Annotated in this window: 98 protein-coding genes, 2 pseudogenes and 1 riboswitch (2 of these 101 only partly in view); of the genes and pseudogenes, 85 read left to right on the top strand and 15 right to left on the bottom strand. The window is 36.2% G+C overall.

Translation table 11 applies throughout. The annotated features are described in order from the left end of the window. The 11 genes from AB1I62_RS10940 to sufB all read left to right on the top strand — a co-directional run. Positions 1-187 carry the final stretch of an RNA methyltransferase gene (locus AB1I62_RS10940; protein WP_002356757.1) on the top strand. Its footprint begins 590 nt before the window's first position, so 187 of the gene's 777 nt are visible here — the last part of the coding sequence; its start codon lies beyond the left edge, outside the window; the stop codon is at positions 185-187. Between the two features lie 19 nt (positions 188-206). Then, entirely contained in the window at positions 207-644 is a 438-nt protein-coding gene (locus AB1I62_RS10935) for a GNAT family N-acetyltransferase (protein WP_002367049.1), read from the top strand. Positions 645-827: 183 nt separating this feature from the next. Further along, complete coding sequence (gene rpsB / locus AB1I62_RS10930) at positions 828-1613, top strand: 30S ribosomal protein S2 (protein ID WP_002356759.1); 786 nt, start codon at positions 828-830, stop codon at positions 1611-1613. Between the two features lie 105 nt (positions 1614-1718). After that, positions 1719-2600, top strand: coding sequence for a translation elongation factor Ts (tsf, locus tag AB1I62_RS10925; RefSeq protein WP_367019290.1), 882 nt, complete (start codon positions 1719-1721; stop codon positions 2598-2600). 260 nt (positions 2601-2860) lie between these two features. Beyond that, positions 2861-3583, top strand: a complete 723-nt coding sequence (gene pyrH / locus AB1I62_RS10920) for a UMP kinase (RefSeq protein ID WP_002356761.1) — start codon at positions 2861-2863, stop codon at positions 3581-3583. A gap of 3 nt (positions 3584-3586) precedes the next feature. Next, complete coding sequence (gene frr, locus AB1I62_RS10915; RefSeq protein ID WP_002356762.1) at positions 3587-4144, top strand: ribosome recycling factor; 558 nt, start codon at positions 3587-3589, stop codon at positions 4142-4144. Positions 4145-4513: 369 nt separating this feature from the next. Then, positions 4514-5284, top strand: coding sequence for a Fe-S cluster assembly ATPase SufC (gene sufC / locus AB1I62_RS10910; protein WP_002356763.1), 771 nt, complete (start codon positions 4514-4516; stop codon positions 5282-5284). A 14-nt stretch (positions 5285-5298) separates the two neighbouring features. Next, positions 5299-6585: a Fe-S cluster assembly protein SufD gene (gene sufD / locus AB1I62_RS10905; RefSeq protein WP_202250962.1), complete on the top strand. Its 1287-nt coding sequence runs from the start codon at positions 5299-5301 to the stop codon at positions 6583-6585. Next, positions 6582-7817: a cysteine desulfurase gene (locus AB1I62_RS10900; RefSeq protein ID WP_131639074.1), complete on the top strand. Its 1236-nt coding sequence runs from the start codon at positions 6582-6584 to the stop codon at positions 7815-7817. Before sufD ends, AB1I62_RS10900 begins: the two co-directional genes overlap by 4 nt. Further along, the gene (sufU, locus tag AB1I62_RS10895; RefSeq protein WP_002400834.1) at positions 7804-8271 is read left to right on the top strand and encodes a Fe-S cluster assembly sulfur transfer protein SufU; all 468 of its coding nucleotides are present in this window, start codon (positions 7804-7806) and stop codon (positions 8269-8271) included. Before AB1I62_RS10900 ends, sufU begins: the two co-directional genes overlap by 14 nt. An 18-nt stretch (positions 8272-8289) precedes the next feature. Further along, positions 8290-9684, top strand: coding sequence for a Fe-S cluster assembly protein SufB (gene sufB, locus AB1I62_RS10890; RefSeq protein WP_002356769.1), 1395 nt, complete (start codon positions 8290-8292; stop codon positions 9682-9684). Between the two features lie 179 nt (positions 9685-9863). On the opposite strand, the gene AB1I62_RS10885 is transcribed toward sufB, so the two are convergent. Next, the gene (locus AB1I62_RS10885) at positions 9864-10118 is read right to left on the bottom strand and encodes a tyrosine-type recombinase/integrase (RefSeq protein ID WP_002379663.1); all 255 of its coding nucleotides are present in this window, start codon (positions 10116-10118) and stop codon (positions 9864-9866) included. Positions 10119-10256: 138 nt separating this feature from the next. On the opposite strand from AB1I62_RS10885, the pseudogene AB1I62_RS10880 reads away from it, so the two are divergent. From AB1I62_RS10880 to AB1I62_RS10860, 5 genes and pseudogenes are all read left to right on the top strand, one after another. Then, positions 10257-10562: pseudogene (locus AB1I62_RS10880) on the top strand (recombinase family protein); the annotation flags it as partial. A 124-nt stretch (positions 10563-10686) separates the two neighbouring features. Next, complete coding sequence (locus AB1I62_RS10875; protein WP_002379661.1) at positions 10687-11793, top strand: AAA family ATPase; 1107 nt, start codon at positions 10687-10689, stop codon at positions 11791-11793. Beyond that, positions 11786-14125: a S8 family peptidase gene (locus AB1I62_RS10870; RefSeq protein WP_367019289.1), complete on the top strand. Its 2340-nt coding sequence runs from the start codon at positions 11786-11788 to the stop codon at positions 14123-14125. The genes AB1I62_RS10875 and AB1I62_RS10870 overlap by 8 nt, the downstream gene beginning before the upstream one ends. 197 nt (positions 14126-14322) lie before the next feature. Next, a complete protein-coding gene (locus AB1I62_RS10865; protein ID WP_002379659.1) occupies positions 14323-15597 on the top strand; it encodes a hypothetical protein in 1275 nt (424 codons plus the stop codon). Positions 15598-15603: 6 nt separating this feature from the next. Beyond that, positions 15604-16713, top strand: a complete 1110-nt coding sequence (locus tag AB1I62_RS10860) for a hypothetical protein (RefSeq protein ID WP_002379658.1) — start codon at positions 15604-15606, stop codon at positions 16711-16713. Positions 16714-17084: 371 nt separating this feature from the next. Here AB1I62_RS10860 and AB1I62_RS10855 read toward each other — a convergent pair whose 3' ends face one another. Then, positions 17085-17687 carry a YitT family protein gene (locus AB1I62_RS10855; RefSeq protein ID WP_002384244.1) on the bottom strand — a complete coding sequence of 201 codons (603 nt, stop codon included), beginning with the start codon at positions 17685-17687 and terminating at the stop codon, positions 17085-17087. Positions 17688-17772: 85 nt separating this feature from the next. Further along, a complete protein-coding gene (locus tag AB1I62_RS10850) occupies positions 17773-18552 on the bottom strand; it encodes a glucose 1-dehydrogenase (protein WP_202250959.1) in 780 nt (259 codons plus the stop codon). A gap of 416 nt (positions 18553-18968) precedes the next feature. On the opposite strand from AB1I62_RS10850, the gene rseP reads away from it, so the two are divergent. The 15 genes from rseP (at position 18969) to asnS (ending at position 40017) form a co-directional block, all read left to right on the top strand. Beyond that, on the top strand, positions 18969-20237 hold the full coding sequence (rseP, locus tag AB1I62_RS10845; RefSeq protein WP_002408800.1) for an RIP metalloprotease RseP: 1269 nt from the start codon (positions 18969-18971) through the stop codon (positions 20235-20237). A 71-nt stretch (positions 20238-20308) separates the two neighbouring features. Then, positions 20309-22027 carry a proline--tRNA ligase gene (locus AB1I62_RS10840; protein WP_002359769.1) on the top strand — a complete coding sequence of 573 codons (1719 nt, stop codon included), beginning with the start codon at positions 20309-20311 and terminating at the stop codon, positions 22025-22027. A 515-nt stretch (positions 22028-22542) separates the two neighbouring features. Next, a complete protein-coding gene (locus AB1I62_RS10835) occupies positions 22543-23079 on the top strand; it encodes a hypothetical protein (protein ID WP_033594493.1) in 537 nt (178 codons plus the stop codon). Positions 23080-23092: 13 nt separating this feature from the next. Next, positions 23093-23428: a hypothetical protein gene (locus tag AB1I62_RS10830; protein WP_033594494.1), complete on the top strand. Its 336-nt coding sequence runs from the start codon at positions 23093-23095 to the stop codon at positions 23426-23428. Positions 23429-23478: 50 nt separating this feature from the next. Beyond that, positions 23479-24015, top strand: a complete 537-nt coding sequence (locus AB1I62_RS10825) for a hypothetical protein (protein WP_033594495.1) — start codon at positions 23479-23481, stop codon at positions 24013-24015. A gap of 13 nt (positions 24016-24028) precedes the next feature. Next, positions 24029-25342 (top strand): hypothetical protein, encoded by a 1314-nt coding sequence (locus AB1I62_RS10820; protein ID WP_033594496.1) that lies wholly within the window; start codon positions 24029-24031, stop codon positions 25340-25342. A 13-nt stretch (positions 25343-25355) separates the two neighbouring features. Next, positions 25356-25646, top strand: coding sequence for a hypothetical protein (locus AB1I62_RS10815; protein ID WP_033594497.1), 291 nt, complete (start codon positions 25356-25358; stop codon positions 25644-25646). Between the two features lie 3 nt (positions 25647-25649). Next, on the top strand, positions 25650-25985 hold the full coding sequence (locus AB1I62_RS10810; protein ID WP_033594498.1) for a hypothetical protein: 336 nt from the start codon (positions 25650-25652) through the stop codon (positions 25983-25985). Between the two features lie 240 nt (positions 25986-26225). Continuing rightward, entirely contained in the window at positions 26226-30581 is a 4356-nt protein-coding gene (locus tag AB1I62_RS10805; RefSeq protein ID WP_002389967.1) for a PolC-type DNA polymerase III, read from the top strand. 211 nt (positions 30582-30792) lie between these two features. Continuing rightward, the gene (locus tag AB1I62_RS10800; protein WP_002356790.1) at positions 30793-32250 is read left to right on the top strand and encodes an amino acid permease; all 1458 of its coding nucleotides are present in this window, start codon (positions 30793-30795) and stop codon (positions 32248-32250) included. Positions 32251-32469: 219 nt separating this feature from the next. Continuing rightward, positions 32470-33846, top strand: a complete 1377-nt coding sequence (locus AB1I62_RS10795) for a hypothetical protein (protein WP_002398038.1) — start codon at positions 32470-32472, stop codon at positions 33844-33846. Between the two features lie 180 nt (positions 33847-34026). Next, positions 34027-36816 (top strand): ATP-dependent DNA helicase DinG, encoded by a 2790-nt coding sequence (locus AB1I62_RS10790; RefSeq protein WP_002362165.1) that lies wholly within the window; start codon positions 34027-34029, stop codon positions 36814-36816. A 75-nt stretch (positions 36817-36891) separates the two neighbouring features. Continuing rightward, complete coding sequence (locus tag AB1I62_RS10785) at positions 36892-37410, top strand: DUF5590 domain-containing protein (protein WP_002382785.1); 519 nt, start codon at positions 36892-36894, stop codon at positions 37408-37410. A 38-nt stretch (positions 37411-37448) separates the two neighbouring features. Continuing rightward, a complete protein-coding gene (locus tag AB1I62_RS10780; protein ID WP_002359774.1) occupies positions 37449-38648 on the top strand; it encodes a pyridoxal phosphate-dependent aminotransferase in 1200 nt (399 codons plus the stop codon). 16 nt (positions 38649-38664) lie between these two features. Beyond that, a complete protein-coding gene (gene asnS, locus AB1I62_RS10775; protein ID WP_048738003.1) occupies positions 38665-40017 on the top strand; it encodes an asparagine--tRNA ligase in 1353 nt (450 codons plus the stop codon). Between the two features lie 46 nt (positions 40018-40063). Here the strand turns inward: asnS and AB1I62_RS10770 are convergent, their stop codons facing one another. Further along, entirely contained in the window at positions 40064-41023 is a 960-nt protein-coding gene (locus tag AB1I62_RS10770; RefSeq protein ID WP_002382786.1) for a Gfo/Idh/MocA family oxidoreductase, read from the bottom strand. A gap of 172 nt (positions 41024-41195) precedes the next feature. On the opposite strand from AB1I62_RS10770, the gene AB1I62_RS10765 reads away from it, so the two are divergent. From AB1I62_RS10765 to clpB, 10 genes are all read left to right on the top strand, one after another. Continuing rightward, on the top strand, positions 41196-41714 hold the full coding sequence (locus AB1I62_RS10765; protein ID WP_002356797.1) for a hypothetical protein: 519 nt from the start codon (positions 41196-41198) through the stop codon (positions 41712-41714). Between the two features lie 59 nt (positions 41715-41773). Further along, complete coding sequence (locus AB1I62_RS10760) at positions 41774-41953, top strand: hypothetical protein (RefSeq protein ID WP_002384259.1); 180 nt, start codon at positions 41774-41776, stop codon at positions 41951-41953. Positions 41954-42052: 99 nt separating this feature from the next. Further along, positions 42053-42694 (top strand): glycoside hydrolase family 73 protein, encoded by a 642-nt coding sequence (locus AB1I62_RS10755; RefSeq protein WP_002366997.1) that lies wholly within the window; start codon positions 42053-42055, stop codon positions 42692-42694. Between the two features lie 19 nt (positions 42695-42713). Further along, the gene (locus AB1I62_RS10750; RefSeq protein WP_002356802.1) at positions 42714-43400 is read left to right on the top strand and encodes a hydrolase; all 687 of its coding nucleotides are present in this window, start codon (positions 42714-42716) and stop codon (positions 43398-43400) included. A gap of 146 nt (positions 43401-43546) precedes the next feature. Continuing rightward, a riboswitch (purine riboswitch) is annotated at positions 43547-43644 on the top strand. Positions 43645-43798: 154 nt separating this feature from the next. After that, positions 43799-44380, top strand: a complete 582-nt coding sequence (locus AB1I62_RS10745) for a xanthine phosphoribosyltransferase (protein ID WP_002356804.1) — start codon at positions 43799-43801, stop codon at positions 44378-44380. Between the two features lie 2 nt (positions 44381-44382). Beyond that, on the top strand, positions 44383-45702 hold the full coding sequence (locus tag AB1I62_RS10740; RefSeq protein ID WP_002382793.1) for a nucleobase:cation symporter-2 family protein: 1320 nt from the start codon (positions 44383-44385) through the stop codon (positions 45700-45702). A gap of 327 nt (positions 45703-46029) precedes the next feature. Continuing rightward, complete coding sequence (gene purK / locus AB1I62_RS10735; protein ID WP_002382795.1) at positions 46030-47145, top strand: 5-(carboxyamino)imidazole ribonucleotide synthase; 1116 nt, start codon at positions 46030-46032, stop codon at positions 47143-47145. Positions 47146-47187: 42 nt separating this feature from the next. Continuing rightward, positions 47188-48483 carry an adenylosuccinate lyase gene (purB, locus tag AB1I62_RS10730; RefSeq protein ID WP_002356808.1) on the top strand — a complete coding sequence of 432 codons (1296 nt, stop codon included), beginning with the start codon at positions 47188-47190 and terminating at the stop codon, positions 48481-48483. 183 nt (positions 48484-48666) lie between these two features. Further along, entirely contained in the window at positions 48667-49038 is a 372-nt protein-coding gene (locus AB1I62_RS10725) for a DoxX family protein (protein WP_002372129.1), read from the top strand. 270 nt (positions 49039-49308) lie between these two features. Further along, on the top strand, positions 49309-51915 hold the full coding sequence (gene clpB / locus AB1I62_RS10720; protein WP_002362158.1) for an ATP-dependent chaperone ClpB: 2607 nt from the start codon (positions 49309-49311) through the stop codon (positions 51913-51915). Positions 51916-51953: 38 nt separating this feature from the next. Here the strand turns inward: clpB and AB1I62_RS10715 are convergent, their stop codons facing one another. Beyond that, a complete protein-coding gene (locus AB1I62_RS10715; protein ID WP_002362157.1) occupies positions 51954-52433 on the bottom strand; it encodes a nucleoside 2-deoxyribosyltransferase in 480 nt (159 codons plus the stop codon). A 23-nt stretch (positions 52434-52456) separates the two neighbouring features. Beyond that, the gene (locus AB1I62_RS10710) at positions 52457-53677 is read right to left on the bottom strand and encodes a GNAT family N-acetyltransferase (protein ID WP_002356813.1); all 1221 of its coding nucleotides are present in this window, start codon (positions 53675-53677) and stop codon (positions 52457-52459) included. Between the two features lie 246 nt (positions 53678-53923). On the opposite strand from AB1I62_RS10710, the gene lepA reads away from it, so the two are divergent. From lepA to AB1I62_RS10600, 22 genes and pseudogenes are all read left to right on the top strand, one after another. Further along, positions 53924-55759 (top strand): translation elongation factor 4, encoded by a 1836-nt coding sequence (lepA, locus tag AB1I62_RS10705; protein ID WP_010709699.1) that lies wholly within the window; start codon positions 53924-53926, stop codon positions 55757-55759. Between the two features lie 185 nt (positions 55760-55944). After that, on the top strand, positions 55945-56547 hold the full coding sequence (locus tag AB1I62_RS10700) for a helix-turn-helix transcriptional regulator (RefSeq protein ID WP_025189112.1): 603 nt from the start codon (positions 55945-55947) through the stop codon (positions 56545-56547). 371 nt (positions 56548-56918) lie between these two features. Then, positions 56919-57698, top strand: coding sequence for a hypothetical protein (locus AB1I62_RS10695; RefSeq protein ID WP_010709697.1), 780 nt, complete (start codon positions 56919-56921; stop codon positions 57696-57698). A gap of 36 nt (positions 57699-57734) precedes the next feature. After that, entirely contained in the window at positions 57735-58679 is a 945-nt protein-coding gene (locus tag AB1I62_RS10690; protein ID WP_048736983.1) for an LCP family protein, read from the top strand. A 15-nt stretch (positions 58680-58694) separates the two neighbouring features. Continuing rightward, positions 58695-59474 (top strand): Wzz/FepE/Etk N-terminal domain-containing protein, encoded by a 780-nt coding sequence (locus AB1I62_RS10685; RefSeq protein ID WP_010709695.1) that lies wholly within the window; start codon positions 58695-58697, stop codon positions 59472-59474. A gap of 11 nt (positions 59475-59485) precedes the next feature. Next, positions 59486-60178, top strand: a complete 693-nt coding sequence (locus AB1I62_RS10680) for a CpsD/CapB family tyrosine-protein kinase (RefSeq protein WP_010709694.1) — start codon at positions 59486-59488, stop codon at positions 60176-60178. 19 nt (positions 60179-60197) lie between these two features. After that, a complete protein-coding gene (locus tag AB1I62_RS10675) occupies positions 60198-60959 on the top strand; it encodes a CpsB/CapC family capsule biosynthesis tyrosine phosphatase (RefSeq protein ID WP_010709693.1) in 762 nt (253 codons plus the stop codon). Between the two features lie 12 nt (positions 60960-60971). Further along, positions 60972-62785 (top strand): annotated as a pseudogene (locus AB1I62_RS10670) (nucleoside-diphosphate sugar epimerase/dehydratase). A 10-nt stretch (positions 62786-62795) separates the two neighbouring features. Continuing rightward, complete coding sequence (locus AB1I62_RS10665; RefSeq protein WP_010709691.1) at positions 62796-63428, top strand: acetyltransferase; 633 nt, start codon at positions 62796-62798, stop codon at positions 63426-63428. A gap of 1 nt (position 63429) precedes the next feature. Beyond that, positions 63430-64548 carry a DegT/DnrJ/EryC1/StrS family aminotransferase gene (locus tag AB1I62_RS10660; protein ID WP_010709690.1) on the top strand — a complete coding sequence of 373 codons (1119 nt, stop codon included), beginning with the start codon at positions 63430-63432 and terminating at the stop codon, positions 64546-64548. After that, on the top strand, positions 64541-65158 hold the full coding sequence (locus AB1I62_RS10655; RefSeq protein ID WP_010709689.1) for a sugar transferase: 618 nt from the start codon (positions 64541-64543) through the stop codon (positions 65156-65158). Before AB1I62_RS10660 ends, AB1I62_RS10655 begins: the two co-directional genes overlap by 8 nt. Continuing rightward, positions 65115-66380: a glycosyltransferase family 4 protein gene (locus tag AB1I62_RS10650; protein WP_225596067.1), complete on the top strand. Its 1266-nt coding sequence runs from the start codon at positions 65115-65117 to the stop codon at positions 66378-66380. The genes AB1I62_RS10655 and AB1I62_RS10650 overlap by 44 nt, the downstream gene beginning before the upstream one ends. A 19-nt stretch (positions 66381-66399) precedes the next feature. Further along, positions 66400-67422, top strand: a complete 1023-nt coding sequence (locus tag AB1I62_RS10645) for a polysaccharide biosynthesis protein (protein ID WP_010709687.1) — start codon at positions 66400-66402, stop codon at positions 67420-67422. Continuing rightward, the gene (locus AB1I62_RS10640) at positions 67419-68528 is read left to right on the top strand and encodes a capsular polysaccharide biosynthesis protein CapF (protein WP_010709686.1); all 1110 of its coding nucleotides are present in this window, start codon (positions 67419-67421) and stop codon (positions 68526-68528) included. The genes AB1I62_RS10645 and AB1I62_RS10640 overlap by 4 nt, the downstream gene beginning before the upstream one ends. Before the next feature lie 3 nt (positions 68529-68531). Continuing rightward, positions 68532-69656: a non-hydrolyzing UDP-N-acetylglucosamine 2-epimerase gene (wecB, locus tag AB1I62_RS10635; RefSeq protein ID WP_010709685.1), complete on the top strand. Its 1125-nt coding sequence runs from the start codon at positions 68532-68534 to the stop codon at positions 69654-69656. After that, on the top strand, positions 69653-70795 hold the full coding sequence (locus AB1I62_RS10630; protein WP_010709684.1) for a glycosyltransferase: 1143 nt from the start codon (positions 69653-69655) through the stop codon (positions 70793-70795). Before wecB ends, AB1I62_RS10630 begins: the two co-directional genes overlap by 4 nt. Before the next feature lie 189 nt (positions 70796-70984). Then, entirely contained in the window at positions 70985-72151 is a 1167-nt protein-coding gene (locus AB1I62_RS10625; RefSeq protein WP_010709683.1) for a nucleotide sugar dehydrogenase, read from the top strand. Positions 72152-72154: 3 nt separating this feature from the next. Then, entirely contained in the window at positions 72155-73567 is a 1413-nt protein-coding gene (locus AB1I62_RS10620) for an oligosaccharide flippase family protein (RefSeq protein WP_010709682.1), read from the top strand. Positions 73568-73621: 54 nt separating this feature from the next. Beyond that, positions 73622-74983 (top strand): O-antigen polymerase, encoded by a 1362-nt coding sequence (locus AB1I62_RS10615; RefSeq protein ID WP_010709681.1) that lies wholly within the window; start codon positions 73622-73624, stop codon positions 74981-74983. Positions 74984-75094: 111 nt separating this feature from the next. Continuing rightward, a complete protein-coding gene (locus tag AB1I62_RS10610; protein WP_010709680.1) occupies positions 75095-75547 on the top strand; it encodes a hypothetical protein in 453 nt (150 codons plus the stop codon). Between the two features lie 543 nt (positions 75548-76090). After that, on the top strand, positions 76091-77422 hold the full coding sequence (locus AB1I62_RS10605; protein WP_010709679.1) for an IS1182 family transposase: 1332 nt from the start codon (positions 76091-76093) through the stop codon (positions 77420-77422). Between the two features lie 236 nt (positions 77423-77658). Beyond that, positions 77659-78492, top strand: coding sequence for a hypothetical protein (locus tag AB1I62_RS10600; protein WP_010709678.1), 834 nt, complete (start codon positions 77659-77661; stop codon positions 78490-78492). Positions 78493-78532: 40 nt separating this feature from the next. On the opposite strand, the gene AB1I62_RS10595 is transcribed toward AB1I62_RS10600, so the two are convergent. Next, the gene (locus AB1I62_RS10595; RefSeq protein WP_002356832.1) at positions 78533-79594 is read right to left on the bottom strand and encodes a LacI family DNA-binding transcriptional regulator; all 1062 of its coding nucleotides are present in this window, start codon (positions 79592-79594) and stop codon (positions 78533-78535) included. A 175-nt stretch (positions 79595-79769) separates the two neighbouring features. On the opposite strand from AB1I62_RS10595, the gene AB1I62_RS10590 reads away from it, so the two are divergent. The 10 genes from AB1I62_RS10590 (at position 79770) to trpS (ending at position 93073) form a co-directional block, all read left to right on the top strand. Beyond that, the gene (locus tag AB1I62_RS10590; protein ID WP_002356835.1) at positions 79770-80156 is read left to right on the top strand and encodes a hypothetical protein; all 387 of its coding nucleotides are present in this window, start codon (positions 79770-79772) and stop codon (positions 80154-80156) included. Continuing rightward, positions 80137-81936 (top strand): DUF2264 domain-containing protein, encoded by a 1800-nt coding sequence (locus tag AB1I62_RS10585; protein ID WP_104859225.1) that lies wholly within the window; start codon positions 80137-80139, stop codon positions 81934-81936. The genes AB1I62_RS10590 and AB1I62_RS10585 overlap by 20 nt, the downstream gene beginning before the upstream one ends. Positions 81937-81951: 15 nt before the next feature. Then, the gene (locus AB1I62_RS10580; protein WP_048737641.1) at positions 81952-83094 is read left to right on the top strand and encodes a glycoside hydrolase family 88 protein; all 1143 of its coding nucleotides are present in this window, start codon (positions 81952-81954) and stop codon (positions 83092-83094) included. A gap of 49 nt (positions 83095-83143) precedes the next feature. Next, entirely contained in the window at positions 83144-84421 is a 1278-nt protein-coding gene (locus AB1I62_RS10575; RefSeq protein ID WP_002372108.1) for a sugar ABC transporter substrate-binding protein, read from the top strand. 150 nt (positions 84422-84571) lie between these two features. Further along, entirely contained in the window at positions 84572-85474 is a 903-nt protein-coding gene (locus AB1I62_RS10570) for a carbohydrate ABC transporter permease (protein WP_002356840.1), read from the top strand. After that, entirely contained in the window at positions 85447-86364 is a 918-nt protein-coding gene (locus AB1I62_RS10565) for a carbohydrate ABC transporter permease (RefSeq protein WP_002383582.1), read from the top strand. Before AB1I62_RS10570 ends, AB1I62_RS10565 begins: the two co-directional genes overlap by 28 nt. A 12-nt stretch (positions 86365-86376) precedes the next feature. Further along, the gene (locus tag AB1I62_RS10560) at positions 86377-87048 is read left to right on the top strand and encodes a hypothetical protein (RefSeq protein WP_002389246.1); all 672 of its coding nucleotides are present in this window, start codon (positions 86377-86379) and stop codon (positions 87046-87048) included. 100 nt (positions 87049-87148) lie between these two features. Continuing rightward, positions 87149-88117 (top strand): hypothetical protein, encoded by a 969-nt coding sequence (locus tag AB1I62_RS10555; protein WP_048737643.1) that lies wholly within the window; start codon positions 87149-87151, stop codon positions 88115-88117. A 10-nt stretch (positions 88118-88127) separates the two neighbouring features. After that, complete coding sequence (locus AB1I62_RS10550) at positions 88128-91907, top strand: Ig-like domain-containing protein (protein ID WP_048737645.1); 3780 nt, start codon at positions 88128-88130, stop codon at positions 91905-91907. A gap of 161 nt (positions 91908-92068) precedes the next feature. Further along, entirely contained in the window at positions 92069-93073 is a 1005-nt protein-coding gene (gene trpS, locus AB1I62_RS10545) for a tryptophan--tRNA ligase (RefSeq protein ID WP_048737647.1), read from the top strand. Positions 93074-93126: 53 nt separating this feature from the next. Here the strand turns inward: trpS and AB1I62_RS10540 are convergent, their stop codons facing one another. Both AB1I62_RS10540 and AB1I62_RS10535 read right to left on the bottom strand, forming a co-directional pair. Further along, complete coding sequence (locus tag AB1I62_RS10540; RefSeq protein ID WP_002388273.1) at positions 93127-94905, bottom strand: ABC transporter ATP-binding protein; 1779 nt, start codon at positions 94903-94905, stop codon at positions 93127-93129. A gap of 52 nt (positions 94906-94957) precedes the next feature. Further along, positions 94958-96685: an ABC transporter ATP-binding protein gene (locus AB1I62_RS10535; protein ID WP_002394689.1), complete on the bottom strand. Its 1728-nt coding sequence runs from the start codon at positions 96683-96685 to the stop codon at positions 94958-94960. Positions 96686-96751: 66 nt separating this feature from the next. On the opposite strand from AB1I62_RS10535, the gene AB1I62_RS10530 reads away from it, so the two are divergent. From AB1I62_RS10530 to AB1I62_RS10500, 7 genes are all read left to right on the top strand, one after another. Then, positions 96752-97567 carry a MerR family transcriptional regulator gene (locus tag AB1I62_RS10530; protein WP_048737649.1) on the top strand — a complete coding sequence of 272 codons (816 nt, stop codon included), beginning with the start codon at positions 96752-96754 and terminating at the stop codon, positions 97565-97567. A 507-nt stretch (positions 97568-98074) separates the two neighbouring features. Then, positions 98075-99031 carry a sugar ABC transporter permease gene (locus AB1I62_RS10525; protein ID WP_002356852.1) on the top strand — a complete coding sequence of 319 codons (957 nt, stop codon included), beginning with the start codon at positions 98075-98077 and terminating at the stop codon, positions 99029-99031. An 11-nt stretch (positions 99032-99042) separates the two neighbouring features. Next, on the top strand, positions 99043-99966 hold the full coding sequence (locus AB1I62_RS10520) for a carbohydrate ABC transporter permease (protein ID WP_002359877.1): 924 nt from the start codon (positions 99043-99045) through the stop codon (positions 99964-99966). A gap of 23 nt (positions 99967-99989) precedes the next feature. Then, a complete protein-coding gene (locus tag AB1I62_RS10515) occupies positions 99990-101456 on the top strand; it encodes an ABC transporter substrate-binding protein (RefSeq protein WP_048737650.1) in 1467 nt (488 codons plus the stop codon). A 70-nt stretch (positions 101457-101526) separates the two neighbouring features. Then, a complete protein-coding gene (locus tag AB1I62_RS10510) occupies positions 101527-102162 on the top strand; it encodes a YesL family protein (RefSeq protein ID WP_002362905.1) in 636 nt (211 codons plus the stop codon). Next, on the top strand, positions 102116-103846 hold the full coding sequence (locus tag AB1I62_RS10505) for a sensor histidine kinase (protein WP_164978375.1): 1731 nt from the start codon (positions 102116-102118) through the stop codon (positions 103844-103846). The genes AB1I62_RS10510 and AB1I62_RS10505 overlap by 47 nt, the downstream gene beginning before the upstream one ends. Before the next feature lie 11 nt (positions 103847-103857). Continuing rightward, the gene (locus tag AB1I62_RS10500; RefSeq protein WP_104859353.1) at positions 103858-105339 is read left to right on the top strand and encodes a response regulator transcription factor; all 1482 of its coding nucleotides are present in this window, start codon (positions 103858-103860) and stop codon (positions 105337-105339) included. A gap of 40 nt (positions 105340-105379) precedes the next feature. On the opposite strand, the gene AB1I62_RS10495 is transcribed toward AB1I62_RS10500, so the two are convergent. Beyond that, positions 105380-107521, bottom strand: coding sequence for a GH92 family glycosyl hydrolase (locus AB1I62_RS10495; RefSeq protein WP_002362129.1), 2142 nt, complete (start codon positions 107519-107521; stop codon positions 105380-105382). Positions 107522-107693: 172 nt separating this feature from the next. On the opposite strand from AB1I62_RS10495, the gene AB1I62_RS10490 reads away from it, so the two are divergent. Continuing rightward, positions 107694-108806, top strand: coding sequence for an FUSC family protein (locus AB1I62_RS10490; protein WP_002380533.1), 1113 nt, complete (start codon positions 107694-107696; stop codon positions 108804-108806). Between the two features lie 43 nt (positions 108807-108849). On the opposite strand, the gene AB1I62_RS10485 is transcribed toward AB1I62_RS10490, so the two are convergent. Together AB1I62_RS10485 and AB1I62_RS10480 are read right to left on the bottom strand one after the other, a co-directional pair. Next, a complete protein-coding gene (locus AB1I62_RS10485) occupies positions 108850-109332 on the bottom strand; it encodes an SRPBCC family protein (RefSeq protein ID WP_002374438.1) in 483 nt (160 codons plus the stop codon). Between the two features lie 21 nt (positions 109333-109353). Beyond that, a complete protein-coding gene (locus AB1I62_RS10480) occupies positions 109354-109734 on the bottom strand; it encodes a VOC family protein (RefSeq protein WP_104859352.1) in 381 nt (126 codons plus the stop codon). 212 nt (positions 109735-109946) lie between these two features. Here AB1I62_RS10480 and treP point away from each other — a divergent pair, with 212 nt between their 5' ends. Together treP and AB1I62_RS10470 are read left to right on the top strand one after the other, a co-directional pair. Next, positions 109947-111413: a PTS system trehalose-specific EIIBC component gene (gene treP / locus AB1I62_RS10475; protein ID WP_002383776.1), complete on the top strand. Its 1467-nt coding sequence runs from the start codon at positions 109947-109949 to the stop codon at positions 111411-111413. Between the two features lie 127 nt (positions 111414-111540). Beyond that, positions 111541-112545, top strand: a complete 1005-nt coding sequence (locus AB1I62_RS10470) for a nucleoid-associated protein (RefSeq protein ID WP_002356866.1) — start codon at positions 111541-111543, stop codon at positions 112543-112545. A gap of 37 nt (positions 112546-112582) precedes the next feature. On the opposite strand, the gene AB1I62_RS10465 is transcribed toward AB1I62_RS10470, so the two are convergent. Continuing rightward, a complete protein-coding gene (locus AB1I62_RS10465; protein ID WP_002387247.1) occupies positions 112583-112936 on the bottom strand; it encodes a YxeA family protein in 354 nt (117 codons plus the stop codon). Between the two features lie 198 nt (positions 112937-113134). Between AB1I62_RS10465 and AB1I62_RS10460 the strand changes: the two genes are divergently transcribed. Together AB1I62_RS10460 and AB1I62_RS10455 are read left to right on the top strand one after the other, a co-directional pair. Next, a complete protein-coding gene (locus AB1I62_RS10460; protein WP_002384290.1) occupies positions 113135-113839 on the top strand; it encodes a zinc metallopeptidase in 705 nt (234 codons plus the stop codon). A gap of 83 nt (positions 113840-113922) precedes the next feature. Continuing rightward, entirely contained in the window at positions 113923-114261 is a 339-nt protein-coding gene (locus AB1I62_RS10455) for a hypothetical protein (protein WP_002356871.1), read from the top strand. Positions 114262-114287: 26 nt separating this feature from the next. On the opposite strand, the gene AB1I62_RS10450 is transcribed toward AB1I62_RS10455, so the two are convergent. Both AB1I62_RS10450 and AB1I62_RS10445 read right to left on the bottom strand, forming a co-directional pair. Next, on the bottom strand, positions 114288-115133 hold the full coding sequence (locus AB1I62_RS10450) for a PhzF family phenazine biosynthesis protein (RefSeq protein WP_010710597.1): 846 nt from the start codon (positions 115131-115133) through the stop codon (positions 114288-114290). 56 nt (positions 115134-115189) lie between these two features. Continuing rightward, positions 115190-115343, bottom strand: partial view of a helix-turn-helix domain-containing protein gene (locus AB1I62_RS10445; RefSeq protein ID WP_002383772.1) — the end only. The gene runs 698 nt beyond the window's last position; only the last 154 of its 852 coding nucleotides appear in the window; the start codon falls outside the window, past its right edge; its stop codon occupies positions 115190-115192.

The raw sequence follows: 115343 nt of genomic DNA, 5'->3' as shown, positions 1-115343 counted from the left end.
TTATTATGAACAAGAGGCAGTGGAAAATTATGCGTTGATTTTAGGCAATGAAGGTAGTGGAGTTTCGCCAGAATTGTTAGCAGAAACCACGAAAAATCTTTATATTCCAATGAAAGGTCAAGCAGAATCATTGAATGTCGCTATCGCAGCAGGCGTGTTAATGTTTTATTTTGAAAATAATCAATAACAGAAACGAGTGTCAAAAAATGCTGACTATCAAAAAGACAACCCAGTTAACAGAAAAAGAATTAGAAACCATTATGGCTATTTGGCTGCAAACGAATCTAGAAGCTCATCCATTTGTCGCACCAACTTATTGGCAAGAAAATAAGGCATTTGTCCGCGCTGCGTTGCCAAAAGCAACACTGATCTTAGCGGAAGAAGAGGGTCAGATAATTGGGTTTTTAGGCTTAATGGATAACTATATCGCAGGAATTTTTATAAAAAAAGCGTTTCAAGGGAAGGGCATCGGTCAGAAATTACTGCAAGTAGCAAAAGAAGAACAGGACCTCTTATCTTTGGCTGTTTACAGGAAAAATCAAGCAGCTTATGCCTTTTATCAAAAACAAGGCTTTGTCCAACAAAAGCGAACCATCGATGAAACGGGAAACGAAGAATGTCATCTTGTTTGGCAAGCGCAGTAGGAGCGACATTTCTAGTTTTAAGGCTTGCTATTTTTCTGAAAATATCTTATACTGTTAAAGGTGTGATTTTCACACACGAAATCCACATTCTTTTCCATCTGCGAAGTGGTGCTACTACGGTAGTTCTTCAAGGAGTTGACGAAAAGAAGAGGAAAATAAAAACCAAACTGGAGGAAACACAACATGGCAGTAATTTCTATGAAACAATTACTAGAAGCCGGCGTACACTTTGGTCACCAAACTCGTCGCTGGAACCCAAAAATGAAGAAATATATCTTCACAGAAAGAAACGGTATCTACATCATTGACTTACAAAAAACAGTGAAATTAGTAGATGCAGCTTACGATTACATGAAAAACGTTGCAGAAGAAGGCGGCGTTGCTTTATTCGTAGGAACTAAAAAACAAGCACAAGAAGCAATCAAAGATGAAGCAATCCGCGCTGGTCAATACTATGTAAACCATCGTTGGTTAGGTGGTACGTTAACTAACTGGGATACAATCCAAAAACGTATTGCTCGCTTGAAAAAAATCAATGCAATGGAAGAAGACGGCACTTTCGAAGTTTTACCTAAGAAAGAAGTTGCTGGCTTAAACAAAGAACGTGAACGTTTAGAAAAATTCTTAGGTGGTATCGCTGATATGCCAAGAATTCCAGATGTAATGTACATCGTTGACCCACGTAAAGAACGCATTGCTGTTCAAGAAGCACACAAATTAAACATTCCTATCGTTGCAATGGTTGATACAAACTGTGATCCTGATGAGATCGATGTTGTAATCCCTTCAAATGATGATGCAATCCGCGCTGTGAAATTAATCACTGCTAAAATGGCTGACGCTTTCATCGAAGGTAACCAAGGGGAAGACCAAGCAACTGAAGAGTTATTCGTTGAAGAAACACCAGAAGCAACTTCAATCGAAGAAATCGTTGATGTTGTTGAAGGAAACAACGAATCAGCTGAATAATAATGATTACGGAGCTGTCTCAAAGGCTAGGCGACAAAAAGCCTGATTCTCCTTTGAGATAGCTTTTTTAAAAAGAATTGATAATATCCGAGGAGGACACAAATAATGGCAGACGTTACAGCTAAAATGGTAAAAGAATTACGCGATATGACTGGCGTTGGAATGATGGACGCTAAAAAAGCATTAGTAAAAGTAGAAGGCGACATGGAAAAAGCCGTAGACTTTTTACGTGAAAATGGTATGGCTAAAGCAGCGAAGAAAAATGACCGCATTGCGGCTGAAGGTTTAGCAAACGTAGCAACTGTAGGTAACGTTGCAGCAATCGTTGAAGTAAACTCAGAAACTGACTTCGTTTCTAAAAACGAAATGTTCCAAGATTTAGTTAAAGATATTGCGACTAAAGTTGCTGAAAACAAACCAGCTACGATGGAAGAAGCAATGGCTATTAAAACTGAAAAAGGCACAATCGAATCTGATTTAATCGAAGCAACAACTGTTATCGGTGAAAAAATCAGCTTCCGTCGTTTTGAAGTTGTCGAAAAAGCTGACAATGCTGCATTTGGCGCTTACTTACACATGGGTGGCCGTATTGCTGTATTAACAGTTATCGATGGCACAACTGACGAAGAAGTAGCGAAAGATGTTGCTATGCACATCGCGGCAATCAACCCTCGCTATGTCAACGAATCTCAAATTCCTCAAGAAGAATTAGAACACGAAAAAGCTGTGTTAACTGAACAAGCATTAAACGAAGGTAAACCAGCAAATATCGTTGAAAAAATGGTTGTTGGTCGTCTACAAAAATTCAAAGCAGAAATCGCTTTGGTTGACCAACCATTTGTTAAAGATCCAGATATGACTGTCGAAAAATTTGTTGCTTCTAAAGGCGGCGAAGTAAAATTATTCGTACGTTTTGAAGTTGGCGAAGGTATCGAAAAACGTGAAGATAACTTTGCGGATGAAGTAATGAGCCAAATGAAAAACTAAGAGCATCAAACGCTCGGTTGAAAAGCCGTGAATCATAAGTATCTAAACAGACAGCGATCCCCAAAGGAAGCTGCATAAATTGATTACTGCTTGATTCAAGGCAGTCTTTCAGCCATTTGGGAACGCATAACTTTGATATGCGCTCCCTTTTTTTAGGCAAAACCAGTGGATCGCACTGCTTGGTCTAAAAAATCATTTTGGTGAAAAGTCATCTAAATGAGGAATTGAATGATTTTTAGAGAATCTTGGAGGGAATTATGATGGTTAAACCTAAGTATCAACGTGTCGTATTAAAGTTAAGTGGAGAAGCGCTAGCCGGAGAAGACGGTTTTGGCATTAAACCACCAGTCATTAAAGAAATCGTCCAAGAAATTAAAGAGGTCCATGAATTAGGTATCGAAATGGCCATCGTGGTTGGCGGCGGAAACATTTGGCGTGGACAAATTGGTGCTCAAATGGGCATGGAACGTGCACAAGCTGATTATATGGGCATGTTAGCTACTGTGATGAATGCCTTAGCATTGCAAGATACATTAGAAAATCTTGGTGTGCCTACACGTGTTCAAACATCAATTGAAATGCGTCAAATTGCAGAACCATACATTCGTCGTCGTGCAGAACGTCATTTAGAAAAAGGCCGCGTTGTTATTTTTGCCGGAGGAACAGGAAATCCTTACTTCTCGACAGATACAACGGCTGCGTTACGAGCTGCAGAAGTAGATGCGGACGTCATCTTAATGGCGAAGAACAATGTTGATGGTGTTTATTCTGCGGATCCACGTGTGGATGAAACAGCGACAAAATTTGAAGAACTAACACATTTAGATGTTATTTCTAAAGGGCTACAAGTAATGGATTCAACAGCAAGCTCATTAAGTATGGATAACGATATTCCTTTAGTTGTCTTTAACCTAAATGAAGCAGGAAATATCCGTCGTGCCATCCTTGGTGAAAATATCGGAACAACTGTAAGGGGGAAATAAAGAATGTCTAAAGAAGTTTTAGCAACAGCCAAAGAAAAAATGACAAAAGCGGAAGAAAGCTTACGCCGTGAATTAGGTCAGATTCGTGCTGGTCGTGCGAACGCAAGTCTATTAGACCGTATTCAAGTAGAATATTATGGTGCACCAACACCAGTTAACCAATTAGCAAGTATCAATATCCCAGAAGCACGTGTATTAATGATTACACCGTTTGACAAAAATTCTATCGCTGACATTGAAAAAGCTATTCAAATGAGTGATATCGGCATTAGCCCAACCAATGATGGAAATGTCATCCGTTTAGTGATTCCACAATTAACGGAAGAACGTCGGAAAGAATTAGCCAAAGACGTGAAAAAAGAAGCGGAAAACTCAAAAGTTGCTGTCCGTAACGTTCGTCGTGATGCAATGGATGAGTTGAAAAAAGCTCAAAAAAATGGCGACATCACCGAAGATGAATTACGTTCATTTGAAAAAGATGTTCAAAAATTAACAGATGATAGCATCAAAAATATCGATGCGATTACTGCTGAAAAAGAACAAGAACTTTTAGAAGTATAAAACCAATCACTAATAAAAATTATTGAATCCAGAGAAGCAAATGCTCTGGATTTTTTTGTATAGATGATGAAGGCGTATCTCAACGCTCTCTTTGCGAAAGTCATTCTAAAGTAATTATTTAAGAAAACGCTTTCTTTAATAAATTTTTTTATTCTACCAGAATTTTTTTCTTTGTGTAGAGAGGATCACTTAAAAATATAGAGAAACTTTGAAATATCAGCCTTTTAAAATTTTCCTTCACAAATTGAATCCTAAAATTTGATGATAAGAGTTGTTATTTTTAGCAATTGTAATTTGCGATTCATTCTCAATTAGGCTAAAATGAGTGAGAACGGAAAAACGATTAAAACAAGTTGGAGGGAATTGTACATGTCTGTGTTAGAAATCAAAAATTTACACGTATCAATTGAAGATAAAAAGATTCTAAAAGGGGTCGATTTAACAATTAATACTGGAGAAATCCATGCAATTATGGGACCTAATGGGACTGGTAAATCTACTTTATCAGCAGCAATTATGGGAAATCCTAACTACGAAGTCACAGAAGGAGAAATTCTATTTGACGGCGTCAACGTTTTAGATTTAGAGGTAGACGAACGCGCTCGCTTAGGCTTATTCTTAGCAATGCAATACCCAAGTGAAATTCCAGGGATTACCAATGCTGAATTCATGCGTGCAGCAATCAATGCAAAACGTGACGAAGACAACAAAATGTCAGTCATGCAGTTCTTAAAAAAATTAGATAGCAAAATGGAATTATTAAATATGCCTGAAGAAATGGCTGAGCGTTACTTAAACGAAGGTTTTTCTGGCGGCGAGAAAAAACGAAATGAAATTTTACAATTATTGATGTTAGAGCCAACGTTTGCCATTTTAGATGAAATTGATTCAGGCTTAGATATCGATGCGTTAAAAGTAGTTTCTAAAGGGGTTAATGAAATGCGCGGTGAGAACTTTGGTGCGTTAATTATTACCCATTACCAACGCTTATTGAACTATATCACGCCAGATGTTGTTCATATCATGATGGAAGGCCGCGTTGTGAAAACCGGTGGGGCTGATTTGGCAAAACGTTTAGAAACAGAAGGCTATGCTGGTATCAGCCAAGAATTAGGTATTGATTACAAAGAAGAAGCGTAAGGAGGACAAGATAAATGAAAAAAGTAAATCTAATGGATTATCTTGACGAAGTCACCGCTTTTTCACTAGAACATGAAGAACCAGCTTGGATGACTGAATTGCGAACAATGGCTTTAAGAAACGCTGACGAAAGTGAGTTACCACATATTGATCGTGTGAAATTTCATCGTTGGCCTTTATTAAATGTTCACATGGAAAGTTATGTGCCTTCTGAAGGAAATGTCGCAAGTTTTGATCAAATGAAAGACAATCCTTTAATTGTTCAACAAGGATCTTTTCATGCTTTTGAGCAATTGCCAGCCTCATTAGCGGAACAAGGGGTAATTTTTACAGACATTTTTACTGCTTTACAAGAGCACCCAGAATTAGTTAAAGAATACTATATGACTAAAGCTGTATTACCAGAAGAAGATAAGCTGACAGCTGCTCATGCGGCTTTCATGAATAGTGGCGTTTTCTTATACGTTCCTAAAAACGTAGTGATTGAAGAGCCCATTGAATCTTTGTTTATTCAGGATTCAGATAGCAACCAACCTTTCTTTAAACATGTTTTAATCGTTGCAGATAATCATAGTGAATTCAGTTATTTAGAACGTTTTCAATCAACCGGTCATCACGCAGAGAAAGCTTCTGGAAATATCGTTGTGGAAGTGATTGCGAAAGATGGCGCAAAAGTTAAATACTCAGCTGTGGATCAATTAGGGCAAACTGTAACGACTTATATGAATCGTCGTGGCTATATTATGCGGGATGCCTCTGTTGATTGGGCTCTAGGTGTCATGAATGATGGCGATGTTGTTGCTGATTTTGATTCTGATTTAGTTGGCGAAGGCGCTCATTCAGAAGTTAAAGTCGTTGCAATTAGTGCAGGTAAACAAACACAAGGCATCGACACACGAGTGACAAACAAAGCGCCACATTCAATTGGTCATATTTTACAACATGGAGTTATTCGTGAACGTGGTACTTTAACGTTTAACGGAATTGGCCACATTTTAAAAGGAGCAAAAGGAGCCGACGCACAGCAAGAAAGTCGTGTTTTAATGCTGTCTGATAAAGCTCGTGGTGATGCCAATCCAATTCTTTTAATTGATGAAAATGAAGTGACTGCCGGACACGCAGCCAGCGTTGGTCGAGTAGATCCAGAAGAAATGTATTATTTAATGAGCCGCGGCTTGCGTAAAGAAGAAGCGGAACGTTTGGTGATTCGTGGCTTCCTAGGTTCTGTCATTACAGCAATTCCAGTTAAAGAAGTACAAAATGAATTTGTAGAAGTAATTGAAGGGAAGTTAAACGCATGATGGATGCAGCAACCATTCGTCAATCGTTTCCTATTTTATTTCAAGAAGTTAATGATGAACCGCTAGTTTATTTAGACAATGCTGCGACAACCCAAAAACCAACGGCGGTGTTAGATGTTTTACGACATTATTATGAAACCGATAATGCCAATGTTCATCGTGGGGTGCACACGTTAGCCGAACGAGCAACGAAGGACTATGAGGCCTCCCGCGAAAAGGTTCGCCAATTTATCCATGCCAAAGAAACAGCGGAAGTTTTATTTACACGAGGAACAACAACCAGTTTGAATTGGATTGCCAAAAGTTATGGTGACTTGGCAGTTACAGCCGGGGATGAAATCGTCATATCTTACATGGAACATCATTCAAACATTATTCCCTGGCAACAATTAGCTCAACGTACAGGGGCCATTTTGAAGTATATAGACGTCACTGAAGACGGCTTTTTAGACATGGCAAGTGCACGTCAACTAATTACAGAAAAAACGAAAATTGTTTCGATTGCTCATGTTTCAAATGTGTTAGGGGTCATTAATCCAATCGAAGAATTAACACAATTAGCTCATCAAAATGGCGCTGTGATGGTGGTAGACGGCGCGCAAGCAGTTCCTCATATGCCTGTGGACGTTCAAGCCATCGATGCTGATTTTTATGCATTTAGTGGTCACAAAATGTGTGGACCAACTGGAATTGGTGTCCTTTATGGCAAACGTCATTTATTGGAACAAATGGAACCTGTGGAATTTGGTGGCGAAATGATTGACTTTGTTCATCTTCAAGAAAGTACTTGGAAAGAGCTTCCTTGGAAATTTGAAGCTGGCACACCTAATATTGCCGGGGCAATTGCCTTAGGTGCCGCCATTGATTATTTAACAGAAATTGGTTTAGAGGCCATTCATCAACATGAAGCAGCCCTTGTTCACTATGTTTTGCCGAAGTTGCAAGCTATCGAGGGCTTGACGATTTATGGTCCACAGAATCCAAAAGACCACACAGGTGTGCTTGCTTTTAATATTGAAGGTTTACATCCACATGATGTGGCTACGGCGTTAGATATGGAAGGGGTCGCTGTCAGAGCGGGTCACCATTGCGCGCAACCGCTATTAAACTATCTGAGCGTGCCAGCAACTGCACGGGCAAGTTTTTATTTATACAATACCAAAGAAGACGCAGATCGCTTAGTTGAAGCGATTAAAGCGACAAAGGAGTTTTTCCAGCATGGCACTTTCTAAATTAGATAACTTATATCGCCAAGTCATTTTGGACCATTCTAGCCACCCACATCACCACGGAACGCTAGATGCGTCTAGCCAAACAATTGAACTGAATAATCCTACTTGTGGAGATGTGATTGAACTGGATGTGGCCATTGAAGACGATGTGATTAAAGATATTGCCTTTCAAGGAAGTGGCTGTTCCATCAGTACCGCAAGTGCTAGTATGATGACTGATGCAGTCTTAGGAAAAACAATCGCCGAAGCAACGGCCTTAGCAGAGGATTTCTCTCAACTTGTTCAAGGAAATGAAGTGGCCGAAGATGAAAAATTAGGCGATGCAGCAATGTTAAGCGGCGTAGCTAAATTTCCAGCTCGGATTAAATGTGCAACCTTGGCTTGGAAAGCCTTAGAGCAGGCTGTTGCTAATAACGGCCAAGGCGAAGCCGGTCATTTACATTGTGAAAAATAAAGAAAGGGTGACGACGAATTGAGTACAGTACCTGAATTAGAAGAATATAAATTTGGCTTTCACGACGATGTGGAACCAGTCTTTAGTACCGGAGACGGCCTAACAGAAGACGTCGTTCGCGAAATTTCTCGCGTGAAAGGCGAACCAGAATGGATGCTTGACTTCCGTTTAAAATCGTTAGAACAATTCAATAAAATGCCCATGCAAGAATGGGGTCCAGACCTGTCAGATATTGACTTTAGTAAAATTAAATATTACCAAAAACCGAGTGATAAACCCGCGCGCGATTGGGATGATGTACCTGATAAAATCAAAGAAACCTTTGAAAAAATTGGGATTCCCGAAGCTGAGCGTGCTTATCTAGCTGGGGCTTCTGCTCAATATGAATCAGAAGTTGTTTATCATAACATGAAAGAAGAATTTGAAAAATTAGGCATCATTTTTACAGATACTGACTCTGCTTTAAAAGAATATCCTGACTTATTCAAAGAGTATTTTTCAAAACTTGTGCCACCAACAGATAATAAACTGGCCGCTTTAAACTCAGCTGTTTGGTCAGGTGGAACCTTTATTTATGTACCAAAAGGCGTTCGAGTTGATGTACCATTACAAACATATTTCCGAATCAACGCTGAAAATACCGGCCAATTTGAACGGACCTTGATTATTGTCGATGAAGGGGCCAGCGTTCACTATGTTGAAGGCTGTACGGCACCCACGTATTCAAGTAACAGCTTGCATGCGGCCATCGTAGAAATTTTCACTAGAAAAGATGCTTATTGTCGTTATACCACTATTCAAAACTGGTCAGATAACGTCTACAACTTAGTAACCAAACGTGCTAAAGCTTATGAAGGTGCCACTGTCGAATGGATTGATGGTAACCTAGGAGCTAAAACAACCATGAAATACCCAAGCGTTTACTTAGATGGCAAAGGTGCCCGTGGCACGATGTTATCGATTGCCTTTGCTGGCGCTAACCAAATCCAAGATACTGGGGCCAAAATGATTCACAATGCGCCGAATACCTCTAGCTCAATTGTTTCAAAATCAATTGCTAAAGATGGCGGCGAAGTTAACTACCGTGGCCAAGTGACTTTTGGCAAAGACAGCGCAGGCTCGATTTCACACATCGAATGTGACACGATTATTATGGACGAAAAATCAAAATCAGATACGATTCCGTTTAATGAAATCCATAACAGCCAAGTGTCCTTAGAACACGAAGCCAAAGTTTCAAAAATTTCTGAAGAACAATTATATTATCTAATGAGTCGCGGCTTATCCGAAGCCGAAGCGACAGAAATGATTGTTATGGGCTTTGTTGAACCATTTACGAAAGAATTACCGATGGAGTATGCGGTTGAGTTGAATCGGTTGATTAGTTATGAGATGGAAGGTAGTGTAGGGTAAAACCTATAATAGAATCTCTGAATGTTGATATAACAGCATTCGGAGTTTTTTATTTTGCCTGAAAATCTATCTAACTATGTTGATAGATACGATTTGAAAATTTGCGTACTTGGCAAACTGGTTATGAGCATCATCTATATCATCGTCTGTAACGTGAGTGTAGATATTCATTGTTGTTTCTAAATTTTTGTGGCCAAGTAGTTCTTGGGCTGTTTTGGAGGTACACCACTTTTGAATAATAGACTGGCAAATGTATGTCTAAAACCATGAACTGTGATTTTGGGTAAATCATATTTATCTAAAATCATTTTCAACCAGTCATTGGCTACTTGTGGATAGTAAAGACCATTCTTTTTATTGGTAAAGATAAATTGGTCTTTATCAAAAGTGCTAATGCCAAACTTAATGTACCATTCTTTTTGATTAATTCCCATCGTTTTAAAATACGTAAAGTCTTATCATCGAATTTCACTTTCCGTTTGGAGTTTTCCCTCTTAGGTGACTGAATAACAATCTTACCAAATTCATCAACAGCCAAGGTTTTACTTATATTGGCTGATGCTTCCCCAAATAAGGTTCTTAATCTTGGAACCATTGAAAACACAACTATTGGTCGGATGATAATACGTACAATTTTATCAGTAGCTGAAATGGAGCGTGACATGATCGTAGAGCGCACACAGGAGGGTAAAGCATTTGCTAAGAGAAATAATCCGAACTTTCGAGAAGGACGCCCTAAAGCCAAAATAACAGATGATAAACTACATGCTTATGAATTGCTGAAATCAGGACTGAGTTACAAAGAAGTTTCTAAAAGGACACGATTGAGTGTGAGCACGATTCAGAGGGTAAAACAACAAATAGAATCAAAGATTTAATTTGTTGGGAAAGAATTATAGTCGGAATTTTTTATCTGTATTTGTCGAAAAAAATATTTTTGATTACGAATTATTGATTTTTGAGTACGAATGTATTATTATTGGGTACGAAGAGGTGATTTTTGTGTACGATGAGATTTTGAAAATTATTGAAGGTGGAATAACAAATAATCGTCAGAAGGTGATTAATTATGCTAGAAAGCTTTCAGAATACTATGAAGAGAATGATCAAGTAAAAATTGCAAAAAAGATAGAAAAGTTAATTATAGAAAATAACACACAATTGAGTTCATTAGATAGTCTTACGTCGAAACCATTCGATAACGAAAGTAAGTTGGAAATGGTAGATGTTTCCGTACCAAAAGAAAGTGATGAAACTCTTGTTTTTAGCAAGTTGATTGAAAATGAGATTAATGATTTTATTCTCTCATATCAGAAAAGAAATGAGCTTATTAGCCTGGGCATCGATACAAATAGTCATTTGTTACTATATGGACCGCCTGGTACAGGAAAAACTTCTTTGGCTAGGTTTATTAGTTTACAAGTCGGATTGCCTCTAGTGACGGCTAGACTAGATGGTTTAGTCTCTTCAATGCTTGGTAGTACGGCAAAAAACATTCGTAAAATATTTGATTTTGCCTCTAAACAGCCTTGTGTTTTATTTCTAGATGAATTTGATGTTTTAGCTAAAATTAGGGATGATAAAAATGAATTAGGTGAATTGAAGCGTGTAGTAAATAGTCTGCTACAAAATATCGATTCATTTGATGACAATAGTATTTTGATTGCTGCAACTAATCATCCTCAGTTATTGGATGAAGCTGTTTGGAGAAGATTTGACAAAGTAATTAAACTGAATTTGCCTGAAAGTGAGCAACGTAAAGAATTGATTGAAGAGTTTTCAGGAGTATTGACTACTAACTACGACGGCGAATCAAAAAAAATAAATCAATTAGTCAAATTAACGGAGGGGTACTCTCCGTCAACAATCAAGTCAATTATTAATACATCCGCTAAAAAGAGCATAATAAATGGTCAAAGTGAATTGAAGTATTCCCAAATAGTTTATGAGATTTTTACAAGAGAACATCCTTCTGAAATATCAGAAGTAGAATTGATTAGGTATCTTAATAAAAATGGGGTTAGTCAAAGGGAGATTACAGAAGTTTTTAGTTTTCCATCAAGAAGAGTACGGAGTGTTTTGAAAAAGGAGGGTGTAAATAATGAGTAATGAAAAATATCCTATGATTAAATTTTCTCATAGAGAGCAAGACAATTTGAGAACAGAAGGAGGCAATAGCAAAGACCTTCGTAAATGGGTATTAGAGGGGGCAGCTTTAGAAAATAAGAGTGAAACCCTAGTAGATATAGTGAACAATGTAAAAGAGAATTTAAATGATTATCCCGAGGGGATTCCTCACACTTTAGAAGTAAATTTTATTGATGATGCAAAGGCTAAATCTTATCAAAAACCAATTATTGATATGTTTATTACAAATGAAAAGTACGGACAAATTGGAATGTCTAATGAAAATACTATTCTAATTGATATTGCTTCTAAAGATTCATTAGATAAGATCAGTTCTAATATAAAAGATGTTTTAAGTTTCCAAATCCCGATTTCTGCTGTAAGTAATATTTCGAAATATTCACCTGTAGTTGTTGAAGGAAAAGAAAATGTTTCAACCTATAAGATTAATTTTTTTGATTTTCAAGATTTAAGCATCAATAATCAAGTCTTTAGCTATATATTTGATGTTCTTTCAAGTAGAAATATCTTTTTTGAGGATAGGAGTTATGCAGGAAATCAGAGGGTTTTAGAAATAAAAAATGCTAAATTTGATAAATTGAAGTTTATTAAAAATTTACCTATAAAATCACTGGAGCCAATGGCAAAAAGCGAAGGACCCTTTCATATGTTAGATTCAATCAATTTAGATGTGGAATCTTCTCTAGTTTTTGATCCTAAAAAAAGGTATCCTACTGTGGGGCTACTGGATTCTGGGGGTAGCCTTAATGATTATACTCTTGGATGGGTCAAGCGTGGAAAGGGTAGTGTGTATGAAGATAGTGAACTGGATACAACGCATGGTACATTTATTGCGAGCTTACTAATTCATGGAAATGAATTAAATAATGTTTCAGATTATGCAGTATCAGGATGTAATATTGTAGATGTACCTGTCGTACCAAAAAATGGAGTTGATGAGATAACTTTAATAAATAACATTAAGAGAGCTGTTGAAAATAATCCGGAAGTTAAAGTATGGAATCTATCAGTCAGTTTAGAAGGTGAAATCTCAACAGATAAATTTTCTGATTTTGCAGTTGCTTTAGACAAAATACAAGACGATTACGCTGTATTAATATGTAAATCGGCAGGCAATGATTCTAAATTTTTTGAAAAAGAAGAGGTTGGTAACTTAAGTTTAGGTGCTGAATCTGTTAGATCGTTGACAGTCGGATCGTTAACCAGAAATTCTGATGAATATGAAGTTTCTAAAGAAAACCATCCATCATTATATTCTAGAAAAGGAAGAGGACCAGGCTACATTATCAAACCTGAACTTTGTCATTTTGGTGGAGATTTATCGGCCACAACATTTCATCCAGTTGATCAAAATGATTTTTTCATTTCAAGCGAAACGGGTATAACAAGTGACGGAAGAAAATCAGTTAAAGTAGGGACGAGTTTTTCAACTCCTAAAATTGCTAAAAATATCGCGGAGCTAGCCAATGGACTATCAGGAGAATTCGATCCTCTAATGTTAAAAGCATTAATCACTCATTCTGCCAAATATGGAGAATCGCCAGCTTTGTCTGGGGAGGAAAGACTGGAAAAACTGGGGTATGGAAAACCGCTTAATTCCAATGAAATATTAGTTTCGGATTCGGAATTCTCGACTACACTAGTTTTAAGAGGTAACTTGGAAAAAGGGAAAAGGATAGACATTATGGACTTTCCCTATCCAAAAAATTTAGTAGAAGATGGGAAGTTTAAAGGAAGAATAAAGGCTACACTAGTATATAACAATTATTTAGAAAAAGAACTTGGACCAGAATATTGTCAATCAAATATGGTGTTCAGATTTGGAACATATGAAAGTAAGTTTGATAGGGACACTACTAAAAAAACGATACTCAATCCAATTGGTAGAAAGAATTCTGAAAATATGTTGAATAAAAAATTATATAGCAAAAAAAAGGTTACATCCAATTTTGATTATGCTACAGACAGGATGTTGATTCAGTATGGAGATAAATATTACCCAGTCAAAAAGTTTTCAGCAGACTTGTCTGAACTGAAACCTAAGCTTTTTAATAGTGCGTTATCAAGCAATAGAAGTTGGTATTTGTATTTAGAAGGACAGTATAGAGATTTTATTATGAAGAAAGCCAAAAAATCTAAAGAAACTCTTTCAATGGATTATTGTGTTATTATAACTATTAGTGATCCAGACAGAAAAGCTAACGTATTTGGAGGTACAGTTCAAGAATTGTCAGCAAATAACTTTAGGTATAATAGTATGGAAATTGTAAACGAAGTTACAATCTCTATATAATATGTTAGATGAATGGGGAAAACATAAATAAATTTAGAAAAGACTAGTCTGTTTGAAAACTAGTCTTCTATTTTTTTTTAATTACTGTATGAAGTGATTTTTTTGTCATAAGAAGATTTAATGCATGTAGTATGATAAACTTATTATATGTTTTAGTAAACGGTTTCTAAATAAGTATTTCATAAGGAGGAGACGTTTTGGAAGAAAAAGTAGAAAAAGGATATTGGGCAGTTGCAACACAAAAGCATTTAAATAAGTTTCAAACTAATACACCAAATTATGAGGAATTTGATGCGTTAAACAATTCTGGTAAAGCTGGAAGACTTTTAGGACTCATTCGGGGAAATACAAGAATTGAAAATATGAAAAAATTAGAAAAATTAGCTGGGACAATGGGCATTGGCAAAAGAGAGTTAAAGAATACGATATTGCCAGAATTAGAAATTGTCACTGAAAAGAAACTTGAACTAAGAAGAGATAGTTTAAATGAAATAATTGGAATTGAAGAGTATTTTTTGGAGAATGAAGAAGTACTGTCCGCTGCAGGCGATTATTTTGAATATATGGAACCAGAGGATACTGAAAGAATTACAGTACAGACATTGGCAAGTACTAAACGGTTACCTACATCTAGCTCAGAGTTATATTCAGAATTAAATGATGGATATAATGAAGAGAACATAGAAAAAGCATTAGCATATCAAGAACAGTTTATGTTATTAAAAAAAAATGTAATTAAGGAAGAAACAATATATTCAAATGAATATATATGGGCTGGAAAGCAAGACAAAATTATTTATCCACTTCAGCAGCTTGATATTGTTAGTAAAGAAGAGTTGGAGGCATTTATTGAAATGCTTCAAAAAACTCAAGGAACTTCTGAAAAGCAAATTGATTTGAATTCTCAATTAATTATTCTCGCCAAGAAAACTGGAATTATTGATCCTGTTACTATAAAAACAAAGAGAAATTTTGAACAAAATTTCTTATTCACATCTAACTTTTTAGGTGCAGAGAGTTTAGTGGATGATATTTTAGATGATTTAAAGTTATTAATTTCAGCAATTAGATTTGGAACAAAATTCACGCCATATTCAAGGCTTTCAAATCCTATTCTCTTTTTAGAGAAACTAGTTAGTGGTGCAAGGGTCGGACCACACTCAGCTAATGGAACAGACTATGTTTTACTAGAAAGTCGTGGTATTGTTAAAATAACGCCTTCTCATCAATCTGGCAGATTTTACATGGAGCTTATTAAAAAAGATGTTGGAGAGATGGCTTTAAGAATATTGAGGGCAAGTAATTTTGATATTGAAAGTAGCATTGTAACCCATGATTTCTCAAGTGATGAAGAAAATTCAGTACAATTTGAATCTCCAGAATATGTTAGAATGAAGATGGCGGAAAGTGCAGCACCAATTGCTGAAGCGGAGGACTACTTTTTAGAAGTATTAAGAAATGAAAGGCTGTGAGCTTAGATGGCAAAGAAGCAAATTAATAAAGGAAATCAATTAGAGTTCAGAGCTAAAAGGTTGTTGTTTTATATGGGATATTATGCTGTTCACAATATTTTAATAAAATCATCTAATGATATAATTTTTGAAGAAATAACGGATCTAGACGTAATTGGTCTCAAATATACAAGCGATTTTAGAAGTAATAGAGTATGGGTGGATTGCAAATCAGGAAGAATTAAAACTATGGAGCGTTTGACGTGGATAAACGGTATCAAAAATTACTTGAATATTGATGAAGTACTTTTTATTGCTACTTCAAAAAAAGCTGCAGTTGATTATGCATCTCAATTAGATATTCAAATTTTTGATCAGAAAATTTTTGCTGAAGTTGAAAAAAGATTTAATATTAATAGCGATAAATGGTATGGTTCATGGAATCCTGAAGTCATGCTAAATATCAGTCAGGAATTTAAAAGTATCGAAATTTCAGGAATAGATATAAAAAAAATAGCCAGTTTTATCAATGCAGACTATTGGATATACGATTCTTTTACGGGCTTAAAAAAATCAATAACAGCTATTCGACAACTTGCTAAAATTCCATATGATGTACTTGAAAAAGATCAGAAAACAGCTTACAGATGGGCAATTTATCAATTGATTATACTGCTCACTGACTCAATTTTAAAAGTTAATAGAGAAGTATTCTATTTAGAAAAGAAAAAAAGAGAAGAATACATTAATCAAAAATTAATTGCTAGTGATATTCCAATTAATAGAAGGAATGAAATTTTTGAATCCGCTGCTTATTTGATAAGCCAAAAATTGAAAAGTTCTGATCCAAATCTAGTTACACCATTGAATGTTAATGTCTCACCACCGAATTATGCAGAAGCATTGAATAGTGTCGTTGAAAGATTGATTAATGCACCAAAATATGCAGAAGACATTTTGAGAACAATGGATTTATTGTTCATGGAATTTGATCTTTTAGAAAAGCCTCTAGATGAAGATATAGTTAATAGTTTGCTACCAAGTTATAAGGATAATGTTTTTGGAATTAAAATCATATTGCATTTTGTCGTTGGGAGTACAGATATAGATAAAACATTATTTAAGCTATTGTCCTAGGTATAGCTGTGAAACTATTTAAGTAAAATTGTATAAAACATTGCATGCCCATGCTATTTGATTTAACTCCGTTGTTAACTACGATTGAACTTTCTTTGTCTAATCATTAGTGATTAAGAGTAACGATTTACTTATTGCTAATTCGTATATTTACTGACTTCTTCCAACTCTTTCTAATGAAATCTATGCTGGAAGGCTCTGTCAGCTAGTTTTTCACTCTACCAACAAAATAATCAACCAAAATAACAACGGAAAGCCAAACAAGAAACACACTAATCATGCTTCTTCAAAGAAGCACAAATAAAAAAGCGATGACTCGAGAAGAAAATCTCTATGGAGTCATCGCTTTTTCTTATATTTTAGTTAAAAAATTATTTTACTAAAGGTTGAAGTAACTTGTTCCAGAAACTAATGAGTGGGCCAGCACCAAATGCACAAATAATTGTACCAATCCCAATTGGACCACCAGCAATAAAGCCAATTAATAGGACCAACAAATCTTGTGCTTTTCGAACAGAAGCGTAAGGTTTGTTGATTTGTTGACAGATGGTTGGCGCAATCGCATCATAGGGGGATTCGCCTTGATCTGTAGCCATGTATAAGGCGCAGCCAAATGTAAAAATCAGGACTCCGAAGAATAAAGAAAGTAGTTTGCCAATTGTTGAGCCTCCTAAACTATTGGCGTAAGGTTGAAGCCAAGTAGAAATCTGTTGAATCAAAATTCCCACTAAAAGCATATTTAAAATAGTTCCTAGACCAATGGCTTTTTTGTTTTTTAAATAGACATAGAATAAAATAAACGCATTGACAATAATTTGAAAAATGCCTAATTGCATACCAAACATTGAAGAAAGTCCGATATTCATAGCAGTGAAAGGATCAACTCCTAAACCTGCCACTCTTAAAGTGGATGCGCCAATCCCGATAATAACTAAACCAATTAAAATTAAAAGAACATTTTTGACTAGTTTCATGGTAAGCCTCCTGAATAGATTTTGTGTGTGATAGTACAAAGTCTGCAACAAAAATTCTCTATGAATTTTTGTTGCAGACTACTTTTTAACCAGCTCCGTGTTGGAACGAAGGGTATAGAGACATCCCGCCATCTACAAAGAGTGTTGTTCCAGTTACGTATGAGGATTCATCAGAAGCTAACCAAGCGGCCGCAGCAGCTACTTGATTTGGTTTACCAATAATGCCCATAGGAACCATGCTTGTTGTTTGTTTTAACTGTTCGGGATCGGAAAATTTTTCAGCATTAATAGGTGTGTTAATCGCTCCAGGTGCAATACAGTTGGCACGAATACCATATTCCGCATATTCCAAAGCGATTGTTTTCGTGAACATTTCGGTTGCGCCTTTACTTGCCGCATAGTGGGCGAACGTTGGCCAAGGAATTCTTTGGTGAACGGAGGACATATTAATGATTGACCTTTTGATTTTTTGATCTCTAAATATTCGGAGTGCTTCTCTAGAACCCAAAAAGACACCGTTTAAATTGACATCAATGACACGTTGCCATTCTTTTAATGGCATATCAATTGTCGGAAAAGAAGCCTCCACACCGGCGTTATTTACCCAAATGTCAACATGACCAAACTCTTTTAAAGCGGTTTCAGCTAACTCTTTAATATCTTCTTCATTAGAGACATCAGCCTTCACGAATTTTACGCGGTCTGCGTGCTTGGCTTGGACATCTTCAAATTCTTTAGGCAGCTCACCGACATAGTCAGCAACAACATTCATGCCCTCTAAGATATAACGCAGAGTAATAAATAATCCTAAGCCCGTAGCTGCACCAGTGACAACGGCCACTTTACCATGTAATTCTCCATACATTGATTCATTCCCCCTAAAATTACTATTAATACTTTCATGGTAGCACATGTCAATCAGCGTGTTGATAAAATACGACAAACTGTCGGAAAAGTTTATGGTCTAAAGTTAGCTACTATTGTTGAAGGTCTTTAAAAAAAATACTGGTCGTAGTAATCAATTCCTCTCATTTATACAGTTTTCTAAAAAAACACAAAATATCCAGACGAACTGGTCAAGTCCAATGGTTATTTATGAGTGAATATGCTAAAATAAAACTTGTCTTACATAAGGAAAGATTTGTTCACTAACAGTGGCGACTGTTCTCAGTAAACAGTTGCGCTGGTTTATCGGGAAGGGAACAGAGCAAGTTTTACGAGACTTTCCCATGTAATAATAAAAAGCACTGAACGTCAGTGAATGAAGGAAGAAGGACATCTATGAAAACAATTATCACATTCATTATTGTCTTCGGTATTCTTGTCCTCGTACATGAATTTGGCCACTTTTATTTTGCAAAACGAGCGGGTATTTTAGTTCGTGAGTTTGCAATCGGAATGGGACCAAAGATTTTTGCGCATCGTGGAAAAGATGGCACCACTTATACGATTCGCTTATTGCCGATTGGTGGCTATGTGCGAATGGCTGGGATGGGCGAAGACATGACAGAAATCACACCAGGTATGCCTCTATCTGTTGAGTTAAATGCCGTGGGTAATGTGGTTAAAATTAATACAAGTAAAAAAGTACAATTACCTCATAGTATTCCGATGGAAGTCGTTGATTTTGATCTTGAAAAAGAATTATTCATCAAGGGCTATGTCAATGGAAACGAGGAAGAAGAAACCGTTTATAAAGTTGACCATGATGCAACGATTATTGAAAGTGATGGAACCGAGGTGCGGATTGCGCCACTTGACGTTCAATTTCAATCAGCGAAATTATCGCAACGCATTTTGACGAACTTTGCGGGACCCATGAATAACTTTATCTTAGGGTTTATTCTGTTTACGTTAGCGGTCTTTCTACAAGGAGGCGTCACTGATTTAAACACGAACCAAATTGGACAAGTGATTCCTAATGGCCCAGCCGCAGAAGCTGGGTTGAAAGAAAATGATAAAGTCTTATCGATTAATAATCAAAAAATCAAAAAATACGAAGATTTTACAACCATTGTGCAGAAGAACCCCGAAAAGCCGTTAACGTTCATAGTTGAGCGTAACGGCAAAGAAGAGCAACTAACAGTGACACCAGAAAAACAAAAAGTGGAAAAACAAACGATTGGTAAAGTCGGCGTTTATCCTTATATGAAAACCGATTTACCGTCAAAATTGATGGGCGGTATTCAGGATACTTTAAATAGTACGACACAGATTTTTAAAGCACTGGGCTCACTATTCACAGGCTTTAGTTTAAACAAACTAGGTGGGCCAGTCATGATGTTTAAGTTATCGGAAGAAGCATCCAATGCTGGAGTAAGTACAGTTGTATTCTTAATGGCCATGTTGTCAATGAACTTAGGGATTATTAATTTGTTGCCAATCCCAGCTTTAGATGGCGGGAAAATTGTCTTAAACATTATTGAAGGTGTACGTGGAAAACCAATTAGTCCTGAAAAAGAAGGCATCATTACGTTAATTGGCTTTGGGTTTGTCATGGTGTTAATGGTGTTAGTTACTTGGAACGATATTCAACGCTTTTTCTTTTAAGGAGAAAGTTTAAGTAAAAAAGTGTGTAAAGAAATCAAAAATAGTTGATTTTAAAATAGAGGAGAGTTTTAATGAAACAGTCAAAAATGTTAATTCCAACGTTAAGAGAAGTACCAAATGATGCAGAAGTCTTAAGTCATCAAATTCTGTTGCGCGCAGGCTATATTCGTCAAGTCGCTGCAGGGATCTATTCTTATTTACCTTTAGCCAATCGTGTTTTAGAAAAATTAAAAACGATTATGCGAGAAGAATTTGAGAAAATTGATGCAGTTGAAATGTTAATGCCTGCGTTATTACCAGCAGAACTTTGGAAAGAATCAGGCCGTTATGAAACTTATGGACCTAACTTGTATCGCTTAAAAGATCGCAATGACCGTGACTATATCTTAGGCCCAACGCATGAAGAAACCTTCACAGAATTAATTCGTGATGAAATCAATTCTTACAAACGATTACCTTTGAATTTATACCAAATTCAAACAAAATATCGTGATGAAAAACGCCCACGATCTGGCTTATTAAGAGGCCGTGAATTTATCATGAAAGATGGCTATTCTTTCCATGCCGATGAAGCTAGTTTAGATCAATCATACCGTGATTACGAAAAAGCTTACTCACGCATTTTTGAACGCTGTGGACTAGAATTCCGTGCCATTATTGGGGACGGTGGTGCCATGGGTGGTAAAGATTCTAAAGAATTTATGGCAATTTCTGAAATTGGGGAAGATACTATTTGCTATTCAACAGAAAGTGATTATGCTGCCAATTTAGAAATGGCAACAAGTCTTTATACGCCGAAAAAATCACATGAAACACAATTAGATTTAGAAAAAATTGCAACACCAGAAGTGGGTACAATTGCCGAAGTGGCAAACTTCTTTGAAGTTGAGCCACAACGTATTATTAAATCAGTACTATTTATTGCCGATGAAGAGCCAGTAATGGTCTTGGTTCGTGGCGATCATGATGTCAATGATGTCAAATTGAAAAACTTCTTAGGCGCTGATTTCCTAGATGAAGCAACAGAAGAAGATGCTCGCCGTGTCTTAGGAGCGGGCTTTGGTTCAATTGGTCCAGTCAATGTTTCCGAAGATGTTAAAATTTATGCAGATTTAGCTGTTCAAGATTTAGCCAACGCCATTGTTGGAGCTAACGAAGATGGCTATCATTTGACAAATGTAAATCCAGATCGTGATTTCCAACCAATTAGTTACGAAGATTTACGCTTTGTTCAAGAAGGCGATCCTTCTCCTGATGGCAATGGTGTCTTAGCCTTTACCAAAGGAATCGAAATTGGTCACATCTTTAAATTAGGAACGCGTTATAGTGATGCTATGGGCGCAACAGTTTTAGATGAAAACGGTCGTGAAAAATCAGTGATCATGGGTTGCTATGGCATCGGCGTTAGTCGTTTACTTTCAGCAATCGTTGAACAAAATGCAGACGAGCGTGGTATTAATTGGCCAACAGGGATTGCGCCATTTGATTTACACGTGGTCCAAATGAATGTGAAAGATGAGTATCAAACAAAACTATCACAAGAAGTTGAAGCAATGATGACCGAAGCGGGCTACGAAGTATTAGTTGATGACCGCAACGAGCGCGCAGGCGTAAAATTTGCTGATGCTGATTTAATTGGTTGTCCAATCCGTATCACAGTCGGGAAAAAAGCAGTCGATGGTGTGGTAGAAGTCAAAATCAAACGTACTGGTGAAATGTTGGAAGTACGCAAAGAAGAATTAGAAAGTACACTTTCTATTTTGATGAACACAACATCAGAAGTGGAATAAATAAACAAACTTAATAACAGTATAAAGCTTAAAACGAAATCAAAGTTTCTCTGATTTTGTTTTAAGCTTTTTTAATGTAATAAAAAACTTAAATGTCTCAAGCTATAAACAATATTCGATTTTAAAAATTAATCTATATAAAATTATTACCTTTATTGTTTTTAATAACAAAGGAAATAAATAAGTGATTTAAGCTGATTAAATGATATTTTTTTGTTTTTAAACAAATTTTTCATATATAGATAGAATTTAAAATTATATTTACAGTAATTATATGTTAATGATATTATAAAATGGTGGCTGAATTATTAGATTAAATAGAGGAGGTTATAACCAATAAAAAATAGGTTAGAAAATTAAAGAAAATACTCTTTCAGAATAGAAATGATTGAATGAAGTTAGGTTAGTAAAGGGAACCCAGTAGCATTGGCGCTGTACTAGTGAAAGGGATTTATGGAACGAATCCAATAGAATGTTAAAACACGATTGTACATAAAAAGAAAGGAGGAAAGCCAGTGAAAAAAGGAAGATGGTGGCTAATTGGTTTAGCTACTGTAGTACTAATCATAATAGGAATTGGAGGAAAACAATACATGGATAAAAAAGCAATAGAAAAGGATTACCAACAAGGAATCGATTTAATTCAAAAATATGTATCAAACTATTTGGTAGAAAACTATGAAGGCATTGAGAAGATTGAGTGGCAAGGCGTTGGTGTAGAGTGGCGGAATGCAAAAGGGTATGGGACATCGTTGTTGGGGAATTATGTTAATAGTGAAATTAGAGTATATGTATCTAAAGATGATTATTTCATGATGTATTTTCGTCTAACCGATAAAACCGAATATGATGATGAATTGAAAAAATATGTTGTGCTAGACTCATTAAACGATAAAAATACAGATGTTGCAGTTAGAGTAGGATTAAGGAATGCGACATACGATTTGAACCAAGCTGAAAAAAAAGTTTTTGAGAGATTTAGAAAGTCTGATAAAGGAAGTCCAAATGCAAAAGTAATTTATAACTTAGAAATTCATGAATTAACATATTAGGAGGGAAAGGAATTTGAGTAATGAAATTACAACAGAGACCTTAGCAAAAGCAATTGATTCTACAAAAGAGACAGTTCAATTAAATAGTGATACAGTAGTTTTAGAAATTCAAGAAAAAACAAAAGATTTTAGAATCATCCACAAAGCCGCCAGCACCCAATCCAGTCAACTAAATGCCATGGCCATCGCGCCTTTAGATGACCAAGGTAAACCTGACTATAACAACGTCGCTGTCGTGTACGCTGGTACCAATTCCTTTGGTGATGAAGGTAAAAAAGGCTTTGAGACAGCTGGAACAGCTTTTGTAGGTGGGCTTTCTGAAGAATATCAGGAAGTGAAGATAGCTTAACATAGAAGTTTTAAAAAATTAGTGTACATAAAAAGAAAGGAGGGGAGTCAGTGAAAAAAAGAAAGTGGTGGCTAATAAGCTTAGCTACTATCATATTAATTATTTTAGGAATTGGAGGGAAACAATACATGGATAAAAAAGCAATAGAAAAAGATTACCAACAAGGAATCGATTTAATTCAAAAATATGTGTCAAACTATTTGGTAGAAAACTACGAAGGCATTGAGAAGATTGAGTGGCAAGGCGTTGGCGTGGAATGGCGGAATGCAAAAGGATATGGGACATCGTTGTTGGGGAATTATGTGGATAGTGACGTGAGAATTTATGTGTCTGAGGATAAATATTTTATGCCAGATTTTCGTTTAAGTGAAAAGGGCGTATACAATGATGAGCTGAAAAAATATGTTCTATCAGATACATTAAATCCTCAAAATACGGATGTTACTATTAGTGTTGGACTAAAAAATGCGACATATAAATTGAGCAATGATGAAAAAAAGAGTTTTGAAAAATTCAGAAAATCTACTAAAGGAAGCCCAAATGCAAAAGTAGTTTATAACTTAGAGATTCATGAATTAACATATTAGGAGGAGAGAAAATTTGACTAAAGAAATTACAACCGAAGAACTAGCGAAAGCAATTGATATGACTAAAAGGAAGGTTCAAACAGATAGTGATACTGTTGATTTTGAAAGTCAAGGAGAGTCAAAAGAATTCAAAATCATCCACAAAGCCGCCAGCACCCAATCCAGCCAACTAAATGCCATGGCCATCGCGCCTTTAGATGACCAAGGCAAACCTGACTATAACAACGTCGCTGTCGTGTACGCTGGTACCAATTCCTTTGGTGATGAAGGCAAAAAAGGCTTTGAAACAGCTGGAACAGCTTTTGTAGGTGGACTTTCTGAAGAATATCAGGAAGCTGAAAAATTTTTAAAACAAACGCAGCAAAAAATCGCCTCGCAAAACGGCACAATTACCGATGTTGCAGGCTTTAGTCAATCAGGTGGCTACATGATGAAAATGGCAGGGAAATACGGGCAAGAAATGGGCTTTCGGACCACCAGTTTTGATGATTGGGGCCGCAATCAATTTGAACGTTTAACGACGAGTGAAAAACAGTGGCTACAAGAAAATCCAGAATTTTTGATTCGCTACCAAAATGATTCGTGGGCAGCACTGTCAGGACGTGATAGTAAATATGGCACGATTTTTTCGATTTCAGGGGTTGGTGAACATAATACTTTAGCCAACTATTTTGATGGAGACGACTTGGATTTGGATCGTTTAGCCAAAGATGGCATTTTCGCACCGAATATGACTTTGGAGCAAGTCAAGTTAGCAGCAAAAGTCTGGGCAAAGAAAAATGGCGACTGGGATCCCACCACAAATAATGAAGCCGAAGCGAAAAAACGAGTGCAGGAGTACTTAGAACTCTATGGCGAATTTGCGCAAACGAATGCGAATTTGGAAAAATTAAAACCTAGTACTGATAAAGCTATTCGTTCTTTACATACAAAAATTGCCAGTGCTTCTGGCGGTCAAAAAATCAAGTTACGAGCAGACTTGGCATTACAAGTAGCTAATCAGGCTAGGACAATCGGTGAAGAAGCGGAGAAATTGCTGAAACAAAGCCAGCAAGACACAGAACAAGCGTTAGCAGAAATTTCCAAGGAAATTTTAACAAGTGCTAATGAAATAAGACAATATTTGTCTTATTCTGAGGTCCAAGCAATGATTGCACCATATGAAAAAAGTCGTTTGTGGAACGAGGCACAGGCCAGTCACAATCGGAAACAAGTTCAACAATATAATCAAAAACTGATGACATTTAGTGAAAAGTTAACAACTGCGGCTAAAAATATTCAAGAATACGATCGCCAAGCAGGGAATCAGTTATTTGCACAGAAATGAAAGGATGTTGCACATGGATGAACTGGAAAGAGAACTTCAATTGGAATTAGAACGCGTACAAAAGATACAAGAACGCCAAGCCATTCAAGCTGTGATTACAGCAAAACAAACCAGAATCGCAACAATCAAACAAACCTCCACACATACAATCAAGAAACTTTCAGAATTGATGAGCAAACAATCAAAAACTGTGTTGCCATCTTCCTTAAAAGGTGCGTTCCAAGGGCAAGTGGCGGACGCAGCGAGCCATTATTTGAAAACGATTCCTGACGCAAAATTAAAAACACCAGCAAAAGGAGGTTAAGAGATGACACCGGAAGAAAAACGCCGCAGTTACCAGATGATTGAAGACAACTATTATCAAGAAAAGCGCAGAATCAATCAACAACAGCAACATGTTTCCGCTGAAATCCAGCGATTTAGACAACAAACGAACCAACTAGTAGACAAGGTGGCTTATTTTACTAGAAATGATACTTGGGACAAACGAATGTTTCATCATCAAATAGCCACCAGTTTAGATGAAGTGAAACGAACAGAAAACCGATTTGTTTTAATCCTAGAAGAAACAGAACAAGCCATGCGGAAAAATTATCGAAAAGAGATTGAGAAATTGGAAGAAATGGCAAGAATGAATTTGTAAGGGATTAGTAAATACGGAGTTAAAGGATGTTTTTTTCAATATGTTCATACAAATAATGGGATTCTTCACGAGTACATTACTCTTGTTCTCTAATTTTTAGCAAGCCAGTGACGGAACAAGATTGTTTTTTTACAAAAAACGAGTATACTTAATAGAGAAGCGAATGCAGAGAAACCGAAAAAAGGCACTTGACAGATTTGTCTGAGGGCCTTTTTTCAATGATAGAAGGAGGTTCATTTTGTGACAGAAAAAGCACGCGATTTATTTGATAAACTGATGACGCAAATTCAGTTAGATGACACAGCGAAAGAACATCCCTTAATTCAAAATGGCCGGATTGACAAGGTCATTGTTCACCAACAAAGTCGCTTATGGGAATTTCATTTAAGTTTTGATGAATTGATGCCAGTGATGCTATATCAAACATTTATGCAACAATTGGAACTAGCTTTTCAACAAATTGCGCAGGTTTCCGTTCAAATAACCACAAATCAGACAACATTTACAGAGGAACAATTAACGGATTATTGGCAATTGGCCTTGTTAAATAGTCAATGCAATACACCGTTAGTTCAGAAAGTCTTAAAAACACAGACACCACAATTTGAAGATCGGAAAATTATCTTACCTGTTGATAATGAAGCAGTTATTCCTTATTTGAAGCAACAATATTTACCAATTATTGAGGAACTTTATTTCTCTTACGGGTTTCCTAAATTTCATATTGAACCAAAAATGGATCAACAGCAAGCTGCAGAAGTGCTGAAAAAGTTTGAAGAGCAAAAATTAGAACAAGCCGCAGCCTTTCAACAACAAGCTGCTGAATCGCTTGTTAAACATGAACAAATGAAAAAAGAAAAACAACAACAAGCGCCTGCTTTTGATGGTCCAATTCGTTTAGGTCGGAATATTCCCAATGATGAACCCATTATGCCAATGGGAAACATACTGGAAGAAGAACGTCGGATAACGATTGAAGGCTTTATTTTTGATAAAGAAGTACGTGAATTGCGTTCTAAACGAAAAATTTTAATTTTGAAAATAACTGATTATACTTCCTCTTTCGTGGTGAAGAAATTTTCGAATGGGGAAAAAGATGAACAAGTTTTTGATGCGATTCAACCGCAAAGTTGGATTCGTGTTCGTGGTAGTGTACAAGAAGATACCTTCATGCGTGATTTAGTCATGAATGCCCAAGATTTGATGGAAGTCGCCCATGCGCCAAGAAAAGACTACGCGCCAGAAGGTGAAAAACGTGTAGAATTACACATGCATAGTAACATGAGTACAATGGATGCGACCAATAAAGTCGGTGACTTGGTGGTGCAAGCGGGGAAATGGGGTCACAAGGCCATCGCAATTACGGATCATGGCGGCGCCCAAGCGTTTCCTGATGCCCATGCTGCAGGTAAAAAAGCAGGCGTTAAAATTTTATACGGCGTGGAAGCCAATATTGTTGATGATGGTGTACCTATTGCTTACAACGAAGAACATATTGAATTAACAGATGCTACCTATGTGGTCTTTGACGTGGAAACAACGGGGCTTTCCGCTGTTTATGATACAATTATTGAATTGGCCGCAGTCAAAATGCACAAAGGAAATGTCATTGAGACTTTTGAGCAGTTTATTGATCCTGGCCATCCATTATCTCAAACGACAATTAATTTAACTGGGATTACAGATGAAATGGTGCGCGGTTCAAAATCCGAAGAAGAAGTTTTACGCATGTTTAAAGAGTTTTCAGAAGGAACTATTTTAGTGGCCCACAACGCTTCTTTTGATATGGGATTCTTAAACACAAGTTATGGCAAACATGGAATACCTGAAGCGGCTAATCCCGTCATCGATACATTAGAATTATCCAGATTCTTGTATCCACATTTCAAAAGCCATCGTCTAAATACCTTATCGAAAAAATTTGGCGTCAACTTAGAACAACATCACCGCGCCATCTATGACTCGGAATCAACAGGTCATTTGTGCTGGATTTTCTTAAAAGAAGCGAAAGAGAATCATGATATGCATTTCCATGATGATTTGAATCGTCATATTGGCGAAGGAGATTCATACAAACGAGCTCGACCTTTCCATGCAACGATTTTAGCAACAACTCAAGCAGGATTAAAAAATCTTTTTAAATTGATTTCGATGTCCAATGTAGATTATTTTTTCCGAGTACCACGGATTCCTCGTTCGCAATTATCGAAGTTAAGAGAAGGACTTTTAATCGGTTCCGCATGTTCAAACGGCGAAATTTTTGAAGCAATGATGCAAAAAGGTGTCGAAGAAGCAAAAAATCGTGCCAAATTCTACGATTATATTGAAGTTATGCCCAAACCAGTTTACGCGCCATTAATTGAACAAGAATTGGTGAAAAATGAAGCAGATTTGGAAGAAATTATTAGTAATCTGGTGAAAATCGGTGACGAACTTGGTAAGCTGGTTGTCGCCACTGGAAATGTTCATTATTTAAATGAAGAAGATGCCATCTATCGGAAAATTTTAGTCGGGTCTATGGGTGGCGCTAATCCGTTAAATCGCCATAGTTTACCAAAGGTTCATTTCAGAACCACCGATGAAATGTTAACGGAATTTCAATTTTTAGGACAAGACGTCGCTAAGCGAATTGTAGTAGAAAATCCCAACAAAGTCGCTGATTTATGTGAAGAAGTTATTCCAGTAAAAGACGATTTGTATACGCCAAAAATTCCTGGGTCTGAACAAGAGATCACTGATTTAAGCTACAATCGTGCGCGCGAATTGTATGGCGATCCTTTACCAGAAATTGTCGAAAAACGGTTAGAAAAGGAACTGAATTCGATTAACGGGAATGGTTTCTCGGTCATTTATTTAATTTCTCAAAAACTGGTGCATAAAAGTAATGAAGATGGCTATTTAGTTGGTTCACGGGGCTCTGTCGGTTCGAGTTTTGTTGCGACAATGACAGGGATTACTGAAGTAAATCCTTTAGCGCCACATTATTATTGTCCTGAGTGTCAATATTCTGAGTTCTATGAAGATGGTTCCTATGGTTCAGGGTTTGATATGCCTGAAAAAGCCTGTCCAAAATGTGGCGCTCGATTGTTTAAAGATGGTCACGATATTCCTTTTGAAACGTTCTTAGGATTCCATGGCGACAAAGTTCCTGATATCGATTTGAACTTTTCTGGCGATTATCAAGCCGAAGCCCATAACTACACGAAAGTTCTTTTTGGTGAAGAATATGTCTACCGGGCAGGAACCATTGGTACAGTAGCCGACAAAACAGCGTATGGCTTTGTTAAAGGATATGAAAGAGATCATAATTTACATTTGCGTGGTGCTGAAATTGATCGCTTAGCCAAAGGTTCAACAGGGGTTAAACGGACGACTGGGCAGCATCCCGGCGGTATTATTGTAATTCCTGATTACATGGATGTTTATGACTTTACGCCAATTCAATACCCTGCTGATGATCAAGAGGCAGAATGGAAAACGACGCACTTTGATTTCCATTCCATTCACGATAATATTTTAAAACTTGATATTCTAGGACATGATGATCCGACCGTGATTCGGATGTTACAAGATTTATCTGGGATTGAGCCAAAAACCATCCCAACAGACGATCCAGAAGTGATGCGTATTTTTGAAGGACCTGATGTTCTAGGTGTGGATGCAGAGCAAATTTATTCTAAAACAGGAACTTTAGGAATTCCTGAATTTGGGACACGTTTCGTTCGAGGTATGTTAGAACAGACGCATCCATCAACTTTTGCAGAATTACTTCAAATTTCTGGACTGTCTCACGGAACCGATGTGTGGCTAGGGAATGCAGAAGAATTGATTCGCCGTGGCGAAGCCAATCTTGCTGAAGTAATTGGTTGTCGGGATGATATCATGGTTTATTTAATTCATGCTGGTTTGGACAGTGGGATGGCCTTTAAGATTATGGAAACGGTACGTAAAGGACAATGGAATAAGATTCCTGATGAACTACGGGATACGTATTTAAATGCGATGAAAGAAAACAACGTCCCTGACTGGTATATTGATTCTTGTTCTAAAATTAAATATATGTTCCCGAAAGCCCATGCGGCAGCATATGTATTAATGGCGTTGCGGGTCGCTTACTTTAAAGTTTATTTCCCAATCTTATATTACTGTGCATTTTTCTCCGTTCGGGCGGATGACTTCGACTTAGTGGCAATGTCACAAGGGAAAGAAGCAGTGAAAGCACGAATGAAAGAAATTACGGACAAAGGGATGGACGCCTCCACTAAAGAGAAAAACTTATTAACGGTTTTAGAATTATGTAATGAAATGCTGGAACGGGGCTATAAATTTGGCATGATTGATTTGTACAAATCAGATGCTGAAAATTTTGTGATCGAAGGGGATACCTTGATTGCACCTTTCCGAGCAGTGCCAAGTTTAGGCCTCAACGTAGCGAAAGCCATTGTCGCTGCGCGAGAAGAGCAACCGTTCTTGTCGAAAGAAGATTTGGCAACACGAGGCAAAGTTTCTAAAACGTTGATTGAATACATGAATGAAAATGGTGTCTTAAAAGACTTGCCAGATGAAAACCAATTATCATTATTTGATATGTTATAAAAGAAAAATCTTTTAGAAAAAGGCTGGTGAAGCAACTTATTCACCGGCCTTTTTTAGTCATCAAATAAATTAGAAAATCATTGCTAGAAGCGTTTTAATTACTTATTAAAAAGCCATCTTTATTTAATTATGTTGAGCTTGTGCATAAAAAGTAAAATGCTTATGATAAATGAAGAGCTTTATTTTTTTTAATAAGAAAGGAATTGGTTATATGGACAAAAAGCAATTACGATGGTTCACCGTCGGGTTAATTGCCTTTAACATGGTCTGGGGTCTTGGAAATGTTGTGAATAATTATGCACAACAAGGGATTTCAGTGGTCACTTCATGGCTTTTGATTTTAGTTTTATATTTTATTCCCTATGCGTTAATCGTAGGACAGTTAGGTTCAACATTTAAAGACAGCAATGGTGGAGTTAGTTCGTGGGTGCAAAATACCAGTACTAAACGTCTAGCCTATTATGCAGCATGGACTTATTGGGTAGTGCACATTCCTTACTTGGCACAAAAACCACAAGCAATTTTAATTGCCTTAGGTTGGGCAGTTCAAGGGAATGGAAACTTAGTCAATACGATGCCAATCGTAACGGTATCATTTATTTCATTAATAATTTTCTTGGTTTTCTTGTTATTATCAACAAAAGGGTTAACCACCTTAAAAGTTATTGGTGGTTTAGCTGGAACCGCCATGTTTGTGATGTCTATTTTATTTATTTTATTAGCGGTAGGCGCACCATTTATTAATTCAACGGTTGAATTTGCGACGCCAAACATGTCACAAGTCAGCACCTACATTCCTAAATTTGACTTTAGTTATTTTACAACCGTATCAATGTTAGTTTTTGCGGTAGGTGGCGCTGAAAAAATTTCTCCTTACGTAAATGCAACTAAAAATCCAGCCAAAGAGTTCCCTAAAGGAATGATTTTCCTAGCAGCAATGGTTGGTTTATCGGCTGTTTTAGGTTCATTTGCAATGGGAATGTTATTCTCAAGTGACAATATTCCTAAAGATTTAATGGCAAATGGTGCCTATAGTGCCTTCCAAAAATTAGGCGCGTATTATGGTGTCGGTAATCTCTTAATGATTGTTTATGCGTTAACGAATACAGTGGGTCAAGTGGCTGCGTTAGCCTTTTCAATTGATGCTCCACTGAAAATTCTTTTAGCTGAAGCAGATCCAGAATTTGTTCCAAGTTGGTTACGTAAACGTACGAAAAAAGGTACGTTAATTAATGGTTACCTATTAACAGGTATTTTAGTAAGTATTATTATCGCTTTACCGATGTTTGGGTTGAAGGACATGAACGAAGTGGTTAAATGGCTAACTAACTTAAATTCTGTAGTTATGCCAATGCGTTACTTATGGGTCTTCTTTGCCTATATGCTTCTAAACAAAGCATACAAACAATTTAATTCAGAATATAAATTTGTTAAAAATCCTAAAATTGGTTTTGTGTTTGGTCTTTGGTGTTTCCTATTTACAGCCTTTGCTTGTATCCTAGGAATGGTGCCTAAATTTGAGTATGCTTCAGACCCTCAAGGCTGGTTGTTCCAATTAGCTTCTAACATTGTGACACCAATCGTCTTAATTCTATTAGGAATGATTTTACCAGCAATTGCACGTCGCGAGAAAAAAGACACGATTTTGCCAATTGATTCAGCAGAATAATTGGTTGCATGTTTCAAGGATAAAATAGTCAGTTTAAGTATTTTGCGTGAGATAAATGGTCAATAGGACTGTTTGTCTCACGTTTTTTTTCTGTCGATTTTTCTCTAAAATTTCTATGGTCTCTTAAAAATATGAGAAAATCAGAAGAATTTCTCCTGTATACTAAAAGTATCTATCATTAAAAAATGGTTATTAACGGAGAAAAAGGAAGTGAATCTCATGACTAAAACACTTGAAACACAACCAGAAGAGAAAACGGTCTTTCTTTGTAAAGAAACGAATCCAGATTTTTTAGGACGAGAAATTTATGCGGATAATGTTGAAACACCGTATAATTTTTACTTAATTCGCAAGCTTTATTTAGCGAAAGAGTACCAAAATTTAGCAGAAGGGGAACAATTTTTTGAGGCATTATGTGAAAGTTGGGATGAATCAGAACAGTTTGAAGAGTTAATTGTTAAAAAGATTTATGTCTATGTTGAAACGGAGTTAATGTACTACACTGTTTATTTTGGAAGCTTTGAGCCGACCACTCGTGACTTACGATTCGCACTGAAACAATGGATGTATGAAATACCGACAAATAAAAATAAAAAAACAGTCCGTATGAATGAAACCAATGTGCAAGTAGTGCCGCAAGAAAATCAATTAACGGAATTAGCTGGTGAAATTGCTGTCTTACGTGAAATGTTGACACTTTTAAAAGAAAATTTAGCCTCCTTAAATGAAGCCGTTAATCAAACGAGAAATCCCATCATTTCTAGACAAATAAAAACGATCCATTTGAAAAGAGCTTCTCCTGTGATAGCCGCAGAACAGGCATCGCTGAAAGTATCAGAGGATACTAATCTGGAACAACCAGACGTCAATCTATCGCCTGATAATCTGGAAAATCAAGAAGGTGAAACAACTGTAGCAACAAGTGAAGCAGTGCTTCCCGTTAACAAACTAGTACTTGAAGAACCAGCGAAAGAACCAGTGTTATCTGAACCAGCGCCAATTAAAGAAGCACAGCCAGAAAAAAAACAAGAAAACCAGCAGAGCACTGCGGCAAAACCTTTATTTACTTTTCCACAAGAAACAGAAAAAAGCTCGCTAAATTCAGTAAATAAGTCTGCCGAAAAAGAAGAGGAGCAGAAGCCAGAAAAAGAAGCTGTCTCTATGGAAAGTGAGAAAGAAAATTCATCAAGTCGGACAATTCCTGCGGACTTTCAACGACAATTGGACGAATTAGAAGAGGAAATTTATCGTCGCTTTATGAGTCGCCAGTTAGAGGATACTGATGGAAATCAAGCAGTACCGAAAATAACGATTGAAAAAAGACAGTTAGAAGCACAAATGTTTGAAGCAAAAGCATTCTCACAATCATTTAAACAAGTTCAAAAGAAAAAGGCAGGAGACGTGCGAATTTGCAATCAGTTAAGTTGTATGAAATTAGAAAAAGGATTAGATAAATTTTTAGACGAAGTTACAGAATATGTTGAAAAGCGGACACTATTTAATAAAAAGGTTCGTTGTCCGCTACCAGTAATCAGAGAATTGGAAGGCTATGGGCAATTAAACCAGTATATGCAGAAAATCCTTGACTGTTATTAATCGTTTATTTAGGAGAAGGTAAGACAAAACCGTTCAGTTTATCAGCTTTTAAGCCTGAAACAAAAATCACTTTGGATTTTTGTTTCAGGCTCTTTCTTATTATTTCTGGAAAAGATTTCAAGAGAATTTTTGAAATACTAGTGAAAATCCTATAAATTGTAGTATAATTTTCAAAGATGAATGAAAGGCGTGAAGTCATTGAAAGACAAACAAGTGTATGCAGTAGTTGACCTTGAAACGACTGGAACAGATCCTACAAGTGATCGGATCATTCAGTTTGGATGCGTTCTCGTTCAAGATGGAAAGATTATTGCGAACTTTGCGACAGATGTGAATCCCAATCAAGTAGTACCAAAACAAATTCAAAGTTTAACGGGGATTAGTAATACGCAAGTTCAAAAAGCGCCTTATTTTGAAGATGTAGCACATACAATTTATCATTATCTGGAAGATACTATTTTTGTGGCGCATAACGTCCACTTTGATTATAATTTTTTAGCTCGTGAACTGGTACGGTGTGGCACGCCGCCACTTACTATTCCAGCCATTGATACAGTGGAATTGGCACAGATTTTTTTACCGACAGAAAAAAGTTTCCGTTTAAGTGATTTGTCGGAAAGCTTAGGTTTGTCTCATGAGAATCCCCATCAAGCAGATAGTGATGCGCAGGTTACAGCCGAACTTTTGTTATTAATTCAAGAAAAAATGAAATCTTTACCATTAGTCACTATGGAAAAAATTGCGGAATTAAGTCAACAGACAGCGCGGGAAACCAGTACTTTTATTCAACAAACGTATGAACAAATGAAAAAACAAGTCACACCATTAAATCCAGCTTATCAAGTGGTCAGTGGCATTGCTTTACGCAAAAAAGAAGTTCCTCTTTTTGAAGAAACGTTCTATCAGACTAGTACGTATCCCAAAACTAAAAAAGCCAAAGAAAAACTGTTTGGCGAACGTTTCGCTTATCGTGCGGAACAGAGTCGGATGATGAATTTAGTCTATGATCATTTTACAGAAGGAACGACAAAAGATTTATTTATTGAAGCGGCGACTGGAACGGGAAAAACATTAGGCTATCTGTTGCCGATGAGCTATTTAGCAACGCCAGAAAAACCAGTCATCATTTCAACAGTTTCGATTGTTTTACAAAATCAATTAGTGGAAAAAGATTTACCATTAGCCAATCAAATCTGCCAAGGGAAATTACGAGGCATTGTTATTAAAAGCCATCGACACTATCTTGATTTACAACGCTTTAAGGCAACGTTGAATCAGCCAACTCCGCAAAAACAATACGCTCTTTATCAAATGGGCGTTCTCGTCTGGTTGCTAGAAACAGAAACGGGCGATTTAGATGAACTACAATTGACGAATTTAAATCATTTATTCTGGAAAGAAGTTACACATCGCGGATTGGATTTTCTTTCAAAAAAAGATGAACTTTATGAAGTTGACTTTTTAAGACATCTGTATAAAAAAGTCGCTCAAAGTAACGTGTTGATTGTTAATCATGCATTTTTGGCGCAAGAGTCGCTAAGAAAACAACCGTTATTACCTGAAAGTCCGTGGCTAATTATTGATGAAGCACATCATTTACCAGACATCGCTAGTCGGATGGCGAGCGAACGAGTGAACAGCGTGATACTAAAAAAACAAGTCACGCATTTTATTGAAAAAGAACAACTTTTTGTTGCTTTACAGCAAATTTTTCAACAGTTTTCTGAAGAGCAGCGGCTTGTAAAAATTTATCAGCAAGGTTTACTGGATTTTGTGGATGAATGGCAAGATTTTCTTTTTGAACTGCATCGTTTATTTAGTAAAACGCAGAAGCGAATAGACCATCAGGAGTTGCTTTTAACCAAAGAACGTATTGATTATTTATCTGCTGCGGGAGAAAAACATAGTCAAACGCTCCAGCTTTTACTGCAGGAGCTGTTGACTATTCAAAGTAAGTTACAGCAAACAATTATGAGTCAGTTGGAAACCTTTAGTTTGGCTGATCGCATCGTTTTTGTTCGCTTGTTTCAATTTTTTGATGAAATTGAACGTATTCATCACTGTTTTACCATTTATCTTGATGATTGGCGTCCACGTTGGGTAAAAGAATATTTACCACAAAATGAAGACCATGGCTTGATTGAAATTCATGACTTAGAAGCTAGTTTGCTTCCTGAAACAAAGTGGTATCCGCGGTATGAACGAATTATTTATACAAGCGGCACATTGAAGTTTGGCAACAATAAAAAGTATTTACCGCAACGGTTAGGTTTAACAGAGGTGACGTTCAAAACCCTGCCAACGCCATATAACTATGCAGAAAATGCGCGAGTCTATGTACCGGAAGAAGCAGTAGCCATTCAAAATGCCTCTTCCTATGAAATGGGTCAATACATTTCAGATACCATTGAAAAATTGATGGCGCAAGAGGAACGTTCGATGTTGGTTCTTTTTACTTCGCATGAATTATTGTCCACCGTGTATCATCAAGTCCAGCCGAGATTATTGGAAAAAGGACAAGAGGTCCTCGCCCAAGGGATTAGCGGCAGTCGTGAAAAAATTCTTAAACGGTTCTCTAATGGAAAACCAAATGTCTTGCTAGGAGCCGATAGCTTTTGGGAAGGTGTGGACTTACCAGGAACAGCTTTACAGTTATTGATAGTCACGCGTTTACCTTTTGAAAACCCGAAACGACCACTTGTGCAAGCAAAATATGCGTATTTAGAAGCAGAAGGGATACAACCATTTGCTCAAGAAGCGGTACCGAAAGCAGCCTTACGTTTGCGACAAGCACTGGGCCGTTTAATCCGTTCTGAAGAAGACAGAGGGGCATTGCTGATTCTGGATCGTCGTTTAGTCACTGCAAAATATGGCAAACGATTAATCAAAGCGTTTCCTAAGGGACTCTCAGTAAAAGAAGCGCCCATGCCTGAAATTTTAGAAGAATTAAAGGAATTTTTAAACAAATAATCGATTATTTTTAGGTCATATTTGTGAAAGGCCGCTATTTTTCTGCTATAATAAGACCCAGTAAGTTTAGAGAGGATGGAAGGATTTTTGGAGGAATTAGAAGAAAAGAAAGAGAAGAAACGGATTACTGTCCTTTTAACCCTATTGGCAATCCTTTTAGCAATTCTTGTAACAATAATTATCTTTTTTGTACGAACCAATCAACCAATGGCTCAAGCCAAAAAAGAAGCAACCGCAATTGCCAAAACTTCTGCTAATTTAGAAACAGTTGATAAATTTTACTGGTTTACACGCAAAAATACGTATTTTACTTTAACCGGCAAAAATGATAAAGGCACAGAGATTGTCGTGATTGTCCCTAAATCGGGAGAAAAAGTCACGGTCTTAAATCAAAAAGATGGTCAAACTGAACAACAAATAACAGACATTGTTGCTAAAGCCCATCCCGATGAATCGGTGATGAAAGCTACGTTAGGGCTTTATGATAAGCGCCCTGCATGGGAAGTGGTCACCGAAAATGATCAAGGAGTACTAACATATTATCTTATGAGCTTTGATAAAGGCGAAGAGATCAACGTTGTCAAAGATATTTAATTTAGATAGGTTTTGATGAAAGTGGGAGTGAAAGGTGTATGAACGTATCAAATCGAGCACAGCAATTGACTCCTTCTGTTACATTAGCAGCTGCCGCCAAGGCGAAAGCATTAAAAGCAAAAGGTGTAGATGTTTTAAGCTTAACGGTTGGGGAACCAGATTTTGTAACCCCGAAAAATATTCAAAAAGCAGCAATTGCTTCAATTGAGGATGGAAGAGCAAGTTATTACACACCTTCTGGCGGCATTCCTGAATTAAAGCAAGCAATTGTCTCTTATGTGGAACGAGAATATCAACTTCGTTATCAACCCAAGCAAGTTATTGTGACAGATGGTGCCAAATATGCGCTGTATCTATTATTTCAAGCCATTTTGAACGTTGGGGACGAAGTGATTATCCCTGTCCCTTATTGGGTAAGTTATGGTGAACAAGTCAAATTAGCAGAAGGCAAGCCAGTATTTGTATCAAGCACGCAAGAGCAATCATTTAAAGTGTCAGTCGCACAATTAGAAGCTGTACGAACGGACAAAACAAAAGCAATCATTTTAAATTCACCATCTAACCCAACTGGTGTTATTTATACGGAAGAAGAATTACGCCAAATTGGTGAATGGGCAGTTGCTCATAATATCCTCATTATTGCAGATGATATTTATGGTCGTTTGGTGTACAATGGACATCGGTTCACACCAATTGCAACCATCTCAGAAGCAATTCGTCAACAGACAATCATTATTAATGGTGTTTCCAAAACATATGCAATGACAGGCTGGCGCATTGGTTTTGCAGTCGGTGATGAAAAAATTATTCAAGCAATGACACAACTCGCTTCACAATCCACCAGTAATCCAGTCGCAGTTAGCCAATATGCGGCAATTGAGGCTTTAACAGGTGAACAGTCGACAGTTGAAGACATGCGTCAGGCCTTTGAAAAACGCCTGAATCATATCTATCCAAAAGTAGCAGCTTTGCCAGGTGTTTCGCTAATAAAACCTGAAGGCGCCTTTTATCTATTCCCGAATGTCAAAAAAACGTTAGAAATTTGTGGGTATGATAACGTGACTAACTGGGTGGAAGATTTATTACAAGAAGCGCATGTTGCTCTGGTAACGGGAGAGGGCTTTGGTGCACCAGAACATGTGCGGATGAGCTATGCGACAGATTTAATGACGTTAGAAAAAGCGATTGAGCGAATGAATGACTTTATAGAAAAGAAACGAATTCAGCACAACGCCTAAAAGAATAAACTAAGAAATGAACGGAGAGACAAACGTGGAACAAATTCAAATTATTGATTCAAGCAAACATGTTGGAGAAACAGTAAAAATTGGCGCTTGGATTGCTAACAAACGCTCAAGCGGGAAAATTGCCTTTTTACAATTACGTGACGGGACAGCCTTTTTCCAAGGTGTCGTGTTCAAACCAAACTTCATTGAAGCCTTTGGTGAAGAAGCTGGTACAGAAAAATTCCAAGAAATTAAACATTTATCACAAGAAACAGCAGTCATGGTTACTGGTGTTATCAAAGAAGATAGCCGTTCTAAATTCGGCTATGAAATGGATATCACTGATTTAGAAGTCGTTGGCGCTTCAGAAGATTACCCAATTACGCCGAAAGAACACGGCACAGATTTCTTAATGGATCATCGTCATTTATGGTTACGTTCAAGCAAACAACATGCGATCATGTTAGTTCGTAACGAAATTATTCGTGCTACTTACGAGTTCTTTAACGAACAAGGATTCATTAAAATTGATAGCCCAATTTTAACAGGCTCAGCACCAGAAGGCACAACAGAATTATTTGAAACAGATTACTTCGGACAACCAGCATTCTTATCACAAACAGGTCAATTATATGCAGAAGCTGGTGCGATGGCATTTGGAAAAGTCTTTACTTTTGGACCAACTTTCCGTGCGGAAAAATCCAAAACTCGTCGTCACTTAACGGAATTCTGGATGATTGAACCAGAAATGGCATACACAACTCATGAAGAATCACTAGATATTCAAGAAGCCTACGTAAAACATTTAATTAAATCGGTATTGAAAAATCAACAATATCCATTGGATGTTTTAGAACGTGATACAGCGTTACTGGAAAAATATGTTTCGGAGCCATTCAAACGTATTACTTACGATGATGCGATTGAGTTATTACAAAAAGAAGAAGCAAACAATGATTATGATCACATTGAATGGGGCGAAGACTTTGGTAGCCCACATGAAACCTTTATTTCAAATTACTATGGCGTTCCAACATTCATTTTAAATTATCCAAAAGCAATTAAAGCCTTCTATATGAAACCACATCCAACACGTGAAGATGTTGTAATTTGTGCCGATTTAATTGCACCAGAAGGTTATGGTGAAATTATCGGTGGTTCAGAGCGTGCAACTGATTATGATTATTTGAAAGAAAAAGTAGCTGAGTTTGGCTTATCAGAAGAAGAGTACAGCTGGTATTTAGATTTACGTAAATACGGTTCTGTGCCACATTCTGGCTTCGGATTAGGTTTAGAACGTGCTGTTACGTTCATTACTGGTAATGAACACATTCGTGAAGCGATTCCGTTCCCACGTATGTTAAACCGTATTTATCCATAGAGAACAAATAAAAAAGAGAACTTCAGCAAAAGCCGAAGTTCTTTTTTTAATTCTGCCATAATTTTTGCATCTGGTCCAAAATATCAATGACTTCTGTCGTGAAAAATAAGGAGCGGTTGGGTTGTGTACCTTTGATTGCTTCAACCATATTGTAGATTTCATAATTCATGGCTTCAGCTGAGTACCCAGAAACGATGGTCTCAACCGTACCGTCATTGTAGTGAACAATCGCTTCATCTGCACGTGGATAATCTGTAATGGTAATATAGGCATCTTCAAAAGCAACAATTCCTTGCTTTGGCATTTTTGCTTGGAATGTTAATGAAATAGTAGCCAACTCATTTTCTTTATTCCGAAGCAATGTCACCGATTGTTCATCAACGCCAGTAGAGAAAGGAACCATGCTAGAAGCTAAAACGTCTGGCTGTGAGCTGAGAAACCAACGAGCAAACGAAACCGCATAAGTACCAATATCTAACAATGCGCCGCCTGCTAAGTCAGGATTAAAAAAGCGATTTTTAGGATCGGGTTCTTTGTAACTTCCAAATGGTGCTTGAATCATTTTTAACTGACCAAATTTGCCAGCATCCATCAAGCGACGTAATTCGTCGTATAGTGGCATGTTAAAAATAGTCATGGCTTCTGCTAAAATAAGGTCATTTTTTTCTGCAACTGCCAAGGCTTGTTTTAATTCTGCCGCGTTCATCGTAATAGCTTTTTCACACAACACATGTTTTCCGGCCTGGAGCGCTTTTAAAATGTGTTCAGCATGTTGTTTATTTGGCACTGCTATATAGACAACATCGATTGTTTCATCTGCTAGCAATTCTTCATAAGAACCATAGGCTTTAGGGATTGAATAATCAGCGGCAAATTGTTCTGCTTTAGACAATGTCCGTGAAGCAACAGCTGCAAGTTGGCTAGTTTCTTGTTTAAACGTTGAAGCAAATTCGTGGGCAATCCCACCTAATCCTACGATGCCCCATTGATATAATTTTTTTGTCAAAAGAAGTCCTCCTAATCTATGCAATTTCTTCAAATCTTCTTCATTATTTATTATACTGTAAACAAGAGAAATTAGAAAACAAGGACAATTTTGTAAATATGATAAAATCCAGAGATAAAAAGATGCTTTTTTTAGAGAATTTCAGTAAAATAGAAAATGGAGGCGAATGATTATGCATCAAGTTTATGTAGATATTATTGTTGACGCAATTATTGAACAGTACCAAACAGAAGAAAATTTTTACTCCGCTTATCAAATTCAAGCAGCCGATTGGCAAGCTTGGAAAGAAGGCCAATTTGGTTTGGACAATGAAGTCATGCAAAAAATTAAGAATTTGTTTACGGATTATGAGTGGATGCTGACTCAAAAAATACTCCGCCAAACCATCTTATTTCCGGAAAAACGTAACCTAGCTGTTTCGGAATATAAACGGTTAAAAACAACAATTGCCAAAAAATGGCTACAATCTGATTTGGGCGTTGTAGAATTGATTCCTAACAATAAACAGGAACAAGAAATTGCTGCTGGTTATATTGATTTGAAAGTGACGCTGGCCTATGGCGAATGGGGTTTTGATGACATTATTACATTCCGGTTACCAGCTACGATTCAACGACAATTGGAAGGTTCAAAAGTTGAATTATTAGATTGGGTCAATGAAAATCTGATGGATACTTACGTAGGTGAATAACGAATAGGAAGGATGGTCTTTTGAAATACACAATTGCTGGGATTTTATCTGTGATTATTATGTTTGGTGCGGTAATTTTTGTCTTTTTTGGCAAAAAGCCAGTTGAAGAATCTGTTCACACATCAACTGAAACAACAGTGAAATCATCCACTAAAATTTCTGAAAGTAGTACAGTTTCTTCAACTGCTACCACTGAATCAAGTACTGAAATCACGAGCGTAAGCAGTGATGAAAGTTGATAATTTTCTGTGAAAATGATACAATTATTCGGTTATAGTAACAAATGAAATCAATCACGAAAGTGAAAGATAGTGAAACATTTTATCGGAAAATAAAAGATGAAGTGGGGAATTAATGAAGTGAGCAACTATCAGAAAAAAAGAAAAAAGCAGCTGAATTTGCCAAAGTTATTCTTAGGCGTAGTTGTCGTCGGTTTGGCCTTTGTCTTTTCGTTATCTGTCCTTTCTGATTCAGATAAGGGACAAAGCGAGTCAGTCAATCGCCAAAATGAAAACATCTCAAAAGAAGAATTTGTTGCTGAAATCACACCGTATGCACGTGAATTACAAGAATCTTACGGGGTATTACCAAGTATTATTATGGGGCAAGCAGTTTTAGAATCAAATTTTGGACAAAGTCAATTAGCATCGAAATATAACAATCTTTTTGGGATTAAAGCATATGGCAATCAACCAAAAGTCAATTTAGAAACAAAAGAGTATGTCAATGAGGTCTGGATTACGATTCAGGGTGATTTTCGAGTTTATGACAATTGGGAAGAATCCATGCGAGATCATACCAAGTTATTTGTTGATGGGGTCGATTGGGATCCAAATTTATATGAAAAAGTCTTGTTAGCCAAAAATTATAAAGAGGCTGCACAAGCGCTTCAAGATGCTGGATACGCAACGGATCCTACATACGCTGATAAGATCATTCATGTAATTGAAGAATACAATTTAAATAAATACGACCGTTAAGCATGGAGGAACGATGACAATGAGCGAAAAGTGGATTCCAGAAATTATGACGCCGCTGAAACAAGATATTGTAAAAATGCCAGAGATTATTCGGCAAGCCAGTGGCATTAAAATTTTTGGCCGTAAAATAAAATCAATTATTTTTACGACAGATATTGCGATTATCCGCAATACGGATGCACAGGCAGTGATTGCTGTATATCCTTTTACACCGCATCCAGCGATTACAAAAGGCATTATTGAAGCAGCGGATATTCCTGTCTTTTCAGGAGTCGGCGGCGGTTTAACGCAAGGCATGCGTTCTGCTTATATGAGTTTATTTGCAGAAGCACAAGGCTCAATGGGTGTCGTTTTGAATGGTCCTACACCAATTGAAACAATTAAAATGGTGGATGAAGCAATCGATATTCCTATTATCAGTACAGTAACTTCTATTCATACACCAATTGATGAAAAACTTGCGGCTGGCGTGGATATGATTAATATCAGTGCAGGAAAAGACACTGCAGCCACCGTACGCTATTTCCGTGGCAAGTATCCAGAATTACCGATTATTGCAACAGGAGGACCAACTGAATCGAGTATTCATGAAACCATTATCGCCGGAGCGAATGCTATTACATATACGCCCCCTAGTAACGGTGAATTATTCAGCAAAAAAATGAAAAAATATCGTGAACAAGAAAAAGCAACCGATGAAGAATAAAAAACGCTTTGGCAGTCTATCCTGCCAAAGCGTTTTTGGCTATTTAATGTTCGCTTTTACGGAACAATGGAAGAATGAACCAATTATTTGAAAATTCTAATGAAAAAAAGTTGTTAAACCATTGAAAGTTAGAGATTTTTGTACTATCCTAGAGAAACATAGAAGCTTGTATAAGGTCAAAATACGGTTGACCGTCTCTACCCAGCACCGTAAATGCTGGTCTATAAGTGAAGAAGAGCGGATAGCCCTTTTTTGCTTTGGCAAAATGGGCTTTTTTCTTTTGTTAGAACACGAATATAAATAGCACTTTGTTTTATTTCGTTCGTTTTTAACGAACCGTCCTTTCCTCAGGATGAGAACAAAGCATCTATCGAAAAATAAGTAAAGGAGTTCATATTGTGAAGGAATTAGTCGAACGTATTAAAAATGATGGCCGTGTATTAGGTGAAGGTGTTTTAAAAGTAGATAGTTTTATTACGCACCAAGTGGATCCAGAATTAATGGAGGCTATGGGTAATCGTTTTGCTGAGGTTTTCGCAGAAGCAGGCATTACCAAAGTAATTACAATTGAAGCATCAGGAATCGCTCCTGCCTTATACGCAGCGCAAAAATTAGGTGTGCCAATGATCTTCGCTCGTAAGGCAAAAAGTTTAACCATGGATGAAGAGCTCTTAACGGCTTCAGTTTATTCATTTACAAAACAAGTGACAAGTCAAATTTCCATTTCAAGAAAATTTTTATCTGATGCTGATAAAGTGTTGATTATTGATGACTTTTTAGCTAACGGACAAGCTGCCAAAGGGTTGGTAGAATTATGCCAACAGGCTGGTGCAAAGGTTGAAGGAATTGGTATCGTAATTGAAAAATCATTCCAAGATGGTCGTCAGTTATTAGAAGACATGGGCTTAAATGTAGTCTCTTTAGCACGTATTGCTTCATTAAGTGAAGGAACGGTGACGTTTTTAGAGGAGGATGCATAATCTTGGAAACAAAACAATTGAATACACCACAACAGACGGAAACACCAAATGGGAAAGCCGCCGTTTTAGGATTGCAACATTTATTAGCGATGTATGCTGGAGCAGTTGCCGTACCTTTATTAATCGGAACCGGCTTGAATTTTGATTCGCAACAAATGACGTATTTGATTTCAATCGATATTTTTATGTGCGGCGTTGCGACACTTTTACAATTAACGGTGAATAAGTTTTTTGGGATTGGCTTGCCAGTCGTTTTAGGTTGTGCCATTCAAGCAGTTGCGCCTTTAATCATGATTGGTACGAACAAAGGGGTTGGTGCAATTTACGGTTCAATTATTGCTTCGGGCATTTTTGTCGTTCTTATTGCAGGATTTTTCTCAAAAATTAAACGTCTATTTCCGCCTTTAGTCACCGGCACAGTCATTACAGTTATTGGTTTGACCTTAATTCCTGTTGCTGTTGAAAAAATGGGTGGCGGCTTAGCAACGGACAAAAGTTTTGGTGATCCTAAAAACTTGCTCCTCGCATTTGTAACAATTGCCTTAATCATTGTTGTGCAAGTTTGGGGACGTGGCTTTATCAAGTCAATTGCCGTGTTAATCGGCCTAGTCGGTGGCACAATTTTAGCTGCGTTTCTGGGATTAGTGGATTTATCTCCTGTTGGTCAAGCTACGTGGTTTCATTTTCCACAGCCATTTTATTTTGGCAAACCAACGTTTGATCTTTCTTCTATTGTGTTGATGATTATTATTTCAATTGTTAGTATGGTTGAATCAACAGGTGTTTATTTTGCCTTAGGAGATATTACAGGGAAGAAAATTGGCGAAGATGATTTACGTCGTGGGTATCATGCAGAAGGTTTAGCCGTCATTTTAGGGGGGATTTTTAATACGTTTCCTTATACAGGTTTCTCTCAAAATGTCGGGTTAGTTCAATTATCTGGGATCAAAACACGTCGACCAATTTATTTTTCTGCTTTTTTCTTAATTATTTTAGGCTTATTACCAAAAATTGGTGCGATGGCCCAAATTATCCCAGAGCCGGTTTTAGGCGGCGGAATGCTGGTTATGTTTGGAATGGTGGCTGTCCAAGGAATGCGCATGTTGTCAAAAGTTGACTACTCAAATGACAAAAATTTATTAATTATTGCCATCTCGATTGGCTTTGGTTTAGGCTTTAATATTATGCCGACGCTCTTTAATAAAGTACCAGAAACTGTTAGCATGTTTACTGGTAATGGAATTGTCATGAGCAGCATTACCGCAATTATTTTAAATCTTTTATTCAATGGTTTAAAAGAAACCTCAGAAAGTAACGAATAGTTTCAAAAAAGTATGATAGATAAGGTCAGGTGGCTTTTCTTTCATACTTTTTTGACCTAATCATCGTTTAGAAAAATTTAATGTTTTCATCAATCTGAAGAGAAAAAGAGAAAAAAGCTTGGTTACAAAGAGACGAGTAGTAAGTTACCGCTGTTTTATCCTAAAGTATGTTAATAAATTCTGATGAGAAAACCTAATGGAAACACTGCTGGCACTTGAAGTTGGGCCTTTTTCCTTGTATCATGTAAAAAGAGCACTCTTAAAGGCTAGACTGCGACGAGAAACCGCAGAAGGATTTTAAGGATAAAACTGTGATGGAAAGTTGTGATGAACTTGGATAAACCACTATTACCTGGTCAAGTGATTGGTATCATTGGTGGCGGACATTTAGCAAAAATGATGGCCCTTAGTGCAAGAGAAATGGGGTTTCGAGTGGGTGTGCTAGATCCACAAATTGATTGTCCTGCTGCACAAGTTGCCGATTGGCAATTATTAGGAGCATATAATGATCCTGAAGCGTTAGAGAAATTGGCAAAACGTGCCCAAGTGATTACGTATGAATTTGAACATGCAGATGTTGATGCGTTAACAGCGATTCAACATTTAGCGAATATACCACAAGGAACAGACATTTTAGCGATTACGCAAGATCGTTTAATGGAAAAAAGTTTCTTGGAAGATAATAATATTGTAATTGCACCTTATGCAACGATTGTTAGTCCGACTGATATTCAAGAAGCAATTGATGGCATTGGTTATCCGTGTATCTTGAAGAATACGCGAGGGGAAGGTCGTTATGTACTACATAGTACTTCAGACTTAGCGCCATCCATGAATCTTCTGAGAGAAGGAACCTGTGTCTTGGAAGCTTGGATTCCTTACGAAAAAGAATTATCTGTTCTGATTTCTGGTAATGGTCGTGGCGAATTTGCGACATTTCCAGTTGTGGAAACAATTAAAAAAGAGCGTAAGCTACATGAAACGATTGCGCCAGCCCGAATTGATGACGAAGTCAGTGGCGAGTTGCAACGAATTGCTAAGGTGATTGCTAAAGCAGTTGGTTTAGTCGGCACCCTTTCAATTGAAATGTTTTATACAGAAACAGGCGGGATTTATGTAAATAAAATTTTACCTCGTCCAGAAGATGCTGGGAATTTTTCAATAGATGCTTGTTCTTTTAGCCAATATGATACGCATATTCGTGGTTTATGTAATTGGCCAATGCCAACGATTCAACTGTTGTCAGAAGCGGTTACGGTCAATGTGCTTGGGAATGAAGCCTATGAAACGATGGACATTATTAATGAACATCCAGATTGGCATTTCCACTATTATGGCCACAGTGAAGCAAAAGCGCAACGAGCGATGGGGCATATTACTATATTAACCAAAGAAATCGATGAAACACTGGAAGAAATTAAAGAAACAAAGATTTGGTCGTAATTATTTTTCAAAAATTGAGGAGTAAAGAGGGGATAAGGCACAATGATTGATCGTTATACAAGACCCGAAATGGGCGCAATTTGGACAGATGAGAACCGCTACAAGGCATGGCTAGAAGTTGAAATTTTGGCGGATGAAGCTTGGGCAGAACTTGGCGAGATTCCTAAAGAAGATGTACAAAAAATCCGAGAAAATGCATCATTTGATGTTGCACGTATTTTAGAAATTGAAGCAGAAACACGTCATGATGTTGTCGCTTTTACTCGTGCCGTTTCAGAAACGCTTGGTGAAGAGCGAAAATGGGTACACTATGGGTTAACCAGCACAGATGTTGTGGATACTGCCTATGGTTATCTATTGAAACAGGCGAATGATATTTTACGGAAAGATTTACAAACATTTACGGAGATTGTCGGAGCCAAAGCCAAAGAGTATAAACATACGGTCATGATGGGAAGAACGCATGGCGTTCATGCAGAACCGACTACATTTGGTTTGAAATTAGCGTTGTGGTATTCTGAAATGAAACGCAACATTGAACGTTTTGAACATGCAGCCAAAGGTGTCGAAGCGGGTAAAATCAGTGGAGCCGTAGGTACCTTTGCCAATATTTCACCATTTGTTGAAGAATATGTTTGCGAACATTTGGGGATCCGTGCTCAAGAGATTTCGACACAAGTTTTACCACGTGATTTACATGCAGAATATGTTTCTGCCATGGCATTAATTGCGACAAGTATTGAAAAATTTGCAACAGAAATTCGTGGTCTACAAAAATCAGAAACACGTGAAGTAGAAGAATTTTTTGCAAAAGGACAAAAAGGATCTTCGGCAATGCCGCATAAACGGAATCCAATTGGTTCTGAAAATATGACTGGTTTGGCACGTGTGATTCGTGGTCATGTCATTACTGCCTTTGAAAATGTGAGTTTATGGCATGAACGAGATATTTCTCACTCGTCTGCTGAACGGATTATTATTCCCGATACGACGATTTTACTAAATTACATGTTGAATCGTTTTGGTAATATTGTCAAAAACTTAACGGTCTTCCCAGAAAATATGAAACGTAACATGGATGCGACCTATGGTCTAATTTACAGCCAACGTGTCTTGTTAAAATTGATTGATCATGGCATGACACGTGAAGAAGCGTATGATCTGGTCCAACCAAAAACAGCTTACGCATGGGATCATCAAACGGCGTTCCGTCCGTTGCTAGATGCGGATGAAAAAATTACTTCTGTCTTATCAAAAGAAGAGCTAGATGATGCCTTTGATTACCATTATCATTTAAAAAATGTTGACACGATTTTTGAACGTGTTGGTTTAGGATAACAAGAAAGCGAGAAGAAGGATGATTCTTCTCGCTTTTCTCTTATAATGTTATAAACTGAAGGATTAAAAAACAAACGTATTGTTAAATACGTTTGTTTTTTTCTATACTTTTTTCGATTTATCCTTTATAATGTAACTTAAATAGTTACATTAACTATTTAATGCAAACAAAGGAGGAGAAGTATGGATAAACAACAGCGAGGCATTCAAGTGATTAGAATTTGGCTAGGGGTGACGATGCTAATTCATGGAGTGATGAAAGTAACGTCATTGGAAGATGCTTTAGCGTTTTTTGCTAGTATTGGTTTGCCAAGTCTTTTTGTTTATGGTGTAGCAGCAATTGAATTAATTGGTGGATTATTTATGATTATTGGCTTTTTAATTCCTTTGGTATCAGTAGGATTCATAGCAGTTTTAGTCGGAGCTATTTTTTCTTTTGGTTTGGCAAGTGGTTTTAGTGGTTATGAGTACGAATTATTTTTAGCGATAACCAGTTTGGCTATTTTGATTAGCTATGCCGATAAAAAGTATCTTACGTTAAAACTTTATTTTTAATAAATCAAAGCAATAAAGAGTTGGTCAAACTAGTTGTGATTGCGAAAAAAGCCCTAAAACAGTGATATTTAGTTGTTTTAGGTTTTTTTTATCAAAAAGGTCAAAAAAGGTCAATTTATTTGTTGACCTTTACTGACCAATGGGGTATAATAAATTTATAAGGTTTACGAATACCTTAACTTTTGAAGAAATCCATCAAAAGTCGGATAATAATAATTGTAAAGAATGTTAAAATAAAAAAGAGAAAACAATAAACGGGAGGGATCGTTTATGAATATTGAAAAAATGACAACCACGCTTCAAGAGGCGATTGCTGAAGCTCAAAAAGTTGCGGTGACACGGCAACATCAAGAAATTGATATCGCACATTTATGGAAAATTTTTCTTCAACCAAACCATTTTGGGCGTAATTTTTACACAGATGCTGGTTTAGATGTTGACGCATTTGAACGAGAAGTAGATAACGCGTTAGATGAATATCCAAGTGTGGCAGGCGGTAATGTACAATATGGTCAAAATTTAAGTCAAAATTTGTTCCATTTATTGCAAGAAGCTGATTCACTTCGAGAAGAATTCCAAGATGAATTTTTATCAACCGAAATTGTACTTTTAGCTTTAATGAAATTGAAAAATTATCGTTTAACAAAATATTTAATGCAACAAGGCATTACGGAAAAAGAGTTAAGAAAAAATATTGAAGAGATGAGAGGAGGAGATCGTGTGACTTCTCAAAACCAGGAAGAACAATATAAAGCACTAGAAAAATACGGTGTTGACTTAGTACAACAAGTAAAAGCAGGAAAACAAGATCCAATCATTGGTCGTGACGAAGAAATTCGTGACGTTATTCGGATTTTATCAAGAAAAACTAAAAATAATCCAGTCTTAATTGGTGAACCAGGTGTTGGTAAAACAGCGATTGTTGAAGGATTAGCACAACGAATCGTTCGTAAAGATGTTCCCGAAAACTTAAAAGATAAAACCATTTTTTCTTTAGATATGGGTGCCTTAATTGCGGGAGCAAAATTCCGTGGCGAATTTGAAGAACGGTTAAAAGCTGTTTTAAAAGAAGTGAAAAAAAGTGATGGCAAAATCATTTTATTCATTGATGAAATTCATAATATCGTCGGAGCTGGTAAAACTGAAGGCAGTATGGACGCCGGGAATTTATTAAAACCGATGCTAGCACGTGGTGAATTGCATTTAATCGGTGCCACAACGCTTGATGAATATCGCCAATATATGGAAAAAGATAAAGCCTTAGAACGTCGTTTCCAAAAAGTATTAGTCAAAGAACCAACAGTAGAAGATACAATTTCTATTTTGCGTGGCTTAAAAGAACGATTTGAAATTCACCACGGCGTGAATATTCATGACAATGCTTTAGTTGCTGCCGCTACTTTATCCGATCGCTATATTACTGATCGTTTCTTACCAGATAAAGCGATTGACTTAGTCGATGAAGCAAGCGCAACGATTCGAGTGGAAATGAATTCGATGCCAACAGAGCTCGATCAAGTAACACGTCGGTTAATGCAACTAGAAATTGAAGAAGCGGCCTTGAAAAAAGAATCAGATGATGCAAGTAAAAAACGGTTAGCCAACTTGCAAGAAGAATTAGCAGATTTGCGTGAAGAAGCCAACTCAATGAAAATGCAATGGGAAACGGAAAAAGAAGAAGTTAATGCGGTTTCCAACAAACGTGCAGAGATTGATAAAGCAAAACACGAATTAGAAGATGCTGAAAATAATTATGATTTAGAACGAGCTGCTGTTTTGCGTCATGGAACAATTCCACAATTAGAACATGAATTGAAAGAATTGGAAGAAAAGAACGCTAAAGATAACGTCAAAATGGTACAAGAATCGGTTACTGAAAACGAAATTGCGCAAGTGGTCGGTCGTTTAACCGGCATTCCTGTGACAAAATTAGTTGAAGGCGAACGAGAAAAATTAATGAAACTGAATGAAACATTACACAAACGTGTGATTGGTCAAGATGAAGCCGTCGATGCTGTTAGTGATGCGGTGATTCGTTCAAGAGCAGGCTTACAAGATCCAAATCGCCCACTCGGTTCGTTCCTTTTCCTAGGACCAACTGGTGTTGGTAAAACAGAACTTGCTAAAGCTTTAGCTGAAGATTTGTTTGATTCTGAAGATCATATGGTACGGATTGACATGAGTGAATACATGGAAAAACATGCCGTGTCTCGTTTGGTTGGTGCCCCTCCAGGCTATATTGGTTATGAAGAAGGTGGCCAGTTAACAGAAGCTGTTCGTCGAAACCCTTATACAATTGTCTTATTAGACGAAATTGAAAAAGCGCACCCAGATGTCTTTAATATCTTATTACAAGTTTTAGATGATGGTCGTTTGACAGATTCTAAAGGTCGGGTCGTTGATTTTAAAAATACGGTTTTAATTATGACAAGCAACATCGGCTCTCAGCTTTTATTGGAAGGTGTGACACCTGAAGGAACAATTCCAGAAGAAGTTGAAAATCAAGTCATGAATATTCTAAAAGGACACTTTAAACCAGAGTTCTTAAACAGAATTGATGATACCATTTTATTCACACCATTGAGCTTGGATAATGTGAAAGGAATCATTGGTAAAATGACCGCACAACTTGCTCATCGTTTAGAGCAACAAGAAATTGTGTTGGAAATCACTGATGAAGCTAAAACATGGATTGCTGAAAATGGGTATGAGCCAGCTTATGGAGCTCGTCCGTTAAAACGTTTCATTACTCGCGAAGTCGAAACACCATTAGCAAAAGAAATTGTTTCTGGACGAGTAATGCCAAAAACAAAAGTCACGATTAGTCTATTAGACAATCAATTAGTTTTTGAAAATGAACCGATAGAAGAAGTGTAAAAAAAAGAACGAGCGAATTCGCTCGTTCTTTTTTTTTATTATGACAATCGTTGCTTAATTTCTTCCAACAAGTCCTCTTCTGAAGAAACAACCCGACCATTCAATTTAATCAAACCAACTGTATAAAGGTTTAAATAATGGAATTGATTTTCAGCGACTTCGTTCAAAGCATCAAGCTTTTGGTGATTATCAGCACCTTGTTGGCGGCTGTCTGTGTAAAGGGCAACCACCGGGATTCCTTTGGCATAAGCAACACCAATTTCGGAAGCTACGCCCGCATCAATGGTTGGTCCGTCTAATAAAGCAACCAATAAGTCGCTAGCAAGGACGTTTTCTGTATCTGCTAAGGCAATCATTTTGCTATCGGCATAAGCAGATTTGTCGTTAATCGCCGCATTTTCTTGTGGTAAATAAAGATCGATTGTTTTATCCAATTGTCGAATTTGTTCGACTAAATAGGCATTATAACGTAAGTCAGCTTGCGAAAATAAAGGTCCTGCAAAATAAATTTTTGTCATTTGTCTGTCTCCAATCCAAGGGTTTAGAAATAATCACTAAAATAAGCTTCTTGGTCAGGAAAAATCCGTTCCAAAGAATTTAAAGTTTCTTTATCTGTATCAATGCGCTCAATTCGATGTAAGTACGAAGGGCGTCGGTAATTCATGACTAAACAAGTTAGTGTTTGAATATCTAAGTGAACGGCGGTGCCTAGAGGTTCATCCGTAATGGTTACTTGATCATTTTCATCCCAAATTAAGCCAAAAATACCATTATTCCACTCAGCAACAGGATCTTTAACGACAAAATGGAATGGCTTAGCTGTACTTTCAAAAGGAAAGTTTTCTAAAAAGGCTTTGACATCAACAATTCGCGCCATATAATAGGGCTCAATGCTTTCTTTAATTTGGCTGTCTTCTAAAAGAAAGGCTAATGGTTCGTTTTTATAGATATCGCCCTTGACCCAATAAACCATCGAAAAATGCGCAGTAATAAAATTCCACAAGCCATTTCGGGCTTCTTGGTTCAAGTAAAACATTTCCTTAATATGAAATACCTCATCGGCCACCCAATAGAAAAGTACTCCTAAAGGTTCTTGATTGGCACCATAATAGACAGCAGCAGTCCGTTCTTCCTCGTTTTCGAAACGCCAATATTCTTCCCAGTTGAAGGCACTACGAATGAGCGCGCCATGATTTTGACGAGCGAATCGCGCATAGACATCAAAGACATCTGGGTGATCGACAGCTAACCGTTCAATCATTCCCGGAACAGGAACGGTTTTTGGTAATTGCGTATCCCGAATTTTAAAAGATAACTTGTCGGACATGATTTCCCAACCTTTACGTCGGTAATAAGGAATGTTGTAAGGGAAAAGATAAGAAATCCACTGTTTATCTTGGCGCATTTCTTCTAATGCCGTTTGAATCAAGTCTTTCATTAAACCGTGGTTGGCATATTCAGGATAGGTACCGACACCAGTAACGCCGCCCATTTTATACAAAGCACCATGGATATTGACTTCGCATGGATAGATAGCAATTTGTGAAATTAATTGATTTTCGTGAAACCAGCCAAATACTTTTGAAAGTTCTAAAATCGGTTGTTTTGATTTGATAAATGCGCGTTTGTTTTCAAAACCACTTTCTTCAATATCTGCTTCAGTTACTTGAAAAACATAGGAAAGAAGTTCATTAAATTGATCAATGTGTTCTTCCTCAACAGGCTTTAAGGTCAGTTGCTTTCGAAATTCTTGTTCATCCATTTTTCCATCTCCAATAAATTTACTGTTTTTAGTATACCAAATTTTTCGAAACTCTGTTAGCCTTTCGAAACCAAAAGAATAAAAGGGAAGTGCTTTAAATCTTCTTCAAAAATTGGTATAATGAAAAGTGCTGATTATCCTAGACCTTTAAACATGATAATTTGATAAAAAAGGCAACTAAAATATAACAATTGATTGATGAAGCTAGCAGGAAGCTAGCTTTTCTTAAAAGAAATGAGGCAAAAAATGAACAATAAAGAAATGAAAGCAAGACAAGAGAAAATTCGTAATTTCTCGATCATTGCCCACATTGACCATGGGAAGTCAACTTTAGCCGACCGGATTTTGGAAAAAACAAATACAGTTAGCAGTCGAGAAATGCAAGATCAATTACTTGATTCAATGGATTTAGAGAGAGAACGCGGCATTACCATCAAATTAAACGCAATTGAATTAAACTATACAGCCAAAGATGGTGAAACCTATACTTTCCATTTGATTGACACACCAGGGCACGTCGATTTCACCTACGAAGTTTCTCGTAGCTTGGCAGCTTGTGAAGGGGCTGTTCTAGTTGTTGATGCGGCGCAAGGAATTGAAGCGCAAACGCTAGCAAATGTCTATTTGGCATTGGATAATGACTTAGAAATTTTACCTGTTATTAATAAAATTGATTTACCCGCCGCTGATCCAGAGCGTGTTCGGACAGAGATTGAAGACGTAATTGGAATTGATGCATCGGAAGCTGTTTTAGCAAGTGCAAAAGCAGGGATTGGGATTGAAGATATTTTAGAACAAGTGGTGGAGTATGTACCAGCTCCATCAGGCGATATTGAGGCTCCTTTAAAGGCTTTGATTTTTGACTCTATTTACGATAGTTATCGGGGGGTCGTTTTAAACATCCGTGTAATTGACGGTGTCGTTCGTCCTGGGGATAAAATCCAAATGATGAGTAACGGTAAAACGTTTGATGTAACAGAAGTCGGCGTTTTTTCACCGAAACCAATCGCTCGTGATTATTTAATGGTTGGTGATGTGGGCTATATCACCGCTAGCATTAAAACGGTTCAAGATACACGGGTCGGGGATACAGTGACTTTGGCCGACAATCCAGCAGCAGAAGCACTACCAGGCTATCGCAAAATGAATCCAATGGTTTATTGTGGCTTATATCCAATTGATACGTCGCGCTACAATGATTTACGGGAAGCATTAGAAAAATTACAATTAAATGATGCGGCGTTACAATTTGAACCGGAAACATCGCAAGCTTTAGGGTTTGGTTTCCGTTGTGGTTTCTTAGGTTTGCTGCACATGGATGTTGTTCAGGAACGTTTGGAACGAGAATTTAATTTAGAGTTAATTACAACAGCACCGTCCGTAATCTATCACGTTAATAAAACTGACGGAACAACCGTTGTTGTTGACAACCCAGCTGAATTTCCAGAACCAGTAACGATTGAATCTGTGGAAGAACCTTATGTTAAAGCGCAAATCATGGTGCCAAACGATTATGTAGGAGCAGTAATGGAATTATCACAACGTAAACGTGGCGAATTCATTACAATGGATTACTTAGACGATTATCGTGTAAACGTAGTTTATGAAATTCCGTTATCTGAAATCGTGTTTGACTTTTTCGATAAATTGAAATCAAGTACAAAAGGCTATGCATCCTTAGATTACGAAATGGCTGGCTATCGTACCAGCCGCCTAGTGAAAATGGATATTCTATTAAATGCTGAAAAAGTGGATGCTTTAAGCTTTATTGTTCACCGAGATTTCGCATTTGAGCGTGGTAAAGCGATTGTTGAGAAACTGAAAAAACTAATTCCACGTCAACAGTTTGAAGTCCCAGTTCAAGCGGCGATAGGTCAAAAAATTGTGGCGCGTTCAGATATTAAAGCCTTACGCAAAAACGTACTGGCTAAATGCTATGGTGGCGATGTTTCTCGTAAACGTAAATTGTTAGAGAAACAAAAAGAAGGGAAGAAACGGATGAAACAAATTGGATCCGTGGAAGTTCCTCAAGAAGCCTTTATGGCGGTTCTGAAAATGGATGAGCAAGATAACGAGAAATAGCTTGTTATCAATATGAAAGCCTATTAAATAAGGGTTTTCGAGTTGCTGGAAAAGCGTGATTTTGCTGTTTAAAGAAATTTAAACTGTCATATTACTGTCACAGCTATAAAAAAATTAACAAAAATGGAATATTTTCTTGAAGATTTTTTTCTATCAGTGTAGGATAAAAGCATCTCATTAAGGAGGTGCTTTTTATTTTTGAAAATAATAGTGGGAATATCCTAAAATCTTTAAGGAAAGAACAAAAATTGACTCAAAAGAAGCTATCTGAGTTAACAGGGATTTCTCAAAGTGCTTTAGTCAAGTATGAGAATGGTACAAGAGGTATTTCAAAAAATGTAGATATTGCGCTAAGCAAGGCTCTGAATGTAGATTCATTGCTTAAAAATGAAGTAGAGAATTTGAGTTATATGATTAACCGAATAATAGAGTATAGGGATCTAAATAATTTATCTAATAAAAATTTAGCAAATAAAATCGGAATTAGTGAAGCTTTACTAAGTTATATTTTAAATGGAAGGAGAAAACTTTCAAAAGAGATTCAAAGAAAAATTGCATTATTTTTGTTAAATGATGGAAATGAAAGTTTGATAGATACTAAGTTAGGTGGTGCTTCTTTAAATTTTCCGAGTATTGATAAAAATTTGATGGGGAACAGAATAAAAACTATTCGAAAAAATAGAGGAGAGAGTTTAGAAAAATTTGGTCAAAACTTCACTTGTCCAGCTAGAAAAAATGTGATTAATAGATGGGAAAATGGTGTAAATATTCCTGATGTAGAAAGATGAAACAAATAGCAGTATACATGTTTTGACATCATTTTTTCTACGCTCCTTTAAAACGTTTTCATACATTAAGTATAAAAGAAAAAACTGTAGACGTCATCCCCTTTTTGGGGACTTTGTCTACAGTCTGAGAATTTACATAGTTAAAATCTGTAAAGTGTTATTTTTTTATTGTTCGTTTTAATCTTACCATAAACTTCTTTAATGAAAAAAAAGTTTATGGTAAGATTACATAGAACCCTTTTAATGATTATATTTAAGAAAATTCTTTATTTAATTTGTTGATTCATTTATACTTGAGATGGATGATTTTTATGTTATGAAAAAGCACTTATTTTTTTACTCATGTATAATAAATGATTAGGAGTGAATATATGGAGAAGCCGATTGTTAAAATATTCGCTGTTACTGCGGTAGGATTAGGCGCGGCGGTGATTTGTGGATTTGGCTATTACATAAATAACCAAAAACAGCATGAACAACGCATTGCATATGCTGAATCTGCCATCCTCGATCAAAAAGATACCTTAGCTTCTTTATCACAAGAAGCAGACAATTTATATAGCACAAAAGAGAAAGTTTTTCTGAAACCAGAAGCAACAAAGGACGAGACCTCTAGACTCTCCAGCAGATTATCTTCCGTCAAGTTGTCAGCAGACGACCACGGCATCGACCAATCAGAACTTCCACAAGAAGTTGCTGCTATCCAAACCACAAAAGAAACTGTATCGAACCAATTAAAAGATGCAGAAGCAAAACTAAACGTACAAGAATCTGTGAATCAACTTTTTACTGAAAAAATCTCTAATTGGCAACAAGCTGAAGATGATGTAATTATTAGAGAAAATATAACGGAAAAGGATATTGCCAACATACGTGATAACTTGAACTTTTTCAAAGAAAACGCTTGGAAAACATCGATGATCCAGTATTTAGGATTTGCTGACGCACAAGTCGCACAGGTCAATGAATTAAATCAAGCATTTGATACTTTATTAAAAGACGGTCAAGTAACTGCTGAGGCTACTTATGATCAATATTTGACAGCGCTTAATCAAATCGAACAAGTCCAAAACGAAAAAATAAAAGAAAAATACACAGCGATGGCAGAAACAGTCGCTCAACAAATGGGCTACGGTACGGTGAGTTATTGATGAACAAGTACAAGAGTTTCGTTAACGGAGGGGAAAATGGCAAAGCAAACAAGAAAATCAAGAGGGAAAAAAATATTTTTGATTATTTTAGGAATCGTTGTTGTACTGGTTTTAGCAGTTGTTGGGGTGGGAACTAAACTGTATCTAGATCTCTCCCATTCAATCAAGGAAACCTATCAAACAGTGGAAAGAGCAGAGGGTCCTAGAACAACACCAGTTGATTTAGCAAAGCAAGAATCTTTTTCGGTTTTATTGATGGGGATAGATACAGGAGATTTAGGACGTGTAGACCAAGGCCGTTCTGACACGATGATGGTTGCTACAGTAAGTCCAGAAGATAAACAAACAACCATCGTCAGCATTCCTCGAGATACCTATGTCGAGATTGTTGGACATAATACAACAGATAAAATCAACCATGCCTATGCATTCGGCGGAGCAGCCATGGCGATGGATACTGTTCAAAATTACTTAGATATTCCAATCGATCATTATGTATCCATCAACATGAAGGGTTTAAAAGAATTGGTTGATGCTGTGGGCGGTATCGAAGTCAACAATGACATCACTTTTTCACAAGACGGTTATGATTTCACCATCGGAAAAACCACATTAGATGGCGATCAAGCATTAGCATATTCCCGGATGCGTTATGAAGATCCAAATGGGGACTATGGAAGGCAAGAACGTCAACGGAAAATCGTTGAAGGAATAGCGAGAAAAGTCTTGAGTCTAAATGGTATCAGCAACAACCAATCCGTCTTAAATGCTTTAGAAACAAATATGAGAACTGATATGAGTTTTACTGATATGCGAAAAATCGCTTTCGATTACCGCGATGCATTTGGCACGATCAAACAAGATCAAATGCAGGGAGAAGGATTTATGCAAGACGGCATCTCCTATCAAAGAGTAAGTGATCAAGAGCTTGAACGTGTACAAAAAGAATTGAAAGACCAATTAAATCTAGAGACTAAATAGGAAAGTGGAGAAAAAATGGAAGAGACAATCAGCTTAAAAGAAATTTTTGAAACATTGCGTAAACATTTGGTAACCATCCTTATTTCAATGTTTGCCGGTTTAGCAATCGCAGGAGTTACAACATTCTTTATCTTAACACCTAAATACAGTTCACAAGCACAGCTGATCGTGACCTTGCCGCAGTCAGATACGACCAATGCAAATGATGTCAATATGAACTTGCAAATGATCAATACGTATAAAGATATGATCGTCAGCGACTTGGTTTTAAATGAAGTCAAAGACCGATTGGAAACGGAAGACAACGTGAAAATGACGGCTGGAGAAATAAAAGAATCTATTTCAGTTAATCAGTCTCAAAATTCACAGATGTTCTCGATCCAGGCAACAGATACGAATGCAGTAACGGCACAAAAAGTCGCCAATATGACAGCACAAGTCTTTCAAGAAAATGCTAAAGATGTGATGAATGTTGATAAGATCTCAATTATTTCAGCAGCTGTTGCGAATACGACACCTGTTTCTCCAAATAACAAATTGAACTTAGTCATTGGTTTGATATTAGGTTTAATGGTCGGTATCGGGATTGCGTTCTTGATGGAATTGCTTGACCGAACAGTGAAGGATAAAAAATTCGTAACTGAAACATTAGGCTTCCAGGTTTTAGGAACAGTTCCTGAAATGTCAGCGAAAGAATTAAATGCTGGTATTCGCAAAAAAGGACCCGCTCCTGTACATCCTGGAACAGTAAATGAAAAAAACGGCCCTTCACGCAGAAACCGCTCAAGAGTCTAGGAGGAAGAAAAATGGCACACAAACAAAAAACACCACAAACACAAGCAGTCAGCTTGATTACATTGACAAACCCTTCTTCACCGGTAGCTGAACAATACCGCATAATCCGAACGAATATCCAATTTGCTTCACCAGGTGGTCAGCAAATCAAAACGATCGTTGTTACTTCTTCTGGACCAGGAGAAGGAAAATCAACAACTGCAGCGAATATGGCTGTTGTATTTGCAAAATCTGGCCAACGCGTTTTATTAGTAGATGCCGATTTGCGGAAACCAGTTTTATATAAAACGTTTAAATTGACCAATATCAGCGGGTTAAGCACGATCCTCAGCACGGCAGGGAATATTGCAGATGAAGTACAGAAAACACCAATTGAGAATCTGTCTGTTTTGCCTAGTGGTCCTAAACCACCAAACCCATCAGAATTGCTGAATTCCCCAAGAATGGATCAGCTTTTAGCAGAAGCAAAAGATCTTTATGATGTCATTATTTTTGACATGCCGCCAGTCGTTGCAGTCACAGATGCCCAAATCATGTCTTCAAAAACAGACGGTACGTTATTAGTTGTACGCGAAAACACGTCACGCAAAGAGTCATTGACAAAAGCAAAAGAACTGTTAGACATGGCTCAAGCAAAAGTCCTCGGCGTTGTGTATAACGGAGCAGAACACAGCAAAGATGCAGTCTATTATTACGGAGATTAACTTATAGGAGACGAGAGAAATGATTGATTTACATTGTCATATTTTACCAGGGATCGATGACGGTGCAGAAACACTAGAAGCAAGTATTGCCATGGCGGAAAAAGCAATTAGCCAGGGCATCACACATATTCTGTGTACGCCCCATCACAACAATGGAAAGTATCGAAATGAAAAGTCGGAAGTGATTTCTCTGGTCTCTTTTGTGCAATCTGAATTTGACAAACGACAGTTGCCAATAACGTTATTGGAAGGACAAGAAATAAGAATCACCGGTGATTTGATTGAAGACATCCGTCGAGATGAAATCTTATTTACAGACCTAGATGATACCTATTTATTGATTGAATTTCCGACACTGGAAGTGCCGTTATATGCAGAACGGCTTTTTTTTGAATTGCTGCAAATGGGAAAGAGACCCGTCATTGTTCATCCAGAACGCAATGCACACTTCAGAAAAAATCCCAATCATTTAGTGCCCTTCCTCGATATGGGATGCCTTGCTCAATTGACTGCACCCAGTTACATGGGTGTGTTTGGTAAAGATATCCAAAAAACAGCCAAAACAATGGTCAAACATAATCTGGTCCAAATGACTGCGTCAGATGCCCATGGTATATCTAAACGAACCTTTTATCTCAAAGAATGCTATGAGCAGATAGCCAAGGATTTTGGACAGGAAAAAGTAGCGCAGATGAAACAAGTAGCAAAGGATTTAATCAATGGAGATGAGGTTGTTTATCCAGAATATACAGAAGTGAAGAAGAAGTTTGGGTTATTTTAGGGGGAATATAGGGTGTTTGTATTAACAAGGAGAAGAAAGATCATTACCTTGATTTTAGTGGATAGTTTATTATTGATTGCCGCCAATATAGAAGCTGTAGAGTTCATGAAACCATTTGTCGGTATACCAAGAAATCTTGTTTTTGTTTCAGCAGGTTTATCTGTGGGTTTCTACTTGTTTTATGGCAGTTTATTCAAAGTATTTACTAGGATTAACCGCTATACAAATTTAAGAGAGATGATTGTGATTTTCGGCTCGCTAACCGCAAGTGCAGGTTCAAGTATTATTGTTTTATCTTTTTTCAATGAACGTTATAGTCTACGCTTAGTGACATTCATTTATCTTCTCTCATTATTGTTGATCATAGGCAGTCGTTTGGTCTGGCGGATTTATGTCGAAAGAAAAAACAGAAGCTATTCATCCGTTGAATCAGCTAAAAATACAATCATTGTTGGTGCTGGTGAAGGCGGCCGTATTTTATATAACAGTTTTATAGGGTCTAAAACTGCTCAAAGTATTCGTGTAGTGGGGTTTGTCGATGATGATCCTAACAAACAAAATATCTATCTTTCAGGTAAAAAAGTATTAGGGATGCTAAAAGATTTGCCTGAATTAATTCAAAAATATGATGTCGAAATGGTCACTATCGCTATTCCTTCCTTATCACGAGAAAAATTACGTGAACTATTTGAATTAGTTGAATCTTCTCATGTCAAAGTCAGCACGATGCCTTCCATGGAAGAACTTGCTTCGGGAAAAACTAGCGTGTCTAAGTTGAAAAAAATCGATGTAGTCGATTTGTTAGGAAGAGACGAAGTAGAACTGGATATTGAATCGATCCAAGACCAAATCACAGAAAAAGTGATTCTTGTCACAGGTGCGGGCGGTTCGATTGGTTCAGAAATCTGTCGCCAAATCATTCAATTTTGTCCTGCGAAGTTATTGTTGCTAGGTCATGGAGAAAATTCGATTTATCTCATTGATCGTGAATTGCGTATAAATGATAAAAAGAAACGTACAGAAATTGTACCGATTATTGCGGATATCCAAGATCGAAAGAAAATCCATGAGATCATGGCGCAGCATCAGCCAGATATCGTCTATCATGCAGCAGCTCACAAGCATGTTCCATTGATGGAATGCAATCCAAAAGAAGCAGTCAAAAACAATATTTTTGGAACAAAAAATGTGGCAGAAGCAGCGAAAGTAGCCAAGGTCAAGAATTTCGTCATGGTATCGACAGATAAAGCTAACAACCCGCCAAATGTCATGGGTTCAACCAAACGAATCGCTGAAATGATCGTGACAGGATTGAATGAAGAAGGATGCACGAAGTTTTCAGCAGTGCGTTTCGGGAATGTACTGGGTTCTCGAGGCAGTGTGATCCCAGTCTTTCGTGAACAAATTGCAAAAGGCGGACCAGTGACGATCACTGATTTCCGCATGAGCCGCTATTTCATGACGATTCCTGAAGCAAGCCGATTAGTGATTCAATCAGGAGCGTTAGCAAAAGGTGGCGAAATCTTTGTTTTAGATATGAGTGAACCAGTGAAAATCGTTGATCTGGCAAAAAATATGATTCGTTTGAGCGGCTATAGTGAAGATGAAATCGAAATTGTTGAAACAGGGATTCGCCCAGGTGAAAAATTATATGAAGAATTGTTATTGGATAAAGAAATGATGAAGTAGTTTACGAAAAAATCTTTGTCGGGAACATCAAAGGGTATTCGATGAAGACCGTAATGGAATTTGTTGATAGCTTGCCGCAAGATGACAAGCAGTTAGCCAAAGATATTGTCGCTTTTGCGAATGCTTCGAATAAGTAGGGGGAGTTACGTGAAAACAATTATTGTAGGCGCAGGTGGATTTGGTAAAGAGATTGCTTTTTTACTGCAAAGTTTCCCTGAATATGAACTGATTGGTTTCGTTGATGATGAATCAAACATACACGGTGATAAAGTAGTAGGCAAACCTGTTTTAGGAAATATAAAATCTCTAATGAATATAGACAAGAAAACTGCTGTCTTTATGGGGATTGCTTCTCCCCGTATAAAAGAGAAAATATATCAAACGTTAAAAGGAAACACTAATTTGATTTTCCCAAATTTGATTGCGTCTAGTGCATTAATAGGAATAAATATCCATTTAGGTATTGGGAATATCTTGATGCCGTATACGTCTTATACAGCCGATATTGTTCTAGGAAATTTTAATATGATCAATATCAGTTCTACTATTGGTCATGATGCAAAAATAGGTGATTATAATTCTATTTTTCCTAGTGTAAACCTTTCCGGGAAAGTTACTTTAGGCGATAAAAATCAAATAGGTGTCGGAACTAAAATTATACAAAATATAGCTATTGGTAATGGAAATATTATAGGTGCAGGAAGTGTAGTGATTAGAGATATCGAAAATCATACTAAAAATGTTGGTGTACCAGCTAGAATCATAGAAAGATGGGATTAAATTGGATAAAAAAAGAATATTATTAGCTTCTCCTCATATGAGTGAAGAAGGTTATGAACAAGCGTATGTAAAAGAAGCGTTTGATACAAATTGGGTGGCTCCTTTAGGCATGAATGTCAATGGTTTTGAAGAGGAATTAGCAGAATATGTTGGAACTGGACATGCTGCGGCACTTTCTTCAGGTACTGCCGCTATACATTTAGCATTAAAAGCAGCAGGGGTCGGTAAAGATGATATAGTGATTTGCCAATCCCTAACTTTCTCTGCCACAGTGAATCCAGTTATTTATCAGAATGCTGTACCAGTATTCGTAGATAGTGATTATGAGACTTGGAATATGAGTCCAAGTCATTTAAGAGAGGCTTTAGAAAAATATCCTCAGGCAAAAGCTGTTTTAGTGGTGCATTTGTATGGTTTATCAGCTAATTTAGATGAAATAACGCAAATATGTGATGAGTATGGTGTGACCTTGATAGAAGATGCTGCCGAATCTTTAGGGACTACGTATAAAGGAAAATTTACTGGTACATTTGGTGAATATGGAATCTTTTCTTTTAATGGAAACAAAATAATCACTACATCAGGTGGAGGAATGTTAGTTTCTGAAAGCAAAGAGAAGATAGATAAAGTAAAATTTTGGGCTACTCAATCCCGTGAGAATGCACGTCACTATCAGCATAATGAGATTGGTTACAATTATCGTATGAGCAATATCGTTGCTGGTATTGGTCGTGGACAACTCAAAGTTTTGAAAGATAGAATTGAAAAGAAACGCTATATTTACGATTTTTATAAAAAAGAACTATCAAATCTGTCAAATATCCAATTTATGCCAGAAAATAGTTGGAATGAGCCTAATTATTGGTTGAGTGTAATAACAGTTAATGGGCTTGATTCTACTTTCCTTATTGATGAATTGGACAAAGACAATATAGAGGCGCGTCCAGTATGGAAACCAATGCATCTGCAGCCTGTTTTCAAACAATATGATTATATTGGTGATAATGTTGCAGAGACTTTATTTGAATCAGGTGTTTGTTTGCCTTCAGACACAAAAATGTCAGATGAAGATTTAAATCGCGTAGTAACTACCATTAAAAGAGTGATCAATCATGCGTAAAAAAACGTTTTATCAACTTATTGGAAAAAGAGCACTAGATATTTTATTATCAGGAATTGCTCTTATCATTTTATCTCCGATTATTTTGATTGTCGCAATATTAGTAAAAACTAAGCTTGGTTCTCCTGTTATTTTTAAACAAGAGCGTCCAGGTAAAAATGAAAAAATTTTTTCTATGTATAAATTTCGAACAATGGCTGATGAAAGAGATCAGAACGGAAATTATTTACCAGATGATGTTCGCTTAACAAAGTTCGGTAAAATGCTTAGAGCAACCAGTTTAGATGAACTACCTGAACTATGGAATATTTTAAAAGGGGATATGTCGATCGTTGGGCCTCGTCCATTATTAGTGGAATATCTGCCTCTCTATAATGAAAAACAGAAGAAAAGACACAACGTGAGACCTGGTTTAACTGGATTAGCCCAAGTTAACGGAAGAAATGCAATTAGTTGGGAAGAAAAATTTGATTTGGATCTCCAGTATGTGAAGAAAATCAGCTTTTTTGGTGATATAGCGATTATAGTTAAAACTTGCGCAAAAGTAATTATGAAAGAGAATATCGATGCAATCACCAACAGTACACCAGAAAAATTTAAAGGGAGTTAAATGCATTATGTCATTGAACGTTCTATTTCTTACTCTTTTAGATTTCGAAATTTTGGAGGAAAGTAATATTTATACTGATTTGCTCTCTGAATTTGTAAAAAACAAACACAATGTTTCAATCATATCTCCAGTTGAAAGAAAAAAAAATACAAAAACTCATTTAATCGAAATCAATGATAAATGTAAAATTTTAAAATTAAAAATAGGAAATATCCAAAAAACTAATTTGTTAGAAAAAGGTATTTCTACAATACAGATAGAACAACAATTTATAAACGGAATCAAGCATTATTTTTCAGATATAAAGTTTGATTTAGTGGTTTACTCTACCCCTCCGGTGACTTTTGCTAAAGTGGTTGATTTTATAAAGAAAAGAGACAACTGCAAAAGCTATCTTTTGTTGAAAGATATATTTCCACAAAATGCAGTTGATCTGGGCAAAATCTCGAAAAAAAGTTTGATTTATAAATATTTTAGAAAAAAGGAAGTTTCGTTATACGAAGTATCTGACTATATAGGAACAATGTCAGAAAAAAATTCTCAATATATACTCCACCATAATGAATTTGATAGAAGAAAAATTGTGGAAATAAATCCTAATTCTATTAGAATCAAAAACGATAAGGTAGACTGTCAACTCCTCAAAAAGGAAATAGGCAGTGAATATGGTATTCCAGAAGATAAAGTGGTAATGCTGTATGGCGGCAATTTAGGAAAGCCCCAAGGAGTTGATTTTCTTTTAGAAATAATAAAAAGTCTAGAAGAAAGAAAAGATTTTTTCTTATTAATAGTTGGTTCTGGAACAGAATATGAGCGAATAAAAAAATATTTAAGTTCTAATGATATAAAAAATACATTATTAATTAATGGATTACCTAAAAATGAGTATAAAAAAGTGGAATCTATTGCAGATATAGGTTTAGTATTTTTAGACAAAAGATTCACTATCCCAAATATTCCTTCTAGAATACTAGGATATATGGAGTCAAGAAAACCTATTTTAGCAGCGGTAGACAGATCTACAGATTTGAAAGAAATGATAGTGGAGGGGCAGTTTGGATATTGTTCAGAACACGGAGATTTAAGAAAATTTGTAGGTAATATGGAAAAACTGAAAGATAAGAATACCAGAAATATCTTAGGGGAAAATGCATTTATTTATTTGAAAAATAATTTTGATGTAGAAAAAAGCTATACTACAATCATGAAGCATTTTAAATGATAAAAAGGGAGAACAAAGCATGTTCAAAGATAAAATATTATTAATCACTGGCGGAACTGGCTCTTTTGGTAACGCAGTAATGAAACGATTTTTAGATTCTGATATTAAAGAAATCCGCATTTTTTCACGGGATGAGAAAAAACAAGACGACATGCGGAAAAAATACAATAACGATAAATTGAAATTTTACATTGGTGATGTTCGTGATATTAATAGCGTGAAAAATGCGATGTATGGGGTTGATTATGTGTTTCATGCTGCTGCACTTAAACAAGTACCTTCTTGTGAATTTTTCCCTATGGAGGCTGTAAAAACAAATATTGTAGGAACCGACAACGTGCTGACAGCTGCCATCGAAATGGATATTCAAAAAGTGATTTGCTTATCAACAGATAAAGCAGCTTATCCTATCAATGCAATGGGGATTTCTAAAGCGATGATGGAAAAAGTGTTTGTTGCAAAAGCAAAAACTGTTTCGGAAGAACGCACGACGATATGCGGGACTCGTTACGGAAATGTAATGGCTTCTCGCGGATCAGTCATCCCGCTTTTTATTGACCAAATCAAAGCGAATAAACCTTTAACTGTGACAGATCCTGAGATGACACGTTTCTTGATGAGTTTAGAAGAAGCTGTAGAATTAGTTGTTTTTGCCTTTAAGAATGCAAAAGCCGGAGATATCATGGTACAAAAATCACCTGCTTCGACAGTTGGGGATTTAGCCCAAGCAGTGAAAGAACTATTTCAGGCAGAAAATGAAATTCATGTAATTGGGACACGTCATGGAGAAAAGCAGTATGAAACGTTATTAACGAAAGAAGAATATTTAGTAGCCCAAGATATGGGTGACTTTTATCGCGTTCCGGCAGACACACGTGATCTTAATTATGATAAATATTTTGTGGAAGGCAGTAAGGAATTAACACAAGAAGGAGAATACAATTCAGACAATACGCAACGCTTATCTATTGAGCAAATCAAGGAAAGACTTCTTGAATTAGATTACGTTAAAAAAGAATTGAAAGAGTGGCAAAACAAATGAATATCTTAGTGACTGGAGCAAACGGCTTTGTTGGGAAAAATCTGATTGCTGAATTAAAAAATGAAGGCTACACAGATATTTTCAGTTTTGACATAGATACACCAAAGGATTTATTAGATGAATATTGCAAAAAAGCAGATTTTGTTTTTCATTTAGCTGGTGTCAATCGACCAAAAAATGAGGTAGAATTTATGGAGGGGAATTTTGGTTTCACTTCAGAATTGCTTTCAAAATTAAAAGAGCATCAAAATACTTGTCCTGTGATGATTTCTTCTTCTATCCAAGCAGCACTCGAAAATTCCTATGGAAAAAGTAAAAAAGCTGGTGAAGAACTCTTGAAATCCTATCAAGAGGAAACCGGAGCACCTGTTTATATTTATCGTTTTGCAAATTTATACGGAAAATGGTCACGACCAAATTACAATACGGTAGTAGCAACATTCTGTTATAAAATCGCAAGAAATGAAGAAGTCACAGTCAATGATCCAAATGCGGCCGTTGAACTTTGTTATATCGATGATGTAGTAAAAGAATTACTTCATTGTCTGAATGGTAAACCTTATATGGAAAATGGCTATTGTGCAGTTCGAGAAACAGATGAAGTGACGATTGGTGAGCTAAAAGAACTGATTACTTCATTTAAAAACAGCCGAACAGATTTGAGTGTGCCAAACCTTGCCAGAAGAGTAGAAAAAAATCTGTACAGCACATATTTGAGTTTTCTGCCAGAAGATGATTTTTCTTATTTTCTAAAAATGAATATAGATAATCGTGGATCGTTTACTGAATTTTTACGAACAAAAGATCGCGGACAAGTATCCATCAATATCTCAAAACCAGGAATCACCAAAGGAAATCACTGGCATAACACAAAAAACGAGAAATTTTTAGTTGTAAGCGGGCAAGGTGTTATCCGTTTTAGAAAAATCGATTCAAGTGAAGTAATTGAGTATTTTGTTTCTGGAGAAAAGTTGGAAGTAGTAGATATTCCAGTGGGATATACGCACAATATTGAAAATCTAGGAACAACAGACATGGTAACTGTGATGTGGGTCAATGAGCCATTTGATCCAGAACATCCAGATACTTATTATGTGGAGGTTTAATCAATGAAAAATTTAAAAGTGATGACAGTGGTAGGCACGCGCCCAGAAATCATTCGTTTATCTGCTGTAATCAATCGTTTAGAAAGTTCAGAAGCTATTGACCATGTATTGGTACATACGGGACAAAACTATGACTATGAGCTAAATGAAGTGTTTTTTGAAGATTTCAAGTTGAAGAAACCAGACTATTTTTTAAATGCAGCAACAGGTACAGCAATCGAGACCGTTGGGAATATCTTAATCAAGATTGATCCTATCTTGGAAGAAGTAAAGCCAGATGTCTTTTTAGTATTAGGTGATACCAATAGTTGTTTATGTGCGATTGCAGCAAAACGTCGTCATATCCCTATTTTTCACATGGAAGCCGGTAACCGTTGTTTTGATCAGCGTGTCCCAGAAGAAACGAATCGTAAAATCGTCGACCACACAGCTGATATCAATTTGACATACAGCGACATTGCACGAGAATATCTTTTGCGCGAAGGATTACCTGCAGATCGTGTCATCAAAACAGGCAGCCCAATGTTTGAAGTATTGAATTCAAGAAAAGAAGACATCCAACAGTCAGATATCCTTGAACGATTAGAGTTAAAAGAAGGGCATTATTTTGTGGTCTCCGCACATCGTGAAGAAAATATCAGTTCAGAAAGCAATTTCTCAAATCTAGTAGATAGTTTAAATGCAATTGCTGAAACTTATCAACTACCAATTATCGTGAGTACGCATCCGCGTACGATGAAAATGATCGAATCAAAAGGAATCAAGTTCCACGAGTTGATCCAAACGATGAAACCTATGGGATTTAATGATTACAATAAACTGCAGATCCATGCAAAAGCGGTACTAAGTGATAGCGGGACAATCAGTGAAGAATCCTCTATCTTGAATTTCAAGGCACTAAATATCAGACAAGCGCATGAACGTCCAGAAGCAATGGAAGAAGCCAGTGTGATGATGGTTGGACTAGAAAAAGAGCGGATAATGCAAGGACTAGAAGTATTGGGAACACAAGAAAAAGATACTTTGCGCCATGTGGCAGACTACTCTATGCCAAATGTTTCGGAAAAAGTTTTGCGCATTATCCTATCTTATACCGACTATGTGAATCGGGTGGTGTGGGGTGAGTGAAGAAAAAAATATTAATAGTTGCTGAAGGATATTTTCCTGCACAAAAATATGGTGGGCCACCGGTCAGTATACTAAACTTTTGTGAGCTATTAAAAGATAAATATACTTTCCATATTGTTACGCGTGATCATGACCTTAATGAAAATGAACGGTTGCAGGGCATTAATGAGGGATGGAATATAAGGCCAGAAGCGAAAGTTCTCTATGTAAATAGAGAAAAAAGTTTTTCTAAACTTATGGGTAGTGTAATCAAGGAAATAAAACCTGATTTAATATATATAAATAGTTTTTTTGATTATAAATTAATAGGCTCAGTTTTTTATACCAACTTTACTATACCGTTACTAATTGCGCCTAGGGGACAGTTGCTAGACGGAGCTAGAAGTAATAAAAGTATGAAAAAAAATGTTTATATAAATGTTTTTAAATTAGGAAATATATTCCATAAAAATATTTATTTTCAATCGACAAGCAATGAAGAGGATAACGTTTTAAAAAATCTGTTTCCATCAAACGATACAATATTATTTACCAATATCCCTAGTCCAAGCAAAGTGAATAACAAGAAGAATAAACACGAAAAAAAATTAAATTTGGTCTTTTTATCTCGAATCGTTCCCAAAAAAAATTTAGATTATGCAATTGAAATTTTAAATACACTTGAAGAAAATGTATATTTGGATATTTTTGGTCCTATAGAAGATAAAAATTATTGGGAGATTTGTCAAAAAAAAATAGCAGCTTTGCCTGCTAATATAGAGGTTAATTATAAAGGAAATATAAGTCATGAGGATGTTGATGGAGTATTTAGGAAGTATGATGCTTTCTTATTTCCTACTAAAAGTGAAAATTACGGACACGTTATTTCGGAGTCTTTGTCAAATGGATGCCCAGTTATTCTTAGTGATAAAACCCCGTGGAATGATATAGAAGATGGTCAAGAAGGCTACATTTGTTCTTTGGAAAATATTGAAGGATTTAGAAAAGCAATCAAAGCCTTATATAATATGTCTAATGAAGAATATCAAGTAATGCAAAATAACATCAAAGCGTTTATGAAATCCAGAATTGATTTCTCAATTTTAAGAGATGATATTTCTTTGAAACTCGAAAAGATAATGAATAACGGCAAGAAGTAATTTTATACGTCTGTAGATATAGCTAAAAAATTGATAAGTAAAAAACAGCTGTGATATGTGTTTATCTAATCTATTATTTGTTTGAAAGCAGTATGCAAAGCATCGTCAATATTTCAAGTTTCTTTTTTTGTTTATAGTATGTACTGGACAAGTGAATAATAAATAACGTTATGGAGAGTATACTTAATTATGAATATTTCAGTATTCGGCCTCGGCTACGTCGGTTTAGCGAACGCTTTGCTGCTTAGCCAGCATGAAAATGTTAAAGCATATGATATTGTCGAAGAAAAAATCGATATGCTACAAAATAAGAAGTCACCTCTAGAAGATAAAGAAATCCATGAATTTCTTGAACGAGATGATTTGAATGTAGCATTCACTAAAGATTTTGAAGAGGCAGTTTTATTTGGAGATTACTTGATTGTCGCGACACCAACGGATTACGATGAAAAGAAAAATTACTTTAATACTGCTACAGTTGAAGATGTTATTGAAAAAGCATTAGCTATTCGTCCTGATGCGACATTCATTATAAAATCTACTGTACCAGTGGGGTATACGGCAGACGTAAAAGAAAAATTTAAAACAGAAAATATCATTTTCTCTCCAGAATTTCTGCGTGAAGGAAGAGCTCTATATGATAATCTCCATCCTTCTAGAATCGTAGTAGGGGAATGTTCTGATCGCGGACAAGAAATTGCGGATATGTTTAAGCGAAATGCCTTAGATCAAGAGGTATCAGTTTTATTGACTCATGCTACTGAAGCAGAAGCAATCAAATTGTTTTCAAATACCTATCTTGCGTTACGTGTGGCCTACTTCAATGAGTTGGATACTTACGCTGAATCTCGAGGTTTAAATACAAAACAAATTATTGAAGGAGTAGGTTTAGATCCACGAATTGGTTCGCATTATAATAATCCTTCTTTTGGTTACGGGGGATATTGTTTACCTAAAGACACGAAGCAGCTAAGAGCCAATTATGAGGAAGTTCCAAGCAACATCATAGGCGCTATTGTGGAAGCAAATACAACAAGAAAAGATTTCATTGCAGAACAAATTTTAGCTAAAAAGCCGGAAACAGTCGGTATTTATCGTTTAACAATGAAAGCAAATTCTGATAACTTTCGATATTCCTCTATTCAAGGGATCATGAAAAGAATCAAGGCAAAAGGGATTGAAGTGGTGGTTTATGAGCCAACACTGGATGCCGAAGAGTTCTTTCATTCACGAGTAATCAAAGATTTTGAAGAATTCAAAAAAATGGCAGATGTGATTGTTTCGAACCGTATGGAAAGTCATCTGGCTGATGTTCAAGAAAAAGTTTATACGAGAGATATTTTTAGACGGGATTAAAATATGAAAAATATAGCAAAAAATTTTTTTTACCAGAGTTTATTCCAAGTCGCTAAAATAATTATTCCTATCATTACAATACCAATAGTATCAAATGCTCTTGGACCAGCAGGGCTGGGAATTTATAATTACACGTTTTCGATTGCTCAGTATTTTGTTTTGGTCGCTGGCTTGGGTGTGACAATATACGGAAATAGGGAAATAGCTCTAGCTTATAATAGAAATAAACAGGAGCTGTCAAAAGTATTTTGGGAGATTTTTGTTTTTAAAGCCCTCATTACAATCGGTGTTATCGTGGTATATTTCATTGTGGCTTTATTTCTAGACAATAGGATATATTTATTTATCCAATCTTTAACAATATTAACAGTATTTTTTGATGTTTCATGGTTTTTTATGGGGATCGAAGATTTTAAAAAGGTAAGTATGTCAAGTTTGTTTGTCCAATTAATTACTTTCGTTTTGATCATTTTGTTTATTAAAAATGAAGGGGACACAATCAAATATACAATGATACAAGCGACAGGCATCCTTCTTTCCCAAGTAGGGGTGTGGCTGTTTATCCCTAAATATATTCATTTTACAAAGATACACATAAAAAATAGCTTGAATCATTTGAAAGGTTCGTTTGAATATTTTATTCCTCAAATCGCAATCATGCTGTATACTAATTTAAACAAAACACTCTTAGGATTTACTTTGGGAAGTGTGGCTGTGGGTTATTTTATTAATTCACTGCAGTTAAATACAGTATTTATTACCGTCATCACAACCTTAGATTTAGTTCTTTTGCCACACATGACAGGAATTTTTGCTAAACGGAATACTGATAAGATTGTAAGAACGATGGAGAAAACAATTCATTTGCAGTTGTTCTTTTCTATTCCTATTATGTTTGGTATGCTGACTATTTATGACAAACTCGTACCTTGGTTTTTTGGAGAAAAGTTTCTGTATATAAATAATGTTATTCCTTTTTTTACAATACTTATAGTAATTATCCCATTAGGTATTTCTATATCTAGGCAATATTTGATGCCGATTGGACAAATAAAAGAATATAATAAATCAGTGATGATTGGTGCAGGTATTAATATTGTATTTAATCTGATTTTGCTGCCAACTATTGGGTTTTTCGGTGTAGTATTTTCAAATATTTTAGCCGAATGTTTTGTTACTTTTGTAAGAACAAAATCTTTCTTAGAGAGTACAGATTTTAAATTTGAATATCATAAAATTGGAATCTTTTTACTAGGAGGAATGTTGATGTGTACAGTCACACGTTATTTAACAAGTAATTTATCAAGTAGTATTTTTACTAATATTATACAGTTTGCTATTGCATTGCCTATCTATTTAACAATTACTACTCTATTTAAGGTAAATCCATTACTTGATTTATTAAATAAAAAATAGTTTTTACAAGTATGTTTATAAATTAGAACTTTGTTAAGGAGGTTATTATATTTTATGCTATTTTTTATAACAGTTTTACTGTTGTTAATATTAATGATTCCGTTAGTAAAATGGACAAAAGCAGGTAAAGATTTATTTAATCCAGTAACGATTTCATTTTTTTTTCTAATTATCACGTCTGTGCCTTATCTGTTTTCTATTGCAAATGATGTCTACATCATCCAACCACAAGTATTACGAGAAATTGGCATAGAAAATATTCCTAAAGAAATAATATATTTTGTCGTAATTTTATTGATAGGTGCGTTTTCTTTATATTTTGGTATGAAAGTACCTATGATTAAAAAATTTTCAAACTTACCTGGCCTTCCTAAATCAGAAAACAGAAAAAGATATATTGTGGGAACTTTGCTGTCTTTTTTTGTTGGTATGTTAGGCTATCTAATTTTTTTGAGAGGCGTAGGCGGATTTAGTGTTTTAACATCAAACCTTAATATTAGAACTCAAATGACAGCTGGCAATGGATATCTTTTGTCGCTGACAACAACTTCATTAACGATTTCTGTTGTTTGTTATATATATACGTTCAAATATAAGAAATCATTTATTAAATATTTCTTTTTATTGTTATTAATTTTATTTGTAGCTTTTCTCTTAACATCTTTAGGAGGAAGAAAACAAACGCTTCAATTAGTTACGTTTAGTTTGATCTCTTGGCATTATGGAGTTAAAAGGGTAAAAAAAATACCTAAAAAGATATGGCTGTTAGTTCCTCTTTTAGTAATTTATATTGTTGGAATACCTATTTTAAGAAGTCCTGATGGAATAGAAACACTTCTAAATAATCCTAAATATTTAGCGAGCGAAGTGAAGGATAACATTGGAAAATCTACAAAAGAGATAAGTTACATTGACACCTACTTGTTTATAACTAATCATTTTGATGTTAGTAACATATGGCTAGGCAGCAGTTTTAAAGATTTGTTATCTGCTCCCATCCCTAGTTCTATTATGCCCGAGAAGCCGCCTGTAGATGAAGGGGTCTATATAAGGACACTTGCAGAAGGGAATAGGAATATCAAACCATCAATGCCATTTAAAGAATTGTTTCCATCATCGTGGCCTCCAGAAACAATTGGTACTATGTACATGAACTTTTGGATTCCAGGTGTAATAATAGGGATGTTTCTTTTAGGGAAAATATATAAACTTGCTTATCTCTATATGAAAAAATGCGATTTTAACGCACATTCGGTAATGATTTATTGTTATATTTTATTAAATTTTCATTTAAGTAATTTAAGGATAACTCAAACTATTACGAGTATCCTTGTTATCTCAGCTTTCTTTTTTATGATTTTAGGATTTAGTATAAAAAAGAACGAAAAAGAAAAGAGGTATATAGTCAATATATAAATTAAACCCTTATGGCTAGTTAATTTTAAAATCAAAAGGGCAGATTATACTTATAGTGCAAAGGTTGATAAAAACCTCTGCACTATATTTTTTTAGTTTGAGGAGAGATGTATGAAAGTCTTTAAGTGGTTCGTAGAAACAATCGTATACAAAGAGGATACTTCGTTAGAAATGTTTGGTTTTGAAGTAGAAACATTGAATGATTCGAAACAAACAGTATTTGAAATTGTAAAGTATCGAACAAACGAGTTGTTAAAACAAAAAGGACAAAAAGCGAAGCGAACAACGATTTGTTGGATAGAGCTAAAAAGTGTTCAACATATGAGTAAATATCAGCGATTTGTTCGATTATACGAAACTAAAAGACCTCGTAAAGCAATTATGAATATCTTGAAAATTCCTTTTTGGAAACTACGACAATTCGAGGAATATTATAACGAAAATACGAAGCCATTGACGAAAAAAGGATATTTAGAATTAAAAACTTTTTTGAGTGATGAAGAAATTCGTAGACACCATAAAATACCTGAATGTGAGTTTCAGCAGTTTTTAAAAGGAATGTAAAAAAAATAATCTTGTGTACTATATAACTGGATATAATAGGCGCATTTCATGCGTACAGGGTTGAGCAATACTACTGATTTCAATAACCAAACTTTTAGGTAGTATACCCTTTATCAAAGCTCATAACCCACTTGCGATGGCGGGATAACCAAGCTGTTTACAAGATGCAGTGTAACCGTGGGGGTAAGAGGCGGGCTGATAATTGTTTATTTATAAAGAAATGTAGATTATTTGCATGATGGTTCTGTAATAATGGTTCGATTCCATTAAATGTAGTTGGCTATTATGTGTTTGAGATTTAGTCTTTTGGCTATCTACAACCCATTTAATCCTTTCTTATGATTTTGCATGGAAAAGTAAAACTTTTTTTGCTCTTAAACTTTTAAGCTGAAAGGAAGAATTTTTGAACACATGATAGTAAAAAAAATGTCTATAATTAATAGACAGCCAGACTGTAGACAAAGTCCCCAAAAAGGGGATGACGTCTACAGTTTTTTCTTTTATACTTAATGTATGAAAACGTTTTAAAGGAGCGTGGAAAAAATGATGTCAAAACATCCAATGAATGGAAGAGATCAATACATGATGATTTCCTTGGAAGATCTTGTGCCAAAAGATCACTTGATTCGAAAAGTAGATAAAGCAATCGATTTTACCTTCATTTATCCAATTGTTGAATCAACTTATTCGACCTTAGGTCGACCAAGTATTGATCCTGTGGTTTTAGTAAAAATCGTCTTCATTCAATATCTCTTTGGTATCCGTTCCATGCGTCAAACGATAAAAGAAATAGACACTAATGTCGCTTATCGTTGGTTTTTAGGCTACGATTTCAATGAAACCATTCCGCATTTCTCTACCTTTGGAAAAAACTATGTTCGCCGCTTTCGAGATACCACACTCTTTGAAGATATCTTTGCCTACATACTGGAACAAGCTGTCAAGGCTCGGATGATTACGGAAGATGTTCTCTATATGGATTCTACTCATATCAAAGCCAATGCAAATAAGCATCATTTTACTAGAGAAATGACGCATATTGAAGCAAAAGCCTATCAATCAGAATTAGAGAAAGAAATTAACGAGGAACGCATCAAGGCAGGAAAGCGACCTTTTATTTTCCCAACAGAAAGTGAGATGAAAGAACGAAAAGTAAGTAAAGTAGACCCGGAGAGTGGATATTATGTAAAAGGAGAACGAGAAAAACAATTTGCTTATTCTGCTCATACTGGTTGTGATGAACACGGATTCATTTTAGACGTCATTGTGACGCCTGGTAACCGTCATGATAGTCAAATTGCTCCTGATTTAGTTGCCTCTATCTGTACTAAATTTCCAGCGATACATGCTGTGGCTGCTGATGCTGGGTATAAAACTGCCACTTTTATAGAATTTCTCCGACGGAGAAATCTTCATCCTGTTCTTCCATATACACGACCTAGAGGTGATCGAACGTTACTAGCCAAAAATCAATTTGTCTATGACGAATACTACGATTGTTACCTGTGCCCTGAAAATCAACCCTTACGTTTTTCTACACTTACTCGAGAGGGATACCGTGAATATAAGTCAAAATCTTACATTTGTCAGAATTGTCCGCAATTGAAACAGTGCACAAGAAGTCAAAATCATCAAAAAGTAGTGACTCGTCATATCTGGCAAGCTGGGGTAGAGAATGCAGAACATCTTCGTCATACTTCCTTCAATCGAGAAACATACCGCAAACGTAAAGAAACCATTGAAAGAGTATTTGCTGATGCAAAAGAGAAGCACGGGATGCGCTGGACAAAATACCGAACTTTGGAAAAAGTCGCAGTGCATACGAGAATAATTTTTGCTGTAATGAATTTAAAGAAATTAGCCCTGTGGGGCTAGAAAAAGGCGAATGCCTTTATTTTTTTACTTTGATTTTGATACTAAGTTAAAAAAATACGCTCAACACTCTATTTTCTGAATGTTGAACGTATTTGTCTACAGTCTGAGACTTTTAAGAAAAGCCTTTTTATTTTTTTGATCTAAATATTTATTCTTTAATCAACTATTATTTTAGTAAAAAATAGATTAATTTACTAAAATAATATATAATAAAGGTAAAATTAGGAGGGAAGCATATGACGTGTATTTCATTATCGATTTTAAATCAAGAACAAGAAATTAGAAAAGCTAAGATAGATGATTCAGATTCTTTGAAAGAGTTAACTATTACAGGAAAAGATTTTGTTTGTTTAGCTGCTCGGGATTGTCAATTACAAGACGGCGATGTGATTCAAGTTTGTTTAGATACGCCCAATACTTATTTAATGGTGAAGTTAGATGCTACGCTTGATAGCAGTTTAATTTATGTTCCAGAACAAAAATGGACGTTTCCAATCAAAAAAAATGAAAACGCTATCGAAGCGCGAGCAGCGTATCGTTTTGAAACCAAGAAACCTTATATAAGTGTGCGTATTGCCACTAAAGAAGAAATTAAGAGTTATCGTAATTGGGCGTTAAATCCGCATGATTTACAACATTTTACTGGTGCGTATCCTCATGCATCTGCCAACGTGGAAACGCGAAATGATGCCACTTTTTTTGCTTGCAATGCGATTGATGGTACCTTCGCTAATCTTTATCATGGGCCGTATCCTTATCAATCATGGGGGATTAATCAGCAGTTAGATGCCGCATTAAAAATTGAATTTGGGCGTGAAGTCTTGTTGGATAAAGTGATCTTAACATTACGAGCGGACTTTCCCCATGATAATTATTGGCAACAAGTGACTTTAAAATTTTCCGACGGTACACATGAAGTTTTTAAAACTGTTAAGACTGAGCAACGCCAGAGCTTTACCTTTGCGAAACGGGCAGTGGAGTGGGTGATACTAACAGAGTTAATTCAAGCAGATGAACCATCACCATTTCCAGCATTAACACAAATTGAATTATTTGGTCAAAACAAATAAAAAATAAGGACGGTTCCTTTATAGGAGCGGTCCTTATTTTTTATTTCTGGCGTGGGCTAGTTGTCGATTGGCGGACAACCAATTCTGTGTTTAACAGGACTCTACGAGGAATGCTAGGCATTTGAATTCGTTTGTGCAATAAATTAATGCCTGTCTCGCCCATTTCTTCAGTAAAGGCATGGACAGAGGATAGCGGCGGTGAGACATATTGAGAAATAGAGATATCATTGATCCCCATGACACTAATTTCTTCAGGAACCTTTATACCGTGTGCGGCTAACGTATGTATCACACCGATTGCAAAGGCGTCATTATAAGCAAGAATCGCAGTAGGTAAATCATTTCCCCATTTTTCTAACGCTTCTTCTGTCAATTGTTCCCCCGTTTTGACATCCAACATGCCATTTTCTTTTAAGATAAAATAATCTTCGTTAAACAAGTGATAATGCTGCATAATGTCAAGATAAGCGTTGGTTGTCGGTGTTTTATAGCGACGGAAACCATACATATTTTCGCTTTCTTCGGCACCAATAAAGGCAATTTTTTCGTGGCCCAATTCTAAAAGATGAGTTAAGGCAATCTCGGTTGCTTGATAAAAATCAGTATTTACAGAATCAAATTCTTCCAATGGGAAATTACTGCCAATTACACAAAGATTGGGATGCAGTTGCTGCAACTCTTGTAACGTCTTTTGAGTGAATTTGCCAATTGCCAAAATGCCATCAATCCCTTGAAGGTTATGTTGTTCCAATTGAGAAACTTTTAGAATATTGTAACCTAACTCTTCGGCCCGTTTTTCAGCGCCTAAACGAATCGACATATAGTAAATATCCGTTAGTTCTTCGTCATCTGAACGCCACTGAACGACGGCAATCGAAGGCTCTTGCGGAGCTGTTTGTACGGAAAGGTTAGGTGTCAGTTGCTCCTGCTGTTTGTTTTTATTTTTAGTTTTATATTTCGTATAATTCAGGGTTTCTGCTGCTTCAAAAATTTTTCGCTTGGTTTCCTCTGTAACGGATAAGTTTGGATCATAGTTCAGAACTCGCGATACAGTTGAAATTGAAACATTCGCGACTTTTGCGATATCTGTGATAGTTGCCATTCTAAATGCCTCCTTCTCAAGTACTATTATAGCATATAGTATATTTCTTTTTAGTAAAAAAAAGCAAGAAAAAGCTTTTTTTACTTTTTTTTAGCAAAAACTATTGATTTTTTGACTAAAAAAATATACTATAAAGTCAAAGAAAGCGCTTTAATTCGATGGAGAAGGTGGTTTAGTGAAAAGATTTTCACTTTTTTTACTAATTTTACTTGCTTTAACAGGTTGTAAATCCGGTGAAAAAGAATTTGATGAAGAATCTCTTCAAAATCTAAAGGAAACGGCACAGTCTTATTCAGAAACAGAATTACAAAATGGTGACGTTCGTTTAAATGAATATATTTCTTTGAAAGGGGAGATTGTTGAGAGCGACAGTCGTTCCAGTTTAATAAAAAAAGGTGATCGTTTTATTTTGAAAAGTGGTTCTAGTAAATATCAAGTTTTTAATGAGCAAAAGAAAAAATTGAAGATTGGTGACGAAGTGACAGTTTACGGAGAATATTACGGCTTTTTGAAAGGGACATTAATTGAAAGTGAGGAGAATCATGATTCAGCCACGAATTAGACAGAATCCTTTTGAAACATACGAAGAAGTTGCAGAAGGATTTGAAGATTTATTAGCGCCACTGGAATTGTTTTTTGATCGAGAATATCAAGGTCATCTGGATTTAGGGACACACGGGACAGTTTATTCTAAAGGAACACGTGACGCGGAGGCATTTTTACGACCATTATGGGGACTAGGTCCTTATGTAACGCAAAATGAAAGTGAGTATTTGAATGACTTTCTAACGGGAATTATCGAAGGAACCAATCCTGAGAGTTCATCTTATTGGGGAAAAACAAAAGATTATGATCAATTGATTGTTGAGATGGGAGCATTAAGTACATTTCTTTTGTTAAACAAAGAAAAAACGTGGGACCAATTAACAAAAGAACAGCAAAACAATTTACACAGTTGGCTGATACAAGCCAATGAAAACATTATTCCGCCAAATAATTGGCATTTCTTTAGAGTGTTGCTGAATTTAGCGATGAAACATTGTGAAATGCCGTATTCAAAAGAACAGATCGCTGTTGATTTGGCTGTTATTGATCGTTTTTATGTCGGTAATGGTTGGTATTATGACGGAGTCGAGACACAAGTTGATTATTATGTTTCTTTCGCTATTCATTATTATAGTTTATTGTATTGTCGTTTTGCCCCGGAAGATACCGCAAGAGTGGCTATTATGAAGGAACGAGCAACTTTGTTCGCGCAAGAGTTTAAATATTGGTTTACTCAGCCAGGAGAAGCGATTCCCTTCGGACGTAGCTTAACGTATCGTTTTGCTCAAGTGTCATTTTTTAGTGCCTTAGTTTTTGCAGATGTTGAAGCATTGCCGTGGGGTGAGATCAAAGGTCTAATCAGCCGACATCTTCATCAATGGATGAACAAAGATATTTTTACAACAGATGGATTATTGTCGGTAGGTTATGATTATCAAAATATGGTCTTTGCCGAAGGCTATAATGGTCCTGGTTCACCTTATTGGGCCTTTAAAACATTCATTTTGTTAGCGGTACCAAAAGATCATCCTTATTGGCAAGCAGAAACACAGCCTATTAGTTTTCCAGAAAAACACTTACCTTCACCAGAAAGTCGGAACTATTATCAAGTAAATGATGCAGGAACACATGGTTTAATGTTTCCAGCGGGACAATTTATTAATTATCAAGCTCATGCGCATGATAAATATAGTAAATTTGTTTATTCTTCCCATTTTGGTTTCAGTACTATAAAGAGTGATTATTGGTATTACGAAGGTGCTTATGATAGTTGCTTGGCTTTAGCTGAAGACGACCATTATTTCCGCACGAAAGGATTAGATGATCAGTACGAAATTCTTGATGATCGTATCATTCATCAATGGCATCCTTGGTCCGATGTAGCAATCAAAACGACAATTGTACCATTAGAAGGCCAACATTTACGGATCCACGAAATTGAGACACAACGTGCATTAGTGGCTTATGAAGGTGGCTTCTCAATCCCGCTCTTCGATGAAAAGGTCACTTGTGTTTCTGATCAAATGGCTGAGGTAAAAAATGCAAAAGGTGTGTCAAAAGTAGAAAATATCAACGGCTTTTCTGAAGCTGCGATTATTCGAACAGAACCGAATACAAATTTACTTTATCCGTTAACGGAGTTGCCATATTTGAAAGCAAACTTGTCGAAAGGGAAACATCTTTTAATTTCATTGGTGACAGGCGTACTACCGAATGAACAAATTGAGCCAGTTAAAGTTAGGTTAAAAGAAAATCAGCTTTTAGTTGAAGAAAAAGTTGTAATTTTGGGGAATTAGGGGGAGAAATACACAATGACAGAAAATGGACAGATTGAGTGGTTGCCGAAGCAAATCAGTTTTGCTTTAAACAAAGTTCGAGGAAATTTAGAGACATTTAAAGAATTAGTTCCACCCGCGGCAAGTTTAAATCAAATTTATTATCCTGAAGAAAATATTGACTGGACGGCCAGCTTTTGGCCAGGAATGTTATTTTTAGCAAAGGAATTAACAAATTCAACAGAGTTCGATGAGGTGATTGCCACACAGATAGCTTCTTTTCAACATCGCTTAGATGAACAAATTGAGCTGGAAACACATGATATAGGCTTTTTGTATATTTTAACAGCCATTGCCGATTATCAGGTCAATGGTCATGAGGCCTCAAAAGAAATGGCCTTGCAAGCTGCGGACTTATTAATGAAACGTTATTCACCAAAAGCCAAGATTATTCAAGCTTGGGGGAATTTAGACGATCCAGAGCAACGAGGTAGAATGATTATTGATTGTTTAATGAACTTACCATTATTATACTTTGCAGCAAAAATGACTGGCAAGCAAGAGTATTATGAAGCTGCCTACAATCATGCGAAACAAACACAAAAATATATTGTGCGAGAAAATCACACTACGTTCCATACGTATTATTTTGATACGGAAACAGGCGAAGCTTTATACGGTAAGACGCAACAAGGATATTCAGACGATTCTTGTTGGGCTCGCGGCCAAGCCTGGGGAATTTACGGCTTTACGTTAAGTTATTTATATACAGGAGATAGTAGTTTTCTGGAAACAGCAAAAAATGTTGCTGATTACTTTATTCAAGAATTACCAGAGGACAAAATCTGTTACTGGGATTTAATTTTCAATGAAGGGAGTGAAGAAGAACGTGATAGCTCATCTGCTGCAATTGCCGCATGTGGCTTACTAGAATTATCTCGTCAGCTTCCATTAAATGATGAAAAACATGGCTATTATGAAAAGGTTGCGCTAGAACTATTACAAGCATTAGCGGAAAAGTATACAACGGTTTTACAACCAGAGTCGAACGGCCTATTGCTTCATGGTGTCTATGATAAAAAAACAAATACAGGAGTCGATGAATGCATGATTTGGGGCGACTACTTTTATTTGGAAGCGTTAACTCGTTTAGCGAAAAGCTGGTATTCTTTTTGGTAATTCATGGAGGAAAACTCCTAAAAAATAATAAATAGCGGAGGTAGTACAAATGAAATTTTGGAAAAAAGGCTTAACAGCGGTAGCGTTGTTAGCAGTGGCGGCAGTAACTTTAACAGCATGTGGTGGTTCAAGTGAAAAGAAAGCAACTGAAAAGAGTGAAGATGGCAAAACAAAATTAACAGTAACTACTTGGAATTATGACACGACCCCAGAATTTGAGAAATTATTCAGAGCTTTTGAAGCGGAAAATCCTGATATCACTATTGAACCGGTGGACATTGCTTCAGATGATTATGACACAAAAGTAACAACGATGCTTTCATCAGGAGATACGACGGATATTTTAACCATGAAAAACTTACTTTCATATTCTAATTACGCGCTACGCAATCAATTGGTGGATTTAACCGATCACGTTAAAGATTTAGATATCGAACCTGCCAAAGCAAGTTACGAGATGTATGAAATCGATGGTAAAACCTATGCTCAGCCTTACCGTACAGATTTCTGGGTATTGTATTACAATAAAAAAATGTTTGATGAAGCCGGAATTGCCTATCCCGATAACTTAACTTGGGATGAATATGAAGCGTTAGCGAAAAAATTATCTAAACCAGAAGAACAAGTATATGGTGCCTATCAACATACTTGGCGCTCAACCGTTCAAGCGATTGCTGCTGCTCAAAACAATGCCAATTTGATTGAACCAAAATACAATTATATGGAAACTTATTATGATCGCGCATTGAGAATGCAAAAAGATCAATCACAAATGGATTTTGGAACAGCAAAATCAACAAAAGTAACGTATCAATCACAATTTGAAAATTCAAAAGCGGCGATGATGTACATGGGTAGCTGGTACATGGGGACTTTATTAACCAACATTGATGATGGCAAAACAAATGTCGAATGGGGGATTGCCGAAATACCACAACAAGAAAAAGGCAAAGCAACTACCTTTGGCTCACCGACAAGTTTTGCAATTAATAAAAACAGTAAAAAACAAAAAGCTGCTCAAAAATTCTTAGACTTTGCTTCAGGTAAAGAAGGTGCAAAACTTTTAGCAGAAGTAGGGGTGGTTCCTTCTTATAAAACAGATGAAATTGATAAAATCTACTTTGCAAGAAAAGGAATGCCTTCAGACGAAGTCTCACAAAAAGCCTTTAACCCAGATACAATTAATTTAGAATTCCCATCTGATAAAAACGGTGCCGCAATTGATAAAGTATTACAAGAAGAACATGATTTAATTATGGTCGGCGACGAAAAACCAAAAGATGGTATTGCTAACATGGAAAAACGTGTCAAAGCAGAGATAGACTAATTATTATTTTCTGCAAAAACACAAAAGATTGATGAAAAAAATAAGCTGAAATGAGTAACCTACAATGAATTTCAGCTTATTTTTTTAAATAAAGAATGTAGCTTGAGTTTGGAAGGAGGGCCTGTTAAGTTCACTTAACAGAATACAATTATGGAAATTACTTCAAAAACAAAAACAGCAAATAAATTGAGACGAAAAAATACGTGGACTGCGTTATCTTTTATCGCACCAAACTTTATTGGCTTTTTCCTCTTCACTTTAATCCCGGTTATCTGTTCACTGATTTTAGCTTTTATGAGTTGGGATTCTTTTTCAACCCCTGAATTTGTCGGAATGAAAAATTTCACCAAAATGATTCATGATGATACGTTTTGGATTTCGTTAAAACAAACGTTTATCTATACGATTGGTGTTGTTCCGTTAACATTGATTTGCTCATTAGGACTAGCGATTTTGTTGAATCGTAAAATTAGAGGGATGAAATTTTTTAGAACGGCTTTTTTCTTTCCTTATGTAACGTCATTAGTTGCGATTGCGGTCGTTTGGAATATGCTATTTCATCCAACAATGGGACCAATTAATCAATTTTTGAAATTATTTATTGAAAATCCTCCTGGCTGGACATCTAGTTCTACTTGGGCTTTACCAGCAATTATCATCGTTAGTGTGTGGCGCTTTATGGGGTATTATATGATTTTGTATTTAGCTGGTTTACAAAGTGTGCCAAGAGAATTATATGAAGCAGCGTCAATGGATGGGGCGGGTAAATGGAATCAATTTTTAAATGTTACCTTACCTTCACTACGACCAACGACCTTTTTCGTGACTATCATGCTTGTAATTAACTGTTTCAAAGTGTTTGACTTAGTTCAAGTTATGACTGGTGGTGGACCAGGACGTGCAACGAATGTGTTAGTTTACGAAATTTACAATGAAGCCTTTGTCAAATTTAATTTTGGTTATGCATCAGCCATTGCGATGGTCTTATTCATCATCGTTCTAGCGATTACTGTGGCTCAATTTAAATGGAATCAACATCAAGAGAAAGTTTAGGAGGAGAAAAGATGGAAGCAACTTTTTCAAAAAAAGAAAATACTCGAAAAGCAAAAACGAAAAAAGCAGAAAAAGTCACACCTGGTGGGATCCTTGTAATCATTCTCTTAACTTTACTTGCGTTAATTACTTTGGTGCCTTTCATTTGGATGGTTTCAGCATCATTTAAAACAAACAATGAAGTTTTCACCATTCCAATTCAATGGATTCCTAAAAGTTGGCATCCAGAAAATTATTCCGTTATTTGGGAACGCATTCCATTGTTAACTTTCTTTAAAAATACGTTATTTTTAAGTATTGTGATTACGATTATTCAACTATTTACTTCAAGCTTTGCAGCATATGGCTTTTCAAAAATGAATTTTAGAGGAAGAGATACACTTTTTATTACGTACATCGCAACAATTGCTATTCCTTGGCAATCGTATATGATTCCACAATTTATTATGATGCGTCAATTAGGTTTGACTGATACATTATGGTCACTTGTTTTATTACAAGCATTTAATGCATTTGGGGTCTTTTTACTGAAACAATATTACAGCAGTATTCCAGATTCACTATGTGAAAGCGCGCGGATTGATGGGTTAAGTGAGTGGGGAATTTATTGGAAAATTATTTTACCATTAACCAAACCAGCTTTAGCCAGTCTCACGATTATTACTTTTGTGAATACATGGAATGACTATATGGGACCTTTCATTTATTTATCTTCTACTGAGAATAAAACGATTCAATTAGGTTTGAAAATGTTCGTCGGTTTATTTGATGCTGAATATGCCTTAATCATGGCCGCATCAGTGGTTTCTATTTTACCAGTAGGGATTGTCTTTTTAGCAATGCAAAAATACTTTGTTGAAGGTATTGCTACATCTGGAATGAAGAATTAGGAGGAAGTTTGAATGTTTACTAAGCAAACCTTTGATAATAATATCTATATGAAAATTTTTCGCTGGCTTTACATTTTATTTATCGGTAATCTAGGGCTTCTCTTAGTGAACATTCCTTTTTTCATAGCGGTGATTAGCTTAGACATTGATCCACGAAACCTCCCACTTTTTGTAGTAACGTTGCTGCCGATGGGGGCAGGGATGATTGCACTTTTAGGTTTAATCGATACTTTTAAAGAAGAAAAGGAGCTGGATCCATTTAAAACTTTTTTTCAAAAGTTTCGTCAGTTTGGGTTAAGAGGCTTTCTTATCAGCTTGCTAGGCTTAGGAAGTAGCATCATCAGTGTGACAGATATATTCTTTTTTGCCAAAACAACGATTGGTAAATGGTTTATTCCATTGATGGTCCTTCTGCTAATTTTTGGGTTAGCTATTATGCTGAATGCTTGGTATTTTCAAGTACGAAACCCGCAAGCTTCTTTTAAAGATGTGTTTCGGATTTCTGTTTACTATGGGCTGCGGAAATGGTATGTCAGCTGTCTAAATGTTTTTTTACTATTCTCAATGTTTGCAATGATGTTTTTGAAGCCACAGTTTGGGTTTGTTGTAACCCCTGTCCTGTTCCTAGGGATTATTTATTTAAATACTGGGAAATTGCATGAAAAGCAAAAAAAGAATAAATAATTTTTACATAATAAGTAATCTCGATTTTCAGGAAAATGAATGAAGGTGGGGTTGCTTATTTTGTTCTTGCCTTGTTTATTAAAGTGGAGGGAGCGAACGAATGAAGAAAAAAATAATTATTTTAAGTAGCTTTTTGATAGGTGCTATTTTTGTGCTCGTTATTTTTACTACCAGTCAGCAAAGTATGATTAATAACGAAGCAATCCAAGTCGAAGAATTAATTGTTTATGGCGATAAAAATATGAATCGTGTAGCGAAGCAATTCTCTGATCAGAATAATTTAACTTCGTTTGGGAAAAATTTCTGGCGCAAAACGTATAACGGAAAATCACCCACTCAGGAACTACTGAAGGTTGCAACGGAGGATTTAGTACAACATAAAATGATTAAACAGCTGGCAACGGAGTTAGAAATAGCCTACTCACAAACATTTGGGCAAGAAAAAAAAGAATGGCAAGACCAAAAGAGCAGTTTAACGCTCTGGCAATTTTTAGATGCAAAAGATCAACAATTACAGGACCAAATAAAAGAGAAATTAATGGAGAAAGAAAAGCCAACGCAAAAAGAATTGCGGCAGGCCTTTGAGCAATTGGAGGATAAATATAAAAAGACCGATTACTTTGTTGAAGCAATTGAAATTCCAACTTTTTCAGGTAAGCAAGCAGAATTAGAAAAAATAGCCGAAGCAATCTCTCCGAATCTATCTTATGAGGAGACGTTATTGGAGTGGCAAAATAAATTACCTAATCTTGTTATTGAATCGTATCAATTGAAGAGTGCAGAAATCCAAAAAGAGGATATTTATTCGTTGTCTGTTGGGGAGATTCTTAGTGAAAAAGCTGTTGGTACCGTGGTGAAAGGATACCACGAAAACCAATACTTTTATATTTTTAATAAGGAAGGAGGGCAACTTTTACAGTTTGAAGAAGCACCACAATTTGGCAAAAATGCCTATATCAACACATGCTACAAAGAGAAATTAGCTACGTATCAACAAGCAACCAAAGTAGACTTGTTGGAGAAAGACAGAGAAAAGTTTTTTCAAAATTATCAAAATAAAAACAGTTAAGGAGCAGAAAATGAGAAAAAAAGCGTATTTTAAAAGTGTAACCATTTTCCTTTCTATTTTGTTTGTTTTTTCCCAGCTTCAATTATTTAGTCTTCCTGCTTATGGGGAAACAGTGAGTGATCAACCGTTACTTTTTCGTTCAGTAGGTGTCGCTCAAAATGGGACGACCTACTATGTGGATGGGGAAGGAGGAAATAATGCCAACGATGGGCAGTCTCCAGCCAGTGCTTGGCGTGATTTTGAAAAAGTGAATCAGACGGAGTTTCAGCCAGGCGACCATCTTTTGCTGAATGCGCAAAGTACCTGGAATAACCAATTGTTGCATCCAAAAGGGAATGGAACAGCGGCACGAAAGATTGTCATTGATTTTTATGATACGAATGACAAAGGAGAAACCATTTTTGAAACAACACGGCGTCCGATTATTAACGGTGGTGGCACCTACAGCACAGGGACTTTCAAACGTGCAATCTCAGGGGCCGTGCAGTTAGTGAACCAAGAATATTGGGATATTTCAAACTTAGAAGTGACAAATACACCAGAGCTAGATAATCTCGAAGGCTATAAGAAACCAGGAGATGCTCAAAGAGCGGGGATATTAGTCCTAGGATATGAACAAAATCGAACGTTCAATAGTGTCACGATAAGGAATAACTATGTTCATGATGTTCAAACAGAATATTATTTGAATCTAAGTGGGAATACTACAACCAAACGATTAAAAGCTGTAGGTGGAATTATTGTTTTAGGAAGTTGGTTTGATGAGAATGGCAATGTAGTAACGGCAGCCAATGATCATCGAACAACGACTGGATTTAATGATATTTTGATTGAAAATAATGTGATTCAACGAGTGGGACTTGAAGGAATTCGAACAAAAGCTGATTCAGATACCTCAAGAGGCAACACTTTCTACAAAACGTTTTCTAATATTACGATTCGTAATAACTATTTAGAAGATATTGCTGGCGACGGAATTGTTTTGTCAGAAGCCAAAAGTGGCGGTGTCGTCGAAGGAAATGTTGCTGTCCGAATGTGCAATGCCGATTATGGTACACAAAATTACGCGGGCGTTTGGGCAATGTCTGTAGATGACGGACTGTTCCAATATAACGAAGTATACGGAATCAAATATGGATTTAACGATGCCGAAGCTTATGATGTGGACATGCAGTCAAACAATGTTATTTATCAATATAACTATTCACATCATAATACTGGCGGCTTTTTATTGCTTATGTCTGATCAAAAAAATTCGGTTATTCGTTACAATATCTCAGCTAATGACGGCGGTGGTAACCGAGGAACAGGTAAAGACAATCCAGGAGGAGCTGGTGGCTACAATTATAAAGAACAAAGTATTTTTCATTATTGGGTAAAAAATGATGGAGCGGCAATGCCAACTATCCACAATAATACGATTTATGTTGGCGACGGCATTTCAACATCATTATTTGGTGAAGGAAATAGTTCTGACAACAGTGGTACAGTAGCCAATTTTTACAATAATATTTTATACAAAGAAGGTACCGGACAATTAAAATTCTTATCTAATTATCCAACAAATGGGACACAACCAATTGAACGTAAAATGGTCGATAATCCAGAAAAATATTTCAAAAATAATGTTATTTGGCCAAAAGAAATTGCTACAGAAAAAAGTGGTGCAACTGTTGAAAAATTAGTATCAAGTGGAAACATTTTTGAAAAACCACAATTAGAAATCACAGATAACCCTGAAAAAGTGAAAGAGTTGGCAGAGCAAGAATTTACGACATTGAAACCAACAAAAGATAATGTGGTTGAATTTACTTCTAAAGAACGCTTACGTCAGCGAGCACAAATGTTCCAGTTAAAAGAAACCTCTCCAGCGATTGGTAAAGGCTTGTCGGAAGTGAACAGTGCGGCCGAAGACTTCTTTGGAAATAGCTTGAAAAATAAAGTTTTAGATATTGGTGCGCAACAAGCATCCACAATTGAAAAAAGTATTCGTTATCAAAATCAAGTGTTAGAAATTAGTTCGGCAACAGGTGTGTATCCTAATTTGCCAGAGCAAGTTGAATTAACGTACGAAGAAGTCGTTAATGAAGAAGTGGTTGCGACAGGCAAAAAAGAATTTAAGTTACAATGGGAAGCAATCCCTCAAGAAAAAATTAATACAGCAGGCACAGTTGAAGTTGCAGCAACAGTTATCGGCTTACCGATAGATGCTGTCAAAGTAACAGCCAAGGTTTCTTTTGAGGGTGAACTTGGTGAAGGAAAAGACACCGTTAAACTAAAAACAGCTCAAACTGCCTATGTTCAAAAGAGTGATGGTAACCGAGCATACTCTGCTATAGCAGGCGGTACCGCTGCCATTAGTTCAGGAGACGCCTATAAATATCCTTATGGAGTAAACTATACGGGCAATTACGCATTAAAATTAAAAAATGCTAGTTCTGCGGGGTATAATCGCCGGATTTACGTTGAAATTGATACACAAGAATTGAAGAACTATCAATCACTAAAAAGTGCCAATTTAGAACTAAATGTGATGCGTTATGATGCGTGGAATGGTGCTGGAAATACAAATGATGAACGTTTGAAAAATACGCAGTTCCAAGTAGATGTTTATGGAACAGATACTAATTGGATGAGTAACACCATTACTTGGAACAATGGTCCAAATAATTTAAATGTACCAAATGAAGAATTTATTGCTCGACAATCTTTTACAAATAGTTCAATTATGAATAATCAAAATACAATCTCTATTGATATTAGTAACTATCTACGAAAGCTAATTCAAAGTGGTGAGAAAATTCCAGCCAAGTTAAGTTTCTTATTAGCGATTACAGACAGTCGTTTGCCTGGTTATGATTCTGATAATGCTGGGTTTGATGCTTTTTCAAAAGAAGGCGCACAAAAGGCCTATCAAGACTTTTTAACAGGCAAATTGACCTTGCCAACTGGTCAACAGCTAACAGAGGATAGTTTAGCTCCTAAAATTGTTTTATCGAATGTTTTCGAAGTCAAACATGAGTCGATTGAGGTCACGACAGAAGCGGGTCAAGCCCCTAAACTACCAGAAAAAACAACTATTTTTTATTCGGATGGTTCACAACGAGAAGTGACTGTCAATTGGTCAGAAGTTCCAGCATCTTCTTATCAAAAAGAAGGAACATTCACTGTTGTAGGACGAGCAGCAGGTGTCTCAATGCCAATTATTGCCAATGTAAAAGTCACCGCTAAACATATTGTTGGATTCAAGGAATTGCCTACGCTGGATCGACTAACAGGCACCTCGCGAGGCGAACTGAATTTGCCAACTGAAGTAATTGCAAAATTAGATGATGGTAGCGAAACGAAATTGAAGGTTATTTCTTGGGATGACGATGTTAGTAATTATTCGCCAAGTAGCCCGCCAGGTACTTACCAGTTCCCTGCTGCAGTAGAAGAAAAAATAGGAATTGCGAATCCTGATGAACGAAAAATCTTCCAAGTCGTGCAAACTCATGCGATTCCTGAAAGAATTCAATTTGCTACAGAAACAGCTACTATAAAATCAGGCGAAAATTATCAAATTCAATCTAAAGTGATTGGTCAAGCGCCGCACACAGAAACGGATGCTTGGAGCTCACAAGTAACGTATGAGTTGGTTACACCAGATGCTGGCAATACAGTAAGTGTAGATGAAAACGGTCTGATTAGGACAGAAGCAACGACTGCTGCAGGAAATTATCAAATCAAAGTAACAAGCAAAGTTTTGCCGGTAGTGACTGCACAATTTTCAATTAAAGTCACAAAATAAACGAACTGTTTGAAGAGACTGGAACAAGAATTGCTGTACCTTGCAATCTTTCTAGTCTCTTCGATTATCTAGAATCAATAAATATTCTATTGCCTACTATTCATTCTTTTTAAAACAAGGTAAAATAATAAATGAAAGTAAACGATAAAGGTGTGTAGACAATGAATACTATCTTAACAGGTGATCGTCCAACTGGTAAATTGCACCTAGGACATTACGTAGGTTCCTTAAAAAAACGAGTAGAAATGCAAGCAGACCCTACAAATCAATTATTTGTCATGATTGCAGATTTACAAGCATTGACAGATAATGCAAAAAATCCCGAAAAAGTTTCAGCCAATGTTTTAGAAGTTGCTTTGGACTATTTAGCAGTTGGTTTAGACCCTACGAAAACAACAATTTTTATCCAATCGCAAATTCCACAGTTAGCTGAATTAACAATGTACTATCTAAATTTAGTGACCACGTCACGTGTTCGTCGGAATCCAACGGTCAAAGCAGAAATTGAGCAAAAAAAATTTGGGGAAGGTGTTCCGACAGGATTCTTTATTTATCCCGTTTCACAAGCTGCTGATATTACTGCCTTTCAAGCGAACTTAGTCCCAGTTGGGGAAGACCAAAAACCAATGTTGGAACAAGCGCAAGAAATTGTGCATAGTTTTAATCAGACGTACGGTGAAGTTTTAGTTAGACCGGAAGCTGTGTTACCACCAAAAGGCATGGGACGCTTGCCAGGAATTGATGGCAACGGAAAAATGAGTAAGTCGTTAGGCAATGGTATTTATCTTTCAGATCCAGCTGAAGTGGTACAGAAAAAAGTAATGAGTATGTATACCGATCCAAAGCATATTCGTATAGAGGACCCAGGACAAGTTGAAGGAAATATGGTCTTTACTTACTTGGATGTCTTTGGGAAAGAGAAAGAATATATTGAAGAATTAAAAGAGCACTATCGCCATGGTGGTTTAGGAGATGTGAAAATTAAACGTTACTTAATTGATGTCCTAGAAGAAGAACTCGCACCGATTCGTCGACGTCGTGAAGAGCTGGCTAAAAATCCAGAAGCGATTATGGAAATGTTGCATAAAGGAAGTCTTGCTGCTGAAAAAGTGGCAGCACAAACCTTAACAGAAGTCAAAAAAGCAATGGGAATTCAATATTTCTAAGCAATAAAAGAACTGGAACGAGTCAAAAGAAGAATGACTTGTTCCAGTTCTTTTTAAGTGGTTTGAAATTGACTATTATATAAGCTGGCGTAAAGAGTCGGAGCTTGTAATAGTTCCTGATGCGTTCCTTTTTCAATAATATCGCCATTTTTCATCACTAAAATTAAATCAGCATTTTCAATTGTGGATAATCGATGAGCGATAACGAAGCTTGTTCGATTTTCTGTGACAGTTTCCATCGCTTTTTGAATATGGGCTTCTGTTCGTGTGTCCACACTCGAAGTTGCTTCATCGAGAATAACAACGGGCGGATTTGCTAAAATGATTCGGGCGATGGTTAATAACTGTTGTTGCCCTTGTGATAATGCACCATTTTCGCTAGAAATAATTGTATCATATCCTTGAGGAAGGGTCCGAATAAAATGATCACATTGAGCAATTTTAGCTGCTTCAATTATTTCTTCACGAGAAGCATCTTTTTTTCCATAGGCAATATTATCTGCTACGGTTCCTTCAAATAGCCAAGTGTTTTGTAAAACCATGCCAAATAAATTTCTTAGATTTTGTCGAGAAAGTTTCGTAATATCAATCCCATCAAAAGTAATGGCACCTTGATTTATTTCATAGAAACGCATTAATAAGTTGACTAATGTTGTTTTACCAGCGCCGGTGGGTCCTACAATGGCCACTGTTTTTTTCGGTTGAACAGAAAAATCAACATTCTTCATTAAAATTTTTTCTGGTGTGTAGCCAAATTGAACATTTTTAAATTCAATGGCTCCTTTAGGAGAAGAAATAGTTTCTAAATGAGTTGCTTCTGGCTGTTCATCAGCTTCATCTAAGATAACAAAAATCCGATCAATGGAAGCCATCGCTGCTTGAATTGAGTTAATGACATAAGAAGCGGTAGAAATCGGCTCAGAAATTTGGTTGATATATTGCAAATACGCTTGCAAGAAACCAATCGTAATACCACCAGATAAAACGAGCATTGCGCCTAAGATAGCACTAATAATAAAAGCCAACTGATTAATAAAACGAATAGCTGGATAAATCGCAAAATTTAGAAACTGTGCTTTTTTAAAGGCACGATAATGTTGTTGATTAACAGCAGCAATTGTTTTTTCAGCATTTTGCTGTTGATTAAAGGTTTTTGTGACCAAATTTCCTGCTAAATATTCTTCCATCTTATTATTTAATTGACCTAATTCAGCTTGACTTTGATCAGCAAACACCTTGTTTTTATTCGCAATTTTTGTCGTCATGAAAGTACTGCCGCCAATTAGGAGCAACACTAAAATGGTTAATTTTGCATCAATATAGAACAACATGATTCCTGCAAAAAGGATAGTCACGACGGAAGTGAAAAATTGGTTGATGCCTGTTAAAAGAACTTGTGACAACTGGTTTAAGCCAGTTGTTGAACGACTGATGATATCGCCCACTTGGTGATTGTCAAAGAAGGCCATTGGTAAAGTTTTAAACTTTTTTGTCACTTCTTTTCTAATTCTTAAAGTAACCCGTTCGCTTAAAGAAGCCATTGCTCGTTCCTGAATAAAAGAAGTGATACTACTAATGATTGAAAAGAGAATTAAAAGTAAGACGGGACCTAAGAGCGCTTCTTCAACTAAAGGAAGTGTCATACCTTTGAGCCCGACACGCTTGATCGCTTCTAAGAGGTTATCAATCCCGATTGCCATAATATAGGTCATGGCAACAATTAATAAGTTTCCAATTAAACTGCAGATCATTAGACCATAAAAGATTGGATGCTCAGGTTTAATCATTTTCCAGAAACGTTTAAAGCTTTGAAGATTCATTGTTTTTTTCATTGTATGGCTTGAAAAGAAAACTTTCTTTCAAGCAGTCACATCCTTTCTTTAATTACTTGGGTAAGATACCTTGCGATTTAGCAAAGTCTTGGTAATAGCTATTAGTGGTAAGTAAATCAGCGTGGGTGCCTTGACCAACAATCCTTCCTTCATCTAGGACGATAATATTGTCAGCGTTCATGATTGTACTTAACCGTTGAGCAACAATGAGTAAAGTTTTGTCCGACATTTGTGCATGTAAAGCGGCACGTAGAGCGGCGTCAGTTTTGTAATCTAATGCGGAAAAGCTGTCATCGAAAATATAAACGTCTGCCGGTTTGATTAAGGCTCGTGCAATACACATTCTTTGTTTTTGACCACCAGAATAGTTGGACCCGCCTTGTGCTACGAAACTTTCAATCCCTTGTGGTAAGGAATCGATAAATTCAGAAGATTGTGAAATTTCTAGTGCCGTTCTTATTTCTTCTGTAGTTGCTTCGGCATTTCCCATTAATAAGTTTGATAAGATTGTCCCACTGAAAAGAAAGGCTTTTTGTGGCACATAACTGATGACTTGGCGAATCGTTTGCTGAGATAATGAGCGGATATCTGTGCCAGAATAGCTAATCGTGCCGGCTGTGACCTCATTTATTCGTAAAAGTAACTTAACTAAAGTACTTTTACCAGCGCCAGTTGCACCAACAATCGCCGTTGTTTTTCCTTTAGGAATAACAAAACTAACATTTTCTAAAACAGGATCAGCTGTTTCTGTGTATTGAAACGTGACGTGATCGAAGCAAATCAAGGCTTTCTCAGGATGATAAGCAATGGTTGCTTCAGTGTGAGGATCGCTAATTTCAATTTCTTCTGACAAAACTTCTTGCAAGCGATTCAAGGAAGCAACGGACCGTGGAATGACAACTAATACCATAGCCGCGATCATTAAGTAGGCCAAAGTTAGAAGCGTATATTCAATCACAGCTGTAACGGTGCCAATTTGTAGGGTGCCTACTGCAACTAAATTACCGCCAAACCACAAAATAGAGGCGTACACAACGCCCATTAATAAAAAGGCAACGGGAGTAATCCAAGCAAAGATTTGATTCACTTTACTCATGCGTTCAGCATAATTTTTAAATGTTTGATTGGTTCGCTGCTCTTCAAAGTCTTGATTATTGAACGCACGAATCATATTAATTCCAGTAAAGAACTCTCGTAAAGTCGTAGTAATTCGATCCATTTTTGGTTGAATTTTTAAAGATAAAGGGGTACCTTTTTTCATTAAAAAATAAACAACCACTAAGTAAAATACGATGGAAGCCAATGTTACCCAAGCGAGTGAAACTGAATAAGAAAATGTCATCACTAAGGCAAATAAACTAATAATAGGCGCTGGAAAGATTAATTGGCAAAACAGCACAATCATTGTTTGAACATTATCTACATCGTTGGTCATTCTAGTTAGCAAAGAATTTGAACCAAACTTATCAACATTTTTCATCGAGAATTGTTGAAATTTTTTAAAGAACAATCCTCTAACTTGAAAACCAAATTTAGCAGCTACTAAAGCAGACAAATAGCTAGAAATAATTGCGGCAATTGTTCCAATGAATGCCACAAGAAACATTTGTATGCCAATCGTTTTAATTACTTGTTGGTCACCGCTAACGATGCCCACATCAATCAACTTGCCAACTAATTTAGGGACGCCAAGGGTTCCTGCGATTTGCAAACAGATGGTTAAAGTTGTCGCAAGAACAATCCATTTATTTTCTTTAATAAACTCTTTCATTAATTTCATGAAATTTCCTCCTTAAACAATACCGTTTTAGCTGTTACAAAGAGTCATTGTACACGTTCAAGTAACTTGAATGTCAACAGTAGAAATGCTAAACTTTTTGATGGAGGGAACAGTATGGAAAAAAATTACACAATAAAAGATGTTTCTGAGTTGTTAAATATCCCTAAGTCCACGATTCGTTATTGGGACGAGCAAGGGTTGATTAGTACAACACGCAATGAAGAAAACGGATATCGAACCTTTGATTTAGAAGATTTGTTCAAAATATATGATATTGATTTTTATCGAAAAATGGGGATTCCTATCAAAGATATGTTGAATTTATATAAAAAGAAACCTACCGATCTCTATGCCACCATGGAAGCAACAGAAGAACAACTGGGGCAAGAAATAAAAAGGCTTCAACATAAATACAAAGAAATCAAGAAAAGAAAATTACATTTACATGCGTTAATTGATTTAGAAACATTGGTTTTTTCAGATGAACCAATTCCTTTTGATAAAATTGTTGTTGTTGATATTGAGGATCCAGAAGAGATGAAAGTTTACATGGAACACATTTCAACTTTAGGTATTTACGGGGATTTAAGTGAATCCAATGAACTGACGTATGGGATTTGTTTGGCAAATCATGTGAATAAAAAAAGTTTAGATAAAGTGATTTGGCTCAAAGAATCAAGTAGCCAATACAAAGGCTTTATTTTAAAAGTCAATACACAAGATACCCGTTTGAATAATATCGAAGAAGTAAAAAAGCGTTTAGCAAAACAAGGATTTGAAACAGGCATCGTTGTCGGGGAACATATCTTGACACAACTAGAAGAGGAAAATCAATATATTGAATATTATTATGGTTGGATTGAAATTTTAGGGGAAAAGTGAAGTAATTGAAACAAAGAAGGAACTAGCAATAGCAAATGTAGCTAAGCTAGTTCCTTTTTTTATTTATAACAAGAAATCCAACATATTGTGTGTGCATAAAGGCAAATAGAAAAATAGTAGTGAAATAGCTAGTAATAATAAAGAACCAGCTTGCATTAAAACTGCAAAAAAATAAACTACAATTAAACGAATTGCTCTAGTGTTTTTACGGATAAAATTCAAAAATAGTCCTCCTCAAAAATAATTAGATAATATCCTTTGTGAAAATAACAAGTTCTCAGCTTTTATACAACAAATACACACTAGCAAAACCGCTTTATGAGTGAGATTTATCCAATTATTTTTTAAGTTCTTAAATAGTTGTTAAAAAAATATCAGATAAACGTTTTCACAAAGAACAGTCAATTCGGTAAATTTTTACCTTAAAATGATACAAAATCTATAATTTGTTTCTCAAATCCTATAATTTGTTCCTTAAAAAGATATTATGAAAACGCTATTATATTTATGAAAGGAGCGAAACGAATGAAGAAGAAAAACGGGTTTTTTCAAAATGTATGGCGTTATAAGGCCTTAATCCTTATGGCGTTACCAGGATTTATCTGGTTTATATTTTTCTTCTATATACCAGTCTTAGCCAATGTGGTCGCATTTAAAGATTTTCATATTTCACCAGATGGTTTCTTAGCTAGTCTAAGAGAAAGTCCTTGGGTTGGTTTTGAAAATTTTAAATTTTTATTTGCGTCAAAAGATGCTTGGTTAATTACTAGAAACACCATTTTGTACAATGTCGTCTTTTTAGCCTTTAACTTATTCTTCGCGATTGCTTTTGCTATTATTATGAGTGAATTAAGAAATCGTCGCTTGGTTAAAGTTTATCACACGATGTCATTGCTACCATATTTCTTATCTTGGATGGTTATTAACTATTTTGTTTATGCCTTTTTAAGTCCAGATAAAGGGATTTTGAATCAATGGATTACTGGTAATGGCGGCACAATGATTAACTGGTATGCAGATCCACGTTGGTGGCCAGTAATTTTTGTCTTCCTAAATGTTTGGAAGAGTCTAGGCTACAACAGTATTATCTACTATGCTTCTGTGATGGGGATTGATCCGACATACTATGAAGCAGCGATGGTGGATGGTGCCAACAAATGGCAACAAATAAAAAATGTTACGATTCCACAAATTTTACCAATGATGTCTGTTTTATTAATTTTAAACATCGGCGGTATCTTCAGAGCAGACTTTGGTTTGTTCTACATCGTACCAAGAAACTCAGGTGCGCTTTACAACGTGACAAGTGTGTTAGATACCTATATTTACAATGGCTTAACGGCTACTGGTGATGTAGGCATGACGGCAGCTGCAGCGTTATATCAATCTGTCGTTGGGGCATGTTTGTTATTAATTGCGAATTTAGTTGTTCGTCGAATTGAACCAGATTCAGCACTATTTTAGGAGGAAGGATTATGAAAAAGAAAAAAGTCACTAGCGTTAACGTTCGATCCTTCAACCCGACAGCGAATTTGATTTTCAATATTGTCATTGCTATTTTTGCTATTTCCTGTGTGGTTCCGTTTTTCTTTGTTATTATGATTTCATTGACAAGTGAAGGATCATTAGCAGCAAACGGCTACCGGTTTTGGCCAAAAGAATTTTCATTGGAGGCCTATCGTTACATTTTCCAAGGGGCAATGAGTCAACGCATTATTCATGCCTTAGGGGTAACGGTCTTCATTACGGTGACAGGGACGATTGTCAATGCAACAATGACGTCATTATATGCCTATGTCATTTCTCGTTCCAACTTTCCATTTAAAAAATTCTTTACATTGTTTGCGTTAATTACAATGTTATTTTCACCAGGGATGGTTGCGAACTATTTAGTAATGACAAACTTATTGCAATTGAAAGATACAATTTGGGCGTTAATTTTGCCTTTAGCTTTAGGACCATTTAATATTTTAGTGATGCGAACGTTTTTCAAGAAAACCGTGCCTGACAGTATTATTGAATCAGCACGTATTGATGGCGCAAGTGAAATGCGCATTTTTGTCAGCATTGTGTTACCACTAGCCGTTCCAGGGATTGCCACAATTAGTTTGTTTGCGGCTTTGGGTTATTGGAACGATTGGTTCAATGCGTTACTTTACATTCAAAAAGATACCTTGGTGCCATTACAGTATTTATTGATGAAAATTCAAAACAACTTAGAGTTCTTATCAAGAAGTACGGATATGGGTGCAGCAGCACAAGAAGGGTTAGGCGTTCTACCAAGTGAATCGGCTCGAATGGCGATTGTTGTCTTATCTACGTTACCAATTGCGTTAACTTACCCATTTTTCCAAAAATATTTCGTGGGTGGTTTAACAATCGGCGGCGTGAAAGAATAAAATTGTACAGGAGGAAATAAGGAATGAAAAAATGGCAAAAAGGATTAGCCGTAGCTAGCGCAGCAGCTTTAGCTGTAGGACTAAGCGCGTGCGGTAAATCTTCAAAAGATGCAGCGTCAAAAGGTGATGATAGTACACCAACGTTATTAATGTATCGTGTTGGGGACAAACCAGATAATTATGACCAATTAATCGATAATGCGAATAAAATTATCGAGAAAAAAATTGGGGCAAAATTAAAAATGGAATTTGTTGGTTGGGGCGATTGGGACCAAAAAATGTCAACAATTGTTGCTTCTGGTGAAAGCTATGATATTTCATTAGCACAAAATTATGCAACGAATGCACAAAAAGGCGCCTATGCTGATTTAACTGATTTAGCACCTAAATATGCAAAAGAAGCCTATGATCAATTGCCAGATAACTATATTAAAGGAAATACAATCAATGGAAAACTGTATGCGTTCCCAATTTTAGGTAACTCTTACGGTCAACAAGTTTTAACTTTTAATAAAGAATATGTCGATAAATACAATTTAGATATTAGTAAAGTTGATGGTAGTTATGAAAGTGCAACCGAAGTTCTAAAAGAATTCCATAAAAAAGAACCAAATATTGCTGCTTTTGCTATCGGCCAAACATTCTTTGCAACAGGTAATTATGACTTCCCTATTGGTAACCAATATCCATTTGCAGTGAAAACAACTGATACTGGATCACCAAAAATTATTAACCAATATGCCGACAAAGACATGATTAATAACTTAAAAGTCTTACATCAATGGTATAAAGATGGCTTGATTCCAACAGATGCTGCTACAAGTACAACACCATATGACTTAAATACCAATACTTGGTTTATGCGTCAAGAAACACAAGGACCTATGGATTATGGTGATACAATCTTAACACAAGCTGCTGGCAAACCACTTGTTTCTCGTCCACTAACAGAACCATTAAAAACAACATCACAAGCGCAAATGGCTAACTATGTTGTTGCAAACACGTCTAAAAACAAAGAAAAAGCTGTTGAATTGTTAGGTTTATTAAACAGCAATCCAGAATTGTTAAACGGACTTGTTTATGGTGAAGAAGGCAAACAATATGAAAAAGTTGGCGATGATCGTGTGAAATTATTGAAAGATTACACACCAACAACTCACTTGAGTGCTTGGAACACAGGAAATAACTTAATCATTTGGCCAGAAGAATCTGTCACTGAAGACATGGTTAAAGAACGTGATAAGAGCATCGAAGAAGCAAAAGATTCACCAATTCTTGGTTTTACTTTTGTAAATGATAAAGTGAAAACTGAAATCACTAACGTTGCTACAGTTATGAACCGCTACGCAGCAAGCTTAAATACAGGAACTGTTGATCCAGAAGAAACACTTCCAAAATTAATGGATGACCTAAAAACAGCTGGCTGGGATAAAGTTCAAAAAGAAATGCAAACACAATTAGACGAATATATCCAATCTCAAAAATAATCACAGGAGGCTGAGGCATTAGCTGAGCGCTTTTGGCTCAGCCTTTTACATAATAGAAAGGAAGAGGAAGATGGAAAGTACAGGGATTCAGCGGTTGTTTTACCTTTCCTGGACAGTAATCAAACTAAATTTACTGTTTGTTTTATTTAGTTTAGCTGGAGGGATTATTTTTGGTGTTGGTCCAGCACTCCAAATGATGACTGATTTCATTTTGGAAGAGGGCATGAATTATCAAGCAATCACCGTTAAACGAGCATTTGAATCATGGAAAGCACATTTTAAAAGAAGTAACTGTTATTTTTTACTTTTTCTCTTCACTTTAGGATTTGTTTTTTATAATATTTATTTAGCCGTTCAATTTACCGGAATAATGTGGTTAATTATTACATTTATTTTATTTTTTGTTTCCCTAATACTCGTTATTTTTTACATTTATATGCTACTATATGAAGGAAGCTATTTTATCTCAACTATTGATTTAATGAAGCTTTCATTTATCAGTATCTTTTTAAACCTCGGTGTATTTTTTAAAGTCTTATTCGGTGTAATTAGTATCGTTGCTTTAACTTGGAAAATGAAAGGACTGCTACTATTTGCTTCGTTTGCCTTAATTATGATGTGGTGTGCCTATGTCACGCGTAAAAATCGCCAGTTTATTGATGGAAAGTTGGAACAAAATGAAGCGAATCTTCAAAAAACTGTTTAAAAAAAAATATTTATTAAATCGATTAGTACAAAAATACAGTCTACTGTTAACAAGTATTATTTTGTTAACGGTGGCTGCTTTGTGCGTTTATGTTACTTATACAATTAACTTATCAATTGATTCACAAAAAAATAACGCCGTTTCCCAAATTGACAGCTATGTAACGAATAAAAATAATGCGGCGACAAATATGATTAATGAATTAGCTGGCTCTGCAAGTAAAATTGAAAACATGCGAAAATATATGGAACTTTCTCCTCCTGAGTATTTTGACTATACTTACAGCCAATGGTCGGAAGATCGGGTCAGTACCCACTTTGGAAATAATTTAAGTACATTATTTAGCACCTTTCCTGACTTAGAAGAAGTGATTATTCGCTTAGATGAATTTGATCAGGTTTTGTTCGCCAATCGCACAGCTACAAATGGGAAAAAAATGGATATGTCATCAATTAAAAAACATGGCTTTCAACTAATGCGAATTATCTCCGATCCTTATACAGGACAACCGTTGGGAGAATTGTACACTGTGTTTTCAAGTCAAGAGTTGCTAGGCAACCAAGCAGACTTATTGAAAAAATCAGGTATTAATGCGTTTATCTATGATAGTGCTGGGAATCAAATTTTTTCTGAAAAAGCACAATTTACCAAAGAAGAAGAGCGGCAACTAGATAAAAGAATGCACACCGATAGTGACATTCAACAGGTTTTTCATAATCGCTACGATATTACGGAAATAGAAAGCAGTGGCCGGAGTACCATTCTCTTATTAACAAGCCGCCGAGTCTTATTTCAACAATTGTTTATGAATTATGCGGCCATTTTAGGGATTGGGTTACTTTTGATTGTTATTTTATTAGTGGGCTTAAACCGCCTATTTAAACGCTATTCTCAACAAGTCCAATTAATTTTAGAAGCGACACGAGCCATTGGCGATGGCAATTTAAAAGAACGAATTGACACGAATCAAGTTCAGGAAGAGTTGAATGATATTGCTTCCGCGATTAATTTTATGGTAGACAGTTTAGATCAATACATTCACGATATTTATACTTTAGAAATTAAGCAACGTGATGCCCACATGAGAGCGTTACAGTCGCAAATTAATCCTCATTTTCTTTATAATACATTGGAATATATTCGCATGTATGCCTTGAGTCGGCAACAAGAAGAACTAGCTGATGTTGTCTATGCTTTTTCAACGTTACTTAGGAATAATATTAACCAAGAAAAAACCACGACCTTGGTAGAGGAAATCTCATTTTGCGAAAAGTATGTGTATTTGTATCAAATGCGTTATCCCGATCAATTTGCCTATAAGTTCGAAATAGAAGAAACAATTGCTGATGTTGAAATTCCTAAGTTCATCATTCAGCCGCTTGTCGAAAATTATTTTGTGCATGGTATTGACTATCAACGACAAGACAATGCTATTAAGGTCCACGCCTACCGAGAAGGCGAAAAAATTATTGTGGCTGTTGTGGATAATGGAAAAGGAATCACCGCCAATCGGTTAGAGGAAATTCGCGCACGTTTAAATCAAACAGAAATAGAAACGGAACAATCCATTGGATTAAGAAATGTTCATGAACGTTTACAACGCTTTTTTGGGGAGAGTTATGGTTTAACCATTGAAGGGAAAGAAGGAGAAGGGACGACAATTCGTCTTTCGTTTGTAGCATAAGGGGTGAAAAGATGTATCGAGTGATGTTTGTTGATGATGAATATATGATTTTAGAAGGCTTAAAATGGATTATTCCTTGGCAAGAGTTAGGCTTTGAAATTGTTAAAACAGCGCGTAGTGCGCAAGAAGCATTGGTTTTTTTAGAAACAGAATCCATTGATGTTTTATTAACAGATATTACGATGCCGGAAATGAGTGGGATCGAATTAATTGAGCAAGCAAAGAAAAAAGGACATCAATTTATTAGTTTAATTTTATCAGGTTATCAAGAGTTTGATTACGTCAAAAAAGGCATGGCTTTGCAGGTCCAAGATTATCTTTTGAAACCAGTCAATAAGCAAGAACTATTAGCCAATATCCAGAGAATTAAAACAGAATTGGACCAACAAAAAAAATCCCATGCCCGCGTGCGTCTATATCTAGAAAATGGCTTGATGCGTTGGCTTAATGATGAAATCAGCGAAGGGGAATACGAAGAGTTAATGCAGCAATTTGCGACTATAAAACCAGGTGATTTTACCGTTTTATTGGTTGAAGCTGAGATGCCATTTTTAGAAACAATCAAGGAACTATTTATGAAAAAAGGCCAACTGTTATTCATTGAAAGTTGGATGAGTACGTACCACCAATTGTTACTTATCTATAAAGGGGCCAGACAAGAAGCGTTCTTATTTATTCGTGAAATTGAAGCGATTCTAGCTGGTCAAGGTCAGATTTTTGTAGGGGAATCTGTCAATGAATGGGAAACGGTTTATGAAAGTTATGAGAAAGTAAAACAGTTGCAAGCAATTGAAACGTTTTATCAAGAATTTCTGCCAAATAATCAAAAAGAACAAATGAATCGTTCGGCAGAAGATTTTACTTTTCTAGCGTTTAACCAAGCCTTGATGATTGGGGATATGCAGACCATTCAACGGGAATTAGATGCTATTTTCAATCAGTTGAGTCAACAACATGCTACGCCAGAATATGTACGCTATGTAGTCTTCTTACTTTTTTCAGATATCTCCCGTCAGTATCCAACTGTGTTAGAAGAAAACTATGAAAAAATCGTGGAAGAAATTCGAGCTAGCAACAATCTTAATACACTGTATGCGTTAATGCAGCAAGTCTTGGCAGAAGTGAAAAATAAACCTAAAATAAAAAAATATTCAGAAAGTGTTAGCCAAGCTGTAGAAAGAATTGAACAAGGCTATTTAGAAGAATTAAACTTAAAAACGGTGGCGGATGAGCTTCATTTGAATCCTAGTTATTTAGGCCAAATTTTCAAAAAAGAAACCAAGCGGAGTTTTTCTCAATATTTGAATCAAGTGCGTACCAAACATGCCCAGAAATTATTATTGTACACGGATGATACAATCAACGAAATTTCAGAAAAAGTAGGATTTAACAATACCAACTATTTTTCAAAAATGTTTAAAAAATTAAATGGAATTACCCCAAAAGAATTTCGAGAGCAATACCAATCAAATTACGCAGGCGTCGAAGAATAAAAAGAAAGATGTTCAATTTTTATGAACATCTTTCTTTTTATTATTTTTCCGTACTTAATGAAAACGGTCGTTCTGCTGTGTTTTGTGGATTCGGGACGATCCCTAATTGATAATCTAAAGTCCCGCCGTTTAATAGTTCTTGATGAGTAAAGTAAGGCGCAGTATGTTTTTCTTGGTTTAACTGAATTTCATGAATAAATTGTTGTTGGACTTTGTTTGGTGATGTCTGAATGGTTAATTGTTTACCATTTGACAGTTTTACTTCCGCCGTCTGGACTAAAGGCATCCCGATTACATATTCACCAGTTCCTGGTGTGACGGGATAAAAGCCTAAGCTATTAAAAATATACCAAGCAGACATGCTACCATTGTCTTCATCACCTGGATAGCCAGTTGGTGAAGCATTAAATGTTTGCATTAGTTGTTTTAAAAGTGGTTGAGCCATCTCTGGTTTGCCGATGTAGCTGAATAGAAACGGATAATGGAAACTTGGTTGATTTGAGATGGCTAATTGACCAAAATCAATTGCGGCCATTTCACTCATTTCATGAATTTCAAAACCATAGCCTTCAACGTTAAAGTTAGGCGCTTGATTGCATAGCTGAATTAATTTTTTTTCGAAAGCTAACTCGCTACCATATAGCTTAATCAAACCTGCAAAATCTTGATAAACCGCAAAACTTGATTGCCAAGCACTTCCTTCGGCGTAATCTTTGCCCCAACGAATATCTAAAAAGTCAGGACGGAAATGGCCTTCAGTATCCTTTGCTTGCATAAAGCCAGTTTCAGGATTAAAAAGTTGTTGATAATTCAAGGCTTGTTGACGATAAAACGTTGCGGTCTCTGAATCATTCAGTGTTTTTGCAACTTGCGAAATACAGAAATCGCTGTACGCATAGTCTAAGGTATGATTGACAGATTCATGATAGGTTGAAGGAACATAGCCATATTTTAGATAATCCAGAGTTCCTTGACGTCCATAATTTTCTCGTTCGCTTTGTTGTGTGGCGCCTTTTTTCATCGCTTCTAGGAACTGAGGCATCAAGTCAGGACGAATCTTTTTCACGGCGGCATCAGCAATGACAGCGTCAATCAAGGTGCCGGGCATTAAACCACGCTCATCTGGAGATAACCATTTTGGCAAGAAACCTGTTTCGTTGTAACTATTTAAAAAGCCTTCTAGCATCTCTTCGTATTTTTCTTGAGCAATTAGTGAGAACAATGGGTAGACCGTTTTATAAGTATCCCAAAAGCCATTATTGGTATATAGTACACCAGGACGAACCGTTTGCGAGAACGTATCATAATGAATCGGCTGCTGATTTTCGTCCAATTCATAAAAGGTTTGCGGAAATAGGAATGTTCGATACAGTGTATGATAAAACGTTTTAGTATGTTCAGGGTTTTCATGCGTTACTTTAAGACGATCGAAATAATTATGCCAATCTGCGATTCCTTGTTGCAGCATCTCAGTAGAACGCAAAGAGATTTCTCGCGCTAAATTTAACTGCGCTTGTTTTTCAGAAATAAATGAACTACTAAAATGAACAACTTGTTGAGCAATATTTCCAAAAGAAAGAAGGATTTTGCCATCTTCACCTGAAGAAGGGGCAAACCATTTGGTTAAAGGCTGTTCAAAATGAAGCACGAAATAAAAACTAAAATCTGGATCTTCACAACCAGAATAGTTGATGACTTTTACAGCCACTTGATGGTCATCTAATTGTTTTACTTGATAACGTCCAGGCAGAGTTAGTAGTAAGTGATTATCTTTTTGTTGATAATCAATGGTTAAGATACCACCATACATGCTTGGGATTAATTGAGAAGTTATTTGATAGCGTAATTGAGTTAAGTTAATTTCGACAGGAGAAAAAAGGCTTTCTTCTGGACGATAAGAACTTTGGGCATGGAATAAAGAAAGTTCCGACAATGAACCACTGACAGGGGTCATTAATAAATGGCTAAAATCACCCATCCAAGGACTTGGTTGATGCGTTACTCGATAGCCTTGAAATGTTCGATCTTCTGGATGAAACCACCAGCTGCCTTTTTGGTCAGTTGTTTGCGGGGCGTAAAAGTTCATCCCAAATGGCACGCCAGTATAGGGTAGACAATTTCCATTTGAAAAACTATGTTGGTTGGCAGTTCCGTGTCGCGTATCAATCGCTTGAATATTCATGAAAGTAGCTCCTTTGTTTTAAATGATATATCATATAGGCTGATTATAGCACAAAAAACAAGAAATGAAAGCGTATTTATTTGCTTTTTTTTTTATTTTTAACGAATTGGTATATTCAATTTGGAAAGGGAATTGACAAGCATGTTACAATGGATAAGGAATCGATATTGGAGTGATTGTTATTTATTTTTTTAGTACAAAAAGTCAGCAATTTTTTGCGTATGTTTGGGCCATTTTCCCAGTCATCGCCTTTTTTTTGGTTAGTTTTTATACATTGGATTTTTTATTTTCCCCAAGCTATTTAATTATGGTGCCTGTATTTACTATTATGTTTAAAATTAACTATAAAAAAGATTATTCATTTGTAGCGCTGCTCAAAATGAGTATCAGGCAATTTGTGATCAGTTTTTTAGCATTTATAGCTAGTAGTTCCTTTAGCTGGTCTATTATTTTAAATAGTAGTGTGACATTTTTAATTGTTTATTTATTTTATTCATCTGCGACACCGATGCGGTACCATAGTTATTTGATGATGTTTACGTTTTGTCAGTTAATTCAGGTTAAAGGAAATACATTTTTGATGCAATCTCAAGTTGTGGCCTTTTTAATTGGTCTTTTTTTATTGGCTTTAACACTAAACGCTTGGTGGCAAACAGGATTAAGTCAGCTAACCAACTTAAAGAGTAGAGGCCATGTTCGCTTTTTTAAAAGCATTCAATTAAATATAAAGCAACAGAAATTGGCGGTTATTAATTTCTGGCACGACTTACAACAGACTTTTTTTGGGATTACAAGTTTCAAACAATTTTTAGAAAGTCCTGACGAAAGGGTGCAACGATTTCGTTTAGCTATTCGTATGAGTTTCACCATTACGCTGAGTTTTATTTTAATGTGGAGTGTAGGAGGCATTAAAATAATTTGGATTCCGATGAATGTTTTTCTACTCTTGCATCCAGTGAAAGCAGAAATGAATACGCGTATTAAGACACGTTTTTGGGGGACTCTTTTAGGATGTTTCCTTAGTCTGTTTGTTGTCAATTGGCTTCAATTGCCACTGACACACCTCATTGTTTCTAGTTTGATTGGCATTTTTGTTTATGCCCTAAAACCAGGAACCGTGTTACAAGTGACAATGGCAACGATTTTTGGGTTATGTTTGGCAACAATTAGTTTACGAGGGATGTACGCTGCAGAGTTGCGGGTCTCTTTTGTATTATTGGCAATTTTTGTTGTTTGCTTAATTGATTTAGGTTTATTTGTTTATCAGCGTATTTTACGTTTTTAAAAAGTGTGGCACAGAGGGTGATTTACCCGTTGTGCCACACTTTTTAATTTTCTAAATTCGTTAATTTTTCCAAGTAATGATTTTCTATTTGCGGAAAATCTATTTTTTCTGGTGCTGTATCAGGGGTTTCAACTACTTGCTTCAAGCGGTTGAGAACAATTGACCAACCAGCGATATCTTTATGGCGAGGTGTTGTAAAATTTTCTGGGAGAGATTCTGAAAAGACTAACAGGGTCTGATGAGGTGCTTGTTCTTTTAAGTCAAAATAGATGATACCAGTATCCCAAGTCACGCCCAGATATTTTTCCTCTGCATAATCAGTGAAAGGCATTGTTTCTTCAAAATCGGGCAGAATAAACCGCCAAAACCCGTTAACACCTAATTCACCAATTTCTAATTCTGGAAACCATTGTTTTAGCTTGTCTGTCTCAGTCAGGTAGCGCCAAATCGTTTGAGGGCTGGCTGAAATTGCCCGTTCTGTACCAAAATAAATCGTCTGGTTTTCTAAGCGAAAGGTATCTTTCATTTTGTTTCTCTCCTTTATTTATTATTCATGAAGTTCTAAAGGTAGTCCATCTGGATCAAAAAAGAAGGTCATTTTTTCACCCGTAAAATCATCTACTCGTAGCGGTTCTGTTTCAATTCCTTGCTCATTTAAAAAAGCAATCACTTCTTCAATATGTTCAACTTTAAAAGCTAAATGACGTAATCCTAAAGCTTCAGGATAAGAGGGGCGAGCGGGAAATTGATCAAAAATGAAAATTTCTAATTCTTGGCTGCCTAATTTTAAATCTAATTTAATATCATTTTTTTCGGGACGATGATTTTCGCGAAGAACTTCAAAGCCCAACTTTTCGACATAAAAATTTTTAGTTGCTTGATAATTTGAGGCATTGATTGCCACATGATGAATTTCTTTAAAAAACATTTTTCATACTCCTTTTCGTTTTTTCCCTCTGTAGTATAGCAATAAAGAAGCAGCTAAAAAAGCGTTCTGTTTGACTCTTTAAGAAAAGACAAGGGATTTGTAAAAAAATAAAATTATTTTTTTTGAAAGAAAGCGCTTGCCAAAAAAAGAATAATCAAGTATGATGTATATACAACTTAATTGTATATACAAGTTTGAGAGGAGAATGTAAAATGGGTAAGTTTCAAAGCGATGCACAACAGTTGTTGAAAGCAGTAGGAGGCAAAGAAAATATTTCAGCTGTTTCTCATTGTGCAACTCGAATGCGTTTTGTATTAAAAGATCCAAAAAAAGCGGATGTACCTGTGATTGAAGATATTCCTTCTGTAAAAGGAACCTTTACCAATGCTGGACAGTTTCAAGTAATTATTGGGAATGAAGTCCCACAATTTTATAATGATTTTTCTGCAATTTCCGGTTTAGAAGGGGTTTCAAAAGAAGAAGGGAAAGCAGCTGCCAAAAGTAATTTGAGTCCTGTTCAACGAGTTGTTTCTGTTTTAGCTGAGATTTTTACACCATTAATTCCTGCACTTGTTATCGGGGGATTGATTTTAGGATTCCGCAATATTTTGGAAGGGGTTCCATTTGGCTTTCTTGATGGTCAAACAATCGTGGAAGTTTCTCAATTTTGGAATGGAGTCAATTCATTCTTATGGTTAATCGGCGAAGCAATTTTCCACTTCTTGCCAGTTGGGATTACGTGGAGTATTACGAAGAAAATGGGAACCACACAAATTTTGGGGATTGTCCTAGGGATTACATTAGTCTCACCACAACTTCTGAATGCTTATTCAGTTGCGACGACTAAAGCAGCAGAAATTCCTTTCTGGGATTTTGGGTTTGCTCAAGTTAACATGATTGGTTATCAAGCGCAAGTTATCCCAGCTATGTTAGCCGGCTTCTTGCTTGCCTATCTTGAAATTTTCTTTAGAAAAGTGATTCCTCAAGCAATTTCAATGATTTTTGTCCCATTGTTTGCTTTAGTACCGACAGTATTGGCTGCACATGTCATTTTAGGACCAATCGGTTGGACGATTGGTAGTTGGGTTTCTGATATTGTGAATGCAGGATTAACGTCAACATTTAATTGGTTATTTGGCGCCGTCTTTGGCTTTATGTACGCACCATTAGTTATCACTGGGTTGCATCATATGAGTAATGCTATTGATTTACAGTTGATTGCTGACTTTCAGTCAACCAACTTATGGCCAATGATTGCTTTATCAAATATTGCACAAGGTTCAGCAGTTTTAGCGGTTATCTTTATGCATCGTGGAAACAAAAAAGAAGAACAAGTTTCGATTCCAGCAATGATTTCTTGTTACCTAGGTGTGACTGAACCAGCGATGTTTGGGATCAACTTAAAATATGTTTATCCATTTGTTGCGGGCATGATTGGTTCAGCAATGGCAGGAATGTTTGCCACTTTAATGGGCGTTCGTGCGACAAGTATCGGCGTCGGTGGCTTGCCAGGAATTTTATCTATTGTGCCACAATATTACTTGCCGTTTTTAGGCGCAATGGTGATTGCCATTATCGTACCAATGGGCTTAACTTATATTTTCAGAAAGAAAGGCATCTTTAATAAAGTCGATCCAGTTGATGAAGCAACAGGGATGTTATACAGCGAAGAAGGGTAATCGCTTTTTGAAGTAAAGAAGAATTCGTAGAAAAATGTCTACGAATTCTTCTTCTTTTTATAGAAACTATTGGCTTTTTTCTCTCTTTCAGTTAGACTAAAAAGGTTGAGAAAAGGAGAGCGTAAAAATGGATATTTATTTAAAAAAAGCAATTTTACACATTATTGATCGAGAAACTGGGACGCCGGTTTTTTCTGAAAAGGAACTAGATTTAACCACTGAGTATATTCGAACGTATTTAACTGCAAAAATTTCAAAACTTTCGACTGCACAAACAAAGACTGGAACATTGGCGGAAAATAGTTCCTTTGTTGACACGTTACGTGGGATTCCTAGTGATTTTGTGAAGAAAAGCCAAGAAGTTACCCAACATTGGTATGATGTTTATTCAGGAAGCGAAGATGCGCCTAGTGCTGATATTTTGTTCATTTTATATGAATTAGATACGGTGTTACATGTCGCAATGATTAAATTAAACTATAAAGAAAGTTACACGCATTACGTCGACTATGAAGAAGAATCAGTTTATAACAAACTGATTATCAATCGAGCAATTTTGTCTTCAAAATCACAAAAACCAGATGAAGGAATTACAGTTGACTTAGATACATTAGCGTTTGAATTACTAGAGAAAAGATATGAATTTTCAGGAGAAAAAATCTGGTATTTCTCTGAAAAAGTGATTGAGACGCAAGCGGCACCTTCCATGGAAGAAAATATCAAAGAAATTAAAAAGGCAGTCAAACGCATTGGAAAGAAATTTAACGAAGATGAGTTTGAACTAATGGCTTCTGTAAAAGAAGCGGTATATGATAGCATTGAGGAAACGGGAACGATTGACAATGAGCAAATTGCTGAACAAGTGTTTAAAGAAAATGTATCAGCTAAATTAGCTTACCAAGAAGAAGTGAATGAGTCGAAATTTGTCGACAAAACACCGCCAGTCAGAGAATCTCGCGAAATTTCTGAAAAGAAATTTGGCAAACAAAAGTTAAAAATGGATAACGGTATTGAATTAATTGTTCCGTTAGATGTTTACCGCAATGGCGATTTAATTGAATTTGTTAATAATCCAGATGGTACAGTGTCCATCATGCTAAAAAATATCGAAAAAATTAGTAATCAATTATAAAGAAAAAACCGTTGGTCGCTTGCCAACGGTTTTTTCTTTATTTTAATTTTTCTAAAGCTTTTTCAGGGACTTCTTTTTCTGTCACTTCATTCCAGCTGATCACGCCTTTACGGGGATTAACTTTCAATTTTAGATAGGCTTTCATACGCAAAGGTTGATCACGGGATTCGTTTAATTCCACGGTTTTTTCTTCACCGTTTTTATTAAACGCAGGTTGTTGATAGTAATAAATGGTCATTGCTTCACCAGAATTTGTTTTTTCATCTTTCTTTTCACCAGATGTTGTGATTTGTGTATAATAGGCTTCTCCACCGTAATAGTAATTATAAACGCCCCAGCTACCACCTGCTAAAATGACTATGGGAATTAATATTTTTAGTAATGTTTTCATTTTCCTCACCTCAAGGAATAGTATGCCTTTTTTTTAGGAAATTTGCCATATTTTTTTCCGTTAATTGAGTGACAATTTTGTTAGTTTCGGCACTTTCTTGAAAAATTCATCATTTTTTTAAACAAAAGACAACGTTTGTCGCTCCCTTTTTTTCACTATCATGCTACAATAAAGAAAAAAAGATGGAGGTAGAGGACAATGATGCCCTTTTATTTTGGAATCGATCCAACCTATATATTGGTAATTATCGGAATTGCGATTTCTGGTGCGGCCTCCGCATATGTTAACAGTACCTTTCGTAAATATGATCAAGTACGAAGCAGTAAACATGTTACAGGCACGCAGGCAGCACAATATATTTTACAAAAAGAACAAATTAATGATGTTGGAGTTCAGCAAATTGCTGGTGATTTAACTGACAATTATAATTCTGGAAACAAAATGTTGAGCTTATCCGAAGCCACTGCTCAATCGACATCGGTCGCGGCTATTGGCGTGGCGGCTCATGAATGCGGACATGCGGTACAAGATCATACGAACTATGTGCCTTTACGTCTTCGTGCAGCTATTGTTCCAGTTGCCAACATCGGTTCAACCATCTCCTTTCCACTAATTTTGATTGGTGTTTTATTTAGTTGGAATCAAACATTAATCAACATTGGAATTTTGGCTTTTTCATTAGCCTTGATTTTTCAATTGGTGACTTTACCGGTGGAGTTTAATGCGTCTAGACGTGCATTAAGTATTCTTTCTGAAGGTGGGTTATTAACAGAAGAAGAAGTCCCAATGGCCAGAAAAGTTCTTTTTGCAGCTGCACTTACCTACGTAGCAGCTGCGCTTTCGACCTTTTTACAACTTTTACGTTTGGTTATTTTATTTGGTGGCAACAACCGCCGAGACTAAGTGCCAGCAAAGGTCTTTCTATTACGCATAAAAGTAATAATATGTTATGATTAAAATAGAAAATAACAGAGGAGCTGAAGGAAATGAAAGCATCAACAAAAATTGGTATCGGTTTAAGCATTGCTGCAGTTGCAAGTGTCTCTGTTGCAGTCATCGCTTCTGAAAAAATTATTAAGAAGGTATCTCATGTTTCCAATCGTTATAAAGTTAAAAAGTTTGTAGACGATAAATTTGATGGAAACCAAAAATTATTATCGATTGTCGATGATTTATCCGATGATGAATTAGATTCTGTTTTAAATGTTGTGGATCGTGTGAAAGATGGCGGTTCAAAATTAGCTGAATATGGCGAAAAAGTTAAAGACAATACAGATTCTTTAAAAGAACGCTTTTTCACATTTATTGAAGATGCAATGAAGTAAAAAAGATGGCCTAGGCCATCTTTTTTTTATAAAAATAATTCTTTTGTTTCAACATAATAGCCTCTGCCACCAACTAGAACTTGATCAATTGTCTTTTGGGATGTAGTGTTCAAACGCACTAAGACTTCTGAAGGAGCGTTTAAGGTATAACCTTGGGCAAAGGTGTAATTGGTTTTTTGTAAAATTTGGTGATGGTACAGATAACAAGCTAACGCACCATTTGATGTACCAGTAGCGGCTTCTTCATCGATGTCATAAAGGGGTGCAAAATTCCTACAAATGATATTTTCTTCAGACAAAGCAAAAAGATGCATCCCAATAACTCCATACTTTTGACTAAGTAACTTAATTTTTTCAAAGTTTGGTTGTAAATCCTGTAATAATTGCGCATTTTTAATGGGAACCAAAATATCTTTTAGGCCCGTTGACACAATCTGGATAGGAAAAGCAGTTGCCACTGCGTTTAAATCAAAGCAGCCGCTCAATTCTTCTAAAGTGAGCGTATCATAAAAAGTTGGGACAGTTTGTTCCATAAATAGTTGTTCACCGTTCGCCGTGATTGCGAGCAAACCGCTGTTCGTTTCGATTGTATATTCTGTTTGCAATAATTTATTTAAGTGCTTCATGATGGTGAAAGCGCCAATTGTCGCGTGGCCACATAAGTCGACTTCTTCTTTTGGTGTAAAATATTCAAGGCGGAAATCAGCAATCTTTGAGTCTGAAATAAAAGCAGTTTCTGCAAATCCTAGTTCTTTGGCGATGGCCATTTTTTGGGTTCTCGTTAAGGGCTGTGTCATAAAAACAACGCCTGCTTTGTTGCCACCTTCGTGGTTTTTACTAAATGCACTAGCGACATATGCGGTAATTTTCATTGGAACGCCTACTTTCTAATTGGGAATAAAAAACATACGAGTAAAAAATGGACGTACTACTTTCTTAATAACAAATAACAAAAGATTAAATCATCCATTTTTTTTAAAGATAAGCCAGTTTGTTCAAAAAACTTTTCCAACCGATAGTGTAAAGTATTTCGATGCATAAATAAATCTTTTGCAGTGGAGCTGATATTGCCTTGATTTTTC

The organism is Enterococcus sp. AN402 (genome assembly GCF_040719405.1).
GTDB classification, from domain to species: domain Bacteria; phylum Bacillota; class Bacilli; order Lactobacillales; family Enterococcaceae; genus Enterococcus; species Enterococcus faecalis.
The sequence above is the reverse complement of the archived record's forward strand: the minus strand, read 5'-3'. Positions and strand labels throughout refer to the sequence as shown.

What these genes read in the sequence shown, in the direction of transcription:
- AB1I62_RS10815 (WP_033594497.1), top strand. Translation starts at nt 25,356, where the DNA reads ATGGATGAACTGGAAAGAGAACTTCAATTGGAATTAGAACGCGTACAA.
- AB1I62_RS10495 (WP_002362129.1), bottom strand. Translation starts at nt 107,521, where the DNA reads ATGAATATTCAAGCGATTGATACGCGACACGGAACTGCCAACCAACAT.
- AB1I62_RS10710 (WP_002356813.1), bottom strand. Translation starts at nt 53,677, where the DNA reads ATGGATGAACAAGAATTTCGAAAGCAACTGACCTTAAAGCCTGTTGAG.
- AB1I62_RS10575 (WP_002372108.1), top strand. Translation starts at nt 83,144, where the DNA reads ATGAAATTTTGGAAAAAAGGCTTAACAGCGGTAGCGTTGTTAGCAGTG.
- AB1I62_RS10780 (WP_002359774.1), top strand. Translation starts at nt 37,449, where the DNA reads ATGAACGTATCAAATCGAGCACAGCAATTGACTCCTTCTGTTACATTA.
- AB1I62_RS10855 (WP_002384244.1), bottom strand. Translation starts at nt 17,687, where the DNA reads ATGAAACTAGTCAAAAATGTTCTTTTAATTTTAATTGGTTTAGTTATT.
- AB1I62_RS10765 (WP_002356797.1), top strand. Translation starts at nt 41,196, where the DNA reads ATGCATCAAGTTTATGTAGATATTATTGTTGACGCAATTATTGAACAG.
- wecB (WP_010709685.1), top strand. Translation starts at nt 68,532, where the DNA reads ATGAAAAATTTAAAAGTGATGACAGTGGTAGGCACGCGCCCAGAAATC.
- AB1I62_RS10510 (WP_002362905.1), top strand. Translation starts at nt 101,527, where the DNA reads ATGGAAAGTACAGGGATTCAGCGGTTGTTTTACCTTTCCTGGACAGTA.
- AB1I62_RS10760 (WP_002384259.1), top strand. Translation starts at nt 41,774, where the DNA reads ATGTTTGGTGCGGTAATTTTTGTCTTTTTTGGCAAAAAGCCAGTTGAA.
- trpS (WP_048737647.1), top strand. Translation starts at nt 92,069, where the DNA reads ATGAATACTATCTTAACAGGTGATCGTCCAACTGGTAAATTGCACCTA.
- AB1I62_RS10470 (WP_002356866.1), top strand. Translation starts at nt 111,541, where the DNA reads ATGGATATTTATTTAAAAAAAGCAATTTTACACATTATTGATCGAGAA.
- AB1I62_RS10640 (WP_010709686.1), top strand. Translation starts at nt 67,419, where the DNA reads ATGAATATCTTAGTGACTGGAGCAAACGGCTTTGTTGGGAAAAATCTG.
- AB1I62_RS10675 (WP_010709693.1), top strand. Translation starts at nt 60,198, where the DNA reads ATGATTGATTTACATTGTCATATTTTACCAGGGATCGATGACGGTGCA.
- AB1I62_RS10620 (WP_010709682.1), top strand. Translation starts at nt 72,155, where the DNA reads ATGAAAAATATAGCAAAAAATTTTTTTTACCAGAGTTTATTCCAAGTC.
- AB1I62_RS10870 (WP_367019289.1), top strand. Translation starts at nt 11,786, where the DNA reads ATGAGTAATGAAAAATATCCTATGATTAAATTTTCTCATAGAGAGCAA.
- AB1I62_RS10525 (WP_002356852.1), top strand. Translation starts at nt 98,075, where the DNA reads ATGAAAGGAGCGAAACGAATGAAGAAGAAAAACGGGTTTTTTCAAAAT.
- AB1I62_RS10500 (WP_104859353.1), top strand. Translation starts at nt 103,858, where the DNA reads ATGTATCGAGTGATGTTTGTTGATGATGAATATATGATTTTAGAAGGC.
- AB1I62_RS10800 (WP_002356790.1), top strand. Translation starts at nt 30,793, where the DNA reads ATGGACAAAAAGCAATTACGATGGTTCACCGTCGGGTTAATTGCCTTT.
- AB1I62_RS10795 (WP_002398038.1), top strand. Translation starts at nt 32,470, where the DNA reads ATGACTAAAACACTTGAAACACAACCAGAAGAGAAAACGGTCTTTCTT.
- AB1I62_RS10615 (WP_010709681.1), top strand. Translation starts at nt 73,622, where the DNA reads ATGCTATTTTTTATAACAGTTTTACTGTTGTTAATATTAATGATTCCG.
- AB1I62_RS10645 (WP_010709687.1), top strand. Translation starts at nt 66,400, where the DNA reads ATGTTCAAAGATAAAATATTATTAATCACTGGCGGAACTGGCTCTTTT.
- AB1I62_RS10565 (WP_002383582.1), top strand. Translation starts at nt 85,447, where the DNA reads ATGGAATCAACATCAAGAGAAAGTTTAGGAGGAGAAAAGATGGAAGCA.
- AB1I62_RS10655 (WP_010709689.1), top strand. Translation starts at nt 64,541, where the DNA reads ATGCGTAAAAAAACGTTTTATCAACTTATTGGAAAAAGAGCACTAGAT.
- lepA (WP_010709699.1), top strand. Translation starts at nt 53,924, where the DNA reads ATGAACAATAAAGAAATGAAAGCAAGACAAGAGAAAATTCGTAATTTC.
- AB1I62_RS10550 (WP_048737645.1), top strand. Translation starts at nt 88,128, where the DNA reads ATGAGAAAAAAAGCGTATTTTAAAAGTGTAACCATTTTCCTTTCTATT.
- AB1I62_RS10840 (WP_002359769.1), top strand. Translation starts at nt 20,309, where the DNA reads ATGAAACAGTCAAAAATGTTAATTCCAACGTTAAGAGAAGTACCAAAT.
- purK (WP_002382795.1), top strand. Translation starts at nt 46,030, where the DNA reads ATGAACTTGGATAAACCACTATTACCTGGTCAAGTGATTGGTATCATT.
- AB1I62_RS10600 (WP_010709678.1), top strand. Translation starts at nt 77,659, where the DNA reads ATGACGTGTATTTCATTATCGATTTTAAATCAAGAACAAGAAATTAGA.
- AB1I62_RS10560 (WP_002389246.1), top strand. Translation starts at nt 86,377, where the DNA reads ATGTTTACTAAGCAAACCTTTGATAATAATATCTATATGAAAATTTTT.
- AB1I62_RS10690 (WP_048736983.1), top strand. Translation starts at nt 57,735, where the DNA reads ATGGCAAAGCAAACAAGAAAATCAAGAGGGAAAAAAATATTTTTGATT.
- AB1I62_RS10650 (WP_225596067.1), top strand. Translation starts at nt 65,115, where the DNA reads ATGCAATCACCAACAGTACACCAGAAAAATTTAAAGGGAGTTAAATGC.
- AB1I62_RS10555 (WP_048737643.1), top strand. Translation starts at nt 87,149, where the DNA reads ATGAAGAAAAAAATAATTATTTTAAGTAGCTTTTTGATAGGTGCTATT.
- AB1I62_RS10605 (WP_010709679.1), top strand. Translation starts at nt 76,091, where the DNA reads ATGATGTCAAAACATCCAATGAATGGAAGAGATCAATACATGATGATT.
- purB (WP_002356808.1), top strand. Translation starts at nt 47,188, where the DNA reads ATGATTGATCGTTATACAAGACCCGAAATGGGCGCAATTTGGACAGAT.
- AB1I62_RS10485 (WP_002374438.1), bottom strand. Translation starts at nt 109,332, where the DNA reads ATGAAAGATACCTTTCGCTTAGAAAACCAGACGATTTATTTTGGTACA.
- AB1I62_RS10595 (WP_002356832.1), bottom strand. Translation starts at nt 79,594, where the DNA reads ATGGCAACTATCACAGATATCGCAAAAGTCGCGAATGTTTCAATTTCA.
- AB1I62_RS10585 (WP_104859225.1), top strand. Translation starts at nt 80,137, where the DNA reads ATGATTCAGCCACGAATTAGACAGAATCCTTTTGAAACATACGAAGAA.
- AB1I62_RS10935 (WP_002367049.1), top strand. Translation starts at nt 207, where the DNA reads ATGCTGACTATCAAAAAGACAACCCAGTTAACAGAAAAAGAATTAGAA.
- AB1I62_RS10785 (WP_002382785.1), top strand. Translation starts at nt 36,892, where the DNA reads ATGGAAGGATTTTTGGAGGAATTAGAAGAAAAGAAAGAGAAGAAACGG.
- AB1I62_RS10460 (WP_002384290.1), top strand. Translation starts at nt 113,135, where the DNA reads ATGATGCCCTTTTATTTTGGAATCGATCCAACCTATATATTGGTAATT.
- rseP (WP_002408800.1), top strand. Translation starts at nt 18,969, where the DNA reads ATGAAAACAATTATCACATTCATTATTGTCTTCGGTATTCTTGTCCTC.
- AB1I62_RS10625 (WP_010709683.1), top strand. Translation starts at nt 70,985, where the DNA reads ATGAATATTTCAGTATTCGGCCTCGGCTACGTCGGTTTAGCGAACGCT.
- AB1I62_RS10480 (WP_104859352.1), bottom strand. Translation starts at nt 109,734, where the DNA reads ATGTTTTTTAAAGAAATTCATCATGTGGCAATCAATGCCTCAAATTAT.
- AB1I62_RS10520 (WP_002359877.1), top strand. Translation starts at nt 99,043, where the DNA reads ATGAAAAAGAAAAAAGTCACTAGCGTTAACGTTCGATCCTTCAACCCG.
- AB1I62_RS10810 (WP_033594498.1), top strand. Translation starts at nt 25,650, where the DNA reads ATGACACCGGAAGAAAAACGCCGCAGTTACCAGATGATTGAAGACAAC.
- AB1I62_RS10790 (WP_002362165.1), top strand. Translation starts at nt 34,027, where the DNA reads ATGAAAGGCGTGAAGTCATTGAAAGACAAACAAGTGTATGCAGTAGTT.
- AB1I62_RS10535 (WP_002394689.1), bottom strand. Translation starts at nt 96,685, where the DNA reads ATGAAATTAATGAAAGAGTTTATTAAAGAAAATAAATGGATTGTTCTT.
- AB1I62_RS10540 (WP_002388273.1), bottom strand. Translation starts at nt 94,905, where the DNA reads ATGAAAAAAACAATGAATCTTCAAAGCTTTAAACGTTTCTGGAAAATG.
- AB1I62_RS10850 (WP_202250959.1), bottom strand. Translation starts at nt 18,552, where the DNA reads ATGTATGGAGAATTACATGGTAAAGTGGCCGTTGTCACTGGTGCAGCT.
- pyrH (WP_002356761.1), top strand. Translation starts at nt 2,861, where the DNA reads ATGGTTAAACCTAAGTATCAACGTGTCGTATTAAAGTTAAGTGGAGAA.
- tsf (WP_367019290.1), top strand. Translation starts at nt 1,719, where the DNA reads ATGGCAGACGTTACAGCTAAAATGGTAAAAGAATTACGCGATATGACT.
- sufD (WP_202250962.1), top strand. Translation starts at nt 5,299, where the DNA reads ATGAAAAAAGTAAATCTAATGGATTATCTTGACGAAGTCACCGCTTTT.
- AB1I62_RS10755 (WP_002366997.1), top strand. Translation starts at nt 42,053, where the DNA reads ATGAAGTGGGGAATTAATGAAGTGAGCAACTATCAGAAAAAAAGAAAA.
- AB1I62_RS10715 (WP_002362157.1), bottom strand. Translation starts at nt 52,433, where the DNA reads ATGACAAAAATTTATTTTGCAGGACCTTTATTTTCGCAAGCTGACTTA.
- AB1I62_RS10610 (WP_010709680.1), top strand. Translation starts at nt 75,095, where the DNA reads ATGAAAGTCTTTAAGTGGTTCGTAGAAACAATCGTATACAAAGAGGAT.
- AB1I62_RS10505 (WP_164978375.1), top strand. Translation starts at nt 102,116, where the DNA reads ATGGAAAGTTGGAACAAAATGAAGCGAATCTTCAAAAAACTGTTTAAA.
- sufU (WP_002400834.1), top strand. Translation starts at nt 7,804, where the DNA reads ATGGCACTTTCTAAATTAGATAACTTATATCGCCAAGTCATTTTGGAC.
- asnS (WP_048738003.1), top strand. Translation starts at nt 38,665, where the DNA reads ATGAACGGAGAGACAAACGTGGAACAAATTCAAATTATTGATTCAAGC.
- AB1I62_RS10465 (WP_002387247.1), bottom strand. Translation starts at nt 112,936, where the DNA reads ATGAAAACATTACTAAAAATATTAATTCCCATAGTCATTTTAGCAGGT.
- treP (WP_002383776.1), top strand. Translation starts at nt 109,947, where the DNA reads ATGGGTAAGTTTCAAAGCGATGCACAACAGTTGTTGAAAGCAGTAGGA.
- AB1I62_RS10450 (WP_010710597.1), bottom strand. Translation starts at nt 115,133, where the DNA reads ATGAAAATTACCGCATATGTCGCTAGTGCATTTAGTAAAAACCACGAA.
- AB1I62_RS10515 (WP_048737650.1), top strand. Translation starts at nt 99,990, where the DNA reads ATGAAAAAATGGCAAAAAGGATTAGCCGTAGCTAGCGCAGCAGCTTTA.
- AB1I62_RS10900 (WP_131639074.1), top strand. Translation starts at nt 6,582, where the DNA reads ATGATGGATGCAGCAACCATTCGTCAATCGTTTCCTATTTTATTTCAA.
- rpsB (WP_002356759.1), top strand. Translation starts at nt 828, where the DNA reads ATGGCAGTAATTTCTATGAAACAATTACTAGAAGCCGGCGTACACTTT.
- frr (WP_002356762.1), top strand. Translation starts at nt 3,587, where the DNA reads ATGTCTAAAGAAGTTTTAGCAACAGCCAAAGAAAAAATGACAAAAGCG.
- AB1I62_RS10750 (WP_002356802.1), top strand. Translation starts at nt 42,714, where the DNA reads ATGAGCGAAAAGTGGATTCCAGAAATTATGACGCCGCTGAAACAAGAT.
- AB1I62_RS10680 (WP_010709694.1), top strand. Translation starts at nt 59,486, where the DNA reads ATGGCACACAAACAAAAAACACCACAAACACAAGCAGTCAGCTTGATT.
- AB1I62_RS10860 (WP_002379658.1), top strand. Translation starts at nt 15,604, where the DNA reads ATGGCAAAGAAGCAAATTAATAAAGGAAATCAATTAGAGTTCAGAGCT.
- AB1I62_RS10725 (WP_002372129.1), top strand. Translation starts at nt 48,667, where the DNA reads ATGGATAAACAACAGCGAGGCATTCAAGTGATTAGAATTTGGCTAGGG.
- AB1I62_RS10685 (WP_010709695.1), top strand. Translation starts at nt 58,695, where the DNA reads ATGGAAGAGACAATCAGCTTAAAAGAAATTTTTGAAACATTGCGTAAA.
- clpB (WP_002362158.1), top strand. Translation starts at nt 49,309, where the DNA reads ATGAATATTGAAAAAATGACAACCACGCTTCAAGAGGCGATTGCTGAA.
- AB1I62_RS10695 (WP_010709697.1), top strand. Translation starts at nt 56,919, where the DNA reads ATGGAGAAGCCGATTGTTAAAATATTCGCTGTTACTGCGGTAGGATTA.
- AB1I62_RS10455 (WP_002356871.1), top strand. Translation starts at nt 113,923, where the DNA reads ATGAAAGCATCAACAAAAATTGGTATCGGTTTAAGCATTGCTGCAGTT.
- sufC (WP_002356763.1), top strand. Translation starts at nt 4,514, where the DNA reads ATGTCTGTGTTAGAAATCAAAAATTTACACGTATCAATTGAAGATAAA.
- AB1I62_RS10580 (WP_048737641.1), top strand. Translation starts at nt 81,952, where the DNA reads ATGACAGAAAATGGACAGATTGAGTGGTTGCCGAAGCAAATCAGTTTT.
- AB1I62_RS10885 (WP_002379663.1), bottom strand. Translation starts at nt 10,118, where the DNA reads ATGGGAATTAATCAAAAAGAATGGTACATTAAGTTTGGCATTAGCACT.
- AB1I62_RS10570 (WP_002356840.1), top strand. Translation starts at nt 84,572, where the DNA reads ATGGAAATTACTTCAAAAACAAAAACAGCAAATAAATTGAGACGAAAA.